The 115,343-nt window shown below is 27.7% G+C and carries 105 protein-coding genes and 1 pseudogene (1 of these 106 running past the window's edge); 20 read left to right on the plus strand and 86 right to left on the minus strand.

Annotated elements, in window-relative coordinates:
* Positions 1 to 404, minus strand: a 404-nt coding sequence (locus tag KQI77_RS05595; RefSeq protein ID WP_216389286.1) for an IS3 family transposase, incomplete at its 3' end; no start/stop codon positions are given.
* Between the two features lie 53 nt (positions 405 to 457).
* Positions 458 to 730: a transposase gene (locus KQI77_RS05600; RefSeq protein WP_216389287.1), complete on the minus strand. Its 273-nt coding sequence runs from the start codon at positions 728 to 730 to the stop codon at positions 458 to 460.
* Between the two features lie 138 nt (positions 731 to 868).
* On the opposite strand from KQI77_RS05600, the gene KQI77_RS05605 reads away from it, so the two are divergent.
* The 5 genes from KQI77_RS05605 (at position 869) to KQI77_RS05625 (ending at position 8,265) form a co-directional block, all read left to right on the plus strand.
* On the plus strand, positions 869 to 3,244 hold the full coding sequence (locus KQI77_RS05605; RefSeq protein ID WP_216389288.1) for a class I SAM-dependent methyltransferase: 2,376 nt from the start codon (positions 869 to 871) through the stop codon (positions 3,242 to 3,244).
* Positions 3,245 to 3,260: 16 nt separating this feature from the next.
* Complete coding sequence (locus tag KQI77_RS05610; RefSeq protein WP_216389289.1) at positions 3,261 to 4,385, plus strand: saccharopine dehydrogenase NADP-binding domain-containing protein; 1,125 nt, start codon at positions 3,261 to 3,263, stop codon at positions 4,383 to 4,385.
* A gap of 34 nt (positions 4,386 to 4,419) precedes the next feature.
* On the plus strand, positions 4,420 to 5,343 hold the full coding sequence (locus tag KQI77_RS05615) for an alpha/beta fold hydrolase (protein ID WP_216389290.1): 924 nt from the start codon (positions 4,420 to 4,422) through the stop codon (positions 5,341 to 5,343).
* A gap of 1,138 nt (positions 5,344 to 6,481) precedes the next feature.
* Positions 6,482 to 6,955 carry a DUF6323 family protein gene (locus tag KQI77_RS05620; RefSeq protein WP_216389291.1) on the plus strand — a complete coding sequence of 158 codons (474 nt, stop codon included), beginning with the start codon at positions 6,482 to 6,484 and terminating at the stop codon, positions 6,953 to 6,955.
* Positions 6,955 to 8,265, plus strand: a complete 1,311-nt coding sequence (locus KQI77_RS05625; RefSeq protein WP_216389292.1) for a DUF6179 domain-containing protein — start codon at positions 6,955 to 6,957, stop codon at positions 8,263 to 8,265. Before KQI77_RS05620 ends, KQI77_RS05625 begins: the two co-directional genes overlap by 1 nt.
* Before the next feature lie 157 nt (positions 8,266 to 8,422).
* On the opposite strand, the gene asnB is transcribed toward KQI77_RS05625, so the two are convergent.
* A complete protein-coding gene (asnB, locus tag KQI77_RS05630; RefSeq protein ID WP_216389293.1) occupies positions 8,423 to 10,264 on the minus strand; it encodes an asparagine synthase (glutamine-hydrolyzing) in 1,842 nt (613 codons plus the stop codon).
* A 188-nt stretch (positions 10,265 to 10,452) separates the two neighbouring features.
* Between asnB and hisC the strand changes: the two genes are divergently transcribed.
* From hisC to KQI77_RS05660, 6 genes are all read left to right on the plus strand, one after another.
* Positions 10,453 to 11,508 (plus strand): histidinol-phosphate transaminase, encoded by a 1,056-nt coding sequence (gene hisC / locus KQI77_RS05635; protein ID WP_216389294.1) that lies wholly within the window; start codon positions 10,453 to 10,455, stop codon positions 11,506 to 11,508.
* A gap of 566 nt (positions 11,509 to 12,074) precedes the next feature.
* Positions 12,075 to 12,305, plus strand: coding sequence for a hypothetical protein (locus KQI77_RS05640; RefSeq protein ID WP_216389295.1), 231 nt, complete (start codon positions 12,075 to 12,077; stop codon positions 12,303 to 12,305).
* Positions 12,281 to 12,721 carry a hypothetical protein gene (locus KQI77_RS05645; RefSeq protein WP_216389296.1) on the plus strand — a complete coding sequence of 147 codons (441 nt, stop codon included), beginning with the start codon at positions 12,281 to 12,283 and terminating at the stop codon, positions 12,719 to 12,721. The genes KQI77_RS05640 and KQI77_RS05645 overlap by 25 nt, the downstream gene beginning before the upstream one ends.
* 175 nt (positions 12,722 to 12,896) lie before the next feature.
* Positions 12,897 to 13,553, plus strand: a complete 657-nt coding sequence (locus tag KQI77_RS05650; RefSeq protein ID WP_216389297.1) for a hypothetical protein — start codon at positions 12,897 to 12,899, stop codon at positions 13,551 to 13,553.
* A 107-nt stretch (positions 13,554 to 13,660) separates the two neighbouring features.
* On the plus strand, positions 13,661 to 13,846 hold the full coding sequence (locus tag KQI77_RS05655) for a hypothetical protein (RefSeq protein WP_216389298.1): 186 nt from the start codon (positions 13,661 to 13,663) through the stop codon (positions 13,844 to 13,846).
* Between the two features lie 385 nt (positions 13,847 to 14,231).
* Complete coding sequence (locus tag KQI77_RS05660; protein WP_216389299.1) at positions 14,232 to 15,245, plus strand: tyrosine recombinase XerC; 1,014 nt, start codon at positions 14,232 to 14,234, stop codon at positions 15,243 to 15,245.
* A 378-nt stretch (positions 15,246 to 15,623) separates the two neighbouring features.
* Here KQI77_RS05660 and KQI77_RS05665 read toward each other — a convergent pair whose 3' ends face one another.
* Together KQI77_RS05665 and KQI77_RS05670 are read right to left on the minus strand one after the other, a co-directional pair.
* Positions 15,624 to 16,163, minus strand: coding sequence for a hypothetical protein (locus KQI77_RS05665; RefSeq protein ID WP_216389300.1), 540 nt, complete (start codon positions 16,161 to 16,163; stop codon positions 15,624 to 15,626).
* Between the two features lie 68 nt (positions 16,164 to 16,231).
* A complete protein-coding gene (locus KQI77_RS05670) occupies positions 16,232 to 16,663 on the minus strand; it encodes a hypothetical protein (protein ID WP_216389301.1) in 432 nt (143 codons plus the stop codon).
* Between the two features lie 215 nt (positions 16,664 to 16,878).
* Between KQI77_RS05670 and lexA the strand changes: the two genes are divergently transcribed.
* Positions 16,879 to 17,481 (plus strand): transcriptional repressor LexA, encoded by a 603-nt coding sequence (gene lexA, locus KQI77_RS05675; protein WP_216389302.1) that lies wholly within the window; start codon positions 16,879 to 16,881, stop codon positions 17,479 to 17,481.
* Between the two features lie 64 nt (positions 17,482 to 17,545).
* Here lexA and KQI77_RS05680 read toward each other — a convergent pair whose 3' ends face one another.
* A complete protein-coding gene (locus KQI77_RS05680; protein ID WP_216389303.1) occupies positions 17,546 to 18,133 on the minus strand; it encodes an AAA family ATPase in 588 nt (195 codons plus the stop codon).
* Between the two features lie 107 nt (positions 18,134 to 18,240).
* Entirely contained in the window at positions 18,241 to 19,527 is a 1,287-nt protein-coding gene (locus tag KQI77_RS05685; RefSeq protein WP_216389304.1) for a methionine gamma-lyase family protein, read from the minus strand.
* A gap of 211 nt (positions 19,528 to 19,738) precedes the next feature.
* Between KQI77_RS05685 and KQI77_RS05690 the strand changes: the two genes are divergently transcribed.
* Positions 19,739 to 20,188, plus strand: coding sequence for a DUF805 domain-containing protein (locus tag KQI77_RS05690; RefSeq protein ID WP_216389305.1), 450 nt, complete (start codon positions 19,739 to 19,741; stop codon positions 20,186 to 20,188).
* A gap of 43 nt (positions 20,189 to 20,231) precedes the next feature.
* On the opposite strand, the gene hfq is transcribed toward KQI77_RS05690, so the two are convergent.
* The 12 genes from hfq to KQI77_RS05750 all read right to left on the minus strand — a co-directional run bounded on the left by hfq (position 20,232) and on the right by KQI77_RS05750 (position 33,838).
* Positions 20,232 to 20,462: an RNA chaperone Hfq gene (gene hfq / locus KQI77_RS05695; protein ID WP_216389306.1), complete on the minus strand. Its 231-nt coding sequence runs from the start codon at positions 20,460 to 20,462 to the stop codon at positions 20,232 to 20,234.
* Positions 20,463 to 20,497: 35 nt separating this feature from the next.
* Entirely contained in the window at positions 20,498 to 21,424 is a 927-nt protein-coding gene (gene miaA / locus KQI77_RS05700; protein ID WP_216389307.1) for a tRNA (adenosine(37)-N6)-dimethylallyltransferase MiaA, read from the minus strand.
* A gap of 40 nt (positions 21,425 to 21,464) precedes the next feature.
* Positions 21,465 to 23,369, minus strand: a complete 1,905-nt coding sequence (gene mutL, locus KQI77_RS05705; RefSeq protein WP_216389308.1) for a DNA mismatch repair endonuclease MutL — start codon at positions 23,367 to 23,369, stop codon at positions 21,465 to 21,467.
* Between the two features lie 144 nt (positions 23,370 to 23,513).
* Positions 23,514 to 24,020, minus strand: coding sequence for an NUDIX domain-containing protein (locus KQI77_RS05710; protein WP_216389309.1), 507 nt, complete (start codon positions 24,018 to 24,020; stop codon positions 23,514 to 23,516).
* A gap of 18 nt (positions 24,021 to 24,038) precedes the next feature.
* The gene (gene mutS / locus KQI77_RS05715; RefSeq protein ID WP_216389310.1) at positions 24,039 to 26,699 is read right to left on the minus strand and encodes a DNA mismatch repair protein MutS; all 2,661 of its coding nucleotides are present in this window, start codon (positions 26,697 to 26,699) and stop codon (positions 24,039 to 24,041) included.
* A 118-nt stretch (positions 26,700 to 26,817) separates the two neighbouring features.
* Positions 26,818 to 27,390 carry a TetR/AcrR family transcriptional regulator gene (locus KQI77_RS05720; RefSeq protein ID WP_216389311.1) on the minus strand — a complete coding sequence of 191 codons (573 nt, stop codon included), beginning with the start codon at positions 27,388 to 27,390 and terminating at the stop codon, positions 26,818 to 26,820.
* Positions 27,391 to 27,595: 205 nt separating this feature from the next.
* On the minus strand, positions 27,596 to 28,342 hold the full coding sequence (locus KQI77_RS05725) for a hypothetical protein (protein WP_216389312.1): 747 nt from the start codon (positions 28,340 to 28,342) through the stop codon (positions 27,596 to 27,598).
* Between the two features lie 255 nt (positions 28,343 to 28,597).
* On the minus strand, positions 28,598 to 29,443 hold the full coding sequence (locus tag KQI77_RS05730) for a GNAT family N-acetyltransferase (protein WP_216389313.1): 846 nt from the start codon (positions 29,441 to 29,443) through the stop codon (positions 28,598 to 28,600).
* A 269-nt stretch (positions 29,444 to 29,712) separates the two neighbouring features.
* Entirely contained in the window at positions 29,713 to 30,660 is a 948-nt protein-coding gene (locus KQI77_RS05735) for a hypothetical protein (RefSeq protein WP_216389314.1), read from the minus strand.
* Between the two features lie 84 nt (positions 30,661 to 30,744).
* The gene (locus KQI77_RS05740; protein ID WP_216389315.1) at positions 30,745 to 31,923 is read right to left on the minus strand and encodes a cation:proton antiporter; all 1,179 of its coding nucleotides are present in this window, start codon (positions 31,921 to 31,923) and stop codon (positions 30,745 to 30,747) included.
* 223 nt (positions 31,924 to 32,146) lie between these two features.
* The gene (locus KQI77_RS05745) at positions 32,147 to 33,169 is read right to left on the minus strand and encodes a branched-chain amino acid aminotransferase (protein ID WP_216389316.1); all 1,023 of its coding nucleotides are present in this window, start codon (positions 33,167 to 33,169) and stop codon (positions 32,147 to 32,149) included.
* An 81-nt stretch (positions 33,170 to 33,250) separates the two neighbouring features.
* Positions 33,251 to 33,838 (minus strand): hypothetical protein, encoded by a 588-nt coding sequence (locus KQI77_RS05750; protein ID WP_216389317.1) that lies wholly within the window; start codon positions 33,836 to 33,838, stop codon positions 33,251 to 33,253.
* Between the two features lie 187 nt (positions 33,839 to 34,025).
* On the opposite strand from KQI77_RS05750, the gene KQI77_RS05755 reads away from it, so the two are divergent.
* Positions 34,026 to 34,370 (plus strand): phenylpyruvate tautomerase MIF-related protein, encoded by a 345-nt coding sequence (locus tag KQI77_RS05755; RefSeq protein WP_216389318.1) that lies wholly within the window; start codon positions 34,026 to 34,028, stop codon positions 34,368 to 34,370.
* Positions 34,371 to 34,450: 80 nt separating this feature from the next.
* Here the strand turns inward: KQI77_RS05755 and KQI77_RS05760 are convergent, their stop codons facing one another.
* From KQI77_RS05760 to KQI77_RS05805, 10 genes are all read right to left on the minus strand, one after another.
* Positions 34,451 to 34,588, minus strand: coding sequence for a hypothetical protein (locus tag KQI77_RS05760; protein WP_216389319.1), 138 nt, complete (start codon positions 34,586 to 34,588; stop codon positions 34,451 to 34,453).
* A 106-nt stretch (positions 34,589 to 34,694) separates the two neighbouring features.
* Positions 34,695 to 36,593: an asparagine synthase-related protein gene (locus KQI77_RS05765; RefSeq protein WP_216389320.1), complete on the minus strand. Its 1,899-nt coding sequence runs from the start codon at positions 36,591 to 36,593 to the stop codon at positions 34,695 to 34,697.
* A 257-nt stretch (positions 36,594 to 36,850) separates the two neighbouring features.
* Positions 36,851 to 38,866, minus strand: coding sequence for an amylo-alpha-1,6-glucosidase (locus tag KQI77_RS05770; protein ID WP_216389321.1), 2,016 nt, complete (start codon positions 38,864 to 38,866; stop codon positions 36,851 to 36,853).
* A 212-nt stretch (positions 38,867 to 39,078) separates the two neighbouring features.
* Positions 39,079 to 42,333, minus strand: a complete 3,255-nt coding sequence (locus tag KQI77_RS05775; protein WP_367397278.1) for a DEAD/DEAH box helicase — start codon at positions 42,331 to 42,333, stop codon at positions 39,079 to 39,081.
* A 384-nt stretch (positions 42,334 to 42,717) separates the two neighbouring features.
* A complete protein-coding gene (gene miaB / locus KQI77_RS05780) occupies positions 42,718 to 44,043 on the minus strand; it encodes a tRNA (N6-isopentenyl adenosine(37)-C2)-methylthiotransferase MiaB (protein ID WP_253289363.1) in 1,326 nt (441 codons plus the stop codon).
* Between the two features lie 252 nt (positions 44,044 to 44,295).
* The gene (locus KQI77_RS05785; RefSeq protein WP_216389324.1) at positions 44,296 to 45,156 is read right to left on the minus strand and encodes a GNAT family N-acetyltransferase; all 861 of its coding nucleotides are present in this window, start codon (positions 45,154 to 45,156) and stop codon (positions 44,296 to 44,298) included.
* Between the two features lie 74 nt (positions 45,157 to 45,230).
* Positions 45,231 to 47,135: a bifunctional 4-hydroxy-3-methylbut-2-enyl diphosphate reductase/30S ribosomal protein S1 gene (locus KQI77_RS05790; RefSeq protein ID WP_216389325.1), complete on the minus strand. Its 1,905-nt coding sequence runs from the start codon at positions 47,133 to 47,135 to the stop codon at positions 45,231 to 45,233.
* 15 nt (positions 47,136 to 47,150) lie between these two features.
* Entirely contained in the window at positions 47,151 to 47,807 is a 657-nt protein-coding gene (gene cmk / locus KQI77_RS05795) for a (d)CMP kinase (protein WP_216389326.1), read from the minus strand.
* Between the two features lie 72 nt (positions 47,808 to 47,879).
* Positions 47,880 to 49,091, minus strand: coding sequence for an NAD(P)/FAD-dependent oxidoreductase (locus KQI77_RS05800; protein ID WP_216389327.1), 1,212 nt, complete (start codon positions 49,089 to 49,091; stop codon positions 47,880 to 47,882).
* 164 nt (positions 49,092 to 49,255) lie between these two features.
* Positions 49,256 to 49,705 (minus strand): hypothetical protein, encoded by a 450-nt coding sequence (locus tag KQI77_RS05805; protein ID WP_216389328.1) that lies wholly within the window; start codon positions 49,703 to 49,705, stop codon positions 49,256 to 49,258.
* A 142-nt stretch (positions 49,706 to 49,847) separates the two neighbouring features.
* On the opposite strand from KQI77_RS05805, the gene KQI77_RS05810 reads away from it, so the two are divergent.
* The gene (locus KQI77_RS05810; RefSeq protein WP_216389329.1) at positions 49,848 to 50,678 is read left to right on the plus strand and encodes an MBL fold metallo-hydrolase; all 831 of its coding nucleotides are present in this window, start codon (positions 49,848 to 49,850) and stop codon (positions 50,676 to 50,678) included.
* 322 nt (positions 50,679 to 51,000) lie between these two features.
* Here KQI77_RS05810 and KQI77_RS05815 read toward each other — a convergent pair whose 3' ends face one another.
* From KQI77_RS05815 to KQI77_RS05885, 15 genes are all read right to left on the minus strand, one after another.
* Positions 51,001 to 51,198 carry a hypothetical protein gene (locus tag KQI77_RS05815; protein ID WP_216389330.1) on the minus strand — a complete coding sequence of 66 codons (198 nt, stop codon included), beginning with the start codon at positions 51,196 to 51,198 and terminating at the stop codon, positions 51,001 to 51,003.
* An 80-nt stretch (positions 51,199 to 51,278) separates the two neighbouring features.
* On the minus strand, positions 51,279 to 51,434 hold the full coding sequence (locus KQI77_RS05820) for a hypothetical protein (protein ID WP_216389331.1): 156 nt from the start codon (positions 51,432 to 51,434) through the stop codon (positions 51,279 to 51,281).
* Positions 51,435 to 51,724: 290 nt separating this feature from the next.
* Complete coding sequence (locus KQI77_RS05825; RefSeq protein ID WP_216389332.1) at positions 51,725 to 52,792, minus strand: flavodoxin family protein; 1,068 nt, start codon at positions 52,790 to 52,792, stop codon at positions 51,725 to 51,727.
* Entirely contained in the window at positions 52,789 to 53,757 is a 969-nt protein-coding gene (locus tag KQI77_RS05830) for a lactate dehydrogenase (protein ID WP_216389333.1), read from the minus strand. The genes KQI77_RS05825 and KQI77_RS05830 overlap by 4 nt, the downstream gene beginning before the upstream one ends.
* Positions 53,758 to 53,768: 11 nt before the next feature.
* The gene (locus KQI77_RS05835) at positions 53,769 to 58,577 is read right to left on the minus strand and encodes a nicotinate-nicotinamide nucleotide adenylyltransferase (protein WP_216389334.1); all 4,809 of its coding nucleotides are present in this window, start codon (positions 58,575 to 58,577) and stop codon (positions 53,769 to 53,771) included.
* 90 nt (positions 58,578 to 58,667) lie between these two features.
* The gene (gene gdhA, locus KQI77_RS05840) at positions 58,668 to 60,014 is read right to left on the minus strand and encodes an NADP-specific glutamate dehydrogenase (protein WP_216389335.1); all 1,347 of its coding nucleotides are present in this window, start codon (positions 60,012 to 60,014) and stop codon (positions 58,668 to 58,670) included.
* Positions 60,015 to 60,423: 409 nt separating this feature from the next.
* Positions 60,424 to 61,173 (minus strand): NifB/NifX family molybdenum-iron cluster-binding protein, encoded by a 750-nt coding sequence (locus tag KQI77_RS05845; RefSeq protein WP_216389336.1) that lies wholly within the window; start codon positions 61,171 to 61,173, stop codon positions 60,424 to 60,426.
* 413 nt (positions 61,174 to 61,586) lie between these two features.
* Complete coding sequence (locus KQI77_RS05850) at positions 61,587 to 62,483, minus strand: MurR/RpiR family transcriptional regulator (RefSeq protein ID WP_216389337.1); 897 nt, start codon at positions 62,481 to 62,483, stop codon at positions 61,587 to 61,589.
* Between the two features lie 175 nt (positions 62,484 to 62,658).
* Entirely contained in the window at positions 62,659 to 63,369 is a 711-nt protein-coding gene (locus tag KQI77_RS05855; RefSeq protein WP_216389338.1) for a pseudouridine synthase, read from the minus strand.
* Between the two features lie 174 nt (positions 63,370 to 63,543).
* Positions 63,544 to 63,744, minus strand: coding sequence for a ground-like protein (locus KQI77_RS05860; RefSeq protein ID WP_216389339.1), 201 nt, complete (start codon positions 63,742 to 63,744; stop codon positions 63,544 to 63,546).
* 63 nt (positions 63,745 to 63,807) lie between these two features.
* Positions 63,808 to 64,830 (minus strand): hypothetical protein, encoded by a 1,023-nt coding sequence (locus tag KQI77_RS05865; RefSeq protein ID WP_216389340.1) that lies wholly within the window; start codon positions 64,828 to 64,830, stop codon positions 63,808 to 63,810.
* On the minus strand, positions 64,814 to 65,695 hold the full coding sequence (locus KQI77_RS05870) for an ABC transporter ATP-binding protein (RefSeq protein WP_216389341.1): 882 nt from the start codon (positions 65,693 to 65,695) through the stop codon (positions 64,814 to 64,816). The genes KQI77_RS05865 and KQI77_RS05870 overlap by 17 nt, the downstream gene beginning before the upstream one ends.
* Before the next feature lie 27 nt (positions 65,696 to 65,722).
* Positions 65,723 to 66,232, minus strand: coding sequence for a hypothetical protein (locus KQI77_RS05875; protein ID WP_216389342.1), 510 nt, complete (start codon positions 66,230 to 66,232; stop codon positions 65,723 to 65,725).
* A 73-nt stretch (positions 66,233 to 66,305) separates the two neighbouring features.
* A complete protein-coding gene (locus KQI77_RS05880) occupies positions 66,306 to 66,932 on the minus strand; it encodes a hypothetical protein (protein WP_216389343.1) in 627 nt (208 codons plus the stop codon).
* 50 nt (positions 66,933 to 66,982) lie between these two features.
* Positions 66,983 to 67,288 carry a DUF5658 family protein gene (locus KQI77_RS05885; protein ID WP_216389344.1) on the minus strand — a complete coding sequence of 102 codons (306 nt, stop codon included), beginning with the start codon at positions 67,286 to 67,288 and terminating at the stop codon, positions 66,983 to 66,985.
* A 219-nt stretch (positions 67,289 to 67,507) separates the two neighbouring features.
* Between KQI77_RS05885 and KQI77_RS05890 the strand changes: the two genes are divergently transcribed.
* Genes KQI77_RS05890 through KQI77_RS05900 form a run of 3 tightly spaced genes read left to right on the plus strand, consistent with a single transcriptional unit; the run spans position 67,508 to position 69,522 of the window.
* Positions 67,508 to 68,419 (plus strand): DUF5685 family protein, encoded by a 912-nt coding sequence (locus KQI77_RS05890; protein WP_216389345.1) that lies wholly within the window; start codon positions 67,508 to 67,510, stop codon positions 68,417 to 68,419.
* Complete coding sequence (locus tag KQI77_RS05895) at positions 68,406 to 69,014, plus strand: J domain-containing protein (RefSeq protein WP_216389346.1); 609 nt, start codon at positions 68,406 to 68,408, stop codon at positions 69,012 to 69,014. The genes KQI77_RS05890 and KQI77_RS05895 overlap by 14 nt, the downstream gene beginning before the upstream one ends.
* A 25-nt stretch (positions 69,015 to 69,039) precedes the next feature.
* On the plus strand, positions 69,040 to 69,522 hold the full coding sequence (locus KQI77_RS05900; RefSeq protein WP_216389347.1) for a hypothetical protein: 483 nt from the start codon (positions 69,040 to 69,042) through the stop codon (positions 69,520 to 69,522).
* Between the two features lie 109 nt (positions 69,523 to 69,631).
* Here KQI77_RS05900 and cls read toward each other — a convergent pair whose 3' ends face one another.
* From cls to hydE, 3 genes are read right to left on the minus strand one after another with little or no spacing between them, the layout of a single operon-like run.
* Positions 69,632 to 71,149: a cardiolipin synthase gene (cls, locus tag KQI77_RS05905; RefSeq protein WP_216389348.1), complete on the minus strand. Its 1,518-nt coding sequence runs from the start codon at positions 71,147 to 71,149 to the stop codon at positions 69,632 to 69,634.
* A 27-nt stretch (positions 71,150 to 71,176) separates the two neighbouring features.
* Positions 71,177 to 72,367 carry a [FeFe] hydrogenase H-cluster maturation GTPase HydF gene (gene hydF, locus KQI77_RS05910; RefSeq protein ID WP_216389349.1) on the minus strand — a complete coding sequence of 397 codons (1,191 nt, stop codon included), beginning with the start codon at positions 72,365 to 72,367 and terminating at the stop codon, positions 71,177 to 71,179.
* 14 nt (positions 72,368 to 72,381) lie between these two features.
* Positions 72,382 to 73,434, minus strand: coding sequence for a [FeFe] hydrogenase H-cluster radical SAM maturase HydE (gene hydE, locus KQI77_RS05915; RefSeq protein WP_216389391.1), 1,053 nt, complete (start codon positions 73,432 to 73,434; stop codon positions 72,382 to 72,384).
* Positions 73,435 to 73,642: 208 nt separating this feature from the next.
* On the opposite strand from hydE, the gene KQI77_RS13270 reads away from it, so the two are divergent.
* Positions 73,643 to 74,188, plus strand: coding sequence for a DUF6512 family protein (locus KQI77_RS13270; RefSeq protein WP_367397279.1), 546 nt, complete (start codon positions 73,643 to 73,645; stop codon positions 74,186 to 74,188).
* 9 nt (positions 74,189 to 74,197) lie between these two features.
* Here KQI77_RS13270 and KQI77_RS05920 read toward each other — a convergent pair whose 3' ends face one another.
* Positions 74,198 to 74,905 (minus strand): LiaF domain-containing protein, encoded by a 708-nt coding sequence (locus KQI77_RS05920; RefSeq protein ID WP_216389350.1) that lies wholly within the window; start codon positions 74,903 to 74,905, stop codon positions 74,198 to 74,200.
* Positions 74,906 to 75,239: 334 nt separating this feature from the next.
* On the opposite strand from KQI77_RS05920, the gene KQI77_RS05925 reads away from it, so the two are divergent.
* Complete coding sequence (locus KQI77_RS05925; protein ID WP_253289360.1) at positions 75,240 to 76,793, plus strand: ClC family H(+)/Cl(-) exchange transporter; 1,554 nt, start codon at positions 75,240 to 75,242, stop codon at positions 76,791 to 76,793.
* 125 nt (positions 76,794 to 76,918) lie between these two features.
* Here the strand turns inward: KQI77_RS05925 and phoU are convergent, their stop codons facing one another.
* The 38 genes and pseudogenes from phoU to feoB form a co-directional block, all read right to left on the minus strand.
* On the minus strand, positions 76,919 to 77,575 hold the full coding sequence (gene phoU / locus KQI77_RS05930) for a phosphate signaling complex protein PhoU (protein ID WP_216389351.1): 657 nt from the start codon (positions 77,573 to 77,575) through the stop codon (positions 76,919 to 76,921).
* 1 nt (position 77,576) lies between these two features.
* Positions 77,577 to 78,329, minus strand: coding sequence for a phosphate ABC transporter ATP-binding protein PstB (gene pstB, locus KQI77_RS05935; RefSeq protein WP_216389352.1), 753 nt, complete (start codon positions 78,327 to 78,329; stop codon positions 77,577 to 77,579).
* 21 nt (positions 78,330 to 78,350) lie between these two features.
* On the minus strand, positions 78,351 to 79,217 hold the full coding sequence (gene pstA, locus KQI77_RS05940; RefSeq protein WP_216389353.1) for a phosphate ABC transporter permease PstA: 867 nt from the start codon (positions 79,215 to 79,217) through the stop codon (positions 78,351 to 78,353).
* A 1-nt stretch (position 79,218) separates the two neighbouring features.
* On the minus strand, positions 79,219 to 80,046 hold the full coding sequence (gene pstC / locus KQI77_RS05945; RefSeq protein WP_216389393.1) for a phosphate ABC transporter permease subunit PstC: 828 nt from the start codon (positions 80,044 to 80,046) through the stop codon (positions 79,219 to 79,221).
* 41 nt (positions 80,047 to 80,087) lie between these two features.
* The gene (locus KQI77_RS05950; RefSeq protein ID WP_216389354.1) at positions 80,088 to 80,933 is read right to left on the minus strand and encodes a substrate-binding domain-containing protein; all 846 of its coding nucleotides are present in this window, start codon (positions 80,931 to 80,933) and stop codon (positions 80,088 to 80,090) included.
* A 333-nt stretch (positions 80,934 to 81,266) separates the two neighbouring features.
* Positions 81,267 to 86,663, minus strand: coding sequence for a glycerophosphodiester phosphodiesterase family protein (locus KQI77_RS05955; RefSeq protein ID WP_216389355.1), 5,397 nt, complete (start codon positions 86,661 to 86,663; stop codon positions 81,267 to 81,269).
* Positions 86,664 to 87,089: 426 nt separating this feature from the next.
* Positions 87,090 to 87,962, minus strand: a complete 873-nt coding sequence (locus KQI77_RS05960; protein WP_253289361.1) for an ABC transporter permease — start codon at positions 87,960 to 87,962, stop codon at positions 87,090 to 87,092.
* A complete protein-coding gene (locus KQI77_RS05965; protein ID WP_216389356.1) occupies positions 87,959 to 88,744 on the minus strand; it encodes an ABC transporter permease in 786 nt (261 codons plus the stop codon). Before KQI77_RS05965 ends, KQI77_RS05960 begins: the two co-directional genes overlap by 4 nt.
* 10 nt (positions 88,745 to 88,754) lie before the next feature.
* On the minus strand, positions 88,755 to 89,519 hold the full coding sequence (gene phnC, locus KQI77_RS05970) for a phosphonate ABC transporter ATP-binding protein (RefSeq protein WP_216389357.1): 765 nt from the start codon (positions 89,517 to 89,519) through the stop codon (positions 88,755 to 88,757).
* Between the two features lie 18 nt (positions 89,520 to 89,537).
* On the minus strand, positions 89,538 to 90,602 hold the full coding sequence (locus KQI77_RS05975; RefSeq protein WP_216389358.1) for a phosphate/phosphite/phosphonate ABC transporter substrate-binding protein: 1,065 nt from the start codon (positions 90,600 to 90,602) through the stop codon (positions 89,538 to 89,540).
* Positions 90,603 to 90,716: 114 nt separating this feature from the next.
* Positions 90,717 to 91,529, minus strand: coding sequence for a PHP domain-containing protein (locus tag KQI77_RS05980; protein ID WP_216389359.1), 813 nt, complete (start codon positions 91,527 to 91,529; stop codon positions 90,717 to 90,719).
* Positions 91,523 to 92,221, minus strand: coding sequence for a phosphonate C-P lyase system protein PhnL (gene phnL, locus KQI77_RS05985; protein ID WP_216389360.1), 699 nt, complete (start codon positions 92,219 to 92,221; stop codon positions 91,523 to 91,525). Before phnL ends, KQI77_RS05980 begins: the two co-directional genes overlap by 7 nt.
* A complete protein-coding gene (locus KQI77_RS05990; RefSeq protein ID WP_216389361.1) occupies positions 92,205 to 92,846 on the minus strand; it encodes a DapH/DapD/GlmU-related protein in 642 nt (213 codons plus the stop codon). The genes phnL and KQI77_RS05990 overlap by 17 nt, the downstream gene beginning before the upstream one ends.
* Positions 92,847 to 92,851: 5 nt before the next feature.
* Complete coding sequence (gene phnM, locus KQI77_RS05995) at positions 92,852 to 94,024, minus strand: phosphonate metabolism protein PhnM (RefSeq protein WP_216389362.1); 1,173 nt, start codon at positions 94,022 to 94,024, stop codon at positions 92,852 to 92,854.
* A gap of 11 nt (positions 94,025 to 94,035) precedes the next feature.
* Positions 94,036 to 94,881, minus strand: a complete 846-nt coding sequence (locus KQI77_RS06000; protein WP_216389363.1) for an ATP-binding cassette domain-containing protein — start codon at positions 94,879 to 94,881, stop codon at positions 94,036 to 94,038.
* A 4-nt stretch (positions 94,882 to 94,885) separates the two neighbouring features.
* Positions 94,886 to 95,725 carry an alpha-D-ribose 1-methylphosphonate 5-phosphate C-P-lyase PhnJ gene (locus tag KQI77_RS06005; RefSeq protein WP_216389364.1) on the minus strand — a complete coding sequence of 280 codons (840 nt, stop codon included), beginning with the start codon at positions 95,723 to 95,725 and terminating at the stop codon, positions 94,886 to 94,888.
* A complete protein-coding gene (locus KQI77_RS06010) occupies positions 95,715 to 96,821 on the minus strand; it encodes a carbon-phosphorus lyase complex subunit PhnI (protein WP_216389365.1) in 1,107 nt (368 codons plus the stop codon). The genes KQI77_RS06005 and KQI77_RS06010 overlap by 11 nt, the downstream gene beginning before the upstream one ends.
* Before the next feature lie 6 nt (positions 96,822 to 96,827).
* The gene (gene phnH, locus KQI77_RS06015) at positions 96,828 to 97,412 is read right to left on the minus strand and encodes a phosphonate C-P lyase system protein PhnH (protein ID WP_216389366.1); all 585 of its coding nucleotides are present in this window, start codon (positions 97,410 to 97,412) and stop codon (positions 96,828 to 96,830) included.
* Positions 97,413 to 97,423: 11 nt separating this feature from the next.
* Positions 97,424 to 97,846 (minus strand): phosphonate C-P lyase system protein PhnG, encoded by a 423-nt coding sequence (gene phnG / locus KQI77_RS06020; RefSeq protein WP_216389367.1) that lies wholly within the window; start codon positions 97,844 to 97,846, stop codon positions 97,424 to 97,426.
* 246 nt (positions 97,847 to 98,092) lie between these two features.
* A complete protein-coding gene (locus KQI77_RS06025) occupies positions 98,093 to 98,818 on the minus strand; it encodes a lysoplasmalogenase (protein ID WP_216389368.1) in 726 nt (241 codons plus the stop codon).
* 32 nt (positions 98,819 to 98,850) lie between these two features.
* Positions 98,851 to 99,600, minus strand: coding sequence for an amino acid ABC transporter ATP-binding protein (locus KQI77_RS06030; RefSeq protein WP_253289362.1), 750 nt, complete (start codon positions 99,598 to 99,600; stop codon positions 98,851 to 98,853).
* A 14-nt stretch (positions 99,601 to 99,614) separates the two neighbouring features.
* Positions 99,615 to 100,250: an amino acid ABC transporter permease gene (locus tag KQI77_RS12965; protein ID WP_367397281.1), complete on the minus strand. Its 636-nt coding sequence runs from the start codon at positions 100,248 to 100,250 to the stop codon at positions 99,615 to 99,617.
* An 87-nt stretch (positions 100,251 to 100,337) separates the two neighbouring features.
* A pseudogene (locus KQI77_RS12970) lies at positions 100,338 to 101,156 on the minus strand (amino acid ABC transporter substrate-binding protein); the annotation flags it as partial.
* Positions 101,157 to 101,315: 159 nt separating this feature from the next.
* Positions 101,316 to 102,005, minus strand: a complete 690-nt coding sequence (locus KQI77_RS06040) for a GntR family transcriptional regulator (RefSeq protein WP_216389370.1) — start codon at positions 102,003 to 102,005, stop codon at positions 101,316 to 101,318.
* A gap of 12 nt (positions 102,006 to 102,017) precedes the next feature.
* Positions 102,018 to 102,725, minus strand: a complete 708-nt coding sequence (locus KQI77_RS06045; RefSeq protein WP_216389371.1) for a response regulator transcription factor — start codon at positions 102,723 to 102,725, stop codon at positions 102,018 to 102,020.
* Between the two features lie 129 nt (positions 102,726 to 102,854).
* Positions 102,855 to 103,193, minus strand: coding sequence for a DUF5658 family protein (locus tag KQI77_RS06050; RefSeq protein WP_216389372.1), 339 nt, complete (start codon positions 103,191 to 103,193; stop codon positions 102,855 to 102,857).
* 222 nt (positions 103,194 to 103,415) lie between these two features.
* Positions 103,416 to 103,739: a hypothetical protein gene (locus KQI77_RS06055; RefSeq protein ID WP_216389373.1), complete on the minus strand. Its 324-nt coding sequence runs from the start codon at positions 103,737 to 103,739 to the stop codon at positions 103,416 to 103,418.
* Between the two features lie 149 nt (positions 103,740 to 103,888).
* Complete coding sequence (locus KQI77_RS06060) at positions 103,889 to 104,815, minus strand: alpha/beta hydrolase (protein WP_216389374.1); 927 nt, start codon at positions 104,813 to 104,815, stop codon at positions 103,889 to 103,891.
* 259 nt (positions 104,816 to 105,074) lie between these two features.
* Entirely contained in the window at positions 105,075 to 106,301 is a 1,227-nt protein-coding gene (locus tag KQI77_RS06065; protein ID WP_216389375.1) for a hypothetical protein, read from the minus strand.
* A 119-nt stretch (positions 106,302 to 106,420) separates the two neighbouring features.
* A complete protein-coding gene (locus KQI77_RS06070; RefSeq protein WP_216389376.1) occupies positions 106,421 to 107,863 on the minus strand; it encodes an alpha-amylase in 1,443 nt (480 codons plus the stop codon).
* A 53-nt stretch (positions 107,864 to 107,916) separates the two neighbouring features.
* Positions 107,917 to 108,810, minus strand: a complete 894-nt coding sequence (locus KQI77_RS06075) for a DUF445 domain-containing protein (RefSeq protein ID WP_216389377.1) — start codon at positions 108,808 to 108,810, stop codon at positions 107,917 to 107,919.
* 27 nt (positions 108,811 to 108,837) lie between these two features.
* Positions 108,838 to 110,295, minus strand: a complete 1,458-nt coding sequence (gene glgA, locus KQI77_RS06080; RefSeq protein WP_216389378.1) for a glycogen synthase GlgA — start codon at positions 110,293 to 110,295, stop codon at positions 108,838 to 108,840.
* Between the two features lie 238 nt (positions 110,296 to 110,533).
* Positions 110,534 to 111,148 (minus strand): DUF3793 family protein, encoded by a 615-nt coding sequence (locus KQI77_RS06085; protein ID WP_216389379.1) that lies wholly within the window; start codon positions 111,146 to 111,148, stop codon positions 110,534 to 110,536.
* Positions 111,149 to 111,158: 10 nt separating this feature from the next.
* A complete protein-coding gene (locus KQI77_RS06090; RefSeq protein WP_216389380.1) occupies positions 111,159 to 111,575 on the minus strand; it encodes a flavodoxin in 417 nt (138 codons plus the stop codon).
* Positions 111,576 to 111,698: 123 nt separating this feature from the next.
* Positions 111,699 to 113,405, minus strand: coding sequence for a hypothetical protein (locus tag KQI77_RS06095; protein ID WP_216389381.1), 1,707 nt, complete (start codon positions 113,403 to 113,405; stop codon positions 111,699 to 111,701).
* Positions 113,406 to 113,623: 218 nt separating this feature from the next.
* Positions 113,624 to 113,878, minus strand: a complete 255-nt coding sequence (locus KQI77_RS06100; RefSeq protein WP_367397280.1) for a Fur family transcriptional regulator — start codon at positions 113,876 to 113,878, stop codon at positions 113,624 to 113,626.
* A gap of 14 nt (positions 113,879 to 113,892) precedes the next feature.
* Entirely contained in the window at positions 113,893 to 114,072 is a 180-nt protein-coding gene (locus KQI77_RS06105; protein WP_216389382.1) for a FeoB-associated Cys-rich membrane protein, read from the minus strand.
* A gap of 24 nt (positions 114,073 to 114,096) precedes the next feature.
* Positions 114,097 to 115,343 carry the 3' portion of a ferrous iron transport protein B gene (feoB, locus tag KQI77_RS06110; protein ID WP_216389383.1) on the minus strand. The gene runs 877 nt beyond the window's last position, so 1,247 of the gene's 2,124 nt are visible here — the last part of the coding sequence; its start codon lies beyond the right edge, outside the window — the gene reads right to left on this strand; its stop codon occupies positions 114,097 to 114,099.

Below are 115,343 nucleotides of genomic sequence, written 5' to 3' on the forward strand. Positions count from 1 at the left end.
AAGTCAAGAACTGAAGCTAAATAACACCAACCATCTTTAATAGTATGAATATAAGTAATATCTCCCACCCATTTTTCATTAATCGAAGTAGTTGTAAAATCTCTTTTTAAAACGTTTTCCAATCCCTCTATAACCTTTTTATTTGAATGAGGCTTGTATTTTTTTACAGTTACTGCACATAACCCAAGTTCATTCATCTTTCTCTGAACACGCTTTAATGATACATTAAAACCTTCTATACTAAGTATTTTATGAATCCTAGGTGCTCCATATATTCCTTTATTAGCTTTGTATATCCTCAAAATAGCTGCCTTTAGTTTATCGTTCTCTACTTCTCTTGCAGACTTGGTTTTATCTGAAAATTTATAATATGTGCTTCTGGCTACGCCTAGGACGTTACACATAGTTTTAATATTATACTTATTTTTATTACTATCTATAAATTCTACTACTTTATCTAATTTTTGGTTGCAAATATGGCCATAGCTTTTTTTAATATTTCATTTTCCTCCTTAATTCTTGCCATTTCTTTTTTTAATTGTTTAACTTCCTTTAATGTCATAACTTCATTTTCATCTACCTTAATTTTTTTTACATCTTTAATCCAACCATTGATTGTTGATTTTGCAATGCCATATTCGCTACTTATTTCAGATACACTCATTCCTGATTTAAATAAATCTACTATCATATCTTTATAATCTTGATCATATCTTCTGCCCTTTCCCATAATGGACACATCCTTTCTTAACTAAATATTATTTTACTTAGTTTGACTTAATGTGTCCACTACTTTATACTAACACCAGATAAAGAATTATTTATAGATGAAATAAACTCTTCAGATGAATTTGCACTTATAACTATAATGAATTTATTTGAGGAATATGGTTTATTCACAAATACAGAAAATGGGTATAAAATTCAGGATATTAAAGCAGCATTAAATGTACAAGATCAATATGATTTTCTAGTAAAAAGATGGCTTAATGCATTGTGTAACGAAGGCTATTTAACTCTTTCTGATGATATGTACTATGGCTTAAAAATAGATAATAAAGATAGATATGATGTACTAAGAGATAAAGTTCAGTATTTCATTTCAAAGGATAAAAATATCGAAAATATGGCAAAATACATTTTATCGTCAGGTGAACATCTTAAAGATATAATAGATGGAACAATTAATCCAGTAGATATATTCTTTCCTAAGGGAGATTCAAAAACAGCCTTTGCACTATATAATGAGAATACTTTAGCTACAATTCTTAATGATTTAACTACAAGTGCAGTTAAAAAGATAGTTGAGTCTAAAGCTAAAAAAACTATAAGAATACTAGAAGTTGGAGCAGGAACAGGAGCAACAACTGATGGAATATTAAACTCTCTTGAGAATTATGATAATATCGAATATTATTTCACAGATATATCTAATTATTTCTTCAAACTAGCTTCTTCAAGATATGAAAAATATCCATGGATTACATTCAAATTATTTGATATTAACAAATCACCATTAGAGCAAAATATAGATTTAGGATATTTTGATATTATCATATCAGCTAACGTTCACCATAATGCCAAAGATGGAAACAAGGCTATGAAAGTGTTACATGATAGTCTAAGTCCAAATGGATATATGATATTTGTTGATGCTATAAAAGAAAGTTATTCATTACTTATATCTAAAGGAATCTTACACAATGAAGAAATTCTAGATAATAGAAAAGATGAAGATAAAATATTCTATAGCGATAATGAGTGGTTAGATATGTTTAATTCTAACGATCTTAAAGTATCATTTAGTTATCCAGCTGATAATAGTACGTTAAAAGCCGCAAATTTAAAATTATATGTAGTTAAAAGTAATAAATCCTATGAAGACATAGATGAAGAAATTGTTTATAAAACCATAGAAGATGAAGTTGGATTTATTGAAACAATAAATAAAATAGTGATATCAGATGTATGTGTAAAAGATGGATTATTAGATAAAAATAAGATTATAGAATGTGAAAAAATACTTAATAATTCAAATAGTACATCTAAGAATGTTAAAGAAGAACCTAGAAATGAATTAGAAACAAATATTCTTAATATTTGGGAAGAAGTTCTAGAACAAAACTCTATATCTATAAATGATAATTTCTTTGAAGTTGGTGGAGATTCACTTCTAGCATCTATGATGGTTACTAAACTTAGAAGTAATTTAAAAGAAGCAAAAGAATTAGAGTGGGACAAGCTTATGCAAGTAGTTCTCCAAAATCCTACAATTAAAGACATAGCAAGTATATTAAAAAATAATGATAGTGAATATCCTGATTTTTGTATAGAGTATCAAAAAGGAAGTGATACACCTAATAATCTTTGGGTATTATTTGTAAATGGTACAGGAACTATGGCTATATATAATAATCTTTTATCTATTATAAAATCTAAGATATCACCTGATGATAAAATAATAGGATTGCATTGTGGTAACTTCAATGAGTATATAAATCTTCCTTCAGATAAGGTTGTAGAAACTTTAGCTAAGAGAAATTGTGAATTCCTTCAGTCAATAAAATGTAATAAATATAACTTTATAGGCCATTGCTTTGGTGGTGGAGTAGCTATTGAAACCGCAAAGAATCTTAATGATGTAGGAATAAAGAATATTACACTTACAACAATAGATACACGTAGATGGAATGTATTTGCTTCAAATGCACTTATGCTAGAGAGAGGCTTTGGAGAAATGTCAGGAATAGATGTATCAAAATGTGGACATACCGTTTCTGATGATGCAATAGAAAAAGCTCTTAATGATTTTATAGCTAAAAATGATAGAATGATGACTGCAGAAGAATTATGTACATCTGAAGATATAGATAAAGAAGTAAGAGATTGTTATGCTAAACTAAGTAAAGTACCTCAAGATGAAAGATTACATTTAATGTTTAGAAGTGATTCTTCGGATGATACTCAAGAGAAGCAGCTTATAATGTTATATAAAGTATTTAATAAATGTTTTGAAGGATTTATGGCCTTTGCTCCACATAAATATCAAGGGAAAGTAGATGCTATTCGTTGTGAAATTACTACTAGCTTCTTTATACCAGATCCTAAAGCTGGAGAATCTGATTATATGCTTGAAGCTGTAGATGGTGATGTAACTAACTATTATGTAGGTGGAGATCACTTTACATGTTTAGAATCACCTAATGTAGAAAAAATAGCAGAAGTAATACTTAAAAATATGTAAAAAAGGAGAATAACAAATGGAAAACTTAATAGGTATTATCGGGAGTAGTGGTGCAATAGGTAAAGTAGCAGCTAATATATTAACCACTAACCATAAAGTAAAAGGCGGACAAAGGAACAATAAAAATATAATTAATAATGATAACTTTACTTATGAATATCTAGATATATTTGACAATGAATCATTAGAAAACTTTTGTAAAACTTGCACAGTAGTATTAAACTGTGCAGGTCCAACTTATAAGATAAGAGATAGTATTGCTAATGTATGTAATAAATTTAATGTGAAATATGTAGATGTAAATGGAGAAATATTATTAAATGAAGAGGTACTAAACAAACTAAGCTTAAATTCCAATTGCTATATTATTGGTTCTGGTGCTGTCCCAGGATTATCATCTATACTACCTTCTTATTACTGTAATAAAGATTTCGATACTATATCATCTATAAAATGCTATCAAGGAGGAAGAGAGAAGGCAACTCGAAACAGTATAATTGATATTATGGCTAGTAGTTTCGAATCTTCTGGATATCCTAACTCATATTATGATAATGGAGATATAAAAAAAGATGATAATATAGATATAGAATTTAAATATCCAGTAATAGGTTTTCAAGAAAATATATTTTTAAAGCCTTATTTGAGTAAAGAAATTATAAGTGTAGCTAAAAAATGTAATATAGATACAGCCTTTTGGTACAATGCTATACCAGATGAAGAAATATTAAATGTTGCAAACAATATGTATACTAATGCATTAAAAAGTGGTTTAGGTAAAATGTCTGAAAGCCAAATAGATGAAAACTTCAGAATATTTCAAGCAGTATATACTTCAAGACCAATATGGAACTCAATAGTTTATGAGATATATGGTACAAAAGAAGGTAAAAACTATAGTGAGAGAATAATATGTAACTTAAATGAATCTTATAAAGTATGTGGAATTGTTGCTGCAATGACTGTAGAAGCACTACTTAATAAAGATGTAACAGGATTACATTGGAGTTATGAAATAGTAAATGCTGAAGAAGTAATAAATAAATTAATAAATTCAAATGCAATTTCAGACTTATCTGTATCAGAAATAATAATAGATGAAGAGTCAGGAGAAGAATTAGAGGAAGAAAGCTTCATCTAATATATTAAAATACTAAGAAAGGACACAATAAATAATGAAAAGAAAAAAGAAGAGGATATTACCTATAATCATAATAGTAGTTGTATTAATAGCCATATATTCTACACTAACTACTATGCCTGTATCTGGTGCAACACAAAAATGCAATCTAGACAATACTGGGAATATAGTGGAAGTAAATGGATATGATATATGGTATAAGATATATAATTATAAATCAGATAATACACCTATCTATGTTATTCCAGGAGGAAACGGCTTTTCATCTGAATATTTAGAAGATAGTTTAGATTTTCTAGCAGAAGATCATCCAGTTATATTCTTTGATCCACGTTGCTCTGGAAATTCAGAATATACAAAAGATTTATCTAGCTGCACATTTGAAAATTATGCTAAGGATCTAGAAGCACTAAGAAACTATTTAACTCCTAATAAAAAAATAATAGTTGTTGCACATTCTTACGCTGGGGCTACCGCTATGAAATATTCTATTGATTATGGAAATAATCTAGAGAGTATGATTCTTATATCATCAGTAGGAAGTAGTAAACATATATTCTTATCTAATTCTTACTTCAAAACTGGATTACCACCTATAAATCAAACAAAATCAAACAAATGGTATGTAGATAATATCTCAGCTATGTATGGAAACTATTGTGAGAATAAAGATGTATTAAAAAGCTTCAAGAAAACTAAGTTTAATTATGCACTTATGATGAAAAATGCTGCATTAGATAGCTATGACTATACAGATGATCTACATAATGTTAATGTTCCAACACTTATATTAGTAGGAAATGATAAAGAAACCCCTATAACCAATAGAGAAATAGCTAAAGATTTAAATAAAACTATAAAGAATTCAAAGCTGTACGAATTTGATAATAGCGGACATTTTTGCTTTGCAGAAGAACCCACTAAGTTCAAAGAAGTTGTTAATGACTTTATTGATTAATATATTTCAATAATTAATATCAAAATTATATGTTTAAGTAAATAATGTAATATGGATAAAATTCAATGTTATTTGGTTTGATTAATATTATGTTTGTTATTAGTATCAATATTATGTGTTTTCATAAATAGCATAATTTCATTAAGCATTTCTAAATATAAAAAAATTAATGTATTATTGTTAGATAACTTATATTTTACAATAATTAATATCAAAATTATATGTTCTAAGTAAATAATATAATATCATTAAGTATTTACTAATATAATAAAAAAGAGTAAAGATCCCTAAATACTATAAACTCGCTAAAGCTCAGACAGTATAGTATTTTTAACGGGATCCTTACTTTTTTATTATAAGAAATACTAAATTCTATTATAGATAATTTACTTAAATCAATAATTTGATATTAATTAACTGAAAAGATAAGTAATCAAAAATAAATATATTCAATAATTTTTTTTATAAAGTAAGAATTACTGAAGAGATAAGATACTTGTAATAATATAGATATACTAAAAATCACCATAACGCTTAAATTAATTAAAATATAATAAGCTTAGTGGAAGTAACCATTATTGTTAAGGTTAGAATTATAGGTAGATATAGAATAATATAACCATGAAGAATTACAGATTAGTGTGAGTAATATGGAACAATAGGTTACTGAACTAATGCTATTATATTTTAATTATCAATATTTACTTAAATCAATAATTTGATATTAATTAACTTAAAAGATAAGTGATTAAATAATAAATATACTCAATAATATTTTAAAGTAAGAATTACTGAATACTTAAGATACTTGTAATAATATAGACACACTAGAAACTACCATAACGCTTAAATAATTAAAATATAATAAGCTTAGTGGAAGTAACCATTATTGTTAAGGTTAGAATTATAGGTAGATATAGAATAATATAACCATGAAGAATTACAGATTAGTATAAATAAAATTGAGCAAACGCTTTGTAAAATCAAAGTCATTCTATTTTAATTGGTTATTGAACTAATGCTATTATATTTTAATTATAAACATTCATAGTCTTGTAAATTTAAAAACTTTACTTATAATAATAATGTAAAGAAATGTTTAGTGTTACATTATCTATAATGTAGAAGGAGGGGACTTATGTATAAAAAAATATTAAATAACGCAAACTTACCTGTAACCACTATTTTAACAAATGAATTACTAACTGTTAATGAGGATATAAAAAATTATGGCTTAAGTTTAACTAAAGATGAGGCCCTATCTATAATAGAGAAACGAAATGAAAGCTTAGAAGATAACGGTAGAATTGAATTTAATAATGTTTTAGTAAAAAAATTAATAATTGAATTTGCTAATTCTAGTTATATAACTAAAGATAATTTTGCAGAAACAATATATGACTTAATAGATATATTTTATTTCTATAAGAATGAAACTTATGATAAAATACCTGATGATAAGCTCATAACCATTATGAGAGATTCCTTTGATAATGAATGTGAAGGATCACTAGAATTGTTACAATGTAAAACTTTAGATACAATATCACAAGCTATAAAAGAGCAAACTATAGCAAATGAACATCAAAAGCTAAAAAGGGGAATTAAATAATGAAAGATTTACAAATCAACAAAACACATTATACTCAAGATTTGCTATTAAAGCTAAAAGCTATAGGAGCTATAACTGAAGAAGAATATGAAAACTTAACTATAGATATATTCAATTTACTTCAAAGTGAGGTTGAACGTTATACTGCTGGAAAAAGCTCTTCTATACAAGTACATATAGGAGAGAAGATACTATTATCTATATACTATATATTAGGTTTATCACTAAAAACAATAAATTCAACTGATGGAGTAGTTTCTTATCTTCATAACAATACTATGTATAATATCTATGAAGAAGGTAAACTAATACTAAAGAATTTACTAAAAAAATCAAAAAAACTCCTTGAATTAGTTAAGAATTCTAGATTAGAAGTTAGTAATTATTCTTATAATGACACTATTGATGATGGAATATCTATATTTTTTGATAATTATAATTATGAATTCTTTGCTCATGAAACACCTGCCATGATAGATTATCAGCTTGCAGTTTGTTATATGGATACAGATGGAGTAGAGTATATACATGAATATTTAGAAAAATTACTATTTGAGAATTACTTCTGTAATTATTATAATAAAGATTCTATTAATAAAATATTATCATCAATAGAAGATTCAGATCACTTGCTTATAAACATCTTTCAAATAATTCTTAATAATGCTATTGCATGCAAATTGCTAGATAAATCTAATAAATCTATAGAATTATCCCCTGAAGATTTAGATACATTATCAAACTTATTCTATTTGCAAGAAGATATGGACATATCTAAGATTATATATAATGCATCTATAGAGATAATTGAAGAACTTAAGATTCAAGATGAAAAGTGGATGAAATACATCTTTTTATCTTTAAAGAAAGAAATGAGCCATATCATAAGCAATATATTAAATGGTGAGTTAGATAAAACTTTCATTGTTGTTAAAGAAAAAGCTGCAGTTTCTTCATCATTTATACCAAGGGCTAGAATGTCTGATGAAAAGTTTAGAGAATTACTTAAAGAAATTAATTCTTGTAGCAATGTAAAAGATAAAATTAATATACTAAAATATGATGTTGATTCAATATATGATCTTATAGATATATTAGAAAGTGATACTATCTCTGCTAATGAATATTATATGATATTTAATAGCTTTACTAAAGAAATATTAGCTCTTATCTATAGTTATGGAATTGATAATATAGATATAAAAGAAGTTGATACATTTGATTGGCGAAAATTTTATATGTCCTATATAGAATCTATAGAAGAAAATGCTATGAATGAGATAATTGAATTATCAAAGATGCTAAGATAATTATATTAGCAATAATAAAAGCTATTTATAACAACAAACTATAATAGTTCATAATTTATCTTATAAATATTAACATATTGATTTGCCACCCATCTTTATTAGCTATCAAGTTTATATTTAATAGCATATATAATATATGGGTGGTTAATAATTCTAACTACATTCTTATTGAAACATTATATTCTTTTAGCCAAGTGTTTATTTGAATAAAGTAAGCTATTAATTGAGGCCCTGTCATAAGTTGTCCATACCAAGGATTTGTATATGATGCTCCTTTAGTTTTAACTATATCAGATACAACATCTATATCTATAAGATCTAAGATAGGAGAGTTCTTATCATTTAATATTCTTGTCATTTCTTCACATACTAACTTAGTGTATATAGGATTATGAGTCTTAGGATATGGACTCTTTTTTCTATAAATTATTTCATCTGGAAGTATTCCTTCTAGAGCTTTTCTAAGCAGTCCTTTCTCACGACCGTGCAGAAGCTTATAATCATTAGGTAGATTATATGCGTATTCACACAAACGATAATCTGCAAAAGGCACCCTTACTTCAAGGCTGTTTGCCATACTCATTCTGTCTTTTCTATTTAATAGTGTAACCATAAACCACTTTTGATTTAAATAGTATATTTCTTTCATTCTATGCTCAAATGGAGTCTCATTATCTATATGTGGAGCTTCATTTATAGTTTTCTTGTAATAATAATCAGCACATTCATCTATCTGTAACTTCTTAAGATCCTTGTTTAAAATAAGCTTCCTATCTTCAAGGAATCTAGACCACGGAAAAGTATCACTATTATACATAGAAGGTCTTGTAAACCATGGATAACCTCCAAATATCTCATCAGCACATTCACCAGATAGACCAACTATAAAATTCTTTCTTATTTCCTTACAAAATAAATAAAGAGATGAATCAACATCTACCATTCCCGGCATGTCTCTACCTATAACAGCAATTCTAAGAGCTTCTTCTAAATCACTATGACGTAGTGTTACAGTTATATGATTACTACCTATAAACCTAGCCATATCTAATGCATACTTCTGATCTGAAGTTGGTTGAAATAAAGAAGACTTAAAATATTTATCATTATCTTCATAATCTATAGAATAGGTTGTTAATACCTTATTGTGTTTCTTGAATTCACGTGCAACAACTGCAGATATAGCTGATGAATCTAATCCGCCTGATAAAAATGTGCATACTGGAACATCACTTACTAACTGTCTCTTGATAGAATCTAATAATAATTCTCTAGTATGCTCTACAGCTTCATCAACAGTCTCCTTATTCTCATATGCCTTCATCTGCCAATATCTATATAGATTACAATCATCATACGACATAATCATACAATATCCTGGTTCAATCTCATATATATCCTTATATAATCCAGAACCAGGTGCAACAGCGGGACCTAATGCAAATAATTCTGTTAAAGAAGTCTCATCAACTACAGGTTCTATATAAGGATGTTCAAATAAGGACTTTATCTCTGATGCAAATATAAGTGTAGTATCTCTCTTACAATAAAATAAAGGTTTAACTCCCATAGGATCTCTAGCTAATATAACCTTATTCTGTTTCTTATCATATATTGCAAAAGCAAAGATACCATTAAGCTTAGATATAAAATCTTCTCCATAATATATATAAGTCTTCAATAAAACTTCTGTGTCAGAATAAGCGTCAAATGATATTCCTTTATTGATTAAATCTTGTCTTAGTTCCTCTGTATTATATAATTCCCCATTATAAACAATTATATACTCATTTCCTTCAATTTTTTTCATCATAGGTTGACTACCACCTTTAGGGTCAACCACAACAAGTCTTCTGTGCCCAAGAAGTACATTATCAGATATAAAGCTACCTTCAGCATCTGGCCCTCTATGAGATAGTTTGTTTTTCATATTTTCTAAAATATGCTTTTCGTTAACTATTCTTTTATGAAAATCAACTATTCCAACTATTCCACACATGGTGTCACCTCACTTTCTAATAAATTAGTACTTATAATTTAAGGTATGATTTGTATAATAAAATAGTTACTTATAATAAAAAACGCAAATAATACATTGTATAACGATTTCACATTAAACTTGAAATAGTATTTTAAAGTAAAATATGCTAATATAAACTTAGCAATTATTTTATAGGGGGCTTTTAAATGAGTAAATTTTGGAATGAAACAACTAAAAGAATAGATCCTTATGTTCCTGGTGAACAGCCTAAGGATAAAAAATATATTAAACTTAACACTAATGAAAATCCATACGGACCCTCACCATTAGTTAAGGAATCAATGATTAATGCAATAAATGACGACTTAAAGCTATACCCAGATCCAACTTGTAGTGATTTAATAGCTACAATAGCTAATTATTATAACATAGATGAAGACGAAATCTTTGTAGGTAATGGTTCTGATGAAGTATTAGCATTTGTATTTAAAGCTTTCTTCGATAAAGATAAAAAAGTTAAATTCCCTGATATAAGCTATAGTTTTTATCCAGTATATAGCGTAGTTTTTAATGTAAATGCTATACAAGTTCCACTTGATGATAACTTCAACATTCCATTAGATAAAATGATGGATAACACTACTGGTATTGTTTTACCTAATCCCAATGCACCTACATCAAAATTCATTGAAACAAGTGATTTATGTAAGCTAGTAGAAGCTAATAAAGATAATGTAGTTGTAATTGATGAAGCATATGTAGATTTTGGTGGAGAATCTATGGTTAAATACATAAATAAATATGATAACCTATTAGTTATTCAAACATTGTCTAAATCTAGATCTCTAGCAGGCCTTAGAGGTGGTTTTGCATTTGGTAATAAAGAACTTATAGAAGGCTTAAATAGAGTTAAAAACAGTTTTAATTCTTATACATTAGATAGAGTAGCATTAAGTGGTGCAATAGCTGCATTTAAAGATGAAGAGTACTTTAACTCTACTAGAAATAAGATAATAAAGACTAGAGAATGGTCAGTAGAAGCCCTAAAGGAATTAGGATTTACAGTTTTAGATTCTAGAGCTAACTTCATATTTGTTTCACACTGTGAAAAATCTGGAGAATATCTATATAACACATTAAAAGATAACGGTATACTAGTAAGATATTTCAACAAGCCACGTATAGATAATTATCTACGTATTACAATAGGTACTGATGATGAGATGAAATCTCTTATTGATACATTAAAAAAAATATTATAATTATAAAAAATCGCCAAGGTAACTTATGTAGCCTTGGCATTTTTTTATCAAAGCTTAAACAAATTAAAATATAAAACTGCTTTACATAATAGCATCAATATATGATATAATAATATGTATAAAATCCACTGGTTTGGTAATGATAGGATGGTATTCTAAATTGGTGGTGGTTTCTACATTTTCCACCTTCTTTGGCTATTGGTCGAAAGGTGGTGGTATTGGATTGCTTAAATTAATAATGATAATGATTATAACAATATTATTATTCACGATATTAGTACTCATTATTAAATCAAATTCAAAGACATTTATTTCAGAATTTCAGTTTAGACTAAAAATAATAGGTTTAGAAATCAATATAAAAAGCAAAGAAAATAAGCACCCATCCGACCAAAGATAATGTGCTTATTTTCTTAATTAAATCTTTAATTATCCAATAGCCCAACTATACAAAAATGTACAATTGAGAGGTCTTAGTGATAGCACACTAAGACTTTTCTTAATTACATTATATCATATATTCAAAAAGAAAACAGTATTTTAAAATAATAAAAGGAGATTTTAAAATGGCTAATATTTATAATAATGGATTAGTAAGTGGAGTAGGAAGTGCCATGACAAGGCAAGCTATACGTGAAGCTTATGTTGAGCTGCCAACTGACCAAGATGGAAATTGTACAACTAGACATTCTCCTACCGAGAGAAAATTTTTCAAGGGATACTTTATAGGTTCATTTATTTTTTTATTATTGTATTATTATCAACAAAATATGTGTCATATGATTCGGTTCATTTAACATATTTATATATTGGAGTAGCTATAATATTTGTACTTACAGTTTTATGTGTATATAAATGTAGAGAAATGTTATTTTATATATATACATTAACAGCTGATACTTTAGTCATAAAAAAAGTTTTTAAAACAGTGACTATTACTTATAGAGAACTAAGAGAAGTATGTAATCTATATCCATTATCTTTTTATGGAAATTCACTATTATTTACATCAAAAACTGAGGTGATCAAAATAAGTTTTGGAGGATTACATGGTGGTGTATTTTTTACAAACTACTTAGCTGCATTAATAGCACACCCATTAGATAACAATCAATTGCAAGAACTTTCAAAAAGAATTATAAAAACTTGGATTCCCTTAAAAGATAGAGCTGAAAAAAGAAAGAGAGAAAAATACGTCAAAAGTAATAAATAATTAGATAAAAGATATAATCCTCTATGGAGAGTTTCTTGTAATAAAAATTACAATAAACAAAAAGAATGACAAAGGATATTAACTACACATTCATATGAGGTGGTTTTATTGAGCCTTATTCATCTGGGCAAGAATATTGTGGAGAAGAAGATGAAAAAGAATAGGAGGAAGCAAAATGATTAGAGACGTAGGTGGTGCTGTAGGAAGAAATGTAGGATTAAAGGCAGGAGAAGCAGTTACAAGGGAAATATTCGGAAAATGTCCCAAGAATAAAAAAGGTGAATATAGCACAGGATTTCCGAAGACTTTTAAAGCAATTATATTTTCTATATGTATATTGGGAGAAATAGCCTGTATTGCAACATATATAATAAATAAGATGTTAAGAGAAGATTTAAGCAGAAAAGATGAATTTCTAATTGATATATTATGCATAGTAGGAACATGTATTTTTATATCTACAATAATAGTTTTTAGAAAATTTTTATTTTATAAATATACATTAACTCAAGAAGGATTATTAATAAAAAAGGTATTTACAAAACAACTAATAAGCTATACTAAATTAAAAGAGAGTGTTAAAAAATGGCCAGCAATGGAATATAGAGGATTTATTGTATTTGTAGTTAATGATGAAATGTTAAAATTCCTTTATTCAGGATTAGTTGGAGGACTTGAATTTGCTTGTGCATTATTAGATATATTAAAAATTGATTATCTATCAGTAGAAATGTTGGCAAAGAAAATGCAAAGTGGTATGATAATAAACACTAAAGAGGAGAAAATAGCTTATAAGGAAAGAAAAAAATATATTAAGGCTAATAGAAAATAAAAGAGAAAAAATTTTAGAAGGAAAGTAAGCTTCAAAGATTTCGCGTCTACAAAAAATATAATCCTCCTAGTAAAATTAAGTAAACATTAATTTTATGGAGGATTTTTATGTATAAGAAATTAAACAATAAAGAATGGAAAAAAACTGTTGATCTTTATTATAAAGGGAATAAGAATATATCTATAAAGGAATATTGTATTAAAAATAATCTTAACAAAAGCCAATTTTTTATCATAAAAGAAGAATTCACGATAATGAACATAAAGAACCAATATTTTTTTGTTTTACCTTGACTGACTAACAAAGAATATCATTTATACATAATAATTATATTTATACAATTAAAATACTAAAATAGTAATAACTATATTGTTATACTTTAATTTTGAATTTATACTTGTTTATTCAATATTATCAATATTTATATGTATGTTGTTTTTTAGAGTGGTTTGATTTTTAGTTTTTATTAATACTAGTATTTATACATATTAATTATTTTAAAAATATAAATCTTCTTAAAATCGATTTATAAATATTTGTCTGAGTGTAAAAGGTGTATAAGAATCAAAAATTCCTATAAATTTAAAATAAAAAGTGGAGTTTTTTATAAAATACTTCGCACATAATACAAATTATGTGCGAAGTATGGTATAATATTAGTTGAAAGAGGTGAAATTTATGGATTTATACGATTTTGCAGAAGAAAGTTTTAGTCACGTTAGCTTACCTCCAAGATTAACCGAATTTGTAAAGTTCTTAGAGACTATTAAAGGTAGTTCTCCAAACACTATCGAGAGTTATACACGTGACATCATAATAATGTTAAGGTTCTTAAAAGTCAAGAAAGGTCAAGTAAAAAAAGGGACAGAATTTAAAGATATAATTATTAGTGATGTAGATGATGAATATTTAAATAAAATAACGCTAGAAGACTTATATTCATTTTTGATTTTTTGCAAAAAATACTTTGATAATGGAAGTTCAACAATTTCAAGAAAAATAGCATCTATGAGAGCTTTTTTTAAATATTTAAATAAAAAAATCAAAGTAATTGACCATGACTATACAACCGAATTAGATAACCCTAAAATAGGTAAAAGAAAGCCGAAATATATGAATCTAGAAGAAGCAAATGAGCTATTAGATCATATTGATAGTCGTAATTACGAAAGAGATTTTTGCATAATTACATTATTCCTCAACTGCGGGATGAGACTTGCTGAATTATGCAGCATCAATATTGACGCAATCAAAGACGATACAATAAGAATAATTGGTAAAGGAAATAAAGAAAGAACTATATATTTAAACGATGCTTGTTTAGATGCAATAAGCAAATATATGAAAGTTAGAAACAAACAAATAGAAGAAAAAAAACTAGAAACCGATGCTTTGTTTTTATCAGAAAGAGGCAATAGAATTGCAAGAAGGACTGTCCAAGATGTTATTGAAAGGCAATTAAAAAATGCAGGATTAAATGACAAAGGATATTCAACTCATAAATTAAGACACACTTCAGCTACACTTATGTATAAATACGGAGATGTAGATATCCTTGTTCTAAAAGAAATATTAGGTCACGAAAATGTATCTACTACTCAAATATACACACACTTAGATAATGACATGTTAAGAGAAGCTGTAAAAGTAAATCCATTAAATACTCCAGCTTCTAAACATAATAAAAAATAAAACTCATATCTCTATATAAGCTAAGAATTTACATAAGATTCTTAGCTTATATAACAAATTATATATTTATTTGATACAAATATAGCTAATAAAGTCACAAAATAAATTAGTGGCAAAATTGCTTTTTGCATTTTATTTGACTTATTAATATTAATAGTTATATTACCGTTTAAAATACAAGTAAAAATAAGTATAAACAACAAATAAAATTTATCATTATTTATAGAGTAAATCGCAATAATAAAACTAACTATATTTATAAATATAGTCGAAATAATAGGATTGCTATAAATAATTTTTTTCATAAAAATACCCCCAAATACGTAATACATAAATATATATATGTATTATTATCTGGGGATATTCCTAATAATTATATTATCCTACAAAAGGATCGCCTAAGGTTTCTTTTAATGTATTGATAATGCCTTTGTTATCACCATCATACATTACTACTACTCTTCCCTTCTTATACATATGAGGAGTAGCTTTCCAAGTGATATTCTTTTCTCCTATTTTATTGCCTTTAATGTCTATACTGTTAATGTCTTTTTCTATTTCTGAATTATCTTTTTCTCCATATTCATAAACATATAGAGTATCTCCATCAACATCATAAACTTTACCTTTAGTTGTGAAGTAATCTTCTGCATCTTTTTCCTTAGATACATCGTATCCCTTCTCTTCTAACTTAGTTTTAAGATCTGCAGCTGTATATTCCATAGTTCTATCTGTTACTTTATCAAATAGCTTCTCAGTCTCTCCTGCTGCTTCATCAGCTGTGTCCTTTACATCTTCAGCTACCGAATTGTTATTGTTTTCATCATCTGTCTTATTCTTACCACAACCAATCATGCTAGTAGTTGAAAATACTAAAGTAGCAGCTAATAAAATAGAAAAAATCTTCTTCCTATTCATAAAAATCACCTCCTATATTACTTTCCTATAATAGTATCTGCAATAAGAGATGATCTTATACATAAAAATTATTTGTTTTTCTTAAGCTTTCTCACACCTGGAAATACCTCTTCAGTCATCTCTTCTAGATTATTGTCATCAAACAATCCATCAAGATCAACATCTTCTAAATGTTCAATATGATCAAAAGCATCTTCATATTCTTCATCTTCTAAAGATAAATTATTTTCTTCTTCAAATTGTCTATAAGCACTTCTCAAATCTTCAAGACTCTCATCTATCTGTCTATCTAACTCTGCTTCATCTACATCTGATTTTGCCTTAAGCGCTTCCATATATTCATCTTCAAGAACCTTGTTTTCTTCAACTGTTTTAGCTATATCCATAATATTTATAGCTTTTATATCTATTCCTTCTTGTTCTAAGCACTTGCCACAGTTATCACATATCTTATTCTCATAGATATCACAATAATCATCATCATTATATTTATAATCCATAACAAAACACCACCTTAAAACGATAGTATTCATTATATCAAATATCTATATAATTATCAAATATATTTTGCACAATTTATAAAAACAAATAAAAGATTTAATTTTTCTTTTACAAACGTATATGTATTATTAAATGTGGGTATAATGACAAATAGAACATTCGTTTGATATAATTTAAACTATATGTTATACTTTTAAAAAAGAGGTGTATTATTATGATAAGTAACGACAAACAAACTGAGATTTACGAATTTTTGAAGACTTACACTGAGAATAAAGGTTATCCACCTTCAGTAAGAGAAATATGTGAAGCTGTTAATCTAAAATCAACATCAACAGTTCATGGTCATTTGAAGAGATTAGAAAAGAAAGGTCTTATTAAGAGAGATCCTACTAAACCTAGAGCATTAGAAATACCAGAACTAAACGTATCTAAAAAGGAAATGATTAATATTCCTATAGTTGGTAAAGTAACTGCTGGTTTACCAATATTAGCTACTGAAAACATAGAAGATACTTTTCCTATACCACTAGATCATATTAAACATAATAGAGAACTTTTTATGTTACGAGTATCAGGAGAAAGTATGATTAATATCGGTATTAACGATGGAGATCTTGCTATCATTGAGCAATCAGATTCTGCTAGTAACAATGATATAGTTGTAGCACTTATTGATAATGAAGCAACCATTAAAAGATTCTTTAAAGAAAAAGATCACATTAGACTTCAACCAGAAAATGATACTATGGACCCTATAATAGTTCCTGATTGTAGCATTCTAGGCAAACTAGTAGGTCTATATAGACAATATTAAAAAAAACAATGTTATTTCTCTTTTAGGCTTGTACCTATTTTGCAAATAACATTGTTTTTTTACATTAGCTGTTTATTAACTTCTCACTTATTTCTTTTAATGAAGCATTAAATTCTTCTTCAGATGAGTTATGGAATAATAATAATCCTAAATCATCTTCTGGATCCATAATTGTATCAGGAATGTCAAAATTACATGATGCAATATATTCATCCCAATTATCTAACTTCCACTTATCTCTATCAGATGCTCTTTCAATCATTCTTTGGTGACATACTTCTTTATCAGTAATAACCCAAACAATTACTAGTTTAGCATCTCTTTCTTTTAATACTTCTTTTAAATGATCAATATATGCCTTGTCTCTAATCTCTCTAGTAAAAGGAGCATTAATCAGTACATTATCATTATATTCTAGAGCTTCCATAGCTAAATCTAAAACTACTTCGTATTCTTCATTTCTTATATATTCTTCAAAGAAATCAGAACTACGGTTATACTCTTGATTAGCCACTTTGAATATTTGTTTACTTAATGGTATAAGAGTATCCTTATCTAAATATACTAATCCATGCATTGCTTTTGCTAATTGTTTAGAAATATAAGTCTTTCCACATGCTGGTGGTGAAGTTACTAATATTAATTTCTTCATGTGTTAAAGCCTCCTATAAAAAATTCCACTTTAAATTTTAACACATTATCTGATATTTTTACAGATAAAATATGATTATTTTTTTATTTTTTTTGAAAAACATCTCTTTATTTTACTTTTAATACATTGTTTAATGCAATAAGTATACCAATTTTAGCATGATCAAATGTCAAACCACCTTGCATATATGCAATATATGGTGGTCTAATAGGTGCATCAGCTGATAATTCTATAGAAGAACCTTGAACAAAAGCTCCAGCTGCCATTATTACTTCATCTTTATATCCTGGCATAGCCCAAGGCTCACATTCCACAAAAGAATCTATAGGTGAACCATATTGAATACCCTTACAAAATGCAATGACTTTCTTAGGATCTTCAAATTTGATAGCTTGAATTATGTCACTTCTTCTATCATTATATTTAGGTAAAACATTAAATCCTGCAAGTTCCATTATTCTAGCACAAAATACTGCACCTTTAACAGCTTCCATAGCTACATTAGGTGCTAGGAATAATCCTTGATAGAAACTTCTCATAAGTCCAAATGTAGCTCCACATTCTCCTCCTATTCCAGGAACAGTTAATCTATAAGATGCTTGCTCTATAAGTTCTTTCTTACCAACTATATAACCACCAGCAAGTGCAATACCTCCACCAATATTCTTAATTAATGAACCTGCCATAAGGTCTGCTCCTACATCTGTTGGTTCAATAGTTTCTATAAACTCACCATAGCAGTTATCTATAAATACGTAAACATCTGGTCTTACTTCTTTTATAGCATCTATAGCTACCTTTAATTCATTTACTGAAAAAGCCTTTCTCCAACCATAACCTGTACTTCTTTGCATATGAACTATCTTTATAGATTGATCTTTTAGAGCTTCTTTAACTCTGTTTATATCTATTTTATTATCTTCTGTAAGAGCTATAATTTCATTATCCACTCCATATTCCTTAAGTGAACCTATATTATCATCAGCATCTATGCCTATTACATTAAGTAAGGTATCATAAGGTTTTCCTGATGCACATAATATTTTATCATGTGGTCTTAGATTTCCCATAAGTGCTGCACCTATTGCATGTGTACCATTAACAAAATGAGGACGTACTAATGCACTTTCAGTATTAAATATTCTAGCATACACTTTATCTAAGCTATCTCTTCCTATATCGTCATAACCATATCCAGAACTATTAGTAAAATGGCTATCACTTATTCTTTCATCTTGAAAAGCTTTAAGAACTTTTATCTGATTATATTCTCTTATTTCATCATATATTTTGAATTCATCTTGAACATCAATAATTGCTCTATTATATAGATCTATAGTTTCATTTGTAAATCCATATGTATTTTTTAATAAAGATATTGTTGAATCTAACATTATTGTTTTGCCTCCATTTCATACTCTACCTTCAATAATAATGATATTTTTATAATATTTCAACAAAGAATTATGAATTATAACAAAAAATATAAATTTTGTTGTAAAGTACGAAAGAAATCTATTATGTAAATATTGTATATTTGTATAATATAAGATATCATTATTTTAAAGATTATCTTTTCTAATGAATATAATTGAGGTGTAAAAATTGAAAGAGTATTTAAATTTTTTTAAAAATACATTTAATATAAAAGATACTACTAGTAGGTCTGATTATTGGTTAGCAACTCTAGATAATATTATTGTGTTACTATTATTTATATATTTATCTGCAAAATATGATATATTTGCACTTGTACTTGTAGCATATTTAATAATAACAATTATTCCTTTAATAACTCTAAATTGCAGAAGACTTAACGATTTGAATTTACCGAAACCATTAATTTTTGTAAATTTAACAGTTATAGGAATCATCTGTTATACAATAATTATGTTTTTACCTTCAAAAATTAAAAAAGAAGATGAAGCAAATAAAATATATTATGACTTTGATAATATTTCAAAAGAAAATACTTATATGAATTATGATATGTATAATCAAATACAAAATGATAATTCTTATACTTCAAAAGAGGATAGTAATTTTTTTGAATAAAAAATTACTATCCTCTTCTATTATTATTAGTAGTATATTAATACTAATTCATATAACTATCTATATTTGATTCGTTTAAATTAACAGTTGTAATAGCATGTTTGTATATAAGTATATCTCTACCTTCACTATGTAATACTACAGTAAAAGGATCGAATCCTTTTACTAATCCATGTAATTGAAATCCATTAGTTAAATAAATAGTTACCTCTGCATTATTCTTACGCGAGTTGTTTAAAAATAAGTCTTGAAAATTATTATTGCCTTTCTTCATAAAAATAAGTCCTTCCATATATAAAACTAATCAATCTAGCATAAAATATCGGAAATAATTATATCTAATATCTCATCATCACTTAAAAGGTCTTTATCTAAAAACTTGCTACGTTTATCTCTCTTAAACCAAGTTATCTGTCTCTTAGCATAATTACGACTACCTTGTTTAATCATATCTATAGCTTTATCTAAAGATATCTTTCCTTCAAGATAATACAAAATCTCTTTATATCCGATTCCTTGCATTGATTGCATATTAGAAGTATACCCCATATTCTTTAGTTTTATACATTCATCAAGTAACCCTCTATCCATCATAATATCCACACGCTTGTTAATTCTATCATATAATCTATCTCTGTTCATATTTAAAACATAATAATGCACATCATAATCTGATTCATACATGTCTTTACCAATATTGTAGGTACTAAAAGGCTTTCCTGTGAGTTTATATACTTCAAGAGCCCTTATTACACGTTTTCTATTGTTCATATGAATATTATTGTAGCTCTGAGAATCAATATCTTTTAGCATATTATGAAGATACTCATTTCCCATTTCATCAGCTAATTTATTTAGTTCTTCTCTATATGATTCATCTTTATCTGTTTCTGAAAAATTCATATTACATGTAACAGAATCTATATATAACCCTGTTCCCCCTGCTATTATAGGAATTTTACCTTGTGATATAATATTATCTATTATTGGTTTTGCCATAGATTTATATTCAGATACAGAAAATCTTTCATCAGGTGTAACAACATCTATCATGTGATGAATAACTCCGTCCTTTTCCTCTTCGGTAACCTTAGCAGAACCTATGTCCATATATTTATATATTTGCATAGAATCAGCAGAGATTATCTCAGTATTTAATTTTTTTGCTATATTTATTGATAATTCAGTTTTACCAACAGCTGTTGGACCTGCTATTACTAATAGTTTTTTTTTCATAAATATCCTTTCTTATAGTATTAGATTCATCCTAATACCTTTATACAATTCTTCTAAACATTTTTTCTATTTCATAGTTGGTTAATTTTATTATAGTTGGTCTGCCATGAGGACAATGAAAAGGATCATTTATATACCTTAAATCTTCTATAAGCTTAACCATTTCCATATTAGATAATTCATTATTAGCCTTAATTGCTGCTTTACAAGCCATGGTAGCTATTGCATTGTATTTTACATCTGTTGTTTTACCTGATCCTAAGTTCTTCAAGTTATCTATTATGTCCAAGAACAATGGTTTAGGATTTAATTTCCCAACAAAATAAGGTACTTCTTTTAGGACAATACTATTTCCTCCAAAGTCTTCTGCTATAAAACCTGCTTTTGTAAATACCTCTTTGTTTTCAACAAAGATACAATAATCATCTATTCCAAGTTCAATAATTGCTGGCAATAAAAGTGGCTGAACAACAATATCATCATTTTCAATTTGATTTAGATATTTTTCAAATAAAATTTTTTCATGAGCTGCATGCTGGTCTATCATATACAAAACTTCATCATATTCACCTATAATATATGTTTTATTAAATTGTCCAATAATTTTTATAGGAGGAAATTTCGCAACTTTTCCCTCTACTTCTGTATTACTTTTCATCTCATTTTTTAAATTTTCTTCTCTAACTATATCTTTATCTCTTTCATCTACATAATCATTTATAGTGTCATTTTTAGATACATTTTCGTGTCCTTCTTGTAAAATACTTGTATGTGCATCCTTTAGCAATATATCTTTATGTTCACTATGTAAATCTAACGGAATAGCTACTGATACTTTTTCTTCTTGTGTCATTACAGAATCTATATCCATCTTTTCCATAACTGTGTTGATAGGTTCATTAATAACCTCATTAGAACCATTAGTATTATTTATATCAACATCAAAGCTATCAAACACTTCTTTTTTATATGCATCATGAACAGTATGAAATACTTTACCAAATAATTCTCTATCATCATCAAATTTAATTTCTGCCTTTGTAGGATGTATATTTACATCAACAAATTCAGGATATACTTCTATAAACAAAACAAAAAAAGGGAACTTATTAACAGTGGCAAATGATTTAAAAGCATTTTCTACTGCAGCTACTATAGTTTTATGTTTAACATATCTACCATTTACAAAAATACTTTGATTGTTTCTTGATCCTCTTGCTATATTTTCTTTTCCTATATATCCATACAAAGTTATTTTATCTTCAGCACTTTCAAAATATATAAGATTATCAGATATGTTTTTACCATATATAGTTCTTAATGTATCCTTTAAATTATTATTACCAAATGTATGTAGAACTTTCTTAGCACCATTAAATAATTTAAAGCTTATATTTTCATGAGATATTGCAATTCTATTTACAATATCATTTATCTTTGATGATTCACGTGCTACACTTTTTAAGAATTTTTTTCTAGCTGGTACATTAAAGAATAAATCTTTCACTTCTATTGTAGTACCTACATTGCATGCACAATCTGTACATTCAATAATTTCCCCTGCTGATATAGACAATGATTTACCATATTCCATGCCTTCTATCCTAGATTTTATTGTTAAATTAGATACAGCTGCAATAGAAGGAAGAGCTTCTCCTCTAAATCCTAAAGTATGTATACTATATATATCTTCTGAAGATTTTATTTTAGAAGTTGCATGTGGTAAAAATGCAAGTTTTATATCATCTGGATGTATTCCATTACCATCATCCGTAATTCTAATTAATGACGTTCCACCCTCTTCTATTTCAACTATTATATTCTTCGACTTAGCATCTATACTATTCTCTATTAATTCCTTCACTACAGAAGAAGGGCCTTCTACTACTTCACCTGCCGCAATCTTATTTGATGTATTTTCATCTAATAAATTTATTCTATTCATATAGAGATACCCACCTCCATCTTTTATAATTACGTGTTTTTATTATACAATAATTTATTATAATGATGCAAAACGTATAAAATTAAAATAAATAATACTCAGATAATTATATATTTAATTACCTAAGTATTATAATAATCAATGTTAACTCATTATACCTTTTTTACATACTATTTTTTTATCATCATATAAAACCATATGCTCAGGCTCTACTGGAAGTATTCCTAATCTACCTCCAAATAAATCTGGCTTTATATTAAGCTCTTCCATCTTTTCGGTGTCATACCACTTATATGATAAATCATCAGAACCTAAAAGAAGTACTTCATCATCAGTTACCTTTATTTCATTTCTAGTATCAACCATCATATGAACAAATATATATTCGTGAACTCTTTTATCTGAAGAATTATAGAAATTCTCTATAATATACATAAGTCTATTAGCTTTTACATTTGCTCCTATTTTTTCTTTAAATGCTCTAATAACAGAATCTTGGGATTGCTCATCAAAATTAACATCTCCACTTAAAAATGTTAAATAATCTGTTCCTTTTTTATTTACAAGTAATATTTTTTTATTTTTAATTACTATTCCACATGCTTTTACACTAAAAACTTCGTTTTTACTAACATTATGATTAATACTCATAATAAAAGCCCCCTTCTTTTATTTAAACTCTTTTGCCTTTTTAACTAAAGAATATAATGTATTCATTGCTTCCATAGGATTCATGTTCAATATATCATAAGAAGCTATTTCTTCAATTAAATTTTCTTTTTCTACCGCTGCAAAATCAAGCTGCATATTATCATTTTCTTTTGCAGGAACTTCTTTTATTACTTCCTTAATAACAGGCACTTCTTTAATAACCTCTTTTACAACTTCTTTTACCTTTGTATTATTTTCTGCCACAGCAATTTCAACTTTATTACTTTCAAGATCTTCTAATATTTCTTTTGCTCTTTTAATAACATCATCTGGAATTCCTGCTAGCTTTGCAACTTCTATACCATATGACTGATCAGCTCCACCTTCTATTATCTTTCTTAAGAAAATAACATTATCTTCGATTTCTTTTACAGCAACAGAATAATTCTTAACTCCATCTATTGTTCCTTCTAACTTGGTTAATTCATGATAATGTGTTGCAAATAACGTCTTGCATTTTAAATTATTACTATTACATATATGTTCTATTACAGCCCACGCAATACTTAACCCATCATATGTAGATGTACCTCTACCAACTTCATCTAATAAAACTAAACTTTTAGGAGTTGCATTTTTTAATATATTAGATACCTCCCACATTTCTACCATGAATGTTGATTTCCCTCCTGCAAGGTCATCTGATGCTCCTATTCTAGTAAATATCTTATCGCATATAGATATATTAGCAGATTTACATGGAACAAAAGATCCCATTTGAGCCATAAGAGTGATAAGTGCTACTTGCCTCATAAATGTTGATTTTCCTGCCATGTTAGGTCCTGTAATTATAAGTAGTTCATTAGTTGTTGTATTAAGATAAGTATCATTAGCAACAAATTCCCCCTTATTTATAACCTTCTCTACAACAGGGTGTCTACCTTCTTTTATATCAATTATGCCTTCATCATTAATAGTTGGCTTAACATAATCATTTTCTAAAGCTACTAACGCTAATGTAGAAAATGCATCTAAATTTCCAATTATTCTAGCACTTTTCTTAAGTCTAGTTATTTCACGTTCTACCTTATTTCTTACATCAACAAATAAATCATATTCTAAGCTTATAAGTTTTTCTTCCGAGCCTAAAATCTTTTCTTCAACTTCTTTAAGTTCTGGAGTAATGAATCTCTCTGCATTAGATAAAGTTTGTTTACGTATATATCTTCCTTCTGGAATCATAGAATAATTAGCCTTTGTTATCTCTATATAATAACCAAACACTTTATTATAACCAACCTTTAGAGATTTAATTCCCGTTTCTTCTCTCTCAGAACTTTCTAAAGCAGCTATCCACTCCTTACCATGTAATTTTGCTTGCCTTAATTCATCTATCTCTTCACTATAACCTTCCTTTATTATATTTCCTTCTTTTATAGATAAAGAAGGTTCATCAATTATAGCTTTATCTAGCAATTCATATACATCACGTAATTCATCTAAATCCCTTTCACATTCAACAAGTAGCGAACTATTTACATTTTTTAATTCTTTTTTTATGTTAGGAATTTTCTCAAGAGATGATTTAAGTGATATCATATCTTTTGCATTGACATTTGCACTAGATATTTTACCTACTATTCTCTCAATATCATATATATCTTTAAGAACTATTCTAAGATCATCATTTAAAGAAATATTGTTAAATAACTCTTCAACTCCATCTAATCTCTTCTCTATCTCTTCTTTTATTATAAGTGGTTCATCTATTATTCTTCTAAGGGCTCTAGCTCCCATTGCTGTTGCTGTTTTATCTAATACCCACAACAAAGAACCTTTTTTTGTTTTTTCATGTATATTCATAGTTAATTCTAGATTCTTTCTAGAACTACCATCTATAGTCATAAAGTTAACAATATCATAACTCTCTAAGAAATTAATGTTTGTCAAACTAATCTTTTGTGTTTCAAATATGTATTTAAGCAAAACTCTACATGCCATATTAGCACTTTCATCTAAATCAGATACTTCAACTTCAGAAAATTGTCTAATAAGTTCATTATTAGATACATTAAATTCATGTAAATTTCTTTTAGTTATAAGTGCATAAGTAGCATTTACTATCTCATCTAAAAGTTCTTCACTGATACTATTATCAACTATTATTTCTTTAGGAGCTATTTTGGTAAGTTCATCTAACAATGTAGCTTTTAAATTGTTAAATGAAGTAACTTTAAATTCCCCTGTACTTATATCTGTAGATGCAAGACCTATTCTATCTCCATCCTCATATATACATACTAAGTAAGTATTTAAATTATCTATTGTTGCATTATTATCTATATAGGTACCTGGAGTTATTATTTTAATAACATCTCGCTTAACTAATCCTTTAGCTGTTTGTGGATCTTCTACCTGCTCACATATTGCAACTTTATATCCCTTATGTACAAGTCTTTGAATGTAACTATTTGCTGCATGAAAAGGAATGCCACACATAGGTGCTCTTTCTTCTAAGCCACAATCCTTACCAGTAAGAACTAACTCTAACTCTCTCGATATTTCCTTTGCATCATCAAAGAACATCTCATAGAAGTCACCTACTCTAAAAAATAATACACAATCATTATATTTATCTTTTATCTCTAAATATTGCCTCATCATTGGAGTCAATGCCATTATATAATCACCTCAAAATTTTATAAATAATAAAAGCATACTTAATTTAAGCATACTTCTAATATATTATATCTTAAATCAACTAAAAAAAACAAAAAACTTTTATATTTTAAATATGTTATTTTCTTATTAAGTCAATTATCCAAGAAGCTTCTGGAATATCCTCTTCTTCATTTAATATAATATTCTCAAGTATTCCTCTAAGTGCTGACATTAATGTAATTGCTAACAAATGCGAATTTCCTTCCTTTATTTCACCTTTTTCTTGTCCTGCTTCAATTATTGATATAATATTTTCTAAAAAATCTTTATTATTAAGTTTATCCTTCATTTCCTCTGGAACATCTAAACTAACTCTGCTTCTCTCTATTAATAGATACATATTACTTGCAACTTTATTGTTTCTAGTTAAATCAAGATAATCTTGAACAACTTTAGTTAATATCTCTAATGGATCATCAAGTGAATTATTGATTTTTACTCTTGAAGTATTTATCCCCATATTAATAAGTTCGTTAAATAAAACTTCTTTTGATTCAAAATAGTGAAACATTAACCCCATACTCATATTAGCTTCTTTTGCAATATCAGATATCTTACAATTACTATATCCTTTTCTTATAAATAAATCTAAGGATATTCTTAATATCTCTGCTTTTCTTTGCTTCTTTTTTTGCTCTCTTATTCCCATTTTCGTTAAATCTCCATTCATTGAACGTATATTCAACATAATTATATCGTGTAACTGCCTTTTTTTCAATATTTTAAGTTTTAAATTTATATAATGTATATTTTTTACCTTATGGTCTTTTCCATATATCTGTTGAAATAATATACAAGATTCTTTTTTATGTTTAATTAAAAAGAATATAGTACTTAAGTATTGTTTATTAAAATTATATACAAGCAGCATAAAAGATGTATTTAATATTATTATTATTTTTATACCAATAATAATATCTATATATATATTTAGTAGCAATTCCTCTAAAGTCTTTATGCCATAGTTCATAGTACTTAAATTCTTTACAAGCATCAAGACATTTTATAATGCTATTCTTTATTGCAGAACTAATAGGCTTTATAGCTAAATTAATAAATCTATTATTTGAAGGTACAATAATAGATTTTGTACTAGTATTTCTTCTTATAACATCTTTTACAAGTTGAATAGACATAGCTCTTACATCAAGATCTAAAAATGTATCTTTATTACTATTAAGACCAAAGTGTATATTAAATTTCTTCTTATCCCGTGATATATTCTTGCTACCTTTTCTATTTTCATAATATGTTCTTTTTATAATTTCTACTTCACCATCTAATAAATTCTGTTGGACTTGTATTGCCATCATTATTTTATGTCTTATACTAAAGGCTGTTTTTATGTTAATATGTAGTATTCTAGCGCACTCTGACAATGTAAGTTTATTATGCATAAGAGATAAATATCTGTTCCATAATAAAATATTTAATTTAGACTTATTCCAAGGCTTATTAGTGTATGAAGTAAATGTTCTACTGCACTCTTTACATTTATATCTTTGGCGATCTTTTACATAACCATATTTACATATATGGCCAGAATTGCAATGTGGGCAAGATGTCATTTCAATATTCTTGATAATTGATAAATAATTCATAATAATGTACCTCAATTGTATTTATATATTAGAATTATTTCCAAACTAACGTTCTTTTAAACATATTTTCGTCACCAAAATAACGACAAATTTTGATTTTTAATATAACAACACATATATGGAAAAGATATTAGCATTTAATAATACAACTATAAATCTCTTTCATGAATCCCAACTCTATTATTTAAAGCAAAAAAATCACCATATATCAAAATATACGGTGATCTAAATCAAAATAACTTATTTCAAAACTTATTACGAAAGATTTTCTTGAGATCTTTCAATTTCATCAAGTGCTATTAATTTGCTATTAGCTCTAAAATCAATTTCAAATCCTAAACTATCTGCAAGTCTAGTAGCTGGAACATTATCATTATCACATTGCCATTCAACTTGTTTTCCTGACTTAACAGCTTTTTCTACACATGCAGAAGCAACAGATTTACCAAAACCTCTACCTCTAAATATTTCACTTGTTTTAAGTACAAATTCCACTTTTTCATCATAAGTATAAGCAGATATACAAAAACTTACTATAACATTATCTTTAACTAAGCAATAACCTATTCCGTTTTTCAAAAATTCTTCTTCTGAATTCCAGAATGTATTTATCCATCCTTTTAACTTTTCTAAATGCTCTAATTTATTATTTCTTAGTACATTTTCATGTATCTCAACTAACTCAAATTTTCTTGGAATGACTGATAAAGGATTTACTTTTAATTTATTAAATTTATAAACATTTCTCACAACATCTTTTGAAGCTTTATCTTTTAATACCTTTAATTTGCCTTCAAAATTTTCAGTATAAGAAATTTCAATTCTTGAAACTTCTACTCCTAATTTGATAACTTGTGGAATAAATACATTTTTAATTAGGTCATCAATAGATCTATTTGCAACTTCATCAGAACTATCTCCACCTATTAAAACATCTCCTACATTGTTCCACACAATTGCTACCTTGGGAGCTTTTATATTATCTACATATATCTCTCCTTGAGCATTACCTTTAATTATAGAATTGATAACAACATTATAATTTAATTCTTTAAATAAATCATTTACCTTTGCATAATCTTTTTTTTCTAATTTTAACATATTGCTCAACCTCCTCTTGTAAGTCAATATATATAAATCTGTGTTTTATACATTATCACCAAGTTTTTTATTAAGTTTATTATAGAATATAATTTCGCAAGTTTCAATTGCTAAATATTAACACGAAGTAAATAATTATAAACGTCTTTTTAACTTATATAGTAAATTATGAACATTAAATAGTTTATTAAATTTCTGTTTTAAATATGTAAAAAGCAAGCATTAATCACCTTTTAACGCTTGCATTTATGTATTTTTTATGTAAACCTTTAATAATTACATAATTTTATTATTTCTTCGTCAATTTTTGACATCTTATCATTTGTTTCTTTGACTTCTCTTGTCGTTTCTGTTAATATTTCTTTTTTTCTTGTTAACATATTTGTTACTCTATCTTTTAAAAAAACATAATCTGTATATTTATTTATAAAATCATTTTTATCTGACGAAGTAATTTTTCTTTCCTTAATATATTTTTCAATATAATCTCCTGGCATTATTCCGTTATCTATATATTCATATATAATTTGCATATCTTCATCACCAAATATAGAATTTTCGCCAAGATTGTTGTATAAGTTACTTATTTCTTCCTTCATAGAATAATAATAATCTCTATTATTATTCCAATATGTATATACATTATACATGTTCATACGATCTCTATTGTCTATTGCTACATTTATTATATCTCTAAAATAGTCAAAGCTTTCAATATACGATTCAATATTTTTTATTATCTTATTGTTTTCTTCATAATATGTTACAACAGGCATCTTAGAATTTAATTCATTTTGGCATTTAGTATAATCATCTATAAGTTTAATTATTTCTTTAGATTCTTTACATTTTTCATCTGAATATTTAAACTCTTCATTATATTTACTAAAATAATTTATTGCTTCTGAATAATTATTACCTTTATCCTTTTCTAATATTTTTATGCCTTTTATATATTTCTCATCAGCTATAATATTTAATTTATCAATTAGCTTCTTTACTTTGTTATAATTACCATATTTTTTGTATTTATAACTTTTACACCTATTATATGCTTCTAAATATTTGTTATCATGAATCAAAATATTTATACTATTAATTTCTGATTTTGCAGAATTATTATAAGTATTATATTTATATAAAACACTTATTGCACATATCATAATCATTGAAATTAGTATAACTATAACTCTCGTTTTCTTTATTTGCTTTTTCATATATTCTCCTCTTACCCACAAATAAAAGTCAAAACTCAAAATGCATAACGCAATTCTTTTAAGTTTTGACTTTTATAAAATTAATTAAGCCATAGATTTCTTATTTTCTTTAAATACACAATTTAATAACACCGGAGTTATCAATGTTGTAATTATTACCATAATTATTATTGGTGCAAAAAAAGTTTTAGTTAATAATCCAATAGCAATTCCTTTATTAGCCATGATAAGTGCAACTTCACCTCTAGATATCATTCCAACACCTATCTGAAGCGATTCCTTATTTGTATATTTCAAAACTTTTGATGCTAGTCCACATCCTAAAACTTTACTAATTATTGCAATAATAGTTATTATTAATGTGAAAATTATTATTTTAAAGTTCATTCCAGAAATTACTGTCTTTAATCCAATACTTGCAAAAAATATAGGGGATATAAACATATATGAAACTACTTCAACCTTAGATAATATATATTTATTTTCACTTAAGCTACATAATATTACTCCAGCTATATAAGCACCAGTAATATCTGCTATACCAAATAACTCAGAAGCATATGATAATAGCAAGCAAAATGCAAATGCTAAAACTGGGATTCTTCTTCTATGAACTGCACTTCTATTCTCAGACCATTTAAAAAATCTGTATACAAGTATTCCAAGAACTATAGCAGCTACAAAGAAACCAATTATTTTAAGCAAAATTATAAGTATAGAAACAACATCAGCTTTTCCACTAGTACCTATGCTAGTAATAAGAGATAATAAAATAACTCCTAAAATATCATCTATAATAGCTGCACCTAATATAGCAGTTCCTGCTCTTGATTTAAGCTTGCCCATTTCTTGAAGTGTTTCAACTGTAATGCTAACAGATGTAGCAGTTAATATTACTCCCATAAATATATCTTGTAATATATTTTTTTCAAAAAATACTCCAACAATAGTTCCAAGAATAAGGGGAACTAATACCCCACACAAAGCTATCACAAAAGATGCCATTCCACTTTTTTTAAGTTCCTTTAAATCAGTTTCGAGTCCAGCTTGGAACATAAGTACTATTACTCCAATCTCAGCAAGACTTTCTATAACACTATTATTATCTATAGTAATTACATTTAAACATACAGGACCTAATATTACTCCAGCAATTAATGCACCTACTACTGCAGGTAATTTAAAATGCCTAGAACATATACTTAAAAATTTAGTAGAAATAAGTATAATAGCTATATCTAATAAATATTTATATTCTTCCATAATACATCACCTCGTTATACAAATCCTTTTATTTATTTTACCACAAATACAATAAATAAACTATTATTTCACATTGTTCCTGCTATTAATTTTCTAAAGTCTAACATTACTTAAACACCATATATAAGGTATCTGTCTACAACTACAAGCAAAATATAATTTTCTAAAAAGTAAAAAAACAAACCACTCATATATAATGAGTGGTTTACAATAAATATCATAATTATTTAACTTTATATATCCATCCTTTAGGTCCTTCAATATCACCTAATTGAATACCTACTAATAAATCATATAATTTCTTTAATACAGGACCAACTTCAGTTTCACTATAGAATACATGTAATTTACCTTTGTAGAAAATTCCACCTACAGGACTTATTACAGCAGCTGTACCACAAGCACCAACTTCTGCAAATTGATCTATATCATCAATATATACATCACCTTCAATTACTTCCATATGAAGATAATCTCTAGCAAGTTCTAATAAAGAATACTTAGTAATACTTGGTAAAATAGAATCTGATAAAGGTGTTACAAGTTTATTATCTTTAGTAATACCTATAAAGTTTGCTGAACCAACTTCTTCTATCTTAGTGTGAGTTGCTGGATCTAAGTATACACAGTCTGCATATCCTTCTGCTTTAGCTTGTTCATGAGCTAATATAGATGCTGCATAGTTACCACCAACTTTTTGTTTACCTGTTCCACGTGGTGCAGCTCTATCACAATCAGCAATCTTGAAGTTTACTGGTGACATTCCACCTTTAAAATATGCTCCAACTGGAACACAGAATACTGAGAATAAATATTCAGGAGCAGGACCAACTCCAATGTTGTCTCCTGTACCTATTAAAAATGGTCTTATATATAATGCTCCGCCTGTTCCATAAGGAGGTATAAATCTCTCATTAGCCTTAACAACTTCAACACAAGCATTAATGAACATTTCTTCTGGGACTTCAGGCATTAATAACTTTCTTGCTGAAGAATTCATTCTCTTAGCATTTTGATCTGGTCTAAATATTTGGATTCCTCCATCTTTAGTTCTAAATGCTTTTAATCCTTCAAAACATTCTTGTCCATAATGTAAAGCTGTAGATGCTTCACTTATGTTTAACATATTATCTTCGTATAATTTTCCTTCTTCCCACTTTCCATCTTTATAGTAGGCTCTGTAACGATAATCGGTTTTAATATAACTAAATCCTAATTCGTCCCACTTGATTTCTGTCTTTTCCATAGTTATCCATCTCCTAAAATTAAAAATCTCTACGTTAGTTAAAATTATACCCTTTTGAGTTAATTTTTTCAACATATTTGTCTAAAAATTTATATTAGGGAAAGACATAATTATTTTCTTTATATATTTGTCTTGTTTTGGCAAATTAAAATTAAGAGTTTTCATAAAATCTTCCAAACTATTTTCTGTAAGATACATTTCTTTATATTCTGAAAAATCCATATGTTCTTCATGATAATATTTTTTAATATCAATAAAATCCACATCGAATTTATTACTAATTAACTCAGGATTACCTTTCCATTGCTCAATTTCTTTTTTATCACCATCCATGTATTCAAATAGAGGATTAAATTTATCAATTTCTTTGCCATTTTCATAACAAACATACATCCATAAATCATCTATATTAGTATGAAACATAAATCCAAGTGTTCCTATTTTTTTAGTTAATGCTATAGTACACGCTTCTCCAAACGCAAAATTTTTAGGATAAATTATAGTTATATGATTATTATATCCTGTTACAATTCCAACATCATTACTAGAATAATCATTTGTTACCTCTTGAAATACGCCTCCATTACTTTTTATTATTTCTTCTAATGTTTCTATTGCATCATCATACTCATCGCATATAATACTTGTCATTGTTTTAAATAAACTCATTGTATCACTCTCCCAAATTATTTTACATATTAAATATTAAATATATATTTATACTATATTTTTATTCATTAATATAATAATTTATCCATAAAACATTTAAATTTTTTATATAATTTTTGTCTCACATATTTTAACTTAATTTTATATATTAATATTAAGAATAATAAAATTATAAGGAGCTATATATATGCCATATATTGAGTCTAAAGTTACAGTAAAATTAACAGAAGTCGAAAGAGAGTACTTAAAAACAGAATTAGGAAAAATAGTAGATGACATTCCTGGAAAATCCGAAAATTTTCTCATGGTTGGATTTCAAGATAATTTTCCTTTATATTTTAAAGGCCAAAAACTTGATTATGGCGCATTTATTGAAGTAAAGTTATTTGGTTCCGTAGCTGAAGATTACTTAAAGGCAGTTACCTCTGAAATATGCAATTTATATAATTCTAAATTACACATTCCTCCAAAATCTATATATGTAAAATTTGAAGAAGTTGATAATTGGGGATGGAATGGTAATAACTTTTAATAAGACCTCTTATATAATAAAGTTAAAAAAATGCTAGAGACATAGATAACTCTATATCCCTAGCAAATTATATTTTCTCTTTAGCTATATGTGTTTATTATAGTTGATCCGTCTTTGCTTGTCCAATATCCATCAAATACCTCTCCACCATTTGGTGCATATTGTGTTTCTGTAATGTTCATTGTGTTAATCTTTGGTGATGACCATATCTTTTTCATAATTAATACCCCCTAAAGAATAAGTATATTTATATATAATTAGCATTATATATCATTACATATTATCATCATTGTTCATTTATAGTTGTTTCTGATGACAATAATATTATATATCTTTTACCATATTTTGTAAATACATTGTTCTATCTTTTTTTAAAAATATAGAAATTATTGATAAATATATAAGAACTCTAACTATACCTTCATTCTCACTATTAACCCCATCCTTAATAGATTGTAATAAATCTTCCACATAATCTTGATCAATATAAGAAGATAAAGTTTTATCTAGTATATTTTTTTCTATATCTAAATATATTTCTTCCCACCTAATATTAAGTCTATAATACCAATCTGCACTCTGCAGTCCTCTTCTATGATCATCTTTTATAATAAATTCAGGAACTATTCCCTTTAAATATTCTCTAACTAATCTTCTTGTTACACCATCTCTTACAAATTGATTACTTGGAAAACTTAGGACAAGTTCATACAATCTTCTATCCCTAGTTACATCTCTTATGATAAGTCCATTCTTTAATGATGCTTTTGTTTCTAATTCGCCTATTTGTGATAAAGATATTTTATGATAAATTACACTTTTATCTTTTTCTAAGGATTTTACACTACATGAAGTATTCCATAATCTTTTATTTAGATTATATTTTTTTATATAAGTATCTTTTATAATATTTTTTTGAAGAGGTTCTTTAGATGAATTTTTAGTGTTTCTATACAATAATTTAATTAAATCTTTTCTGCCACATTTATATTCCGTTGAAAAATTTTTTAATTCCCTCATAAATTCTTTTAATTTTCCTGTAGACAATAAAGTTACAAAATGAATGTTAATATCGCCAAAGGATATTGTTCCATTACCACATTGACCATTTAATACAATTCTACATTTATCTTTATGAGCTTCTTCTAAAATGGTAGATAACCAAGTATTATTTTGTATAACCTTATAAGGTGTTTCAAGAATATCTAGGTTTTCATATATATTGCTATATGCATCCTTACCTTCACATGATATAAAATGATTCTCTATGTTCTTATACACTGAAGATAATTTCACCACTTCTTTACTCTCATCTGGTTTGTAGTATTTAGGAGTGTCATTAACATAATCATTAAGTGGAACTGATGTATATGCTTTTAATTTTTTATATTTAAGGAATCTACATGCTACACATGCTACAGATGTTGAATCTAATCCACTACTTAATAATATACCAATATTGTCTTCAGTTCTTAGTACACTTTTCACAGCTGTATTAAATGTATTTAGAAATATATCTTTGTATTCTTCATCCCTTGATAAATTGAGTTTTTTTATGTTTTGAGTTGGATTATAATATTCGACTCTTCTATATTCATTATTGGTTATTACTACATACTCACCTGGAGCTACTATATAGATATTTTGGTATATAGTTTCTTCACATTCACTAATATGAGATAATCCTAATAATCCAATATAATCAATAAGATATCTTTCGTTAATTCCTTCATTATATATAATTCTTATAGGGGTTAAAAGTGTTGAAAATAAAATTCTTCCCTCATTAACAGCAAAATATATACTCCTAGCACCACAATGATCTCTTCCTAATATTACTTCTTTTTTCCTTTTATCATATATCATAAATGAAAAAACACCATAAATATGATTTAAAAAGTCCAAGCCCCATGTTTTATAAGCTCTATACATTATATATCCATCAGGAGTATTATCTTCTAACTTGAGTTCTCTAATAAGTTCCTTACAATTGTCTAACATCACATCTGCATCAAATATAATCTCATCATCTTCAATAGGCAACTCTTCTACATAAGATTCAACAGTTATATATTGAATTCCACAAGCTATATAATATTCATCTCCGTATTTCTCCATAATATCATCAATGTTATACTTACAATATTGATTCTTCATATTATATATAAGATTGTTATTTATGCCCTTATCTTTAGTATTTATTATTCCCCATATTGCAGACATTTATTCTTTACTACTAAAAACTTTATAAAAAAATCGCTAAGGCGATTATGGAACCTTAAATTTTGTTCAACTTTTCCTAGTAGCTTCTCCTTTCATTTTATTTAGCCATTATAATAGATTTTTTAAGCAAAATAATTTCCTAACTTGCTCTCAAAGAAACTTTATAATTTCTTAGACATAAAAAAGCTATTATTATTTTTTAATAAAGAATATATCTTTATTAGATAAAATAATAATAGCATATTTTCCATATTATGTTAATTGTTTTTTTCGTGGATTAATACTTCGTTATAAGCTCTCATTACTTCGCCTACACTCCAAGCTTGAGAATAACAACCTCTACTTGTTGAAGGAAAATCCCCATCAAATATTTCAGCAATTCCATTAATACATCCATCTTTCATATGATCTCTAAATAATAAGCACATTTCTTTTGCTCTTTTTACTGATTCTTCATTATAATCATTAACTTTCATATAAGCAGTTATAAATGGTCCTATTAAAAATCCCCATGTTGTTCCCATATGATAAGCTTTATCCCTATTTATAAGTTTACCAATATATTTATTTTTATAATCTGGATCTAAAAATGATAAACTTCTCATACCGTATATGTTATATAAATGTTTATAACACACATTTACAATAGATTTTTCCTTTTCTTTATCTAAAATTGAAAAAGGTAATGACACAGCCCATAACTGATTAGGTCGTATCTTATCATCATTTTCATCTACAACATCATACAAACATTTTTTTTCTTCATTCCAGAATTTATTGTTAAATGACCTTTTAACCTTTTGTGCAAGTTCACTATATTCTTTATTATCATCACCAAACATCTCGCTAAGTATTGCCATTATACATAATGCATTGTACCACAAAGCATTAATCTCTACTGGTTTTCCATGTCTAGGAGTTACAACAAGATCCCCCACTCTAACATCCATCCATGTTACTTGATCTAAGCCATTACCTGCATGAACTAAATAATCACTATCCATTCCAATAGAAAATTCTGTACTAGTTGAATAAGCTTTAATTATTTCTTTTAGTTTACTATATATCTTATCCTTAACAAAATCATATGCTTCTACAGATGTATCATATTGTAAATATTTGTGGACTGCTTGGAAATACCACATAGAAGCATCTACTGTATTATATTCTGGTTTGGTATTTGCATCTGGAAATAAGTTTGGTACAAGACCATTTTTCACATACTTTGAAAATGATTCAAGAATTTCTCTTGCAACTTTAAATCTTTTCGGTACTAGAGTAAGTCCTTCAAAAGCTATCATTGTATCTCTTCCCCAATCTGTAAACCATGGGAAACCTGCAAGTATAGTTTTAAGATTTGTACTTTCTCTTTTAACTATAAAATGATCTGATGCTTTTATTAAATCCTTCATAAATTCATCTTCAAATTCAGAATCAAGTATTATTTTATCTATTCTATTTTTATATTCATCACATATATCAAAACCTGATTTATCTTTTATATCTTCTAATGAACATATGAAGTAAAATTTTGATTTCTCTTGTGGTTTTAATTTTATTCTTACTTCATAAGGTGTAAAATGATTATCTACTCCTAAAAAACCAGTTCTATTATCTATTTTATAATAATTATTCTCTTCTATTAAATAATTAGGAGTTGCCATTGTAACTTCATAATTACTTCTATCATAATATTCTCCCTTAGAAGAGTAAAAATTAATCATAACATCCGTATTAGCTTCTGGTACAAGTGATAATATTTTATCATTTATACTAGTTTTAAACTTAAGTTCTGATTTTTCAGAAACCTCTCCAGCACTTCTATAATTAAAAAGTGGTGTTATACTCATATCTAATTCATCAAAACCATTTTCTACTTCATAACACACAGCTACTGTATTATGTCCATATTCTAAAGCTATTGTCTTCTTGATTCTCACATCTTCAACTTTATAATAATATGTTGGAATTGTATCGAATTCAAATTTCTCCATATATTCTTGGCCATTTTTAGATGAATTGATATATTCTTGACTAGTTAAATCATACTCTCTATTGTCTATTGTTAGCTTCTCTGTAGTTCTAGTAAAAACTGAAACTCTTTTAACTGGTGGATTAAGAGATGCAACTAAGTACCCATGAAATGAACTAGCACCTCCACCGCATATTGTATGGTTAGCATAACCACCTATTCCATTACCAATCATCCATAAAATTTCATTACCTTCACTTATATTCTTATAACTTCCAAGTCCATAACTATATTTACTCATATCTCTTTCTGCTACTTAGAATTAAGTAGCAGTCCTCCTCCCCATTTTAATGTTAGAACAAAATCATCAAGGCAACTATGAAGCCTTAGATGCAAATTTTATATAATTTCCTATAAAGCGAAATAAAATTACTAATTTAAACATTTACATTATAACATGACTTTAATATATATGAAACAGAATATCTAACAATAAATATTCTGTTTCATAACTTATCTAGAAAATAAACCTATAATATCCTCTTCTGTTAGGTTTGTTATTAAACTTAAATATGAATCTCCATTATCAAGCACTTTATTTATTAATTCCTTTTTTTGTTCTTGAAGTAATAATATCTTCTCCTCAAGAGTTCCCTCTGAAACCATCTTTATTACTTCTACAACATTTCTCTGCCCTATCCTATGTGCTCTATCTGTGGCTTGATCTTCAACTGCTGGATTCCACCATGGATCTAAATGTATAACTATATCAGCACTTGTAAGGTTTAATCCAGTTCCACCTGCCTTTAAAGAGATTAAAAATACATTAGTATTACAACTATTGAATTCATCTACTAATTTATTTCTATCTTTTGTTTTGGTTGCTCCGTCTAGATAATTATATGTAATATTTTCTTCTTCTAGAAGAGGCTTTATTAACTTAAGAACAGATGTAAATTGTGAAAATACTAATATCTTATGATTTTCTGCTATACTTGACTTTATTATATCTATAAGAGCATCTATCTTGCCACTTCCACCTTTATATTCATTCATAACAACAGCTGGATTAATAGCTATCTGTCTTAGTTTTGTAATATATGATAATATCTCTATCTTACTTGAAGTAAATTCATTATCTTTAACCTTTTCTTCTAGTATATTTCTAACATGATCAGCATAAGTTTTATATACTGACTTTTGTTTTTCAGACATAGGTACAACTAATTTTTTTTCTATCTTGGGTGGTAGTTCTTTTAACACATCTTTTTTGTATCTTCTCAAGATAAAAGGTTTTATCAGTCTATTTAGTTCCTCTATAATACATTCATCTTCTTCTAAACGCCTATGATACCTCATGGTGAATTTTTCTTCATTATATAAATAGCCTGGCATAATAAAGTCAAATATAGACCATAATTCCATAAGAGAATTTTCAAGAGGAGTTCCTGTTAATGCATATCTTCTTTTAGCTTGTATAGATTTAACTGCTTTTGCATTCTTAGAATTATGGTTCTTTATGTTTTGAGCTTCATCTATAATGCAATAATCAAATGTAATATCTGTATATTCATCTATATCTAACCTCAGGGTATTATATGTAGTTAACACAACATCATATCTTGAGTAATCTTTTATTATTTTTTTTCTGTTATCTTTTCTACCATATATTATCCCTATTTTCATACTAGGTGCAAATTTTTTAAATTCATTATACCAATTATATATAAGTGATGTAGGTGCAATAATAAGAGAATGTGCATCATTATTAGAACATAAAAAAGTTATAGCTTGTAATGTTTTACCCAGCCCCATTTCATCAGATAATATTCCACCAAATCCAAGATCATCTAATGTTTTTAAATAATTATATCCATATTTCTGATATTCACGCAATTCAGCTTTTATTGCATCTGGCACTTTATATTTCTTATTTTTTACTTCTTCAAAAGAATTCTTTAATCCAATAAGTTCTTCTCTACCAGAGAAATAAGTTATTTCCTTATCTTCCATATAATCTTCTATATATATTCCCTTACTCTTTGGAACTTCTATAGAATCATTTATTTCATCTGGCGAAATAGAATCTAAAAGTTTAAGTAGATTATTAAGTTCTATATCTTCTAAATCTAAAAATTCTCCATCTTCTAATCTATAATATTTTCTGTTATCTCTAAAAGCTCTAAGTATTTTATATATTTCATTATCTGGCAAATTCTTTATAGATAATTTAAATTCAAGATAATCAAATTTGCCTCTTTTTATTGTTCCTTGAATATTTCTATTAATATCTTTTATTCCAACAAATGAATCAGAATAAAATACTTCTCCTAACTCTTGTAATTTAGATATATCATACTTAAAGAAATAAAATAATTCTTCTTCTGATTTTACATATGCAAATTTAGTTTTTATAACTTTAAAACCTAGCTTTTTAACTATATCTAAAACCTGTGATTCTTTATTAGTATCACGATATATTACTATATCCTCTAAAGTATCAAATATGTTAAATTCATACTTATCATAAATAACTTTTATAGTTAATGTTGTATAATCTTCCTTATTAAAATAAAATTTAAACGAAACTGGTGATAATACTATTTTTTCTTGTATTTCTTTAGATAATTCAACATAACTCGTAACTTTTTGCATTTCTGGAATAAGCTCTCTAAGAACTCTATCTTTTTCGTATTTAGAAAAGAAAATAGTCTTGCCATGATTAAATATTTCAATATAAGGGATAAGCTTCTCTGCTTGTTCATAAGATGGAATATATATATCTGTACCCATCAAGAATATATCATTATTACTAGAAAGAGAAATAGGCACACCCCTAGGTGCTTCTAATTTCATCATATCCCCTACTTCTTTTAGTGACAACTCAAAAGGAATATCAGATTCTATTATCTCTGTTTCTATAACCCTACTAAAAAAGCCACTTCCTAAATAGACCCTTAAGTGTTTTATAATATTTATAAATTCAAATAAAAATCCATCAGGAATAGTAATTTTTTTACCTGAAATTATTCTATCATTTATCTTTTTATAGTAATTATTATTATAATCTAGCTCTCTTAATAACTTCAAAAAATTAATAAGTTTATGTTCTGTAGATTCTATCTTTTGTTCTTTAATATTAAATGTAAAATCCTTACCATATTCTATAGGAATTCTATTATATAATGCTAACAAAAAATTATTTATATCTTTAAGAGTATATAATTTATTAGATTTCATGTCTTTAGTGCCTATCTTAAACTCAGCAGTTATTCCATTGCTCCATGAAACTTTATCTAATATAACTTCAAATTTTAATGATTTTCTTCTATCATCTTTATTAACAAGCATATCTAATATAGACATACCACTGGTAACTACTAGATTCTCTCTCTTATCTTCCATTCCTAATCTATTAAGTAATCCATCATCACTATCTAACATATCCATGAATTTCATAAACGTAGCGACTAAATGTTTACAGCAATAGCCTTTTTTCTTAATAGAGTGTTTCTCAAAATCAGCACAAGTACAACTAGTATATGCCACATCAAAGTCACTTTTATAAATATCTATTTTGCATGAATATTGATTAAATAGCTCTTCAGAAATAACAGATGATATAATCTGTAGTTTTTCTTCAGTTGATTCAAAATCCACATCAGTTACCAAATCATTATTAAAAACTCTTCTACCTAGAGTTTCTTTATTACCATAAGTACTATTCCTAAAGCCTTCTAATATTTTTTGCTTTATCAACTCAATCACCAACTCTTATTGTCATTACATATTATTATACTATATGGAACATATATTTGTAAGACCAACACTTTTTTAGTATATCCATATAGTTAACTTTTATACCTTGCTATAAATTTAATATAATTTGCTATAAATTTAATATAATTTGCTATAGAATAAAATAATACTTATGGTCTTTTCCATCAGTGTGTTGATGACATTTTCTAATTAATCAATAAACATAATAATATTTAATGAATCTATTACTATACGTCAACATATTCCTGGAAAAGACCATAAGTATTTTTAAAAACAAAATCATCAAAGCCACTATTTAAGCCTTAGATTTTATTTAGCCATTATAACAGGTTCAAAAACTTGTTTTGTATTTGTCATGGCACTATTTTTCTTTTATACTAATTCACCTATAAGTGAGAATGGCTGAGCTCTAGTTATTTTAACATCAACTAAACTTCCGATTAAGTTATTATCTCCTGGGAAGTTAACCAATCTTCCACATCTAGTTCTTCCCATTAATTTAGTTTCATCATTTTTACTAGTACCTTCAACTAAAACTTCAACTGTTCTTCCTTCAAATTCCTTATTTAATTCTATAACATTTTTATTTACTTCCTCAACTAATCTATTGAATCTCTCATGCTTAACTTCTTCTGGAATTTGGTTAGGCATTTTATCTGCAGGTGTGTTATTTCTATTTGAATATATGAAAGTGAAGGCAGAATCATATCTAACTTCCTTAACCATATCTAATGTATCTTGGAAGTCCTCTTCAGTTTCTCCTGGGAATCCTACTATTATATCAGTAGTAATTGCACATCCTGGAATTTCTCTTTTAATCTTATTAACTAATTCTAAGTAAGCATCTCTATCATATTTTCTATTCATTTTATGTAATAAGTTAGTTGAACCACTTTGAACAGGTAAATGAATGTGTTCACATACCTTATCACATTCTTTTACTGCTTGAATAACTTCATCAGTTAAATCCTTAGGATGAGAACTCATAAATCTAATTCTCTCTAATCCCTCTATATTATTAACTCTTCTAAGAAGCTTTGCAAAATTCATATCATCTTCTAAGCCTTTACCATAAGAATTAACATTTTGTCCTAAAAGAGTTACTTCCTTATATCCTTTACTTACCAAATCCTTAATTTCATTTTCTATATCTTCTGGCTTTCTACTTCTTTCTCTACCTCTTACATAAGGAACTATACAATAAGTGCAGAAATTATCACAACCATACATAATAGTTACAAATGCCTTAACATCACTCTCACGTTCTACAGGCATTCCCTCTATTATTTCTGTTTCTTCATTAAAAATCTCTTTTATTTTAACGCCTTGAGTCTTAACTGCATTTAGATATTCTGGGAACTTATGTGCATTATGAGTTCCAAATATTATATCTACAAAAGGATATTTTTCTAATATTTTTTCTGGCATCCCTTTTTGTTGCATCATACAACCGCATATTCCTATTATTAAATCAGGATTATTTTTTTTCATTTTCTTTAATGCACCAACATTACCAAAAACCTTGTTCTCTGCGTTCTCTCTAACACAACATGTATTAAATAGTATAATAGAAGCTTGTTCTTTTATACTTGTCTTTTTATACCCTAATGACTTCAATATTCCTGATAGCTTTTCAGAATCTTCTTCATTCATCTGACATCCATAAGTGCAGATATGAAAATACTTTCCTTCCCCCATCTTAGGATCAAATTTTTTTATATCTTTGAATTTTATCGCCATTTCTCTTCCTCCTACTTTAACTACAACTATTATATATAAATCATTATCTTAAATCAATATAATTATTTTTGATGCCTTTTATAAAAATTATACTTTAAAGCCTAAAAAGATAAGCATTTCTAATTAAAAAATTTATAAACTTTTCTAAACATTAAAATAACAAGCTTAAAACATACATATAAAGTACATTTAAAACTTGTTATTTATTACCTATATTCTATGCCATACCCAATTGGATATCTTACCTACATCCTCAAACCCAGTTTCTTCATATAGTTTAGCTGCTAATTTATTATCATTTTCAACTCTGATATATACATCTTTAATACCATCTTTATTGGCTAAATTAAGTAATCTATTAAGTAAAAGCTTGCCATATCCAAATCCTCTATAACTTTTAATTATCCCAAGATTTACAATAAAATATTGTCCTCTATTAAATACAATCTGTCCATAACCAATTATTGCATTATTATATTTTATAAAAATACAATAATCTTGAATATAATATTCTTGACCTTCATCAAATTCTATATCACTTACTGTAAGAGGAACTCTATCCTTATTGCTAAAGACTTCATTTTGAATATAACACCGTATCTTTCTATCCGTAATTTTATCATAAACTTTATATGATATATTATAATCTTCATCATTTCTTAACATTTTATTGTTAATCTTCATAAGCCTTGTTGCTTTGAACAACTTCATATCCAATCTTTTTGCTAAATATATAATATATTCATTTTCATAACCTTCATAAATTAAAACATTACTTTTAAGCAAATTCATTGTTGTTGGATTAACTAATTCTAAATGTTCAGGAACAATGTATATATCATTTATCCTTTGAGATTTACCACCTATTGTATCTAACCATATGTATCCTATATAATCATCTTTATATTTTAACAATCTAATTGCTTTTTTTATAAAAAATCTATGAACAGACCCTCTATGCATGTAATATCTATAGAAGTCTTGTTGATATTTTATTACTTTTTTGGAATCTTGTAATAAAGAATCAAATATATCAGCGTTGTTATTATTTAACCTCTCTAAAACAACCATAAAATTTCTCCTATTAAAGTAAAAACTCCCCTACAATAAAATATATGGGAGTTTTTAATCTTTAATTACAAATATTAAACATCTTTGATGCTTAAGCTAATTCTCTTCTTTTCTTCATCAACTGAAAGAATTCTTGCTTTAACTTCTTCACCAATAGATAATACTTGTGATGGATGTTCTATTCTTTCTTCACTTATCTTTGAGATGTGAACTAATCCGTCTAATCCTGGTTCTAATTCTACAAATGCACCAAAATCATTTATTCTAACAACTGTTCCTAAAACAACTGAATCAACTGGATATTTTTCAGTAACATTTTCCCATGGTTCAGGAGTTAATTGTTTAATGCTTAATGATAATTTCTTAGCTTCTTTATCTAAATCTATTATCTTAACATCAATAACTTCGCCTTTCTTTAATACATCTTCAGCTTTAGCTACATGTTTCCATGATATTTGAGAAAGGTGGATAAGACCATCTACTCCATTAACTTCAGCAAAAGCACCAAATGAAGTAAATCTCTTAACTTCTGCTTTAACTACATCACCAACTTTGAATGAATCCCAAGCCTTTGCTTCTTTTTCAGCTGCATCTTTTTCTAGAATAACTCTTCTTGAAGCTATTATCTTTGAATTACGTCCTTTAACGAATTCTATTAATTTAACTTCCATTGTTGTATCCTTTAATGCAGCTTTGTCTTCTACATACTTAATGTCGATTTGTGATTGTGGTATAAATATTCTAGCACCTTTATAATATGCTACTAATCCTTTTTCTTTTACTTCTGATATTTTAACTTCAAAAACAGTTCCTTCATCAAATAACTTTTGTAATTCATCATATACTTTTTCTTTTTCAAAAACAGTTCTTGATAATACTACATAACCATCTTCATTAACTTTTCTTGATATTATTCTAGCTTGTAGAGTATCTCCTATGTTTAATGAATCAGCATATTCCTTTGGATCTCCTTGAAGAGTTAATTCCTTTAATGGAATTATACCATCTGCTTTATATCCTACTAATGAAATAACAACTCCATCTATAGTTTTTGAAAGGATTTCTCCTTGCACTTCATCTCCTGCTTTAAATTGTTTGTCGTATTCTGCCATTAAATCTAGTTGTTCTTGATTGCTTGAATTTTGTTCCATAATACTAATTACCTCCCTGATTATCCAATCTGGTGTTGATGCACCAGCTGTAATTCCAATTTTTTTGTTTTTACATTTATCTAAAAAGTCATTTGACAATTCACTTGCATTTTCTATATGAATAGTTTCACAATTACTACTAGAAATCTGATATAGCTTAGTTGTATTAGAACTATGCTTACCACCTATTACTATCATATAATCTACTTTTTCTGATAATTCTTTAGCACTGTTTTGTCTAACATCAGTAGCAGCACATATAGTGTTGAATTTCTCTATATTAAGATTATATGTAGATAATCTATTAAGTAATTTATCCCAATTTTCCTTTTTTTCTGTAGTTTGAGAAACTACACAAACTTTATAATTAGGAATGTCAGGAAGTTCATCTCCCTTTGTAATAATTGCTGTATTATTACACCATCCATTTATCCCAATAACTTCAGGATGATTCTTATCTCCAAGTATTATTATTTGATAACCATCATTATAATACTTTTCAACTTTTTTTTGAATATTAGATACATATGGGCAAGTAGCATTTTTTACTATTAACCCTTTGTCTTCTAATAATTTTAAAGTTTCTTTTGGTACACCATGAGATCTTATAACTATAACATCCCCTTCTGATAAATTAGATATTTCGTCTAATTCAACAGAATATATATTATTGTCTTGAAGATATGATACCACATCATTATTATGAATTAATGGTCCTAATGTGTAAATCCTCTTGCAGTACTCATTTTGAATCTTTAAGGCTGCATCAACAGCTCTCTTGACCCCAAAACAAAACCCTGCTTCTTTTGCTAACTTAACATCTGACATAAGCAAATTTGTCTCCTACTTAATAGTTTTAACTAAATTAATTATTTTTTCTGTCACTTCTGAAATGCTTAAACCTGTAGTATCTATCTCGATTGCATCTTCAGCTTTTCTTAAAGGGTCAACTGCTCTATGACTATCTTTATAATCTCTATCGATTATATCTTTTAATATTTTATCATAAGAACACTCTATATTTCTATCCCTTAATTCTTTATATCGTCTAGTTGCTCTCTCTTCTGGAGTAGCATTTAAAAATATTTTGCATGGTGAATCTTTAAGTACTACCGTACCTATATCTCTTCCATCCATAATTACATTGTACTTTTGTGACATTTTCCTCTGAAGTACTACTAGTTTTTCTCTTACTTCTTTTATAGAAGCATAACTAGATACTATCTCACTAATGTCAGGCATAGTTATTTTATCTTGGATATTTTCATCATTTAGATACAAATCATCATTTATAAATTTCATATCCATATTATCAATCATATTGCAGATCTTATCTATATCTTTTTCTGCTGATAGATTGTTTTCCTTTGACTTAAGTGCAACTGCTCTATACATTGCTCCTGTATTAATGTACATTAAGTCATATTCCTTCGCTACTAATTTAGCTATTGTACTTTTACCTGCACCTGCAGGTCCATCAATCGCTACTGATAATCTCACAGTTATAATTCCGCCTTCCTTTTGAGAATTCCTACAATCTCCATTATATATTCTTTTGTTTCTATAAACAAGTTAAATATTATTTCCTGCCAAAAAACCTGTAGACAATGCAATTTGTACATTATATCCACCAGTAAATGCATCTACATCTATTACTTCACCAGCAAAGGATAAATTATCTATAATTTTTGATTTCATAGTAGAAGCATCAATTTCTTTTGTATCAACTCCACCTTGTGTTACAATTGCTTCTTTTAGGTCTCTTAAGCCCTTAATATTAAATGTCAAATTTTTTATTAAATGTACTAGTTTTTTTCTTTCTTCTTTTGTAATTTCGTTAACTTTCTTGTTTTCATCTATACCAGATAACATAATTATTATAGGAATTAACTTCTTAGGTAATAAATCATCTAATGAGTTTTTAAAATTCTTATTTATGTACTTTTGAAAATCTTTCTGCACCCTTTTATCTAATTCATGTTCTTCAAGTGCTATCTTTAAATCTATAGTTAATGTATATTTTCCATTTCCAATAAATCTACTACCACTTAATATTAAAGGTCCAGAAACTCCAAAATGCGTAAATAACATTTCACCAGTATTTTTATATAATGTTTTTTTGCCTTCTTTTATGTATACTGTAACATTCTTAAGAGATAATCCCATAAGTTCTTTTATATAATCTTCTTCAAGTTCAATAGGTACTAGTGAAGGTTTTAATTTTATGATATTATGTCCACACTTATTAGCAAATTTTTGTCCATCCCCTCTAGAACCAGTAAGTGGATAAGATGCTCCACCTGTTGCAATTATAAAATAATCTCCAGTTATAACTTTAGAGTTTTCTAAGGTTACAGATTGTATTTTCTTGTCAGTAACATTAATATCTTTAACTCTACTATTAAGTAGTATTTTTACATTAGCCCTTTTAAGTGCATTATCTAAACCTTTTATAATATCCGAAGATTTATCTGATTCTGGGAAAACTCTATCTCCTCTTTCTACTTTTAACTTAATGTGCTCTTTTTCAAAAAAGTTCATAGTATCTTCATTAGTAAATGTATACAAAGCACTATATAAAAAATGTGGATTTCCTGGAATATAATCAAAAAATTCCGAAATATCCTTTGCATTAGTTACATTGCATCTTCCTTTTCCTGTAATAAATAATTTTTTTCCAATCTTATCATTACCATCTATAAGAATAACTTCATGTTTTTTACTTGCTTCAATAGCCGCCATCATTCCTGCAGGACCGGCTCCTATTATAATGACTTTACTCAAAATTATTTTTTCCTCCTTAAATTTGGCTTTTATTAACATGCTAAAAATAGCATGTTAAAGCCACTTCTGTTCTATTCTACTACAGCTAACTTTATAATGAAAGAACAAATCTTTAATTTTGTGTTCTATATAATTTCCTATAGAGGAAGAAATAAGTTCTAGTATTATTTTTTCTTAAACTTATGTACCAATAACAATCCAACCCCTAATGCTGTAACTCCTGCTACAATAGCACTTACTTTAGCAACATTTAGATAATTTCTTTCTGAATCAGTTACTAGCACATCACATTCTTCATCTAATTTTCTCCTTTGTTTTTTCTCATATTTATCTATTTTTCTAGCTACATAATATGCAGTTAAAAATCTTTCCTTTGAAAAATTATCTTGAAGTTCATCTACTAATTCATTTAAATAATCTCTATCCCATTCTTTTGGATCTGAAGATAATTTCATGTTATTATGTTCATCAAACACTCCACATTCCTCAGCTAAATCCATTGCATCTCTATATACTTCATAAGGATAATCCTTGCATATAAGTTCATTTACCAATATTCTTCTAGCTTTTGCTATATCATTTTCACTAATTGCAGTTTTTAAATTGTCTATCATATTAATCACCTCTTATTTCCATTAAATATATTGTATCATCTTTTTATATTCTAATACACCAAATTTGATATAATTTAGAAATTTTTAATTTTTCCTTTTTGTTCTATATGATATAATATCTATTTATTAGGGGGTCTTAAACATGAAAATAACATCTATAATAGATAATATATCTAATAACAAATCCATTAAATCCGAGCATGGATTATCTCTTTTGATTGAATTAAACAAGAAAAAAATATTATTTGATACAGGTGCATCAGATCTTTTATTAGATAATGCTAGAAAATTAAATATTGATTTAAGTGATATTGATATATTAATAATATCTCATGGACATTATGATCATATGGGAGGTATTCGTAGCTTCTTTAGTATAAATAATAAAGCTAAAGTTTATATAAAAAGACAAGCCTGTCAAAAATATTATATAAAAAAGCAATTTTTTTATAAGTATGTAAGTGGTGATTTATCAATATTTGAAGAATTTAAAGATAGGTTTATATACATAGATAATAATACTGAAATTATAGATAATGTATATATACTGACCAAAATATCAGAGATAGATAACTGTGATTATATAAAAAATAGTATGTATAAACTAAACAGCCTTACATTAGTTAAAGACCCATTAGATCATGAATTATTGCTAGTCATAAAACATAATAATGATTTAACTGTTATAACTGGATGTAGTCATAATGGAATAATAAATATGGTTAATGAAGTTAAATTATATTTCCCAAATCAGAGAATTAAAAATTTAATTGGAGGTTTTCATCTAAAAGGTTTAAACAAATCTAATGAAAAAAATATAATTAACCATTTAACTACTAAATTAAAAAAATATAATATAGAAAAGATTTATACATGCCATTGTACAAGTTATAAATATTATCTCAAGTTAAAAGATATCTTAAATAATCAAATAGAATACCTTGGTATTTCTGATGTTGTAATATCTGATTAGCAATATATTGATAGTTAAAATTATAATAGCATTAAGTCTATTTAAATTTTTGAAGTTAGAAATTGAGCAAATATTTTATATGTCTATTTTTAATATTAAGTTATCCACCCAAAAATCGTAATTGTGCCTTGACATACTAAAGAGACCTTGTTGTATACTTAGAAGAATCTACATTAATTACTTCATTAGTTGAATCACCTATCTCTACAAAGTAATTAATAAACTTATTATCAAGTAACTACTTTATTCTTAGTTATTTATACACCATTAGATAATTTTATATTTTACTGCTTTTTTTACTTTATTAAAATATATTGAAACCTTATTCATAATAACCTTTCTCAAATACAATTACTCCTTCTGCTTTTTCTAATGGTTCATCTAATGCATATGGTGCATATATACCGACTCCATATTTATACGACGTCAAACCAGTTTCCTCAATTACTACATTTTCATCAATCTTAAGGAAATATTTTTCAATATCTTTATTTAATAATTCGCCTGTGTACTTTTCCATTTGTTCTATTGCATCATCATATTTGTAATTAAATTTTGAACGTACATCATCTTTTATTTTTCATCATCCCGAATATTATATTAACTAATCCTCTCGTTATACATATCAAGGCTTGACACTTCATGAATTCGAAGTCCTTGTGAATATGTAAGTTTAACCATATTAGAATATCTAAATTCTTTGTTATTTACAGCATATTCAATAAATTTTTTAACTTTATCTTCGCTTATACTCATTATACGTTAGTTCTCTATCTTTTTCTACTTCTCAGATATAGAGTTTTGCTTATACTCAGCAATCATATTATCTAGCTCCATTTTTATAATATGAAAATTCCACAATTAATATCAAATTATTGATTTAAGTAAAATAATATTATTATAATGGAAAATCCAATGTTATTTGATAATATTAATCAAACCAAATGACATTGGATTTTTTACATATTATATTATTTACTTAAACATATAATTTTGATATTAATTATTATAAAATATAAGTTATCTAACAATAATACATTAATTTTTTATACTTTTAAATACCTTTCTATCTTTTTAGCATAATTTTCTGTACGTTTATCTATTCCAGTTACCTTAAATATCTCTCCTTTATTATTTGCAGTTTCTAACATTGCAAATTCTGATGGAAGTAAAAAACCTTTATTAATATTCATACTGCTTATTAACTGCTTTGCTAATATATCACTTCCACTATATCCAGACACTATAATAGAAAATAAAAATTTATTGCAAAAGCTTGTTTTTCTATATAATGAAGTTAATCTATTAATAAAAGCTTGAAGATTAGCACTAAGTGCATCATTATAATTAGGACACACCAGCACTATTCCATCACACCATTCTACTGCAGGATACACTTCATCAACAATTACTCCACCATAAAAGCAACTACCTTCTTCACTAAAATGCATACATGTCTCAAATGGGCATCCTATACAATCATATACTTCACCATTTCTTATGTTAATTTCTCTAATATCAATATCTTCTAATTTATCCTTAACCATCTTCCACAAACTGTAAGTGTTAGAGGTATCGCTATTGCTTGCATGTACACATAATAATTTAGGACGTTCTTTTTTTAATTTTTTTATATTTAGCTTTAATAATCTATCTATCATAGCTTTACTTTGGTATTTATATGTTTCAAATAGCTCCTTATTATAGTTTTGAGCAAGAGTTGTAAAATTATATAATTTCTTAGTTCCCTCTATAAGACTTTTCCCTGGGACAATCGCCCCTGCTTTATTAAGAGTAAATATTATATCTTGTCCTATAGCTTTAGTATACAAATCATCCATTTCATCTACTATAACTCCACATATAGAATTATCTAACAGCTTATCTTTTTCACGAAGTATACGAAGTATCTTAAACAATGTAATATTTATTCCTGTACTCCCTAAATTAACAGCAAATATTATTTTATTATTTTTTAAAATTTCTATTTTATCTAGTAAATCAGTATCACTTTCTATCAGGGTATATTCTATTCCTAATAATGAATAATTTAGCACTTCATTTAATCTATTAGACTCTCTAAATTCATTGTCTTTAGGTTTAATTACTATCATATAATTCCTTCTATATTCTTATAAGCTTCTTCTATTCTATCAAATAAATCTTTTGGTAGTTTTAAATTTTCCCATTCTATACCCCTTGGTGTTGTTCTGTTTTTAGCTCCAAAATATATACCATTTAAGTAATTAGAACTATAGTGATATTGTCCTTTAATTGTTTGTAGTATCCCAAAAGTAGCAGAAGATATTGCAGGTGCAATATATGGCTTATATCCTAATTCTCTTACTTTAAAATTAGCTTCTACTGTTAAATTAGTTAATTCCTTAGATATAATATCATTATAATTTTCAATACTATCTGCAACTACTAAATCTTCTCCATGAGATCCAAACACTCTACCTCCATTTAAGAATTTAGAGAATTTTTTATATTTTTGTGCATAATAAGCAGCTCTTGCATTCATTACACCTAAACCATATCCTTGAATCTGATCAGGATTTAAATTTCCCTTTAATAAAGCAGCTTTACATAATGGTTCAATTGGATCTGAAACTACTGCAAACAATCCCTTAAATCCACATTCAGAAGCCATTGCAGCATAAGCTTCTACTAAATCTTTGTTAGCTGCAAATTGTGCCATTCTTACATCTTTAATTCCACAACCAACTTTTGGAACCCCTTTTGTTGCACAAAATACAAATATATCACAATCAAATAAATGTTCTATAGATATAGCTTCTACTTGTGGCATACAATTATAATCCCAAGGATATTGAACTTGATTCATCTCAATCTCATATCTACTGCTTAATTTATCATTTTGATCATATATTCCTATTTTAGATATTACATCTCCACCTAATAGTCTTAAGCCTAATAAAACAGATGCTCCAACATCTCCTAACGCTAATATATTAACCTTTTTCTTATTTCCATCAAATAACCATGATGGCTTCTTTATTTTTTTGTATCCTACATAATTATCATTTTCACATTTTAAATCTAAAATACTATACATTGTTCTTCCCCCTAATCAAATAAATTTACCATACGATTCATTTTCTCTATATCGTTTTGTATATATACCGATGGTAATTCCGACATATCATAGTTAATAGAAACCCCAAGATCAGGATAATTAGGTTCTATAATAACTTCTGATAGTCTTCGTAATGTTAATTTTCTTTCCATTTCTTTTTGATATTCTTGTTCTAACACTTTAAATATATCTTTTGTATTATTTAAGCATGCATATGACAAATCAAATATTGATTGCCACGAGATATCTTCCAAAAATCTAGGAACCACATAAGGCATAATAAGATTAATTACTGGAAGCATTCCTGTAGGAGTTTTTGTATTATGCTCTACATAATCTCCTCCTATAAAAGGGTACATAGTTGATTCTGTAAACCAAGCTCTTAAATTAGGTATATAATATACACTTTCTACAGTACCAGCTAAAGAATCCATAAGTTCCTGCCCTTGACCTGATAATATTCCAACAATAACCTTATTAACATTTACTTTTTCTTGTTCTAGAAGAGGATATAACCTCTTCATTCTATCTCCTTTGTGCAAAATGTCATCTGCTAAAATAATAGGTCTATTAAACGACTTTATTGTTTTTATTTGGTTTGATAATGTGGAATATTTAGGATATTCCTCTATGTGAGAATTTGAGGCATCAGAAGAATATACTTTTTCTGTATATATTGCCTTTGTAACTGTATTAGGAACAAGAGTTTCTCTAAGTATTTTATCAAAAGGAACACACATTTTTTCTCCTAATACTCGTTTTTTTCTAGGTTTACTTGGCACATTATTTTCTTTTGTAACTAATTCAACAATCCTACTATTCATATAGGAAGCATTATATGATATAACAAGAGAACCTTTGTATAATTTAGTCATAGCCCTTTGCAATTTTTTATGAGCTTTGTTTAAGGCCTTTATTATATTTTTGTTCTTATTAAATGGTGCTTTTATATATGTGTCTATGTTCTGGATTATTGCAATAGGATATCTCATATCTACCGTAAAACAATCTATGCTATCATCTTCTGTTTCTATTTCTAAAAATCCTTGATTATATAATAGTTCCTTTATATCACCTTCAGTTTTTCTATCATTATTTTTGAAGCTGCATACAGCATATGTTATTTCTTCTTTTAAGCAATAACTTAATGCTTCAGTTAATAACAATTGTTTATAATCATAACTAGCAGAGCTTTCTAATAAAGCAATGAAATCTATCAATATAACCTTGCCATATGCATTATTCCTAAGATAGTTTATAATCTTCTTATCTGTAAATTCCTTATGAAAATTAGAAATACTTATTTCATGTAATGCCATGAATGAAAGTATTCTATTATTTTCCTTAAGTATAATTATCTTTTGATTTCTATTTAATGTATTAAATTTTCCATTGATTTTATATTTATCTTTATCTAATAATTCTTCTATTAGCAATATACTATCTTCATTAATACTCTTTAATATTTCAAAAGATAACGTAGGTTGTTCTAACATTTGTTTATATTGTGGTTCTCTAAGATATAGATTATTATCATATATGTATCTCTCCGCTATAGGATCTAATAACTGAGATATACTTCTATTATTATCAATGTTATCACGTATTCTAGAAGAACTAACCTCTTCTATTTCTCTTTCAAGTTCTAGTTTAATGACTTTTCCTAACAATCTAGAAGAATCACAATCATCTCTTCCACGTCTAAAAATTATATGATTAAAATTATGAATAGAATCCTTAACTGGTTTTATTGTATAAGCAGATGCATTCTTTATTACATCACTGCCTACAACTATATACACCTCCTTATCCTTAAATATTCTTCTTAATTTTCTTAAATCCTCTATATTAGCTATATTTATAGGTATATCATCTGGAAATAAATAAGCATTTCCTTCGCTAGATATAGACATATTAACTATATCTCTTCTTATTATCTTAGGTTGAGTTTTCTTAGACCATGAGAATTCATCAAGTGCTAAGTATACTTCAAATCCTAATTCAGACACTTCATGAACTATCCCTTTATGACCTAACGAAAATGGATCAAAAGTTCCAGGGAAAAACGCTATTTTCTTCTTTTCTTCTCTATCAAATCTTCCAATTTTAGCCCTATAAGATGATATAAACCTATAAATATTATTTAATGCTGCAGCCCTATTAAAAAATGATAATTCGTCTTTTGATGTGCAATCTAATATCGTTAATATTTTTTTGTATATAAGTTTAAAAACATTATATTTAGATTCAATGGAAATATCCTTAGCTCCAAATATATCATTTCCTATTATATTGAAGGATTCTAAACTTATTTCATTATGATAGTGTGCAAGCCCTCGCATAATTAATCCTAATATATAATTAAGTCGCCTTCTATTAGCATCATTTGATTCTTTAAACTTATGGGCATATTGATAATAATATTTTATTATTGTCCCTAATGTGTTCAAGGTTACCATTACTATATTGTCATTATTCCCCTCTATCAATTTAGTGTAATTATCATATATAATTTCATCTAGTTCATTAGGAGGAAGAAATAATGCAAGTCTACCTAAATACTTAGGCAAATATTTAGCATACTGATATTCTTCTGATTCTAAACCTTTTGTAAGTTCTATAACTATCTCATTTCTTTCATCATAAGATAGAAGAGGCATAACACTTATAAGCAATTCTCCAACTTTCTCACGAATAAATAATCTAGTACTAATTACAATAAGATTTGATAAGTGATTTGCAACTCTTAGAACATTTTTATTTTCATTATATTCTATATATTCCTTTAGTATATCTATATATATCTTTTTAATAACGCCTGATGTTGCCACTTTTAAATCTTCTAAAAATATCTTTGAAATTGTTTCTTCATTATAAAATACATGTTCTTCTAATTTATTATTACTTATTGGATCTAACAATTTAGATATTTTAAATATAAGATATCTAGAAGCTAATGAATCTATGTCCATAGATGAAATAAATTCACTATAGTATGGCATAATTAAATTTTTATCTATTCCATCTTCTAACATGCTTTTATATACTCTCAATATATCTAATTCAATTTCTTCCCCCATATAGGGAACTTTCTGTAAAAATTTAAGTACTTTTTTAATTCCACCTTCAGTAAAATAGCCAAAATCTAAATCTATAATAGTATCAATAAGCACAAATGTAATATCTTCATCATACTTATAAGAGTCAAAATATAATAGAAAAGTGTCTAAAAAATCATTTCTTGCTATGCCTTGAGCATTTAATAAAGTAGAATTAATCAATCGTTTAAGAGAATACCACAACCATCTTTTATGTTGTTTAGTAACCTTATAACTAGGATAAATAATTTTATTTAAATACTTCTTATATAAATTAATACTAGAATTATTCTTTATGCTTAAATCTACATCTCTAGGAAGTTCTTTTCTATATTTTTCATCATAACTTGCAATTATTTCTCCCATTAATCTTGATGCTTTTCTTCTAACATCACCTTCATTATGCATAAGAATTTCATACAAAAAATCTAGCGTCATCTCTTTTTGTTTCTGAGTCATATATGTGAAATATTCTTCTAATATATTTATATAAGCCCTTATATTCTTCCATTGTTTTTCGCTCTTGGCTGTTTCTAGGACATTACTTAAAGATGCATCATTATTCATCTTATTCATAACATATAAGTTATGCTCTATTGCCATGAATTTGAATTTATCTATAGCTTCATCAAAAGATAAAAGTGCATTGTCCTTAGACTCAACATTAATAATGTTATCATTAGATAAGTCTGTATTAACTCCAAGACTCTCTATATACTCTTCAAAGTCCTTAAGTTTACTGTATACTAGTTTATATCTATTAAGTTTTACTTCATCAACATTATCTAACTTGTTTAAAATAACATCAAAGGAATCCTTAAGAGAATAAAATTGAACTAATTCTCTATTATCTTCATCTCTAATACTCTTAACCCTAAAATCAGCATATATAAGTATTAAATTCTCTATAGATAAGTCTTCAAGTTCTAAGTCCCAAGTAGAATGATTAGCTGCAATATGTCCTATAATAGGCATCTTAAACCTTTTAGTAAATTCATCTGTATAATAATAATGTAGATAAGGTAATCTACCAAGTTCAAAATCTCTACACCCAAACTTGCCGATATCATGTGTTACTGCTGCTCCAGAAACTAATGCTAAATCTATAGGGACATTAACCTTATGTAGTCCATAAGCTATATGCATTGATACATAATGAACTCCCGCAATGTGCCCTAATGTATCAAAAGTAGTAATCTCTGATGATATTCTTAAAAATTCATATATATAATTCTTATCCCATATGCTAAGAAAATTGCTATATTCCTTCTTCACTAGTGAATTATCATATAAATTCTTCTCTAAAAAGTCAAAATGTAATACTTCTGAAAATTCCAAATACTCTCTCTCTAATTGTAAAATAGTATGAAATAATTGATAAAATATAAGTATAGCCCGCTCTAGTTCATCACTTGGTTCAAATGGAAAATTATAAGGGAATAAAAAACAACGTATATAATCATATGCATAACTAAGTAAATCTTCTGCTGAAATATCAGTAAATGTATTAAGATAATGTAAAATTATATCGCAAGCATCTCTAGCCTTAATCTTATGAGAAAAATCCAAACCTATAATTCCTTCTGTAAAATTCTCTTCTTTTATTATTTTAACCATTTCATTTTTTGTTATACTTATTTCTTTCAAGAAATATTTATCCGTCATATTCTTGATAAGCATATTATATACGTGTTTCTTCATATAACATCCCTCTTTTTTTCATCCATTATATCTAACTAACTATCTATATCCTATTTCCTAATTATCAGATTAGTTTAATCTTGCCACAAACTATACTATTCCTTCTTCTAACATAGCTTCTGAAACTTTAAGAAAACCAGCTATATTAGCTCCAACTATATAATTGCCAGGCATATTATATTTCTTTGCAGCACTATCTATATTAGTAAATATATTTTTCATAATAGTTTTTAACTTATCATCTACCTCTTCTTCAGTCCAAGATAACTTCATTGCATTTTGACTCATTTCAAGAGCTGAAACTGCAACTCCGCCAGCATTTACAGCTTTTGATGGTGCTATAATAACTCCATTATCCATAAGAATATTAACTGCGTCTATTGTTGTTGGCATATTAGCTACTTCAATAAGTATTTTACTAGTGCCTTCCTTTAATATTAATTCTGCATCTTCTTTTGTTATCTCATTTTGAGTTGCACAAGGCATGTACACATCTGCTTTAACATGTCCCCATGGTTTTTCACCTTTATAAAATTTTGCTCCAAACTTATCTGCGTAATCTTCTGCTCTATCTCTTAAAGAAGCTCTCATTTCTACTAAATAATCAACTTTTTCGCCAGATATTCCATCTTCATCATATATGTACCCATCAGGTCCTGATATAGATACAACTTTGGCACCTAATTGATCTAATTTCTTACATACACCCCAAGATACATTACCAAATCCTGATAGTGCAAATGTTGTACCTTTAATATCTTTTCCAATTGACTTAAATAATTCTTCTGTAAAATAAACTGCTCCATAACCAGTAGCTTCATTACGTCCTAAACTTCCACCATATACAATTCCTTTTCCTGATAATGCTCCATTTTTATATTGTCCAACAATTCTTTTATATTGTCCAAACATATAACCAATTTCTTTTGAACCACATCCAATATCTCCTGCAGGGCAATCTGTATCAGGACCAATATATCTATATAATTCTGTAATAAACGATTGACAAAATCTCATTATTTCAGCATCTGATTTTCCTTTTGGGTCAAAATCACTTCCACCTTTACCACCACCTATTGGTAATCCAGTTAAAGAATTTTTAAATGTTTGTTCGAATCCTAAAAATTTTATAATACTTTGATTTACTGTAGGATGTAGTCTCAAGCCACCTTTATATGGTCCTATTGCACTATTAAATTGAGCTCTAAAACCTCTGTTTATTTGAACCTTACCATTATCATCAACCCATGGTACTCTAAATGACACAATACGTTCTGGCTCAGTAATTCTCTCTAATATAGCTGCTTTTTCATACTTATCATCACTTTCAACCACTGGTCTAATTGATTCTAAGACCTCTGTAACAGCTTGTATAAATTCAGGTTCACAACTATTCTTTTTAGTAACTTTTTCAATAACTTCATCTACATAACTCATTTTTATTGCCTCCAATTTATTAAAACATCTTATTTATCTTTATAGTATAATTTTGTATATGTTAGCTAACTAAAATTTACTTGTTTGTTGTTTACAAGATGAACTATATCACTCCAAATCTTCCAAGTAAATACTTTAAGCTAAGCAACGTATTTTTAATATATTTTAGAGGGGTTTACTTAATTTTATTAAGTGAAGTAACCAATAACTTATTTTTCTTATCTAGAAACAAAATCAATTAAATGACTATAAAACCTAAATTTTTGAATAATATAATTTCCTATAACCAAAAAAAACAATTATACTTATAAAATTTTATCTATTTATACATATAAGATACCTAGATAAAAATATATAATAAGTATAATTGCTCATAAGTTTTACTTAATATTTTAAATCTTTTATTTAATTAATGACAAGAGGTTTTATCTCCACATGAATGTTCTCCATGATGATGTGAACATACTGTATTAGGATTATATGAAAGTTTATCTTCTAAAAGTGCTTTTACAGCTTCATCAGAATTACCAACTACCCCAGGATATAATTCAATATTCTTCTCAGCTAATGCATTTCTAGCTCCCATACCTATTCCTCCACAAATAAGTACATCTACTGAATTATCCTTTAAAAATCCTGCTAAAGCTCCATGTCCATTTCCATTGGTATTAATTATTTTTTCTTCTGTTATTTTTCCATCTTCAACACTATATATCTTAAAATTTTCACAATGTCCAAAATGTTGAAATACTTCTCCATCCTTATAAGTAACTGCAATAATCATTTTTTTCATCCTCCATTCTTTGTTCATTCTGCCAAGGCATCTATTGCCTGATGTTAATCTCATTTTGCAACAATCTAGATTACCTTCACATAATATATAATTTCCCCCTTCAATCTTTAGTCCTTTACCATTCACTATGCAATCAGATAACTTCTTCCTTGCCTCTGAATAGATTAACTGAATACTAGTTCGTACTAAATTCATATTCTTAGCACATTCTTCTTGAGTCATCCCCTCATAATCAATTAATCTAATGCATTCATATTCATCTATATGCATAATAACTATATTATCTTCTTTTGGAGCATTTTTCGGTAAGAATATATTACATTTTGGTAATTCGCAAATTCTACGTCTTTTACAAGGTCTTGGCATATTGACTTTCCTTTCATAAATAATCAGATTATCTATTTAAGTGAACTACACACGCAGCTAAAGCTTCGGTGCTTCTTATTTAAATAAACTCTATATCTATATATACTCTTATTATTGACATATGTCAATAACTCCGACTTATTTTTCTATTTTATCACAATTCTTTTTTACCTTATTAATCAAAATACTATTACATTACACTTATATATCGTTTACATGATCTTTTCACAAATTCACCTTTGATAAAATTTCTTATATAAAGCAAAAAATTAAGCTAGCTAAATGTTGTAAACTATCTAAAGTTAAAAAGTACAACATCTATAATGCTAACTTAATTTTTTATAATAATAAATGCTAAAATTTGTTATAAACTTTTTGCAGAAAAATATTATTTTTTATTTGATTTCTTTTTTTTAATCATCAGATACATTTCTATTGTTATAAGAATATACATTATATTCTTGCCATATCTCTTCTAAACTATTAAAAGTTTTAGATATGTTTTCTTTTTCTCGCATTCCAACTGCAATAATAAGTGCATTTACAACTGAAAGCGGTGCAACAAGTGAATCAACAAAAGAAGCCATATTACTTTGAGCAATTAATGTATAATCTGCTTTTGTTGCAAGTGGTGACAATAAGCTATCTGTAATTGCTACCACATCAGCTCCTCTTCCTTTTGCAAAATCTAGTGCATCTATTGTTTTAGCAGCATATCTAGGAAAACCTATACCTATTACTAAATCTCCTTCTTGCACATTAATCATCTGTTCAAATATATCTGATATTCCATAACTAACCATACGAACATTTTGTAAGATTACATTTAAATAAAAGCCAAGAAATTCTGCAATTGCAGTAGAACTTCTTAATCCAATTATGTATATTTTATTTGCTTTAAATATAGAATTAAGTACCTGTTCAAATGTTTGATTATTTATTTTCTCAAGAGTTGCTCTGATATTTTCCATATCAGCTTTTAATACTCCTCTTAATGCATCACCATCAGAAACATAATCGTTAGATAATTCTAATCTCTGAACAGTAGTTAATTTATTCTTAATTAATTCTTGTAATGCTTTCTGAAGTTTAGGATATCCTGAAAAATTTAATTCATTAGCAAATCTAACTACTGTAGATTCAGAAACACCTACTGCATTACCAAGTTTTGCAGCCGTCATAAAAGCAGCTTTATCATAATTTTTCAATATATATTCAGCTATTAACTTTTGTCCTTTACTAAGTCTAGGAAACTTAACTTGAATAAGCCTCATTAAGTCTTTTCCTTGTTCATTATCTTCCTTATTCATAGATATCAATCCCATCACTCTCTTTTACAATTTATCCTTTGTTATTCTAGCATACGATGAAAAATTATGCAATAAATAATTCGTTACAATAGTAAAATAAGAACAAAAACTTATATTTTTTATATTTTTTTGCAAGATAAAATAGTATTACATTCAATTATTTAAAAAATCTATATTATAATTTTTTTAGATATGCTAACTCCTGTTCTGTTAAATTTCTATATTCACCTTTATTTAAATATCCTAATTTTATCTCACCTATTGAAATTCTTTTTAAAGATAAAACATCATGATTTAACGCACTACACATTCTTCTAATTTGCCTATTTTTGCCTTCATGAATTGTTATTTCAACTAACGAAGTAGTCTCTTTTTCAGAAATTATCTTAACTTCTGCTGGAGCTGTAGTATAATCTCCTATATTTATACCACTTTTAAATTTTTTTAAATCATTCTCAGAAAAACTCCCTTTAATATTTACTAAATATTTCTTATCAATCTTAACTCTAGGATGAATAATCTTATTATATATATCCCCGTCATTAGTCAACAATAATAATCCTGAACTGTCATAGTCTAATCTACCTATTGGATATATTCTTTCTTTTACTTTAACTATATCTAGAACTGTTTTTCTATCTTTTTCATCTTTTACAGATGTAATATACCCCTCTGGCTTATTTAACATTATATATACCTTTTTCTCTTCAGGCTTAATGATTTTTCCATTATACTTAACTATATCTTTTTCTAAATTAACTTTTGTACCCAATTCTGTTATAAGAATATCATTTACCTGTACTTTACCTTGTAATATCAATTCCTCACATTTTCTTCTAGATGCTACACCACAAGATGCCATGTATTTTTGTAATCTTTCTTCCATAATTAAAATATTATATCCTTTCACAAAATCTAATTTATGTTTTTTCCTTATCAATAAATTAATATATATTATAATATTAATTTATTAACCCCATTAAAACAAGTTTTAAGACAAAAAAGATTAAGGTCGAAACTAACAGTCTCTTCCTTAATCTTAAAAATTTTATTTAATATCTTAGAAAAACCAAGGTCCGCCAAAACCACCGAAGCCACCCCAGCCGAAGCCGCCCCAGCCAAATAACAATAATAATATTACTGGGAAGAACCATCCTCCACCTGCAAAACCATTATTCATATTTTGACAGCAACAACAATTATTTTGACAGCAATTATTAGAACATCCACAATTATTTCTTCTACAACAACATCTTGACATAGTATATCAACTCCTATTCTTTTGATTAATATATACTATTCTATGAAGTTGATTTTTGTTCTGTTAATTCACATAAGAATCTATTTTTTTTACAATACTTTTTCTTAACACATTACTTATTCCAAATGAAATAATTACAAATACTAATTTAACTATCCTACTACTTATGCTATATTCTTTTATTTGAATTATAACAGCCAAAATCTGTATAATCATTGAAAATAATATTAATTGAACACTTACTAATTCAACGATTCTAAAATTAAAAATATTATTTATATTATTAACTTTAATTTTATCACTTATCATATATATTAGGACACTTAATATTATAATTGCCAATATAGATATTGCTGTTCCCAATATTAATATTTTACTATATGAAAAATATGAATTATTAACTAACTCATTATTATCACCAATAAAATATATAAACATACATTTTGCATACTTATATCCAGTATTAACAACATATCTAATTATTTTATCGCTTAACAACACTTCCAATAACACTAAAACAACCTCTATCATTGTTATAGGAAGTATCACCATAGCTAGTATAGATACAATTGTGTTGGAAAATAGCAAGTCCATAAATGCTAAATATAATGAAAATAATATACCTGCTATAAGTAACCTTAATATACCTACAAACGAGTATTTACAATAATCAGGAATATACTCAACTTGAATTTTATATTTATAGGATAAACATACTATGACGTATATATATATAGCCACAAAAAACAAAACTAATAAAATAAGTGTCAAAACTTCATTTTTCTTTATTTCCCTTTTAGTAAATGGTCCTGACATAAAAAATGACATAGACTCTCTCTTATTTATTCCTTTCATAAATATAAAAATTAATGTAATGAAAGATATCATTAAAAACATACAAAATCCACTAGAAGTAGAATATTCAATATATTCATTTAAGTTCACAACAGAATATATAGAGTCCTGTATATTAGAATTTATAGAAAAATATGCTACAATCCCAAATAAAATGCCTAGAGCTATAGTTTGTACTTTTATAGAATGTATATTTTGAAACATTAGGGATCTATTAAATAACTTCTTCATCATTCTCTCCTACTCTCGAAATATAGTAATCTTCTAGAGATAATTCAATTTCTTCAATAAATAATGGCTTTAGTTCATTTAATTTATCAATAAACTGTGGGCAATATTGATCAGTTATAATTGTAAATACTCTCCCAACCTTGCTAATTGAATATATCCCCTTAAAGTTTAAATCTTCTTCATATACAGGTTCATCAAATGCAACTTGAATTTTTTTGATTTTATTTTGTATCTCTTGTAAAGAATTGTGACATTTAACTCTTCCGTCTGATATTATTATTACTTCAGTACATATTTTTTCAAGGTCTCCCAAGTGATGCGAACTAATAATTATACCTTTATTTTTAGCTTCTTCTTTTATGATCTGCAATAAATTCCTCTTAAGCAGTGGATCTAAACCTGAAGTAGGTTCATCTAAAACAATATATTCTGAATCTATTGAAAATGCCATAAGAAGAGATACTCTCATCTTCATACCCTTTGATAACTGACTTATTTTCTTTGAGGTAGGAATCTTAAACACCTCATTAAGTTTATTAAACTTATCAATATCAAAGTTATCATAAGCATATTTATAATATTTCATTATGTCATTTATTGTAAAATTATGATAATAACCATTTTCATCTGAAACATATGCTATTTTTAGTTTTGATGTTGGGTTATTATAAACAGGTTGTCCATCTAGTGTAACAGTACCTGTTTCTACTTCATATATTCCGACAATTGTTTTTATTAAAGTCGTTTTTCCTACTCCATTAGGGCCTACAAGTCCAACGACTTCTCCTTTATGTAATGATATAGAAACATTATCTACTATCTTATTTTTATCTAACATTACTGATACATTCTCTACTTTTAACATATTATTATATATCTCCCCCAATCTGTATTAATATTCTCCATTGCCTTCAGCATATTCATCATCATCTATACTAAAAAATTCATAATAATCCATAACATAGCCTTCACCTTCATCTATAAAAACAATGCCAACTTCTATATTATCTTGAGAATTCAAAGTAGTAGAATAAAATTTAACCTTAACATCACTATAAGATTCTTTATATTTCTTTTTCATATTAACATAATGCTTATAAAATGATTGAATTCTTTCTCTAGTGTTATAATCTTTATCATAAGTAAGATGAATACTCTCTACATCAAAAACATCATTACATGCTCTTCTTCTCTTCGAAATACATTCTAAGTATTCTTTAGTACTGCATACATTACCCATATCATTTACCGATAACTGATTATTGTTAAATACATCAATAATCTGATCTGGAGATCCATAATGTATTTTCTTTTCATATATATCTTTTCTATTATAATTACATATAAACATAGTTATAACAAATATTACCCCTATCCATATAAAAGCCTTTGATTCCTTCAATAAACTCACCTACCAAATTGTACTACATAAATATAATACACTTTTAGCTTAAAATAATAAACTTAAATAATTCTTAAGTTATTAGATTATCAAATACACATATATAATCTAGTTTCTTTAATATATCTCTATATTGTGGTTTAATAAGTTCATTATCATACAATTCAACATATGGAATTCTCTCTATATCTACATTCAATATATCAATATAATTGTCTCCATATATATGATATAGCATGGCTGTAAGTTCAATCTCTATATTCTTATAATTCTCCATATCACCAAGAGAAATATTATATATATCCTTGTTTACCTTCTCTATTATTCCATAAATCATATATATATAATTAAGTTCCTTGAGAGAAAACTTATGGTTTAATGTTGCAATTGCATTAGAATAATTCTTATTAATAGGTAATAAAAATAAATATTTCTCTTTATGTTCACTAAGTCTAATAGTTCTAATACTCTGATATATAGCTGTAGATATATCTAATCGAATAATATTAGCATTATCACACAATTCCTTAAGTTTAAAGCTCTCTTCAAATCTTCTATTATCATCAGTAATAAGCTTCTCATGGTTTATCTGCTTATTATACATAGTCTTATTAATTATATAACTAAAAAAAGCACCTACTAATGAGCCTATAATAATAGATATAGCTGATATAATAGATGTTATTATAGGTATGGGCATAAAATTTCCTCCTTGTTACATGATATATTTTATTATGCCCACTTTTTTTATTATAATACCTTAATCATCCAATAAATGTGACTTACATTTATTAATGTATAGAAAATAAGAAGCATGGTTATTAATATATTACATATCTTTTTCTGCCTTTCATCTGCTTCTTTAAGACGTATATATAAATATATCAGTAGAAATAACACAATAAATACTTTTACAATTATGGTAATTAGCTTGTTAGGTATAATCATATTCATAATACCATTAGCTTCTATAAATTCTCCTGTATCTAACAACTTATAAGTAAATATTATATCTGTAACATTTAGAATATATAAAACTATACATTTTACAAGCATTTTCTGCCCCCATTTTATTGATTAGTATATATATACTGAACATTATTTAAGAATATTTATTATAACTTTGTAAATTATTTATAATATTTTAAGTTTATTTTCAGAATAAACAGGTATATTAAATATGATAAAAACATTAAACATTAAACTTTTCCATTGAGAATAAATTGCTTTTTATGTATAATGATTAATATTATAATAGAGTTAAAGGAGATTTCTATGTTTGGATATGTTATTCCTTTAAAACCAGAATTAAAGATTCGTGAATATAATACTTTTCGAGGATATTATTGTGGAATCTGTCATGAAATCAAAAAAAATTATGGCAACATTCCAAGGTTATCATTAAATTATGATATGACTTTCTTGGCTATATTTTTAGATGGATTATGTGAAACTAAAATAGAAGCAATTAATAAGAGATGTATATCACATCCTATAAAGAAACCAGCAATTATATATAATAATCCTGCTATAACTTATGCAGCTAGTATGAATGTTTCTCTATCATACTATAAAATATTAGATGATGTTAATGATGATAATAACATAAAAAGCAAGTTTTTATTACATATTTTATCACCTTATAACAAGAAGTTTACAAAAGATATTCTCTATATTAATAAGATTATTGAAAAGGAACTCAAAAGGCTTTCAACACTTGAAAAGACAAAAAACTTTTCTTCCTTAGATGAAATATGTGATCCTTTTAGCACAATAGTAGGTAAAATTCTAGAACTATATCCTAATTCATTATATAATGATAGTATTGATAAGCGAGAACTCTTATACAAATTTGGATATACACTAGGAAAATGGATTTATCTAATTGATGCTTTAGATGACTTAGAAGAGGACATGAAAGAAGGTAAGTTTAATCCCGTTGAATTCTTATTCAATGAATCGAATTTCAACTATATTCAACTTAAAAATTCAATACAAGAACGTATTGAATTCAACATTTTAAATTGTGCATACAATTGTGTGGATATATTTAACAAACTTGAATTTAAAAAAAATAAAACTATAATTGAAAATATTCTATCATTAGGTATGATGGACAAATACTTAAAAGTTTTAAATAACATAAAAGAAAGCAAGAAAGGAAGTGCTTTTAATGAACCCATATGAAGTACTAGGCATAAAACCTGGCGCAAGTCAAGAAGAAATAAAAAGTGCATATAGAAAATTAGTAAAGCAATATCATCCAGATCAATATAGAGATAATCCACTTCAAGAATTAGCTGAAAAAAAATTAGCTGAAGTAAATGAAGCATATCAAATGTTAACTAATGGAAATGCCTCATCTAACTCAAATAACTATTCTTCTAATTCTTATAATAATACAAGTAATGGAACTGATGATTCAATGTTGCAACAAGCAAGAGCATATATATCAAGAGGTAATATTGCTGCTTGTGAGCAAATACTATCTAGAGTTGGTACTAGAACTGCAGAATACTACTATTTAACTGGTATGTGCCATTTACAAAGAGGTTGGTATGACTCTGCCCTTCAGAATATACGAACTGCATGCAATATGAATCCTAACAACATGGAATATAGACAAACATTAAACAAACTTCAAAATAGAACAAATAATTATAGCAATCCATATTATAAAACTACTAGTAACGCAGATGATGCTTGTAATTGTTGCTTAAATCTATGGTGTTTAGATTCTTTATGTGAATGTATGGGTGGAGATTTAATAGGTTGCTGTTAAAATAAAAAAAGAAAAGGTGATTATTATGAAAAGCAGCAAATTAGCAATTGGCGGAATAAGTGTTGCTCTAAGTTTAGTTATTTTATATTTAACAAATATAATTCCAATAAACACATTAGCTATATTAACTATAGTTTCTAGTATTATTCCTATTACAATAATAAAAACAGATATTAAAACTGCAATAATGGTTTATATTATAACAAGTATCTGTAGTTTTATGTTTTTACCAATAACATATTTAATTATGTATATAGCAATCTTTGGTATATATGGTATAATAAAATGCTTTATAGAAAGACTTCATAATACTTCTTTAGAAATATTATTGAAACTTGTTTTTTTTAATATAATTTTAGCTATAGTATATTTCGCATTACCAAGTGTATTAGGTAACATAAAGGTTTCTATATTGCTTATGTTCATTGGTGCTAATATTGCATTTTTAGTATATGACTATGCTCTTACTATAGTAATTACTTATTTCTTAGCCAAATTTAACAAATAGAACACATATAAATATATAAGGTCTTTTCCATAACCCTGTTGAAGTAATTTATTAGATAACATTACCATTATAACTTCAACACTTTCATGGAAAAGACCTTATAATATTTTTATAACAATGGTGAAAACACTCTAATTATTGATCTTAAAATCTTATTACTCCATTTCACCTTTTTGGTATCTTCTAAAGTAATGAATTTACTCTTCTCCATAGTTTCTATAAAATCCTTTTTAATGTCAGCTACTGTTTTTGTTTTATATAATAAGGTTCCGCATTCAAAATGTAAATATAAAGCCCTATAATCTAGATTAATTGTACCTACAGTTGCTATCTTATCATCTGCAACAAAATTCTTAGAATGTATAAAACCAGGTGTATATTCATATATCTTTACACCAGCTTCTATAAGTTGTGCATAATATGCTCTTGTTACTATATGTACATACCATTTATCTTCCTTATATGGAGTAATTATTCTAACATCAACACCACTTTTGGCTGCTAATATAAGTGATGTAATTAGTTCATTGCCTATTATCAAATAAGGAGTTGTTATATATACATATTTTTTAGCCTTGTTAATTATATTAAGATATACATTCTCTCCTATGGATTCTGGTGTAAGAGGATTAGCTCCATAAGGCATTACATAACCATCAGTCTTAAAAGCTCCTTCATAATGAATATGTGGCCTATATAAATTAATATTGTCTGCAGATTCGCCCCATATCTTCAAGAACATCAATGTGAAAGTCCATACAGCTTCTCCATTAAGCATAATCCCTGAATCCTTCCAATGACCAAACCTTTCTACTTCATTAATATATTCATCTGCTAAATTTATACCACCTGTAAACGCTGTGTGCCCATCTATAACCACAATCTTTCTATGGTCTCTGTTATTTACAACAGCCGAAATAATAGGAACTACTTTATTAAATATTTTAACTTTAATGTTATATGACTCTAATACCTTATCATAATGATTTGGTAATTTAGCTATACATCCAAAATCATCATAAATAACTCTTACTTCTACCCCTTCTTTAACTTTCTCCTTCAACACCTCGAGAACAGAATTCCACATCTTACCTTCTTCAATAATAAAATACTCTAGAAAAATATATTTCTTGGCCTTCTTAAGTTCTCTCATAAGAACTTCAAAGAAATCCTCTCCTGGAGAAAGATATTCTGTAGTTGTATTCTTATATACTGGATATCCATAATTCTTATATAGATAATTCACTTGTGCAATTATTGTACTTGTTTCATTCTCTAGCTCTTCTAAAACCTGTTCATCCTGAGAAAAACTACCTCTATATTCATTATCAATCTTATCCATATATTTCTTTATATGCTTTGCAACTTTATTACCACCTAGAATAATATAAAACAAACCACCAAACAATGGTAAAAAGGCCACTAGTATAATCCATGCTAATTTAAAGGATGGATTGTCTTTCCTACTTACAATATAAATAACTATTATAATACTAAAAACTTGAAAAAATGCATAGAAATAAACAAATGATTCGTTTAATTTAAGTATTCCTAAAACTAATATTAAAACTTGAATAAAAACTAAAACTACAGTAATAGCTAGTCTACTAAATAATACCTTTTTCAAAATCCCCCTCCTAACTAAATGTAAATGTTATATATCAAATATTTTCTTACTTCTATCTAGTGTATTAGTTAAAAATGATAAAATGACCCCATAATTTGTTATTGGAGTATTGTTCTCTTTACATAACTTAATCCTATTAATTATTGTCTTTCTATTAATCATACAGCCACCACAATGGATTATAAGTTTATACTTATTGGTATTCTCTGTAAAATCATACCCAATCTTATAATCATAATTAAGCTTTCCCCCTACAAAGTTATTAAGTAGCCTAGGAATCTTAACTCTTGCAATGTCTTCATGAGATACATTGTGTGTACAACTCTCAGCAAATAAAACATTATCTCCTTCTTTTAATGTTCTAACTGCTTCTACACCCCTTATAAATTCTTCTATGTCGCCTTTTTGTCTTGCAAATAGCATAGAAAAGCTAGTAAGCTTAATATTCTCTGGAACAATCTTATTAACCTTCTTAAAAGCTTGTGAGTCAGTAATCACTAAATCAACATTATTAAGATCTGTAAGGGCATCTTCTAGTTCAGTATCTCTAACTACATAACTCTTAATACCATTGTCTAAACAATCCCTTATACATTGAACTTGTGGTAATATAAGTCTTCCTTTAGGTGCTTCTGAATCAATAGGCACAACTAATATAACACTAGAGCCATAAGGAACCAAATCTTTAAGAAGTGACACCTCTTCTGAATCCTTCTCTACTATATTTATTATTTTTTCCTTTAGTGCTCCTATAGATAGTTTATCTTTACATGAAATAAATATACTATTAGGATAATTTTTTTTCAAATTTTCTATATCCTTTTGTGATATCATGTCTGTTTTATTTATAACATCAACATATGGTATATTATATTTTTTGAAATTATGTACAGTTTCTATAAACTTATCGTCATCTAAATCTAATATATCTCTTACATATATCGCAATATCTGCTCTTTTTAAATATTCATATGTTCTTCTTGTTCTAAGTTCACCAAGTTCAGTATCATCACATAATCCAGCAGTATCGATAAATACAACAGGTCCAACTGGTATCAATTCCATTGACTTTGATACTGCATCTGTAGTTGTACCTTTCTTATCTGAAACTAAGGAAATATCTTGCCCACATATTGCATTAATAAGAGAAGATTTACCAGAATTAGTTTTACCAAATATTATTATATGTTTTCTGCTTCCTTTTGGTGTAGCATTCATCTACAAATTCCTCCTTAGTTTTGTTTTTTTTGCCAAGCTATATTATCGCCTCTACTTATTTCTAGTTCAAATCCTGCATGATTAATTCTTTTTTCAATACAATTTCTGCACTCTGCTGCTTCATCACCTGTACATATCTTACCATCATACAATGAATATTTTTCTCTCACATAAGTAGGTGATAAATTTGGCATAACTACATTAGCTCCTGCTTTTAATCCAAGTTCTCTTCCAATTGGATTAATACTTCCAAGAGCTGTTGTTGCAGGAAGTAACACATCTGGTAACATAAGTCTAATAAGTGATAACATTATCAAAGTCTTTTCTAATGTACCTCCTATGCAATTTCTAAGAGGCGTATCTTTATGGGGTATAAACGGTCCTATACCAACCATTGCTGGTTCTAACTCTTTTAAAAAATATAAATCCTTTACTAAATCCTTAGTAGTTTGATTAGGTAAGCCTACCATAAACCCTGCTCCAACTTGATATCCTATTTCTTTTAAATTATATAAACATTTTCTTCTATTAGCATAATCAGAATTAGGATGTAAGCTTTTATATAAATCCTCTGATGCTGTTTCATGTCTTAAAAGATATCTGTCTGCCCCTGCATCAAACATCTTCTTATATGATTCATAGCTTCTCTCCCCAATGGATATTGTTACTGCACAATCTGAATATGTATTTTTTATTCTTCTTATTATATCTATCATAACTTCATCTGTATAATAAGAATCCTCTCCACCTTGAAGTACAAAAGTTCTATACCCTAAACTATACCCAAGCTTTACAGCTGACATAATCTCAAGTACTGATAACCTATATCTATCTGCATTAGAATTATCATGTCTTATTCCACAATAGTTGCAATTTCTAAAGCAATAATTAGTGAATTCAATTAAACCTCTAAAATATACCTTATTGCCATAATATTTTAGAGAAGTTTTATGTGCCATCTCTGTTAAATATTCTTTCTCTTGAAAATTAATATTATCTATTAAATATTCAAGCTCCTCTTCTGTTGCTTCATGGTAAGTATATAATTTTTTTATTATTTTATTTATATCCATACCGTTAAATTTTCCTCCTACTTAAGTTTTATTACTTCATTATAGCATAATAGGTAAATATTTTTTATATATTTTAATGAAGAACTTTTTATAAGGAGAGTATCTATATGTAAAAAATTTATCAAAAATAATTTAATACATCCATATATAACATAAAGGAGGGAAAACTGTTTCTATCTCATTTTAGATACAGTTATATATTATGAATAATGTTATTAAATTAAAACCAAGTAATAAATTCATATTTAAATACACAATAATAAGTATTCCTTTAATTATTGCACTTGCATTTATTAATCATTTTGCTTATGATTGGTTATTTAAAATTGAAATATTGAAAATAATTTTTCCTAGTAATGAAAGTGTATTTGAACATTTAAAACTATGTATCTATCCTACAATTATTTCTTATATAATTCTCGGTTATATAATTTCAAAAAAAGCTAGCATTAACATATCAAAACCTATAGTTTCTTTAACATTTTCAATAATCACAAATATATATATTGTTTTATCTCTATATTACATTGCTTCTTTTGGTCTTGATATTCATTCATTACTATTTGATATATCAACAATTATTATAGGAACTATTTTAGGCCAACTAATAGCATATCACTTATATGCTTTTTTGCCTGATAAAAGTAAAATTTTAACTATTTCCTATACAATCCTGCTTATAATTATATTTTTTACTACTTATTTTTCATTTAATCCTTTAAATCTTCCTATATTTATAAGTAATTAAAAATAGAGACTATTTTTTAGTCTCTACTTTTATCTTTCTATTTCTTATATCAGTTGCACCAAATATACTTGTAGCACTTATATATATAGTATGTGCATTTATATCTTCATTTTGTTCTGTCTTATTACTAGTTCCACCAAAAATAGGCACACTTGAAACCTTTACCTTGCAATTTCTTGGTGTAATAATTGTTGAAGCACCAAATACTGAAACAACATCTATTTTTATATCTTTATCGATAATGGCATCTGTTAAATCAAAAGTTGCTCCTCCAAATACAGATAAGACTTCAGCATAATCAAGAACTTCATTAGGATATTTTGTTTCATGGCCTCCAAATATTGCAACTATGCCAGCCTTATTATCTTTGTCTGCATTAATACTTTTAGGTCCATTTTTTTTCTTTGTTCCAACTAGCATAACCCTAATACCTACAATAACTAAGATTATAGGAATTATTAATTTCTTCAATATTTCCATAGGTAAACAATCTAGACAAGTTATAAATAAAAATATTCCTATACATAACGCAATTATATTATCTGTATTAGGTCCATTTTGAATCATACTTATTATACTAGGTATAATTATAAACAAAGTCCACCATCCATCAAAAAACAAATTAAAATCCCATAAATCTAATGCATTTCCTCCTAATCCTACTCCAATAATTATGAATAATAGCCCCCATAATATGTTTCCAAGTTTATTTTTCAAGAAAATCCCCCCTTAATTAATATTTCAAACTCCTTTTACTACATATTACCATAAAGTCCATAGTTAAGCAAAAAAAGAAAATCACATATCATAAGTAGGACTGATAGTGATTTTCTTTTTTTATATTAATTTTTAGGGGTTTGGTAAAATAGGATAGATTTGTTAACACAAAAGAAAAAAGGAGCCAATACTTAAATAGTATAGACTCCCTTGTCTCTTCACATTGTTAACTTAATGTTAGTATAGCATAATTATAAATATTATGTCAATCGTTTCAAATATTTTTTTGGCAAACAAGATATTTTCATAGTATAATGTATGAGGGTGATTAACATTGGAAAAAAATTTACAATACATAACTGGAGATGAAACACGAAAATTAAAATTAATAATGAAATCTTTAATTGTCGGAATTTGCACCTCTATAGTAACTATTATATATAGGTTTTCTCTTATATATGCTGAAAAAGGTTCATTTTACATTTATAAATTTGTAAAAGATAACCCAAGATATATAATAATCCTATTTATCTTCCTCGCTCTACTAGGCTATATAGTTGGAAAAATAATCGAAAAAGAACCTTATAGTAGCGGTAGTGGTATTCCTCAAGTAAAAGCTTTTATGGGGGGATATTTAAAAAACAGACCTATAAAGACTATCATAAACAAAATAATAGGTGGTTCTTTGTCTATATTATCAGGTTTATCCTTAGGTCGTGAAGGCCCTTCAGTTCAACTTGGTGCTTGTACTGGAGATTATTTAAGCAAAAAATTTAAAAGTAGTAGATTTGAGAGAAGATTACTCATGAGTAGTGGCGCAAGTGCTGGATTATCTGCTGCATTTAATGCCCCACTTGCTGGTGTCATATTTTCACTTGAAGAAATTTATAAATATTTTTCTCCTTTAGTGTTAATATCAACTATTGTTGCAGCTGTAAGTTCTGATTTTATATCAAAAGAAGTATTTGGATTAAATCCTGTATTTTCATTTAATGATTGTGCACCTATTCCACTTAATAAATATTGGGTGCTTGTTATTCTTGGTTTATTATGTGGTTTCTTCGGTGCAATTTATAACAAAACAATTGATATTTGTCAAAAACTATACGGAAAAATAAAACTAAAACCTTCTATTAGAATGATTCCTGTATTTTGGATTTCAGGGATTATAGGACTAACTATTCCTACTATATTATGTGGAGGTCATAGGTTACTTGAAGAATATACCTTATCTAAAGGAATTCTTATTTTAATAGTTTTAGTAGCTTTTAAATTTATATTTTCTATATTTAGTTTTGGTTCTGGTGCTCCAGGGGGAATATTCTTTCCACTACTTATAATAGGAAGTGGCATAGGTGCCATATTTGGTTCTATATGTATAAAATATCTTAATATTGATCCAATATACTTTAACAACTTTATCATACTAGCAATGGCAGGATACTTTACAGCAATTGTAAAAGCACCTATTACAGGTATAATACTTATTACTGAAATGACTAGTTCATTAAGTCATCTATTATCCTTAACCATTGTTTCAATATTAGCTTATATTGTATCATATGCAATGAAAACTACACCAATATATGATGATCTTTTAGATAATCTGTTGAAGAAAAACAATTTAGAAGATTATCATGTAAATAGCAATAAAAAAATTATTATTAATTCAGTAGTACATTATGGTTCAAAGGCTGAAAATATTTTAATAAAAGATATGGGCCTTCCTGATGATACTTTAATAGTATCTATTAACAGAGGTGATAAAACAATTCTTCCAAAAGGCAACACACTAGTTAAAGCTGGAGACACAATTATGGTAATAACTGATCTTAAGAATGAATGGAGAACACGTAATTATATAGAAGACCTTACTGCAATTGAATAATTATATTTAAATAAAAATCTCAAACAAAAAAGTTAGCTAAATGTTGTAGCTGCATAACCTTTTTCAAGTTTACAACATTTAGCTAACTTAATTCTTATATATTTATAAAGTCAAAATGTATTATGTTATTTATTTTGGTAATCTTTATGCACTCCTTTTATTGCATACATAGCCCATTCTGCAATATTAGTTGCATGATCACCTATTCTTTCGAAATATTTTGCTATCATTAATAAATCAGTTGCTTGCTCACCATTATCAGGATTTTCATGAATTAAATTAATTAATTCTTTTTTTACACTTGAAAACAAATCATCAACAACATCATCTTGAGCAATTACACTTTCACATAATTCAACATCTCTAACTATAAATGCATTTATGCTGTTAACTACCATTACTGATGTTTCTTTAGCCATTTGCTTAATATGATCTAATTTTTTGATATATTTTTCATTAGTCAATAATAAAACTATCTCTGCAATATCTGATGCTTGATCACCTATTCTCTCCATATCAGTTATCATCTTAAGTATTGCTGATATTGTTCTAAAATCTCTTGCAACTGGTTGATTACGAAGAAGAAGTTTTAAACACAAGTTTTCAATATCCTTTTCTTGATGATCTATTTCTGCATCAAACTCTATAGTTTTTTGTGCTATTTCCGCATCTTGATTAACCATAGAACTTATAGCCATTTCTATAGCTTTTTCTATCAAGTTACCCATTTCTACCAATTCATCATTTAATTGTTCTAGCTTTCTATCAAAATCGTTACCCATTTTAGCCGAACCTCCCTGTTATATAATCCTCTGTTCTCTTATCTCTAGGCATAGAGAACATGTCTCCAGTTTTTCCATATTCAATAACTTCACCTAATAAGAAAAATGCTGTTTTATCAGATATTCTTGTTGCTTGTTGCATATTGTGAGTTACCATTATTATTGTATAGTCTTTTTTTAGTTCCATAACTAAATCCTCTATTTTAGATGTAGATATTGGATCTAATGCTGATGTAGGTTCATCCATAAGAATTACTTCAGGAGAAACTGCAAGAGCTCTTGCTATACATAACCTTTGTTGTTGTCCACCAGACATACCTAAGGCAGACTTTTTAAGTCTATCTTTAACTTCATCCCATATAGCTGCTTGCTTTAATGATTTTTCTACAATTTCATCTAATGCAGCTTTTGAACGAATTCCATGTGTACGTGGTCCATATGCTATATTATCATATATGCTCATAGGAAATGGATTAGGATTTTGGAATACCATTCCAACTCTCTTTCTTAAATTATTAACATCCATATCTCCATATATATCTTCACCATCTAGTTTTAAACTACCAGTTATTTTACAACCTTCTACTAAATCGTTCATACGATTTAAAGATTTTAAAAATGTTGATTTTCCACAACCTGATGGTCCTATAAATGCTGTTATTTCATTTTCTTCTAGCTTTAGATTTATATTTTTTAGTGCATGAAAATCACCGTAATACAAATCCATTTTTTCAATATCAAATTTCGTACTCATCATTAATCTCCATTCTATCTTTTACTTTTGAGCAAATTTCTTCGCTATAAATGTTGAGATCATATTAATAAATATAACCATTACTAACAATACTACTGCTGTAGCAAATGCTTCATTAGTGTGTAGTCCTTCTCTTGATAAACTATACATATGAACAGACAATGTTCTTACTGAAGAAAATACACTCTTTGGAACTTGTGCAAATGTTCCTGCTGTATATATAAGTGCAGCTGTTTCCCCAACAATTCTTCCTACAGCAAGTATTATTCCTGATAAAATTCCTGGAATTGCAGATGGAAGAACTACTTTAAATACAGTTCTTAATTTGCCTGCTCCAAGACCAAAACTTCCTTCTCTATAAGACTTTGGAACTGCAAGAAGAGCTTCTTCTGTTGTTCTCATTATAGATGGAAGCACCATAATAGCTAAAGTAAATGCTCCTGCAAGCAATGAATAATCCCAATGCAGCTTAGTTACAAAGAACAACATTCCAAATAAACCAAATACTATTGATGGTATTCCTGATAATGTTTCAGTTGTTACCCTTACTAATGAAACAATCTTATTACCTTTTTTAGCATATTCCACAAGGTATATTGCTGAAAAAACTCCTAAAGGTGCTGCTATAATAAGTGTTAATCCTGTCATTAAAAGAGTATTTATTATTGCTGGCATCATTGATACATTATCTGAATTATATTTCCATGCAAATAAAGAAGGTTTTAAATGAGGTATACCCTTTACTAATATATAAACAATTAAAAATCCAAGTACTGCTATAGTTAAAATGGCAGCTAGATTAGTAAGTAAAAACATAATAAAAGATCCTGGTCTTCTCTTATAATCTTGTAGCTTTTGCTTAAATGTTCTAGTATTAATTGCTTCCATACTAGCTCACCTTCTTTCTTTTTAATATTGAAAATGCAAAGTTAATTATTAAAATGAATACAAAAAGTACAACACCATTTGCTATAAGTGCTTCTCTATGAAGATCTGTTGCATATCCCATTTCTATAACTATATTTGAAGTTAATGTTCTAACTCCTTCTAATATACCTTTTGGCATTCTAGCTTGGTTACCAGCAACCATTATAACTGCCATTGTTTCTCCTATTGCACGACCTATTCCCAAAATAACTCCTGCAAGTATTCCTGATTTAGCAGCAGGAAGTACTGTTAAGAAAACACTTCTCTCGTGAGTTGCTCCTAATGCTAAAGCACCTTCATAATACTTATTAGGTACGGCTCTTATAGCTGCTTCTGAAACACTAGTTACTGTAGGTAATATCATAATTCCTAACAATATAGAGGCTGTAAGCATACTATTTCCATTGCCTCCAAATAAATTTCTTGTCATTGGAACTAATACACATAACCCAAAGAAACCATATACTACAGAAGGTATACCTGCTAATAAATCAATTCCTGGTTTAATTATCTTGTATACTTTATCTGAACAGAATTTTGCCATAAATACTGCTGTTAATATTCCTATAGGTACTCCTATTAATATAGCTCCTGCTGTAACATATATACTACCCATAATCATTGGTAATACTCCAAACTTATTGTTCGAAGGTCTCCAAAGTTCACCAAATGTAAAATTACCAAATCCTATTTTCTTTATAGCTGGGATACCATTAGCAAAAAGGAAAACACATATTAACACAACAGCCACAATGGATATACATGCTGCCAGAAGAAAAAGCATTTCCATTGCTTTTTCTTTTATGGCATTTTTATTTCTTGAAGTTCCTTTTATTTTACGTCCTTCCAACTTGTAACACCACCTGTATATATTTCTTTAACGTTATCTGATGTAATATCTGATAATTCATTTTTATTATTTACAATTACTGCTATACCATCCATTGCAATTGTAGTACTCTTTAATCCTTCGCTTGTTTCACTATCTTTAAGATCTCTTGAAGCCATTCCAATATCACAAGTTCCATCTATTGCAGCTGTCATACCTGTAGTTGAGTCACTTTCTTGAATTTCTATAGTTGCACCAGTATTTACTTTTTCATATGCTTCTTTTAATTTTTCCATAACTGGTGTTACTGAAGAAGAACCAGCAACTACTATCTTACCTTTTGCTCCATTACTCTTGAAAGAGCCATCAGAAACTGTTATATAACCAGCATCACTTATTACTTTTTGTCCATCATCACTCATTATATAATCTATAAAATCTTGAGCTACTTCACTTACATCATCTTTTGTTGCTATATTAAACGGTCTTGATATTTTATAAGTACCATTTTCAATATTTTCTGCTGTAGCTTCAACTCCATCTATTGAAAGTGCTTTTACTGAATCATTTAATGAACCAAGTGATACATATCCTATTGCAGATTCATCACCTTTTACTGTAGTCATCATAATTTCTGTATTATTTGTTATAATTGCATCTTCAGTTGTTTTATCAACTTTTTCGCCATTTTCTTCTTCTTCAACTCCAAATAATTCAACAAATGCACCTCTTGTACCTGAACCATCTTCTCTAGATACAACTGTTATAGAATCTGATCCAGATCCACATCCTGCTATGCATCCTCCTACTAATAAACAACTTAATAACATACTTAATTTCTTTTTCATATTCTTCCTCCATCCCACTGATATTAAATCAGTGAATCATTATTATTTGTTTTTTCACTTCATATTCTCTATGTTGAACTGAAGTTGTTGTTTTCTAAGTACAAGATTATTATATGAACCTTGAGTAAAATCTATATTATGGCTATGTTAAAGTAATGTTAAAAAGAAACATAAACTAGTTCAAAAAAATAAAAGACCTTATAGTAAGAATAAATCAAAACTATAGAATATATATTTTTGAGATAGAATAATTGATTTATATAAAAAAATAGGGTTGTCGCTAGCAGTTTTTAACTGCTAATACGACAGCCCCTTGTCTTTTTTTATTCTTGATTATTCTATTTCTACAATAGTTTCTCTAGATATTATATTTCCATTGCTATCCTTTGCTGTGTATTTAACTGTATAAGTTCCAGATTCTGATAGCTTAACTCTTGCTTCTGTTTTAGATGAATATCCTCTTAAATATTGAGTATTACCATCTTTTATAACTTCGAACTTATATCTTACATTATCATATGATGAAGTAGCCTTAGCATTTAACTTTAATACCTTTGTGTCATCATCTAATTCAGCATTGTATGAATCAATTGTTAAAACTTCTTTTACATTCATGATACTAGATTTTACTTTTATAGTACCTTTTTCATCTCTGACTTTATAGTATACTTTATAAGTTCCAGACTCTTCTGGAGTCCATGCTGCTGTATTCTTATCACTATAATTTTGAGTAAATACGCTCTTACCATCCTTTTGAACTACTATTCTATAATCTTTATTTCCAGAACCACCCTTTGCTTTTAATCCAAGATTAACTACACTATCTACTCTTCCATCTTTATCAGATATTATACTAGATATCTTTAATTCTGAATTAACAACATAAGTCATGCTCTTATTAACTAATCTACCTTTTTCATCTTTTACCTTATAATAGATCTTATATGTTCCAGCTTCTTCTGGTATCCATGTTGCTGTATTCTTATCACTATAATTTTGAACAAATACCTTCTTACCGTCTTTTGCTACAACAAATCTGTATTGTAATTCTCCCTGTCCACCTGTAGCTAATGTACTTAACTCTATAGAGTCTTTTACAACTGCATGTTTTGATTCTATACTTGTTGATATACTATCTACTGTTATATCTTTTTGAGCTACTGTAACATCTATTGGAGTACTATATAATACGTAGTTATCATCAGTTCCATCATTTAATTTAACAACTGTCTTAACCATTATAGAAGCTGTTCCTTCTTTTAATCCTACTATATTGTTATCCTTATCTATTGATATAACTCCATTATTTTCTACTGGTATTACCTCTACATCAACATTCTTAGTTTCACCTTTATAAGTAGTTCCAATACCTTTAACATTAATTTTTTCTCCTAATGCTACATCATAAGAGCCTTCTTCTGTTGTTACATCACTTAACCAATTAGATGCCCATTGAGAGTAATTAGTAGTTAATCCATATACACCATTTAAGAATGCTTCTTTAAATGAGCTATAATTATTATATGTCCATGGCCATACTGTCATTCCTCTATGCTTTAATTCTTCTACGATTTCTTTGTTTATACATCCATAAGATGGATTAAATGTTGAGTTCTGACTTCCTGTATTAATAAATACATTGTTTAATCCTTCTGTTACAGCTCCATTTACACCTATACCATTTAAGAAACCACATGATGCCCATGGCATTAATTCTTGCATTCTTTGAATTTGATCCTTATTGAATGAGATTGTTACTGTGTTTTCTTCCACACCCATCTCTTCAACTAATTTCTTAAGAGCTGGAACTATCTTAGGATTAGCAGACTTTAATTCTACAAATACAACTCTATCTGTTCCTTGTGTTAATTCAAATAATTCTCTAAGTGTTGGTATCTTTGCTTCTGGATATTCAACTGGATATTGTTTATTAACATTTAATGCTTTTAATTCTGCAAGAGTATAATCTTCAACACGTCCTGTTCCATTTGTTGTTCTATCAACAGTATCATCATGCATTATTACTAGATGATCATCTTTTGTAATATAGATATCACATTCTAGTGCTTTAGCTCCATCATCTTTAGCTATCTTATATCCTTCCATTGTATTTTCTGGTGCTTGTGATGGTGTGCCTCTATGTCCTACTATTATAGGTTCTCTTATTATAGAATTCTTATCATAAGTATTATATATAGAAACTAATTTATCAAAATCTGATGTTACTATACCATTTACTCCAGAATTGATTAGATTATATAATTCTTTATTACTATTATTATTTGCTTGACTCCATACAGATATCAATCTAAGTTGCATATATTCAACAGCATCATTAGTTATTATGCTCGAATCTAGCAATGCAGTCTTAGCTTTACATGAATTAGTAGCCTTTATAATTTCCATCATTCTATCTTTTGTTAGTGCTTGTGTATCATTAAACTTCAATACTCCTCTTATACTTGTACAAGCTGTTCTTATAGAATTGATAATGTCTGGATTCTCAGAAATAATAGTAGCATCTATTATTTTATTTTCATTGAAATAATTTGCTAATTTTTCAGCAGCTACTGTACTATTAACTGTAATTACTGGAATTGCCTTATTCTCTAATTTGTTTATGAATTCATCTATTGTCATTAGAACTTTATTATCACTTGATACTATTTCAAGATTATCATTTACTGTTCCCATAACATTAGCAGGAGCTGTTTCATTATCTACTACTGACATATCACTTAATGAATTTACTGAGCTTACGCTAGTTGGTGCTAAGCTTATATTATTATTTATTTCTTTTACATCAACATATCTATCTGAATCAGTTTTTGGTAATTCACTTTCTCTTAAAGTAACCTTTATATTATCATATTTCACCTTACATCCATTTGTTTGGAATCCAATACCACCTGTTTGATATTCTGTTGCATTTGAAGTAGCTATCATTAATTTATCATTAATGTATTCCTGAACCTTATCTCCAAATACTTTTATATTGAATTTATAAGATGTATCTCCTTTTAGTGCTTCAGTATATGAATGTGTATTCATTACATTCCATGTGTTAGATGTTGTTCTTTGAGCAAATTCAACGCCATTAGTAGCTGTTGCATTTTGTCTAACTGCCATTTGGTAATATTCATATTTTGGTTCATCTTGAATTCTATACATTATAGAACACCATCTACTACTTTCATTTGCAGATAACATCTGAACATCTGCTGATATATCATAATTATTAAACATATATAGATAATCAGGAAGAGATACTCTTTGAACTTTTGAAGTTGCATCTAATACTAATGCTCCATCTTCAACCTTTGAATTAGTACCTTCAAGTCTAGAATAACCTGCAGGCAATTCTCCATCAGCAACATTATCGAAGTTTGTTTCATATAACACATATTGATCTTCATCAGCATTCTTTGATAATACTAATAACTCACTTGTTACTCCATCTTTTTCAACTTGTAGCATATGTGGACCTGATTCTGTTACAGTTAACTTACCATCAGATATTGTATACCATGATGAATCTCCTGTTAGTTGTAATTCAGATGCTTTTAATTCTGAACTTGTACCATCTTCTAGCGTTCCTTCAAATACAATGTCATCTAAGTTAATGCCTTCTTGAGTGTTAGTTTTAATATATTTATCTTTAGCTTCTAATTTAGTTACCTTGTTAACTTCTTGATTATTAACTAATTCATTAATATATAACTTATATACTTCATCATTATTTAATGCCTTACTATATAGCTTAGCTGAAGAAATTTTTGCTTTCGAGCAATATTCTATTCCTCCACTTGTACTTACATCTGCACCTATACAATATCTTTGCATTAATCCACTTGGATACAATATGCTTCCTGGAGCAGTTAAACTACTTTTTAATTCTCCATTTACATATAGTTTTAACTTATTCCCATCATATGTTCCTGCCAAGTTTACATATTCATTCTTATCTACTACTGCTGAAACTATCTTATATGAATTAGAACCATTATTGCTAACTCTAACCCAAAATTCAACTTTCATATGATTAGCATCACCTGATATTGGTGAAACTTCATAACACATACCAGAACTTTGAGTATTTCCGAATACATCTTCTACTCCAGTAATGCCATCAAGCTTAACAGTACAAGCCATAGTCATATCATTTCCCATTTTCTGATACTTACTATCATCAAATTGATATTGATATGCTGATGATCCATCAAATGTTGCTATATTCTTATGTAATGTATCATCATAAGAAATAACCGGATTACCAACAACCTTCATTGAATTATTTGTTTCTGATGAATCTTTTCCTTCGTTATCCGAAAAATCAACATCTAACATATCTGCACTTGGAAGTTCTACTTTTGCTAACTCCTCATCAGATGGAATTTCCCAACCCTTAGCTGTTGTAAATGTTGTAGATATAGTATTAGTACTCTCTAAACCATACGCATTAAGTGCAGTTACTTTTACTTCATATTCTGTTCCTGCTTTTAATCCTTGGAAAGATTCAGTTAATGTATCGCTCATTGGTAAGAAATAAAATTCTGACCATATCTTTTGACTACTATCTATTTCTCCAGTAGCTTTATTAATGAAATCAAATCTATATGAATGAACTATCTCATCATTATTATCCCCTATTGGATCATCTATGTCAGCTTGATCTATTGTTAATGTACAACCATTTTCATCTATATTTGAAGCTTTAACTGCTGCTTCAGAACTAAAGTATGGAAGTTTACTTGTCTCTGCTCTATCATCTGTATATGTGAATCCTTCCTTGCCTTTTGCTGTATCAAAAACCCAATCTTCTCCTATATATTTTCCAGATAGTAAATCAAGTTTTCTTACTCTTACTTGAGTTCCTGTTACATCTAATACCATCATCTGATAAGCATCTCCTGCATTTGGAGGAATTGTTCCATATTTCATTCCTGACTCCAATTCAAAGTAGCTTGTTGTTGATGTATTAATTGCTGTAAAATCTTCTTGATCTATACTAAGTGGATCATTTAATGGATAATGAGAATGTCCTGAAAAATCAACTACTTGAGGATAATCATCTAATACATCCTTTAAATCTGCAGTATACCAATCATCTGTACCATAGCATGTATCCTTTATCCCATGATGTTGGAATACAAATATAGGCTTAGTTGGATCTTCCTTTGTAGCTTCTTCTAATTGTTGTCTTAACCATTCTTCATCAAGCTTATAAGTACTACCCCCATATACTTCATCACTACTACGTGGACTTAATGTTATAAAATGATATCCGTTAATAACAATATTTTGCTTAGGATCATTACCTGTTGCATAAGTAAATAATTCTTCTGAATCACCCTCATGATTTCCCATAGAAGCAATTAGCTTTAATGAATCGCTTTTGTTTTCACTTACAATATTCTTAAAAGTTTTATATTGTGTTCCTGAACCATTGTCAGTTAAGTCCCCTACTATTGCAAGTGCATCCATATTTTCATCTAATTCATTTATAGTTGAAAATACATTTTTTAATCTGTTATTTTCCTTTGTCTTATTTGGAGCCACATGAATATCACTTATTACTGCGAATCTTAAATCTGGATTTCCTTCTAGCTTCCCATAATTTTGTGTAACCTTGGTAGCTGCATTAACTCTTATACTTGGCAATGAACTACTTAACATAGATCCTGTGATCAATGCTGCAGTCAGAATTGATATTATTTTTTTTGATTTCATTAATTATATCCCCCTTTGTTTCGAATACAACTACATTATAGCTATACATCTTTAAATTTAAATTTTATTGGGGTTAAAATATATTAAGAGTTATTTATATATTATTAACATATTGTTAACTATTTTATTGCCTACTATTGCTACTCCACCAGATGATTTTGTCTTTCCTAATACTGCGTTCTTTATTATTTTCAATATCTATATTATAATTACCTGAACTGACTAGGACTATAGCTATTATTATCAATATATCTTAATGCTTATTATATATTTTTCTATACATTAAAAAAAGAAACATCATAAATATAACGTAAACTAATATCTGCATTTTAGCATTACTTCTTAGTTTAGCTATATAAATAACATTTCTCCTTTTTAATGCGTGAGTTTAAATATATTGTATAATAAGGTTAAAGTTAATTTATATTATCTTTGTACTGCGAATTTAGCCTTGACCTTTGTTGAACAAAATTCAAGAATCATAGCACAAATAAATATCATAATTGTAATAAATCCAACTTCTGTAGTTGTAAAATAGAAACTACTTGCCATGAACAATTCAAATCCTATACCACCAGCTCCTGCAACTGCTGCAATAGCAACTGCATTAGTGAAATTAATTTCGAATCTTAAGAATGTCCATACAAATATATATCTTATTGATGTAGGTATAACTGCTTGAGTAACTATCTGCCAGAAAGTTGCTCCACAAGCTTTTAATGCTTCTATAACACCTTCATCCATTTCTTCAAAGGATTCTGAATACACTTTAGTTAAATATCCCACAGTGTGAAATGATAGTCCAAGTATTGCTGCAGCACTTCCAAGCCCTACAGTTACTGCAAATATTAACACCCATAATACAGTTGGTACAGCCCTTATAAAGGCTACAACCATCTTTATTGTGTTAGATACTTTAGCATTTGTTAAATTCTTAGCTGCAAATACTGCTAATATTAAAGCTATAAAAGCTCCTACTACTGTAGTTAAAAATGCTATTGCAATTGTTATTCCTATTTGATTTAATGCTGTAGCAAAATCAAAATGGATAAGTTCCGCATGTAAGAACATCCTTTTGAAATTTTGTAATGTTTTCCCTACTGCATCCCAAAAATTTAAATCCTTATAATCAAAGGACATAAAACCTATTATTGTTAATAAACTTAGTATTCCAATAGTTGCTTTTGTATATACACTTGCTTTATCCGTACTTTTTATCTTAATTTTTCCCGAAAAAGATAGCTTTCTATTAAGATTAAGATAAGCACTAGCTTCCTGTGCACTACTTACTTCCATCATAGTATTACCCTCCTAACTCTATTAGATGTAAGTTCTATTAATATTACAGCTACGACTATAGATACAACTACTAATCCTGCTGTTTGATAGTTCATACTCTTATAATAAACATCAAATGAAAAACCTATTCCTGTTCCTGTAAGTATTCCTATTAATGTTGAACTTCTAATATTATTCTCAATTAAATATAATATCCAACTCATCATTCCTGGTAAACTAGATGGTATTACTGACTGAGTTACAATCTGAAGTCTAGAACCTCCTACTGATTTTAACCCTTCTACTGAACTTACACTTGCTTCATCCATAATCTCTATAAATGATCTTGTAAGTATACCAAGTGATGCAAAGAATAATGCAAAATATCCTGTTAATATATTCTGACCAAATGATAATAGAAATATTAATGCCCAAACAGAATCTGGTATATTTCTAGATATAGATGCAATAGTTCTTGCTATTGTACTAAATACTCCATTTATCCTTGTAACTTTAGAACCAAAGATAGCTAATACAATTGATAGAATTGCTGCAGTCATTGTTGCTGCTATTGATAAGAGAATTGTTTCTATAAGTTTATTTATTATATCTGGTAATTTTGCAAGTGCATTTTTATCTGGGACAAACTGAGTAAATAAGAATTTAAGTGCATTGGGAACAGCTTGTATTCCTCCTGCAAAATCAAATTCTACAAAGCTTGAACATATAAGCACTGCTACTATTAATAATATAAAAACAAATCCTATTGTTCTATTTCTCTTCTGCATTGCCTTAAGTTTCATATTTCCACTCCTAATCTATTATAAGGTTCCCATAATCTGAACCATATATTTCATGTACTTTTTCCTTAGTTAATTCAGAAGGTTTACCATCAAATACTATTCTTCCTCCATTTATACCTATTATTCTATCTGAATAATTAATAGCAACATCTACTTGATGTAAATTCAATATACAAGTTATATTCATTTCTTTATTTATTTTCTTTATCTGATCCATAATTACTTTAGAAGAACTAGGGTCTAATGAAGCTATAGGTTCATCACATAATAATAGTTTAGGATTTTGAATTAATGCTCTAGCTATCCCAACTCTTTGTTTCTGACCTCCACTTAATTGATCACATCTTTTATATGCTTGATCTTCAAGTCCTAGTTTCTTAAGTATATTGAAAGCATCTTGTTTTTCTTTCTCTGAATATATTCCCATTGCTCCTACTATAGAAGACTTGTATCCAAGTCTTCCATGTAGTACATTTTCAACAACACTTAATCTATCTACTAGATTGTAATGTTGAAATATCATACCTATATTAGTTCTTAATTTTCTAAGGTCTTTTTTCTTAACATCTTTTATAACTTTGTTATCAAAGATTATCTCACCATCAGTATAATCAATTAATTTATTAAAGCATCTTAATAATGTTGATTTTCCCGCTCCTGATGGTCCTATTATTGTAACAAATTCTTTTTCATCTACGCTGAAAGAAATATCGTCAAGCGCCTTTGTTCCACCTGTATATTCTTTACATAAATTATTAACTTGAAGCAATTCCATTATTGTACACTCCTATTTCTATTTAGATAATTTTCTTATTGGTTCGAACCAATCATCTTTAACTGCTATAAATTTCTCATCACCTTTTTTTGTAAAGAAACCAACACTATCTGAATCTTTTGGTACAAATATCTTTTCATTATTAGATACCTCATCAGATGTAAAATATTTAATTACTTTATCTATTACATCTTGACTTACTTCATCAGTATTGCATACAAATGGTGAATTAAGAACTGGTGATACTGCAATTGTTGTATATTCTTTTCCAGCCATATCTGTAAATGGATCTGCTGCTCCATCCTTAATCTTGTATGTTGTTCCAATATCATTTAACTCTCCATCTGCAACTTCTGAATAAGGCATTAATTCTGTATCACAGAATGCTGCAACATCTGATTTACCAGATAGTAAATTTACTGCTGACCCTTGATGTGAGTTACCATATGCTACTTCACTGAAGAATTTATCTGATCCACCTTCTAATAAATCATCAGCAGTTAAGTTCTTCCACTTGTCTTGTGTAGAGAAATAATTAACTATGTTAGATGTAGGAACTTTAAATCCTGATGTAGAAGAAGTTGATACAAAGCTCATCTTTTTGCCTTGGATATTATCTATTGAATAACTATCACCATCTTTATATTCATTTGCATCTTCAGCTCTAACTGCAAGCCAGCTATAATATAGTGCATCATCTAATGTTCCAGATTCTCCACTACTTACTAATAATGGTTGAACGGCTTTATTCTTTGTATTTGCTTCAACATATCCTTGTGCTCCTAAATATCCCATTTGAGCTGTACCATTTGCCAAGCTCTCAATTGCTACTGAATAGTCTGTAGTTAATTTACTTTCAACTTCAAGTCCTGTTGCTTCTTTTATAAGTGAAATAAATTCATTTCTTGCTTCTTCATATTCTCCACCTGATTCATTAGGATACCATACAAATGTGATTTTCTTTAAATCATCCTTTTTACTATTGCTGTCTGATCCTGAGTTTGAAGAACCACATCCCATAAATGTTGTTGCACATCCTACCATCATCATTGCACTTAAAACTAAAGTAATTATTTTTTTCATTAAATTTTCCTCCTAAACATATACGTAAGCTTTTCATTACTTATTACAGTGATTATTATATATTCCTTAAATTAAAACCATTTTACATCTATGTTAAGTATTATTGGTTTTTTGTTATAATATCTTTAATGCCTCTTCTGGAGACTGTACATCCCCTAATTCAATGTCTTTATCTCCATACTTGCCATGATAATCAGTTCCTCCTGTTAAAAATAGATTAAATTTTTCTGCATATTCTTTAATCTTCTTAACATCATTAGTTGTATTTTTAGGATGATTTATTTCTATTCCTTTTAATCCACACTGAACCAAGCTCTCAATAATGTCATAAGAGTCAAATTCACCAGGGTGTGCTAATACTGGTATACCTCCATCTGCTACTATAGCCTTTACAGCATCCTTTGCATCTACATATTCAATATCCATTGCACATACACCATTATTCTTAAATAATCTATAATACAATTCACAGTAAATACTATCACAATAATGCTTGTTAATAAGCTCTTCCATAATATGCTGCTTATATAGAACCTTACTTGTCTCACAAGCTTTACTCAAATTAGCTAAGGATATATCATATCCTTCTTCTATTAGAATAGCTGCTTGCTTTAGAGTATTACTATTTCTCTTAACTAACGTTTTACTACACAAATTATTTATATTTTTTCCTTCTAATGATATGTTATATCCTAGAATGTGAACTCTTCTCTTTCTATCATAATCATAAGCAGATATCTCTACTCCAGGAATAACCTTTATACCATACTTCTTTCCTAACTCTATAGCCTCACCAAGTCCTCTAGTTGTATCATGATTAGTTATTGCAATATGTGTTAATCCTTTTTCCTTTGCCATTTTAATTACTTCTTCATTAGAATATGACCCATCTGAATAAGTTGTATGAATGTGTAAATCTCCTAACATACAATGCCTCCCTTTTCCATATTGTAAGTCTTATCACACAATCCTTCCATGAATTCTATATCATGGAATATACCTATCATAGTTGTTCCTTCTGATTTTAATTGTTCTATAAGTTCTCTAACTTTTATCTTAGATGCATTGTCCAAACTTGCAGTAGGTTCATCAAGAAGTAGCAATCTAGGATGCTTAACCATTGCTCTAGCAATATTTAATCTAAGTTTTTCTCCACCAGAGAAATTATTAGGATAACTATCCCATAATTCCTTATCTAACTCAAAATGACTAAGCATTTTTACAGCTTCCTCTTCTGCCTTTTCCTTATCAGCACCCATTTCAAGTAGTGCCTCTTCTATAATTTGTCTAGCTGTTGTTCTTGGCATACAATTAAGGAACTGAGAAACATAACCTATTTCATATTTACGAAGATATATTATTTCTCTCTCACTTGCTGTAGATAAATTAATATCTCCAAACTTCTTTGATCTATACCATATGTCTCCTTCTTCTGGCAAATATGTTCTGTATAAACATTTAAGTATTGTTGATTTACCACTACCACTTTTACCAGTAATTCCTATGAATTCTCCTTCATTAAGAGATATATTTATATTTTTTGATGCTTTTATATGCTTATTTAAGCTATGAATAGTAAAAGATTTACTTAAATTCTCTATCTTAATCATTTCCTTCATCTTGACAACTCTCCTTATAATATTTATCTGCAAATTCATCTGCGTCTAATAAAAAATCCTTAAAATCCCTTTTTATCTTTTCATGACTCCAATTCCATAGTTTAATGTTTTTTAACTTATTAATTGTTTCTTCTGAAAATCTATATCTAATTCTTTTTGCAGGAACTCCACCAACTATTTCATAATCAGCTACATCCTTGGTAACTACTGCTCCGCTTCCTATAATTGCACCATCCCCTATAGTTATTCCTTCTCTTATAATAGCGCCATGACCTATCCAAACATCATTTCCTATAATAACTTTATTATCACGTCTAGCCTGAAAGAACTCCTCATCATCTACACAGTCAAAGCCATACATTTTTCTTCTATAAGTAAGATGATGTAATGTTGGTCTGTTCATAGGATGTTGTGGTGCACCTATTCTAACCATAGCTGCTATATTAACCATATTTCTAATTTCGACATTTTGTAATATGCAATATTCGCCGCAATAAGAATAATTGCCCATAGTTACATTTTGTAATGTACTGTAAGGTCCAATCTCAACATAATCAGAAAAACTTGAATTTACCACAGATACATTTTCATGAATATTTACTTCCTTATTAATTACTTTTTCCATATAAACTATCTCCTAAAGTTAACCCTTGAAGTAATATTTCCATCTACAAATACTGTAGTAATACTTGGAGTATCATTTATATCTTCTATAATAAGTAAATCTGCTTTTTTACCTTTTTCAATAGATCCTACTTCATCATCAATCTTTACTGCTCTTGCAGGATTAATTGTTGCAAGCTTAAACATATTACTTAATTTCTTGTTATATTTCTTATGCATTATAAATATTCCATGTAAAATTGCTGCTGGATAATAATCACTACATAATATATCAATAACTCCTGCATTAATTGCCTCTGCTGCTGATAAATTACCTGAATGAGAACCACCTAGTAATATATTAGGAGCTCCTGCAGTAGTTAACATTCCTTCTTCTTTTGCACTTTTAGCAACTTCCATATTAATAGGGAATTCACTTATAGATGCTCCTACTGTTTTAAGTAATTGTATCTTCTCTAAGCTATCATCATCATGAGATGCTACAGATATTCCATTTTCCTTAGCTATATTAGCCATATCTTTAATTATGTCTAATGTAACCTTTTCTTTCTTAGAATTTTCTTCTAGTATATTATCTAATTCTTCATCAGATATATCCTTATAACCCTTCATTGTCTTTCTATAGATTTCCATATCTCTATATTGTCCTTGTCCTGGAGTATGATCCATAAAGGATAATAAGTTAATTCTGCCATTTCTTATATATTCTTTTATGAAATCAACATCATCTACTGCATCTATTTCAAATCTTGCATGAAATCTATTTCTAATTAAGTGCTTTTCATCATGAACATCTGCAATTGCAGCCATAAGCTTTCTTACATTTTCACCTTGTCTTATAAGTTTTACTTCAAACAAATCTCTTCCATAGAAGGAAAGCGAATGATACATAGTTGTTATTCCACAGTTAAGAAGAACCTTCTCTGCTTCTCTAAGACTTAACTTAAAATCTATCATACTAGTTGGTCTTGGTGATGCCATATTCTCAATATAATCTGAATGAATATCTATAAACCCTGGTGTTATATAGCCTCCATTAGCATCTATAACTTCATTACCTTCTTCACTATAAGTTCCTTTTTCTACTATATCTTTTATTCTGTCATCTTCTACTATTACATCAAAACCTTCAAGTATCTCATTTTCTAAAACAACTTTCCCATTAGTTAATATATACATATCTTTTCCTCCTATAATAATGATTGAACCAACTGTTGAGTATATGGATGTTGTGGATCTTCTAATATTTGGTCAGTTAATCCATGTTCTACAATTTCTCCATTTAACATAACAAGTGTTCTATCACATAACATTCTAATAACACCTAAATCATGTGAAACTACTATCATACTTATTCCTAATTCTCTCTGAAGTTTTCTGATAAGGTCTAATACGTTAGCTTGTACCGAAACATCTAAGCCAGTTGTTACTTCATCTAATAACAAAATAGGGGGATTGTTAGATAAAGCTTTGGCTATCTGAACTCTTTGTTGCATACCACCAGAGAAATTCTTTGGAGCTTCATGCATTCTATAAAGGGGGATATTTACATGCTCTAATAAATTTTCTCCAGTTTCACGTATAGATGATACATTTCTTACTCCTGCTGCAATTAGCTTTTCAGCAATATTACCAAGAGATGAAAAATCCATCTTTAGCCCTAACATAGGATTTTGATATACCTTTCCTAATAAATTATTTCTTATATATCTTTTCATTTGAGAAGATTCATTGAATATATTAACTTTTCCGTCTTTATAATTATTTAAGTAATATTCTCCACTAGTTACGTCATTATCGAAATACAAACTTTGCATCATTGTTGATTTTCCAGAACCACTTTCACCTACTATTCCTAATATTTCTCCTTCATAAACTTTAAATGATACATTTCTGCATCCGTAAACAGTTCCACATTTAGGACAATAATTCTTAATCAAGCTACCAGGCTTTAAGTCTCTGCAGTGACTACATCCATCACCAAATTGTTTTCTTAAATTCTTAACTTCAAGTATTACATTTTCGAAATTACTCATTCTTCTACCTCTCTTCATTTAATGTAGATAAACATTGACTAGTATCATTACATTGGTAATAAACCTCATTAGTTTCTTCATCAACTAATTCATCCATATATACGCCACTCTTACCGCATAATCTACATACCTTATCCTTAAAATCTTCTACCTTGAATGGAACGTCCTCAAAATCTAATGATTTTACTTGTGTATAAGGTGGAATTGCATATATTTTCTTCTCTCTTCCTGCACCTAATAAAATTAATGCTTCTGAATTATTTAGTTTATTATTATCAAATTTGGGAATTGGACTAGGTGCGGCTACATATCTGTTATTAACTAATACTGGATGATCCGCACCAGTTGTCATGTCGCCATACTTTATTATTTGCTCAAATAGCATAAGATAAGCACCACTATATTCGTTTTCCGCATGTAACCTTTTAGTTTCATATTCACTTGGTTCAATCATTCTAAGAGGTTCTGGAACAGGAACTTGAAGAACTAATATTTGTTTATCTGTTAATGGTACTTCTGGAACTCTATGTCTAGATTGAATTAATGTAGCTTCTTTAGTATCTGAAGTAACAGAAACATTTGTTGTCTTAGTTATAAGCTTCTTTATATTAACTGCATTTACAGATTCATCTGATCCCTGATCAATTACCTTAAGTACATCTTCTTTACCTATTAAGCTTAATGTAAGTTGAAGTCCTCCAGTTCCCCAACCTCTTCCTATAGGCATTTCTCTTGATGCAAATGGCACTTGATATCCTGGAATTGATACAGCTTTTAATGTAGCTCTTCTTATTTCTCTCTTTGAACCTTCATCAAAAAAAGCGAAATTATAGTTATTTTTCATTTTTTCTTTTCTCCTTTTCTAATTTTCTTATACTATCTAATTCAGCTTGGAATGTTACATAGTGTGGTAACTTCAAGTGAGATATAAATCCTGCAGATTCTACCGAATCTATACTCATAAGCACAAACTCTTCATTTCCAGTTGGATATTTCGGATTTTTTTTATTTAGACAATTATCTAGTATACTCATGGCTATTGCTTTGCTTTCATTCTTTCCATAACATAATCCATAACCAATATCTAATTTTCTTACATCATTTCCATCATCATCTTTTATAGTTGTTGGGAAGAAACTCTCTACCTCTGTAACTTTTATTTTGCCTATATAATAATCATCATCTTCTTGATTATCTCCTACGTATAATGGAATATCTCCTACCCTTAGTTCTCCTACATTAGGATGGTCATCTAGTCCAGATGTTCTAAAAGCTGAATATGCAAGGGATATTACTCCTCCAGTTTCTCCCCTTGTTAGAATCTGAAGTCTTTCTCCTCTCTTAGTAGGGAATTCAAGATTAGTCTTTGTGATATCTTTAGGTTCTTCATTATCCTCTTCACAATCAAGCATTATTCCTTCTGCTCTTAAATAACTTAAAACTTTTGGAAGATCATTAAGTTTATAATCATTTTCTATCTTTTCACCTTTATTTTTCTTAAATTCTTCAAGAAATGCCATAGCATCTTCCTTTGTTTCAGTTTCTAGAGAAAAATCTATAAGTCTGTGAGTGTAATCATAAGAAGTACCTAGTATTTGTCCTCCTAAAATGTCCTTAAATGATGCTGATATTCTTCTCTCTACATTCATATGTTTTGTATCAACAGCTCTTGTATAATATTTTCTAGGAAGAGTTGAACGATATGCACGAAGTAGAAAAACAGCTTCTTCTACATTTCCAGTTGCCTGCTTTAGTGCAATAGCAGCTAACTCTCTTGAATATAAACTTCCTTCAGACATAACCATATCTATAAGTCCATTCATACCATTTAAGATATCTTCTACAGCTAATACAGTTCCATTTTTTAGTCTTTCATAATTTAATCTATTTATAGATTCATCTATAGCCTTTGCTCCACCTTTTACAGCAACATAACCCATATATTATTAAGCCTCCTTATTTATTACAGTTGTTCTTGGTAAACAAACTAATTTTCCGTACTTATCAAACAATATTACATCTATTCCCAATGGAAATTCTTTGTTTATTTCATTTCTTGTATATATAAATTCTTCATTTGAATCTATAGTTAAATTTTCTTTTTCCTTTATGCCAGGTCCCTCAAGTATATACTCTTTATCATTAGACAACTTATTTACTTCAATAAAGAAAGTTGCTGACTTTTGAGGATCTATTAATGTTCCTACCTTAGCCTTCTTTAATGCTTCGTTAATGTTATTGCATTCTTCTGTTGCTATAATATAATCAGCTTCATCTACATTAGAATATTTAGCCCCAGTTAAACTCTTTATCTCTTCCTTTAATCCATTATGTTCATCTAAAACATTGAATTTTACTTCTCCGTCTAATACCATAAGCATTGCAAGGAAAGTGTTTCTATAACAATCAACATCTAGTGATACTTTAACTTCTTCATTACTTAAATCTTGAATTTTTCCCGGTCTTGACATTCCATCTAACACTTTTCTATATACCTTCTGTATATCATGTACTAAATCTAATTCATTCATATCTTTACTCCCTATATATTCATTGTTGTAAAATCAACTTTTGTTTGTAATATTTCTTGATTAATTTCTTCTTGATATTTATCAATATTTATTTTTTCTTCTTCAAGCATTCTGTCATACTTATCTATTTCTTTAATTTCTTTATTATAAGCAGCATCTATAATTGCCAAGTTTAAAACTAAATCTTCATCATCATTAGCTACTATGCCTATTCCAATTACTCCATCTATACTGCATTTTGCTTCTATTATTATTACTTCTCCTAAATAAAATAATTGTTTCTTAGCTGTTTCTCTTACTTTAACCATTGTTAAACCATTTTCTGGTTCCTGTATTATATTAATTTCATAATTTTGTCTAATATCATCTGCTATCTTTTGTGCAACGTTATTTTTAGATTCTATGAGTATTCTTGTTCTTTCTCTTCTATTCATATCATCTTCTCCTTTCAATGACATTATATCTTGGTGCCATGTTAATCACTTATAAGTCTTTGTTAACTCATGTAAAATCTATGTTTGATTAAAATTAAAATAGAATGATGTTAATTATACAAATCAATTCTATTTTAATTATCCTTTAGTTATGGTGATTTTAAGTTCATCTATTTATACGAAAAAAAACTCGGCAAAGCCGAGTTTTCTCCTTCATTCTTAATTTATTTAATTTTATAAAACTAATTAGTGTGACATCTTTAAGTCTTCTACATTATGTGTATTCTCGCCTAACTTAGTAATATCTGAGAAATAAGCAAAACTTAGAGCTAACAATCCTTGTCCTGGATAGTAAATAATCCAATTAAGCTGCTGAAGAATATCATATTTTACTCTGTAGAAGAATAATACTAGAAGTATAATATCTGATATTAAAAACATTATTGCACCCACTATTGTAAGTACAACAGCTTTTTTATTCTCTTTGTATATTCTAGACAAAGCAATTGCCTTCGATACCATAAAAGATATTATAATTGCATACATGCATATAACCAAAATCATTCCTTGAAAATCAAAGTCACCTAATACAACAAGTAATATTATAGGTGTTGCTATTAATAAAAATATAATGAAATCTATAACCTTATATTTAGTACATTTACATAATCCTATAGTATACATAATATGTCCTATTGCAAAACTTAATACTCCTATATAAAATACAATTCCTCCATTACTATCAATACCTAAAAATGTATCCCCAAATAAACTAAATATCAAACCTAAAAATATAAATGTAAAATATCCTTTATTCTTAGGATTAGAGCGATAACTTGTTAATCCAGTTATTACAAATAAAACACTTGTTAATATCTTAAGTACTAATACTATAGTTCCTAATTTCAATAAGCTAGTAGTTATAAGTCCAATTAATGAAATAATCATTAAAATAAAAAATATCATGTACATCTCTATATTCTCCCCTTTAGTATATTAATAATTTAATAACTTAATTTTTGTAAAAATGCTTTAGTTCTCTCATTACTTGGGTTATCTATTACATCTTCAGGTTTACCTTCTTCTATAATTTTTCCCCCATCCATAAAAATAACTCTATCCGACACTGCTCTTGCAAAGTCTATTTCATGAGTTACTATTACCATAGTCATTTTATCCTCTGCAAGCTGTCTCATAACTTTAAGTATTCCAGCAGTTATTTCTGGATCTAACGCTGATGTAGGTTCATCAAAGAATAACATCTTTGGATTCATTGCAAGTGCTCTAGCAATAGCAACCCTCTGTTGTTGTCCGCCTGACAATTCACATGGATACGAATTTTCTTTATCTTCTAATCCTAATCTTTTCAGTAATATTCTAGCTTCTTTTAATACCTCTTCCTTATCCCTCTTCTGAACCAATATAGGTGCATCAATAATATTTTTTAGAACAGAATAATGTGGGAATAAATTAAAATTCTGAAATACTAATCCAAAGTTTTGTTGTAATTTCTTAATATCTTTCTTAGAAACATAACTACCATCTTCATTAATAGCATTTTGTCCACAATAAGATAGTTTACCACCATCCATCTTTTCTAAAAAAGTAGCACATCTAAGCAATGTAGACTTACCAGACCCTGATGGACCTATTATAGAAATTACCTCTCCTTCATCTACTGCTATACTTATATCCTCTATAACTTCTCTTCCATCAAAACTTTTCTTCAAATTATTAATTTCTAATATACGCATTATCTTCACCTCACCTAACGATAATATTCAAGTTTCTTCTCAATCTTGCTCATAATAAATGCAATCAAGAAATTAAATATATAATAGAATAATCCAGCTACAAATAATGGCATAATACTTGTCTGCTTAGCTGCAATTTGTTTTGCTAGAGTAAACATCTCTGTATATGCTAATGCAAATGCTAAAGAAGTATCCTTAACAAGAGTTATTACTTCATTAGTTACAGGAGGTAATACTCTCTTAATCATCTGAGGTAATATGATTCTACAAAATGTTTGACTCTTTGAATAACCCATTAATTGAGCAGCTTCCTTCTGACCTAAAGGTATACTCTGAATTCCTGAACGGAATATTTCTGCAAAATACGCTGCATAATTAAGAGAAAATCCTATTATTACTGCATAAAATCTATATGAATATGGCAATGATAAACCAAATACATAATATGGTCCAAAGTATACTACAAGTAATTGAAGAATAAGTGGTGTACCTCTCATTATAGATATATATACCTTACCTATTCCTTGAACTATCTTGAATCTTGACATTCTAACAAATGTTAATAATAATCCTAATGGTAGTGAGAATAAAAGTGTGAAGAAAAATATACCTATTGTTTTAATCATTCCACTTCCTAATGATTTAACTATTGATGTAAATCCAGTATCAGCTTTAGTATTAGTTTCTTTATTAACTACCTTAACATCCTTAAACTTATCGTCATGATTAAGAGATATACAATCTTCTAGGTTCCATTTATTAGCTATCTTTTCAAATGTCCCATCATCTAACATATCTAATAAGGTATCTTGAACTTTATTTCTAAGCTTAGTATTACCTAATTTAAATCCTATTGCATATTGTTCTGTTGATACTTGTTCATCTAATATACGGAATGTATCACCTCTTTGTTTTACTTGATATTTAGCAACACCTATATCCATACATATAGCATCTACTGCTCCACTCTCAAGATTCATAAATGCGCTATTATAATCTGATACTTGTTGAAGTGTAGAAAAACTATTTGCAAGCTCCTTATTCTTCTCTTCTGCATTATCTCCTGTCAGAGCTTCTAAGGCTGATGAATCAGCTTGTACTGCTACTATCTTATTTTGAAGATCATTAAGTTTGTTAATAGATGAATCTGATCTAACAACAACAACTTGTGAATTATCTACATAAGGAGTTGACCATGTATATTTATCTTCTCTCCCATTGTAAGTAAATCCATTCCATATACAATCTATTGATCCAGACTTAAGCTCCATATCCTTAGAATCCCAATCAATAGGTTGTTTTACTAACTTCCATCCATTTCTATTACATACCTCTTGAGCTAAATCTAAATCAAATCCTACATAATCTCCATTATCATCTTTATACCCATAAGGTGGAAATTCTGCATCAAATCCTAAAATAAAAGTTTTATCATCATTCTTAATCTTGTTCTTAGTATCTGACTTAAAACTACATCCGCTTATAGATAAAAATAAAACGAAAATAAGGCATAGAATATTACAAGTCCTAATTAATTTCTTTTTATTCATTATCATATCATCCTTTACTTATATTAATTCACTATAATAAACCCCTATAGATTATATGTGTTTATATAGTAATATTTTCTACTCACCTATATCATTATACATAGAAAATACTATAAAATAAAGAAAAAAAGCACTTACATACAAGTAAATGCTTCTAAATAAATATTATATTTTATATTTAAATCTGTCACTACGATACATTATCTCTGTATATTCTATTATATCTCCACTTGATTCTTCTACAACTTCATTCTCAAGCTTTATAAGAGGCACAAGTTCTCTACAATTAAGTAATTTTCTCTCTTTTGCTTCAGGGAAAACGATACTAAGAACAGTTTCCTTTATACTAGTATACTTTATTCCTTTTTGATTATAATAATCACATATTGAATATATATTTTGTGCCTCTTCATGAATATTAGGAAATATTCTCTTAGGTAAATAAGATATATGTATAGCTACAGGTTCATTATCTACTATTCTAAGCCTTCCTATCTTATATATTTCATCCATTCTACCTGCTTTCAATCTAGAATATACCTTCTCGTTATATGGAATTCTATCACAATATATAATTTTAGTTTCTAGATTATATCCTTGATTAGTTAACTTCTTAGAGAAGCTTTCCCCAGATAAAGTTAGCTCTATAATTTTATTTTGTTCTGCTAGATATATACCTCTTCCTTGAAGTGAATATACATATCCCATCTCTTCTAACCTTCTATATTCTTCTCTTACTTTCATTCTAGATACTCCATACTTGCATGCAAGTTCATTACTTGAAGGAAGTTTATCATTTTCCTTATACCTTCCATCACATATATCTAGCAATAAATCGTCTAATATTTTCCCCATATCACACCTTCATTATTGCATATAAGAATTAAATCTGTATCCTATTCCTCTTACTGTTTCAATGTACTTAGGATTTTTATCATCTAATTCTATTTTTTTTCTTAAGTATCTTATATGAACATCTACAGTTCTAGTTTCCCCTTCATAACCATATCCCCATACTTTATCTAAAAGTACTTCTCTCTCTAATATCTTGCCTTCATTGTTCACTAATATCTCTAATAGCTCATACTCCTTAAGAGTCATAGGAACAACCTTATCATCTACAATTACCTCTCGACGTATTCCATTAACCTTAAGCCTACCAAAGTCCATTATTTTACTAGTTATTTTTTTCTCTTCTTTTCTTTCTGAAAATCTTCTAAGGACTGCCTTTATTCGTGCTTCTAATTCTCGTACAGAAAAAGGTTTAGTTATATAATCATCTGCACCTAACTCTAAGCCTAATATTTTATCTATCTCTTCATCTTTTGCTGTAATCATTATAATAGATATATGATCAAGTTCAGGAGTTCTCTTTATATTTTTGCATATTTCTAATCCATTCATACCAGGAAGCATTACATCTAAAAGCACTAAGTCTGGCTTAACTTCTCCTATTACTTCCATAGCTTTTATTCCATTATTACAAGTATAGGTTAAATATCCTTCTTTTTTCAAATTATAATCTAAAAGTTCTAATATATGTTCTTCATCATCTACAATGAGTATTTTCTTCATAATTCCTCCTAAATATTCTTAAGTAAATCTATTTAACTCAATTCTATCATTTTAAAAGGAATAATCCATATTTTTAACCTTTATTTAACCTTAGATAAACATTTTTTAACACTACAAATATTTTATCTATTATAATAAAAAGATACTACACATACAATGACTTATATTAATAAGCAAATATAAAGCTACAACTACATTCATTATTTTATTACTTATGTTTATTTGCTTTTCACTAGCTTCCTTGAATCTATTACCTAAATAAAGTAATAATAAAGTTGGAAGTGCTATCTTTAAAGCAAAGCAATTATATGAACTGCTTAAAATATTATTCATTATATTATTTGCTTCATAGCACACATCACCATTTATTAATATGTAAGTAAAAATAATGTCTGTGCAATTTAAAATTCCTAACATCCACAACTTACTATATACATTACTTTTATTTTTTATTAATGTACTTGTCATAACAAACATCTCCTTATTTACCATTTATCTCTCTATGTGTCTATAATAACAAAATTATTTAAACTTAATTTTACAAGTATGTTAATAAAAATAAAAAAATGTCAATCTAACACTTCTCTATAAATTATAATTTTCAAATTCCACATAATTTCCTATAAAAAAATAGCAGGTAGTCTAGCTATAAGATCACCTGTCTATAATTCATTCCTCTGTATTGGCAATTTAATTTGTTTGTTTAATCTCTGTTTTTCCTACTGAACTTAAATTACGCTTATGACAATATACATTATATGCACCTATACAATATCCATTGAAAAGCCCAATTACTAAATTAAACGTTATAGAATTTATATCAAAAAATATGTATATAATTCCTACTACAACTACAACAGCTATATTAAGAAGAACAGTTACACCTGGTTTAAATCTATCACTAAAATTATAAAATTTATCTAAAATACTAGATAAATGTAGTTTCTTATCAAAACCACTCACTAAAATAACTCCAATTATTTGAGTTGAAAGTAAAATTATTAATCTATCCATAATCTACCTCCTGTTTACTATATAAATTATGAACATATTATACCATAAAACATTTACATAATATATGCATATTTTATTAAAAATAATTAATATTTAACATATTTATAGTATAATTAAATTTTTCACTCTATAAATATAGTCATATTTTATTATCTTCTACGTATAAATTTAATAGCATTTTCCAAATATTCTTCTGCTTCATATCCCTTTGCAAGACCTAAACCATGCATTCCTTCATCATATATATATACTTCATTATCTATTGATTTTTTATTCAATGCTTCTTGTAACATAATGCTATTATGATAATCAACAAGTTTATCTTTTCTACAATGCCATAAAAATGTTTTAGGATAATTACTATCAATATTTTCTTCTAAGGAAAATATTGAAGCTTCAACATTATTAGGGAAAAGATTATATCTACTTTCTGCATGAACATATCTATTCATAGATACTACAGGATATGATAATATAACTGCTGTTGGTTTCTGCAAGTTAAATTTTTTATATCCAAAATTCTCAGTTGCAAATATACCTGCAAGATATCCACCTGCCGAATATCCCCATAATGAATAATTTTTTTCTACATTAAATATATCTAAATTATCCTCAATATACCTTATAGCTGATGCAACATCTTCAACTACATTATCAAACTTTCCTTTGTCCTTTATTCTATATTGAAGAACAAAAGATGTTATACCTTTTTGCTGAAGTTCATTAGCTATAGGGAAACCTTCCCAAACGGTAGCTATCTTTGAAAATCCACCACCAGGACAAATCAAGGCATATGGTCCTTTCTTTTGTGATGGAAAATAATATAATTTAACACCATCATATAACTCATAGCAAACCTTTATTCCTAAATTAATATTATTTAACACACTATTTAATCCATCTATTACACTAGTATCATCTTTTTTATTAAATTTGTGTCCTAGTGATATTAATTTTTTATGCTTATATATAATTTTGTATTTATTAATTTTCTCCCTACTATATGTATCAACATTTGCATATATAAAGCTTGTATTATTTACAAGATCATAATAAGTCGAATTTTTATCAAACACTATTAATCACACCTACTTTTCTTTTCATAAAAATTATAACATAGAGTTATCTAATTTCCTACTAGAGTAAAAAAATGTGACCCTATCATTGTAATTCAATAATAGAGCCACATTTTCTGATATTAAAAATCATTGGTATTTTTATGAGATTGTCCGAAGGTATTTTATATAGGACTTCATCTGTAAATTAGTATTTCATCTTTTGTATGATATTATAATACATCACTTTTCGACACTTTTCAATATCTTTTTCCGTATTTTACATTTTATTAACACCTTGTTTTAAATCTATTCTAATTATTTGTATTATATAATTATAAAATCTATTATAACTTCCTATCCCCACTTTTAACAATATAAGGTCTATAGTTGTTGCACTTACTCCTATTACATGACTAAAGCCATCAGAAGTTCTATATTTATGTACCTCTTCTATATTATCAATGATCATTTGATATACTTTTTGATGGTCTTCATTTAAGTGTTTAAATCCATCTCGCATTTTATATTTAAAATAATCCAAAAGAGTAATTTCTCTTTCAATAATTCCTTCTTCTATGTCTGCACCTCTTTTTTGATTTATATTGTCTATTTTAGCTATTATATCTTTATTCTTATCTAGTATAATATCTAATTTATTATCTAGAAGTTCATTAGTAGTATTCTTTATTCTACTAATTTCAGTATAATCTATATCTACATCATCAATACTTACAGATAATAATTTAGATTTTATCTTTTCTTCAAACTCTTCAATAATTATGTTAACAATATCTCTTTTATAATCATAATCCTTATTATATGCTAATATATAATAATCTGTTCCAGCTTCTTTTCTACTAAAACTAACATCTAAATTAGTAGTTGCTAACTTTGGCATATCTTCATTACTATAATATCCTATGCCTTTTGTTATAAAATCCCCCATCTTGTAAGTAGTAAACGAAGCAATTCCTTCACTATACTCATATCCACATTTATTTTTTGTGCTTATAAATATAGTATTAAAATCCGATAAATCTAAAAATATACTATTTATATTAGGCAATGAATTTTTATATTTGATTCCATTTTTAGCTAAAAATTCTCTCCAACTAATTGCAATATTATTTTTATTGTTTTGCATAGAAATAGTATTATAATTGCTTATTCTAAGGCTATCTATATAAGGCTCATTAAGTAAATTTAATATCTTTTTATAATGTTCACGTCCTAAGATGTCAAAATCCTCATCACAATATTCCATACATAACTCTACAACTGTTTTATAAGCAGAATAACCAGGTATATCCTTTGGATTAATCTTAAAGGACTTAAATTCTACTTTTACTGGAAATTTTTCATTATAACATGCTAATAAAGAATTAGTTAATACTTCCTTAGCCAAAATCTTATAGTAACCCATATATGGAGCTTTTTTAGGCAAACTTCTATAGCTTAATATCTCATTTTTTTTGCTCCTAGGGAAATTCCACCTTACTCCCATATTATCTCCTTTATACCTATTATTTTTTAGTTATTTTATACTAAAAAATATACACCAATTAATAAATTCAAAATCCAAAAAACTAATCCAATACCTTCAAATCTTCCACTAGAAAATTATCACTTTTTTATATACACAGAAACTGACTTGCCTTTCACCTTAAATACACCATATCCATTTTTATCTATTATCACTTCATCTTCTATATTACCAAGAGCATCGTAGTATACTTGTCCACCATTTTCCTTACCAACATACATCTTCTTTTCACCGTCTTCATACCAATTGGTCATAATTGTAACTAATCCAGAATTGTCATGTTCTTTATCTCCTTCTCTTACAAAGCCAACTACATCTTTATCATCAAAATATAATTTTTCTTTTCCATAAGCATATTTTTTTCTTAATGATATTAATTCTTCTATATGTTCAACTGGTTTTATATTCTGGCATTCAACTCCATATAAATCACCATAGAACACACATGGATATCCCTTTTCTCTAAGTAATATAATTGCATAAGCCATTGGCTTAAACCAATCTCTAACCCAACTTTCTAATGATTGTCCATATTGGCTATCATGATTATCTACAAATGTAACTGCATATTTAGGATTGCTTTCTACTAATGTATTATCCAATATAGTGCTTATATCATAATCTACATCACTAGTAGATATTCTATGGAAATTAAAATGAAGTGGAACATCAAATAATGACATTGTCTTACCAGTAACATCTATATAATGATTAAGTTTATTTAAATCATTGCTCCAATATTCTCCAACAGCAAATAATTCCTTGCCTGTTTTTTTACGTAACTTAGTAAGCCAATCTTTAAAAAATTGAAATTTTATATGCTTAACTGCATCTAATCTAAAACCATTAATATTAGTAGTTTCTATATACCATTCTCCAAATCTATCTAATTCTTCAAGAACTTCTTCATCACTAAAGTCTACATCAGCACCTAGTAGATAATCATAATTTCCCAATTCATCATCTACTTCTTCATCCCACTTCTTGCCTATAAATCTAAATATACCACCTTCTCTGTGTAGTACATCATAATCAGTTCCATGAAAGTGTGTCCAGTTCCATCTGAAATTAGAATATTTACCATTACGTCCCCAGAAATCAAATTTAGTCCATACTTCTACTTTTCTCATATCTCCAATTGTTTTGGTTCTATCATTATTATCATCTTTTACTGCATATGTCTTCTCTATCTCATCAGCACCAGTTCTGTGATTTAAAACTATATCAGCCAAGACATCTATATTATTATCTTGAAGTGAACTAATAGCAGCTATATATTCATCCTTTGAACCATATTTAGTTTCAACAGATCCTTTTTGACTGAATTCACCTAAGTCAAATAAGTCATAAACTGAATATCCAACATCTGTAACACCACTTGCTCCTTTAGTAGCAGGTGGTAGCCATACAGATGTTATTCCTATATCACTTAAATGCTTTGCATCAGCTTTTACCTTTCTCCATAGTGATTTATCACATGGAAGATACCATTCAAAATATTGAATCATTGTTTTATTGTCCATCTCCAATTGCCTCCCTAGTTATGGATACTTATTTGTCTAAATATCATTTTATCTTAAATGAAAATATTTAATATTCCTATTATAAACCCTATTAGTGCACCTAAGTTAACTACAGCATTTAACTCCTTCTTCATAACAGATAACACAAGTTCTTCTAGTTCTCTCATATTCATTTCTTTTATCTTTTCTTCTATTATAGATGATATATTTAATTTCTTTAATATAAGTCCTGCTTTTTCTCTAACAAATCTTATATATATGTCTTTAATAATTTTTCTTAGTCTATCCTCATCTATATCAATTATATCTAAAAACTCTTTTATTGTGCCATTTTCAAATTTACTATATTCCTTACATATCACAGGAAATACATAATCTTCTCCATTATTCTTTATAAACTCATTTACTCCATCTCCTAATGAAGTAGCTATTGAACTTATCATTTTATCATTTACAAACAAAGATAAGGCAGCAGGAAGCTTTTCTTTTATAGTTTTACTTCCTTCTGTAGCAATGATATTTCCTATATCTTCGTTTTCTAACACATTAACTACCTTAGTAGTTAAAAAACTAATTACTTTCTCTCTTATATCATCTAACTTATCTTCTTCTATGAATTTCTCTAATATATTAGAAACCTTTATTTCAGTATTATCGTGTCTATAAACATAAGTAATAACTCCATCTTGAATTGTCTTTATTATATCTTCATTTAATAGAGTATTAATTATGTCTTCTTCTGTAAGTAGTGTATCAGCAACCATATTTCCTAATGCTTTTGCCACTCTATCCTTCCCTTTAGGAATAATTCCTGGTGTAAATGGTAATGTATACTTTCCTATTTTTATAGGGTTATAAGGTTTAAATAACATCTTTACCGCTATATAGTTAGTACAATATCCTATAATACCTCCTATAATAGGTCCTGAAATAATTGCAAAATCCATATCTTTTCTCTCTCTTTCGTTTATATATTAATACCAATTATTAATTACTTTTTCGTATAAATCTTGATATTCCTTAGCTTGAACTTCCCATGAGAAATCTTCTTCTAAATCTCTCTTAACCATATCATCCCATTTATCTCTATTAACAAAATACTCATGTTTAGCATAATTAATTGTTCTAAGCATCTCGTCTGCATTATAATTGCTAAATGTAAATCCTGTTCCTGAATTTTCATATTCATTGTATGGAATTATAGTATCTTTTAATCCACCTGTTTCACGAACTATAGGAACTGTACCATAACGTAATGCAATAAGCTGAGTTAATCCACATGGTTCAAATTTAGATGGAACAAGCATAGCATCTGCTGCTGCATATAACTTATGTGCTAAATTATCTGAATAATATATGTTAGCTGATACCCTATCTCTATAATCCCAAGCATATTTCTTGAACATATTCTCATATCTTTCGTCTCCAGTTCCTACTATTACAAACTGAACATTATCATCAGGAATTCCTCCCATAACCCAATTTATAAGATCTAATCCCTTCTGATCTGTTAATCTAGATATAAGACCTATCATCATCTTATTCTCATCTACTGGAAGACCTAATTGTTTCTGTAATTCTGTCTTATTAACACTCTTGTTCTTCTTGAAATCATCCTTATTATAATTCTTAAATATCTGAATATCTCCTTCTGGATTATAAACATTATAATCTATTCCATTAACTATACCACATAACTTGTTATTATAGTCACGTATAACTCCATCAAGACCTTCACCATAATAATCATTCTGAATCTCTCCAGCATAAGTATGACTAACTGTAGTTAAATAGTCACAATAAACTATTCCACCTTTTAACATATTAGCCTCTCTCTTATATTCCATTTTTCCCAAATAAAAAACTTCATCTGGAAGCCCTGTTAAATATCTAAATGTCTTTATATCCCATACTCCTTGGAATTTTAGATTATGAATAGTTAATATAACCTTAGTACCATAGAAAAATTCATTATATCTATATAATGTTCTCAAATATACAGGCACTAATGCTGCTTGCCAATCATGGCAATGAATAATATCAGGTTTAAAGTTAATAACTGGTAATATAGCCAAAGCTGCCTTACTGAAGAAACAGAATTTCTCTATATCCCATCTTAAATCTCCATAAGGCTTATCGCCACTAAAATATTCTTCATTATCAATAAAATAATAAGTTATACCTTCATGTACATAAGTCATTATTCCAACATGAACATGAGTATACTTATGACCTAAATCCATATAGAAATGATGAACATACTGAAAATGTTGACGATATTCCCAAGGAATACATTTATAGTTAGGAATAATAACTCTTACATCATATTTATCTTTATCTAATGATTTAGGTAACGCACCAACAACATCAGCTAAACCTCCTGTTTTAATAAATGGATAGCATTCTGATGCAACAAATAATATATTTCTCATAAAAAAATCCCCCTAAGTTTCTTACTTTATTAATACCTTTTTACATGTTTATATATATAGTATAACAATGATATAATCCTATTTCAAATATTTAGGTTAAATTTAAAACATAATAGCATTAGCTTAATTAATAAATTTAATTTCTTATAGAACAAAAAGACGTATCTGCAATTTAACTTAAACTCTAGGAGGTAAAAGTTTTTATGCAGACACGTCACATTTTCTTTTGGCAAGTATACTAAGCTACTAAAGCTTTTATACACATTATTATTGTTTTCTTATTATATCCATTTAATATGCTAGTTTGAGTTTTTAATTTTATATCGTCGTATAATTTAAACAGCTTTCTTGCTCTTTCTTCATTATTGAATACTTTCCAATAACCACACAATAGACACTTTTTTTCAGAGCAATTAATAAAATCATCAACATCCCTAAAGGGAATGCCCAAAAACAAGCCGATTTCATGAGGGCAATGATATTTATTATATCTTATTTTTAATGTATTTAGATAGCTATTTACAGACAGCTTCTCATCATATCCAAGCTTCACTAAGAAATTTTTAGTTTCCACTTCACTAAGCTGCATTAATAAATTTTCATCATTATATATTAATGTAACAATTATGTCTTCTGTCACTCTAAGCACAATATAATCAAGCGACAGATTTTTTATAATTTCATCACCATATTTAACAAAACCCTCATAAGTATTAAATTCGTTCTTATTAAACGTAATTGTAGATGCAGGCTTAACTCCAGCAATAACCGGGGATATATTATATATAATAAGCTTTTCCATAAACTCTCTTTCTGGTAGAGCATTTATGATTCTATAAAACTCTAAACACATATCATTTCACCTATAGAGCAGCTATTTGCTTACCATATTCTATAAGTTCACTATCATCATCATCTGGAGTACCATTTGTCATTACACATTCTAATGGAACTGTACATCCATAATCAGTCATTCTTTCTTCCCAGTCTCTCATCCATTTTCCATCTCCCCATCCATAAGAACCGAATAGAGCTACTTTTTTGCCAGCTATTTTAGTAGATATAGCTTCAACAAATGGATCAAATTCACATTCTTCTAATACTTCATCTCCCATAGCTGGGCAACCTAATATTACTACATCTTCATTGTCAAATATATCATCACTTGCAGCTGAAACATTAACTACTTCAGCTTCTTTTCCAGCTTCTGTGATACCTTTTGCTATTATTTCAGCACACTTTTCTGTGTTGCCTGTTCCTGACCAATATACTATTTTCATATTAATAACATCCTCCTTGAAATATAAATAATCCTTACATATTTATATTATGATAATTATTATCAATTGTCAATGTATATCAATTGTTAATGTGTCTCACTTTTTCTCATTAAGACATATCACTTATTGGAATAATTTTATAATTTTAGATTTTGTTTCAGGCTTCTTCTCTTCACTATTATTTATATACTCTTCATAAGTTCTTCCCTTCAGTTTCCATAACCTAATGCCAGATAAGAATTTATCAAACAATTCCCTTACATTATCTTCTTCTACCCTAGATAAATCAGCGTCTATGCCTTCTATTATATCTGATATAACGTCTTCCTTATCCCTATATTGTATATCTACAAGCATCATATATAAATTCTTCATAAAAGCATCTTCTTCTTCAAGTACAAACATATATGAAAAATCATCTATAAATCTCTGACCATTTTCAGACATATCTATACCTTTTCCAAGGGCAATTAATTCTTCTTCATCAATATAACAGAAATCTTCTTTAAATTTACTAAGTTTATCAAGCATATCATTATCTTCTAAAAAGAATTGATATTCAAGATAATATTTACTCTTTTGCTTTCTGATATCAAAATTATCACCTAAGAAACTAATATCAATATCTAATAACCTAAACAACTTATCTTCTGTTATATCTATATTATATCTATTAAGAAGCATTACAATATCTGAGAAAGAAATCCTTCCATATGATATAGCCATTCCATTAACTAATTGTATTATTTTTTTATTTTCTTTTATTTTCTTTCTTAGATTAAAATTATTTATGTTATCTATTAACTCTATAACAGCACTAGGCATAATAAGTGCTGGTTCATCATTTATTATTGTAGGGAAAAGTACACCATATGCAATCATAGCCATATTGCTATTAAATATATTTTTACCTTCTTCTAATATATCATCAAGAGTATATATTCCATTATTATTCTTAATATTAAGTAAAAACTTGAACTTACTCTCTTCTAATTCTTCTATAAATCCTTTAACCAATTCAGAATATTGACTTATGAATTCTTCTACAATTTCTGGCTTTTTAAGACGCCTATCAATTGTTCCACCAAGTTCATTTACAAACTGTAATATTTGTTTCTTAGGATACTGTTCTATTAAAACTCGTATATCCTTAGAATTTTTTCCCTTTGTAAACTCACTCAATACTGCATCAGACATAAAGCCAACAGTTTCATCTATTAGATCTTGTATATATTCATCTGTAACAACATCATCTTCTATAGTTTCTACCTCAAAATGAGTTTTGTTGCCTGGAAGATATTTATTCTCTGATTCTCTATTGCCCTTATAACCTAATACTCCATCTCTAGGTGATACTTCATTTTCATTTCTACCTATAATCTCCACCTGAGCAGAAGTTGGAAGCTCTCCCCTATAATCTGCTACTTCTATGGAAACTTTAGTTTTTTCTTCAGTATCATATGTATATGTAAACTTATCATCTACATAGAGCATATCTTCTAATACATACTCCATATCATTACCGCATTTATATATTTTTCTATCTATGGTAAAAAAACTTTCTTTCGTTTCATCATTAAACCATACATCCCTAAGAACTCTATCTAAATCCTTTAATTTCAAATTGGCATCTATAGAAACATATAAGCAATACACTCCTGGTTTATTTTTATCTTTTATAGCCAAAATAAATTTATTCTTAAAATTCTCTCTTTCTTCTTCTGATGCTGATAAAATCCCATTTATTCTAACCGTACAAGAATATTTCATATGTTTTTTTATATTTCTTTCTGTTAATTCTTCATTACAACAATAACATTTCGCTTTCATATTAATCTCCTTATTTTGTATAAGTTAATGCTATAATTATATACTACCTTATTGGAAACTAAAATACAAAATAAAGAAGTTTCAATATTTATTAAAATACTGAAACTTCTTACATCAATCACATATATCTCTTACAATATCTTTTAATCCCAAAGATTATAGCAAACATTATAATTATAATAACATATAACATAGGGGTCATCTTCTTTCACATATTTCTATGCAAATTTTATTTTATTGGAATCTATTATTCCTAGCTCTTCTAGAAGATTAACCATTCTATAAACAGTTGCTAGTCCTAAAGATTTATCCTTCTTACTTGCCATAAAATATATCTCTTTTATACAAGTAAATTGATTATTCAATATAACATCTAATAAAATTTTTCTTTGGTTTGTTATTCGCATTCCGCGATCTCTAAACTCTTGTAATATTTGTTCTTTTTCATATTCTATGCTATTTATATCTGCCACGTGCCTTCCCCCTTTTATTTCTGTAACTTAATACCATTGTTATTATGACAACTATGCTTATTACAATCTCCATCGCAGCCTATACAGCCACCTTTTTTATTGGTTTTTATGATATATCTAATTATACATATAAATATTATTAATAAAATTAGAGAAATTACTATATTCGCAATGTTATTAATTAACCATTCCATAATGCAATCACTCCTTTTTTTACATTACGCTTCTGCCTTGTAACCTTTTCTAAATAGTAAGTATAAGAATGCAATTATAATAATTATTGCAACTACTGTTCCTACTCCAAATGATAGAGCTCCTGTTACTAATCCACCTATTTGGTTTACTACTAAAGCTGTACAATATGCTAATACTGTTTGATATCCTATTGCAAAGAATGTCCACTTAGTGTTTGACATTTCTCTCTTAATAGCTCCAATTGCTGCAAAACATGGTGCACATAAAAGGTTAAATATTAAGAATGACATTGCTGCTGCACCATATGGGAATAATTCTGCAATTGCCTTTAATAATCCCGGATCATTTTCTGCTGCATCAGCGCCAAGTCCAAGTAATACTCCAAATGTACCTACAACATTTTCTTTTGCTACAAGTCCTGATACAGTAGCAACAGTTGCTTTCCAGTTACCAAATCCTAATGGTTTAAATATTGGAGCAACAACATTACCAATGTTAGCAAGTAAACTCTTAGATTCATCTACCATACCAAATCCATGATCAAATCCAAAGCTTGATAAGAACCAAATTAATGCACAAGCTATAAATATAACAGTACCAGCTTTCTTAATGAAAGATTTTCCTCTTTCCCACATATGAATTAAAACACCTTTTGCTGCTGGTATATGATAATCTGGAAGTTCCATAACAAATGGTGCTGGATCTCCAGCAAATCTCTTAGTCTTCTTAAGAATTATACCTGAAACAATTACTGCAATAACACCTACAAAATACATACAAGGAGCCATCCATTTAAAATCACTAAACATTGCACCACCTATAAGAGCTATTACTGGAAGTTTAGCTCCACATGGAATAAATGTTGTAGTCATAATAGTCATTCTTCTATCATTCTCATTTTCAATTGTTTTAGATGCCATTACTCCTGGAACACCACAACCTGAACCTATAAGCATTGGGATGAATGATTTACCTGACAAACCAAATTTTCTAAATAATCTATCCATAATAAATGCAACTCTTGCCATATATCCACAATCTTCTAATATAGATAAGAAGAAGAATAATATTAACATCTGAGGTACAAATCCAAGAACTGCACCAACACCACCAATTGCACCATCAACTATTAATCCAATTAACCAATCACTAGCATGTACATGTTCTAAGAATGTTGTAACAGCTGGTTGAATAGTATCGCCAAATAAAGTATCATTAGTCCAATCTGTAACTATTGATCCAAGCGAAGTTACAGAAATGTAATAAACGA

The organism is Clostridium sp. MSJ-8 (genome assembly GCF_018918325.1).
In the GTDB taxonomy this organism is placed as follows: Bacteria; Bacillota; Clostridia; order Clostridiales; family Clostridiaceae; genus Clostridium.

Bases quoted from the DNA above. Each gene is read 5' to 3' on its own strand.
- KQI77_RS05685 (WP_216389304.1), bottom strand. From the start codon at position 19,527: ATGTTAGATTCAACAATATCTTTATTAAAAAATACATATGGATTTACA.
- pstA (WP_216389353.1), bottom strand. From the start codon at position 79,217: ATGGAAGCAATTAATACTAGAACATTTAAGCAAAAGCTACAAGATTAT.
- KQI77_RS06050 (WP_216389372.1), bottom strand. From the start codon at position 103,193: ATGACAAGTACATTAATAAAAAATAAAAGTAATGTATATAGTAAGTTG.
- KQI77_RS05665 (WP_216389300.1), bottom strand. From the start codon at position 16,163: ATGAATAGGAAGAAGATTTTTTCTATTTTATTAGCTGCTACTTTAGTA.
- miaB (WP_253289363.1), bottom strand. From the start codon at position 44,043: ATGGGGGAAGGAAAGTATTTTCATATCTGCACTTATGGATGTCAGATG.
- KQI77_RS05790 (WP_216389325.1), bottom strand. From the start codon at position 47,135: ATGTCAGATGTTAAGTTAGCAAAAGAAGCAGGGTTTTGTTTTGGGGTC.
- KQI77_RS05830 (WP_216389333.1), bottom strand. From the start codon at position 53,757: ATGTATAGTATTTTAGATTTAAAATGTGAAAATGATAATTATGTAGGA.
- hydF (WP_216389349.1), bottom strand. From the start codon at position 72,367: ATGAATGCTACACCAAAAGGAAGCAGAAAACATATAATAATATTTGGT.
- KQI77_RS05860 (WP_216389339.1), bottom strand. From the start codon at position 63,744: ATGTCAAGATGTTGTTGTAGAAGAAATAATTGTGGATGTTCTAATAAT.
- KQI77_RS05725 (WP_216389312.1), bottom strand. From the start codon at position 28,342: ATGAATTATTTATCAATTATCAAGAATATTGAAATGACATCTTGCCCA.
- pstC (WP_216389393.1), bottom strand. From the start codon at position 80,046: ATGGAAATGCTTTTTCTTCTGGCAGCATGTATATCCATTGTGGCTGTT.
- KQI77_RS05730 (WP_216389313.1), bottom strand. From the start codon at position 29,443: ATGTTAAAATTAGAAAAAAAAGATTATGCAAAGGTAAATGATTTATTT.
- KQI77_RS06000 (WP_216389363.1), bottom strand. From the start codon at position 94,881: ATGAGTAATTTCGAAAATGTAATACTTGAAGTTAAGAATTTAAGAAAA.
- KQI77_RS05885 (WP_216389344.1), bottom strand. From the start codon at position 67,288: ATGCTTGTAAAATGTATAGTTTTATATATTCTAAATGTTACAGATATA.
- KQI77_RS05720 (WP_216389311.1), bottom strand. From the start codon at position 27,390: ATGGGAATAAGAGAGCAAAAAAAGAAGCAAAGAAAAGCAGAGATATTA.
- glgA (WP_216389378.1), bottom strand. From the start codon at position 110,295: ATGAGAAATATATTATTTGTTGCATCAGAATGCTATCCATTTATTAAA.
- KQI77_RS05625 (WP_216389292.1), top strand. From the start codon at position 6,955: ATGAAAGATTTACAAATCAACAAAACACATTATACTCAAGATTTGCTA.
- KQI77_RS13270 (WP_367397279.1), top strand. From the start codon at position 73,643: ATGAATAATGTTATTAAATTAAAACCAAGTAATAAATTCATATTTAAA.
- KQI77_RS05890 (WP_216389345.1), top strand. From the start codon at position 67,508: ATGTTTGGATATGTTATTCCTTTAAAACCAGAATTAAAGATTCGTGAA.
- KQI77_RS06005 (WP_216389364.1), bottom strand. From the start codon at position 95,725: ATGAAAAATAACTATAATTTCGCTTTTTTTGATGAAGGTTCAAAGAGA.
- KQI77_RS05975 (WP_216389358.1), bottom strand. From the start codon at position 90,602: ATGAAAAAAATAATTACTTTAGTTTTAAGTGCAATGATGATGGTAGGA.
- KQI77_RS05850 (WP_216389337.1), bottom strand. From the start codon at position 62,483: ATGAATAAGGAAGATAATGAACAAGGAAAAGACTTAATGAGGCTTATT.
- KQI77_RS06075 (WP_216389377.1), bottom strand. From the start codon at position 108,810: ATGGATTTTGCAATTATTTCAGGACCTATTATAGGAGGTATTATAGGA.
- KQI77_RS05815 (WP_216389330.1), bottom strand. From the start codon at position 51,198: ATGGAAAAGTACACAGGCGAATTATTAAATAAAGATATTGAAAAATAT.
- KQI77_RS05755 (WP_216389318.1), top strand. From the start codon at position 34,026: ATGCCATATATTGAGTCTAAAGTTACAGTAAAATTAACAGAAGTCGAA.
- KQI77_RS05740 (WP_216389315.1), bottom strand. From the start codon at position 31,923: ATGGAAGAATATAAATATTTATTAGATATAGCTATTATACTTATTTCT.
- pstB (WP_216389352.1), bottom strand. From the start codon at position 78,329: ATGAGTACGAAATTTGATATTGAAAAAATGGATTTGTATTACGGTGAT.
- KQI77_RS05960 (WP_253289361.1), bottom strand. From the start codon at position 87,962: ATGATGGAAGTAAGTAGTGCACAGGAAGCTAGTGCTTATCTTAATCTT.
- KQI77_RS05870 (WP_216389341.1), bottom strand. From the start codon at position 65,695: ATGTTAAAAGTAGAGAATGTATCAGTAATGTTAGATAAAAATAAGATA.
- KQI77_RS05600 (WP_216389287.1), bottom strand. From the start codon at position 730: ATGGGAAAGGGCAGAAGATATGATCAAGATTATAAAGATATGATAGTA.
- KQI77_RS05770 (WP_216389321.1), bottom strand. From the start codon at position 38,866: ATGAGTAAATATAGTTATGGACTTGGAAGTTATAAGAATATAAGTGAA.
- mutL (WP_216389308.1), bottom strand. From the start codon at position 23,369: ATGAATAGAATAAATTTATTAGATGAAAATACATCAAATAAGATTGCG.
- KQI77_RS06055 (WP_216389373.1), bottom strand. From the start codon at position 103,739: ATGGATAGATTAATAATTTTACTTTCAACTCAAATAATTGGAGTTATT.
- KQI77_RS06095 (WP_216389381.1), bottom strand. From the start codon at position 113,405: ATGAAAGCGAAATGTTATTGTTGTAATGAAGAATTAACAGAAAGAAAT.
- KQI77_RS05735 (WP_216389314.1), bottom strand. From the start codon at position 30,660: ATGAAAAAGCAAATAAAGAAAACGAGAGTTATAGTTATACTAATTTCA.
- KQI77_RS05865 (WP_216389340.1), bottom strand. From the start codon at position 64,830: ATGAAGAAGTTATTTAATAGATCCCTAATGTTTCAAAATATACATTCT.
- KQI77_RS06010 (WP_216389365.1), bottom strand. From the start codon at position 96,821: ATGGGTTATGTTGCTGTAAAAGGTGGAGCAAAGGCTATAGATGAATCT.
- KQI77_RS05825 (WP_216389332.1), bottom strand. From the start codon at position 52,792: ATGATAGTAATTAAACCTAAAGACAATGAATTTAGAGAGTCTAATAGA.
- KQI77_RS06025 (WP_216389368.1), bottom strand. From the start codon at position 98,818: ATGTACATGATATTTTTTATTTTAATGATTATTTCATTAATTGGACTT.
- KQI77_RS05750 (WP_216389317.1), bottom strand. From the start codon at position 33,838: ATGAGTTTATTTAAAACAATGACAAGTATTATATGCGATGAGTATGAT.
- KQI77_RS05655 (WP_216389298.1), top strand. From the start codon at position 13,661: ATGTATAAGAAATTAAACAATAAAGAATGGAAAAAAACTGTTGATCTT.
- miaA (WP_216389307.1), bottom strand. From the start codon at position 21,424: ATGAAAAAAAAACTATTAGTAATAGCAGGTCCAACAGCTGTTGGTAAA.
- KQI77_RS05835 (WP_216389334.1), bottom strand. From the start codon at position 58,577: ATGAAGAAACACGTATATAATATGCTTATCAAGAATATGACGGATAAA.
- KQI77_RS06030 (WP_253289362.1), bottom strand. From the start codon at position 99,600: ATGCGTATATTAGAAATTAATAATTTGAAGAAAAGTTTTGATGGAAGA.
- KQI77_RS06085 (WP_216389379.1), bottom strand. From the start codon at position 111,148: ATGTGTTTAGAGTTTTATAGAATCATAAATGCTCTACCAGAAAGAGAG.
- KQI77_RS05895 (WP_216389346.1), top strand. From the start codon at position 68,406: ATGAACCCATATGAAGTACTAGGCATAAAACCTGGCGCAAGTCAAGAA.
- lexA (WP_216389302.1), top strand. From the start codon at position 16,879: ATGATAAGTAACGACAAACAAACTGAGATTTACGAATTTTTGAAGACT.
- KQI77_RS05660 (WP_216389299.1), top strand. From the start codon at position 14,232: ATGGATTTATACGATTTTGCAGAAGAAAGTTTTAGTCACGTTAGCTTA.
- KQI77_RS05990 (WP_216389361.1), bottom strand. From the start codon at position 92,846: ATGGAAAAAGTAATTAATAAGGAAGTAAATATTCATGAAAATGTATCT.
- gdhA (WP_216389335.1), bottom strand. From the start codon at position 60,014: ATGAGTTATGTAGATGAAGTTATTGAAAAAGTTACTAAAAAGAATAGT.
- KQI77_RS05640 (WP_216389295.1), top strand. From the start codon at position 12,075: ATGGCTAATATTTATAATAATGGATTAGTAAGTGGAGTAGGAAGTGCC.
- KQI77_RS05955 (WP_216389355.1), bottom strand. From the start codon at position 86,663: ATGAAATCAAAAAAAATAATATCAATTCTGACTGCAGCATTGATCACA.
- KQI77_RS05965 (WP_216389356.1), bottom strand. From the start codon at position 88,744: ATGAAACTTAAGGCAATGCAGAAGAGAAATAGAACAATAGGATTTGTT.
- KQI77_RS06065 (WP_216389375.1), bottom strand. From the start codon at position 106,301: ATGGGAGTAAGGTGGAATTTCCCTAGGAGCAAAAAAAATGAGATATTA.
- KQI77_RS05745 (WP_216389316.1), bottom strand. From the start codon at position 33,169: ATGGAAAAGACAGAAATCAAGTGGGACGAATTAGGATTTAGTTATATT.
- KQI77_RS05855 (WP_216389338.1), bottom strand. From the start codon at position 63,369: ATGGAAGAAAGATTACAAAAATACATGGCATCTTGTGGTGTAGCATCT.
- KQI77_RS05680 (WP_216389303.1), bottom strand. From the start codon at position 18,133: ATGAAGAAATTAATATTAGTAACTTCACCACCAGCATGTGGAAAGACT.
- phnL (WP_216389360.1), bottom strand. From the start codon at position 92,221: ATGAAGGAAATGATTAAGATAGAGAATTTAAGTAAATCTTTTACTATT.
- asnB (WP_216389293.1), bottom strand. From the start codon at position 10,264: ATGTGTGGAATAGTTGGAATAGTTGATTTTCATAAAAGAATAGTTAAC.
- KQI77_RS05805 (WP_216389328.1), bottom strand. From the start codon at position 49,705: ATGATAGACAATTTAAAAACTGCAATTAGTGAAAATGATATAGCAAAA.
- KQI77_RS05620 (WP_216389291.1), top strand. From the start codon at position 6,482: ATGTATAAAAAAATATTAAATAACGCAAACTTACCTGTAACCACTATT.
- KQI77_RS05670 (WP_216389301.1), bottom strand. From the start codon at position 16,663: ATGGATTATAAATATAATGATGATGATTATTGTGATATCTATGAGAAT.
- KQI77_RS05605 (WP_216389288.1), top strand. From the start codon at position 869: ATGAATTTATTTGAGGAATATGGTTTATTCACAAATACAGAAAATGGG.
- KQI77_RS05845 (WP_216389336.1), bottom strand. From the start codon at position 61,173: ATGCCAAGACCTTGTAAAAGACGTAGAATTTGCGAATTACCAAAATGT.
- KQI77_RS05810 (WP_216389329.1), top strand. From the start codon at position 49,848: ATGAAAATAACATCTATAATAGATAATATATCTAATAACAAATCCATT.
- KQI77_RS05760 (WP_216389319.1), bottom strand. From the start codon at position 34,588: ATGAAAAAGATATGGTCATCACCAAAGATTAACACAATGAACATTACA.
- KQI77_RS05610 (WP_216389289.1), top strand. From the start codon at position 3,261: ATGGAAAACTTAATAGGTATTATCGGGAGTAGTGGTGCAATAGGTAAA.
- phnM (WP_216389362.1), bottom strand. From the start codon at position 94,024: ATGTATATATTAACTAATGGGAAAGTTGTTTTAGAAAATGAGATACTT.
- phnG (WP_216389367.1), bottom strand. From the start codon at position 97,846: ATGAATAGAAGAGAAAGAACAAGAATACTCATAGAATCTAAAAATAAC.
- phoU (WP_216389351.1), bottom strand. From the start codon at position 77,575: ATGGGTAACGATTTTGATAGAAAGCTAGAACAATTAAATGATGAATTG.
- phnC (WP_216389357.1), bottom strand. From the start codon at position 89,519: ATGGAATTGCTTCAAGTTAATAATTTATGTAAAGAATATACAGGTGGA.
- KQI77_RS06040 (WP_216389370.1), bottom strand. From the start codon at position 102,005: ATGGGGAAAATATTAGACGATTTATTGCTAGATATATGTGATGGAAGG.
- KQI77_RS06045 (WP_216389371.1), bottom strand. From the start codon at position 102,725: ATGAAGAAAATACTCATTGTAGATGATGAAGAACATATATTAGAACTT.
- KQI77_RS05650 (WP_216389297.1), top strand. From the start codon at position 12,897: ATGATTAGAGACGTAGGTGGTGCTGTAGGAAGAAATGTAGGATTAAAG.
- hisC (WP_216389294.1), top strand. From the start codon at position 10,453: ATGAGTAAATTTTGGAATGAAACAACTAAAAGAATAGATCCTTATGTT.
- KQI77_RS05980 (WP_216389359.1), bottom strand. From the start codon at position 91,529: ATGTTAGGAGATTTACACATTCATACAACTTATTCAGATGGGTCATAT.
- KQI77_RS05900 (WP_216389347.1), top strand. From the start codon at position 69,040: ATGAAAAGCAGCAAATTAGCAATTGGCGGAATAAGTGTTGCTCTAAGT.
- KQI77_RS06105 (WP_216389382.1), bottom strand. From the start codon at position 114,072: ATGGAATGGTTAATTAATAACATTGCGAATATAGTAATTTCTCTAATT.
- KQI77_RS06090 (WP_216389380.1), bottom strand. From the start codon at position 111,575: ATGAAAATAGTATATTGGTCAGGAACAGGCAACACAGAAAAGTGTGCT.
- KQI77_RS05615 (WP_216389290.1), top strand. From the start codon at position 4,420: ATGAAAAGAAAAAAGAAGAGGATATTACCTATAATCATAATAGTAGTT.
- phnH (WP_216389366.1), bottom strand. From the start codon at position 97,412: ATGAATGAATTAGATTTAGTACATGATATACAGAAGGTATATAGAAAA.
- hfq (WP_216389306.1), bottom strand. From the start codon at position 20,462: ATGAAGAAAGGCAATAATAATTTTCAAGACTTATTTTTAAACAACTCG.
- KQI77_RS05710 (WP_216389309.1), bottom strand. From the start codon at position 24,020: ATGAGTATTAATCATAATGTTAGTAAAAACGAAGTTTTTAGTGTAAAA.
- KQI77_RS05880 (WP_216389343.1), bottom strand. From the start codon at position 66,932: ATGCCCATACCTATAATAACATCTATTATATCAGCTATATCTATTATT.
- KQI77_RS05765 (WP_216389320.1), bottom strand. From the start codon at position 36,593: ATGTCTGCAATATGGGGAATAATAAATACTAAAGATAAGGGCATAAAT.
- KQI77_RS06070 (WP_216389376.1), bottom strand. From the start codon at position 107,863: ATGGACAATAAAACAATGATTCAATATTTTGAATGGTATCTTCCATGT.
- KQI77_RS05785 (WP_216389324.1), bottom strand. From the start codon at position 45,156: ATGGTTGTTTTAGAGAGGTTAAATAATAACAACGCTGATATATTTGAT.
- KQI77_RS05950 (WP_216389354.1), bottom strand. From the start codon at position 80,933: ATGAAAAAGAAATTAAGTATGTTATTAAGTTGTTTATTAGTAGGAGGA.
- KQI77_RS05820 (WP_216389331.1), bottom strand. From the start codon at position 51,434: ATGAGTATAAGCGAAGATAAAGTTAAAAAATTTATTGAATATGCTGTA.
- mutS (WP_216389310.1), bottom strand. From the start codon at position 26,699: ATGGCATTGACTCCAATGATGAGGCAATATTTAGAGATAAAAGATAAA.